At 66.2% G+C, this 112547-nt stretch carries 108 protein-coding genes and 1 tRNA gene (2 of these 109 running past the window's edge); 37 read left to right on the forward strand and 72 right to left on the reverse strand.

Going from position 1 to position 112547, the window contains the following annotated elements:
* The 10 genes from yidD to gorA form a co-directional block, all read right to left on the reverse strand.
* A protein-coding gene (gene yidD, locus NFH66_RS08615) for a membrane protein insertion efficiency factor YidD (RefSeq protein ID WP_502878646.1) crosses the window boundary here: on the reverse strand, positions 1-151 show its 5' end (the start). The gene continues 203 nt to the left of window position 1, outside the view; the window shows 151 of its 354 coding nt (coding positions 1-151); the start codon lies at positions 149-151; its stop codon lies beyond the left edge, outside the window.
* Positions 151-591 carry a phosphoribosyl-AMP cyclohydrolase gene (gene hisI / locus NFH66_RS08620; RefSeq protein WP_349609872.1) on the reverse strand — a complete coding sequence of 147 codons (441 nt, stop codon included), beginning with the start codon at positions 589-591 and terminating at the stop codon, positions 151-153. The genes yidD and hisI overlap by 1 nt, the downstream gene beginning before the upstream one ends.
* Positions 592-628: 37 nt before the next feature.
* Entirely contained in the window at positions 629-1075 is a 447-nt protein-coding gene (locus NFH66_RS08625) for a transcriptional repressor (RefSeq protein WP_349609874.1), read from the reverse strand.
* Positions 1076-1142: 67 nt separating this feature from the next.
* The gene (locus tag NFH66_RS08630; protein ID WP_349609876.1) at positions 1143-2117 is read right to left on the reverse strand and encodes an alpha-L-glutamate ligase-like protein; all 975 of its coding nucleotides are present in this window, start codon (positions 2115-2117) and stop codon (positions 1143-1145) included.
* Between the two features lie 3 nt (positions 2118-2120).
* Positions 2121-3626, reverse strand: a complete 1506-nt coding sequence (locus NFH66_RS08635; RefSeq protein WP_349609877.1) for a UUP1 family membrane protein — start codon at positions 3624-3626, stop codon at positions 2121-2123.
* Between the two features lie 44 nt (positions 3627-3670).
* The gene (locus tag NFH66_RS08640) at positions 3671-4525 is read right to left on the reverse strand and encodes an ATP-dependent zinc protease family protein (protein WP_349609878.1); all 855 of its coding nucleotides are present in this window, start codon (positions 4523-4525) and stop codon (positions 3671-3673) included.
* Between the two features lie 268 nt (positions 4526-4793).
* On the reverse strand, positions 4794-5183 hold the full coding sequence (locus NFH66_RS08645; protein WP_349609879.1) for an ectoine synthase: 390 nt from the start codon (positions 5181-5183) through the stop codon (positions 4794-4796).
* An 89-nt stretch (positions 5184-5272) separates the two neighbouring features.
* Positions 5273-6538 carry a diaminobutyrate--2-oxoglutarate transaminase gene (ectB, locus tag NFH66_RS08650; protein ID WP_349609881.1) on the reverse strand — a complete coding sequence of 422 codons (1266 nt, stop codon included), beginning with the start codon at positions 6536-6538 and terminating at the stop codon, positions 5273-5275.
* Between the two features lie 83 nt (positions 6539-6621).
* Complete coding sequence (ectA, locus tag NFH66_RS08655; RefSeq protein ID WP_349609883.1) at positions 6622-7200, reverse strand: diaminobutyrate acetyltransferase; 579 nt, start codon at positions 7198-7200, stop codon at positions 6622-6624.
* Positions 7201-7455: 255 nt separating this feature from the next.
* On the reverse strand, positions 7456-8835 hold the full coding sequence (gene gorA, locus NFH66_RS08660; protein WP_349609884.1) for a glutathione-disulfide reductase: 1380 nt from the start codon (positions 8833-8835) through the stop codon (positions 7456-7458).
* 185 nt (positions 8836-9020) lie between these two features.
* Between gorA and can the strand changes: the two genes are divergently transcribed.
* The 8 genes from can (at position 9021) to pepQ (ending at position 17950) form a co-directional block, all read left to right on the forward strand.
* Positions 9021-9668, forward strand: coding sequence for a carbonate dehydratase (gene can / locus NFH66_RS08665; protein WP_349609886.1), 648 nt, complete (start codon positions 9021-9023; stop codon positions 9666-9668).
* Between the two features lie 201 nt (positions 9669-9869).
* Entirely contained in the window at positions 9870-11447 is a 1578-nt protein-coding gene (locus NFH66_RS08670; protein WP_349609888.1) for an ABC transporter substrate-binding protein, read from the forward strand.
* A 114-nt stretch (positions 11448-11561) separates the two neighbouring features.
* The gene (locus NFH66_RS08675) at positions 11562-12608 is read left to right on the forward strand and encodes an ABC transporter permease (protein WP_349609890.1); all 1047 of its coding nucleotides are present in this window, start codon (positions 11562-11564) and stop codon (positions 12606-12608) included.
* Complete coding sequence (locus tag NFH66_RS08680) at positions 12605-13561, forward strand: ABC transporter permease (RefSeq protein ID WP_349609892.1); 957 nt, start codon at positions 12605-12607, stop codon at positions 13559-13561. The genes NFH66_RS08675 and NFH66_RS08680 overlap by 4 nt, the downstream gene beginning before the upstream one ends.
* A gap of 19 nt (positions 13562-13580) precedes the next feature.
* The gene (locus tag NFH66_RS08685) at positions 13581-14603 is read left to right on the forward strand and encodes an ABC transporter ATP-binding protein (RefSeq protein WP_349609894.1); all 1023 of its coding nucleotides are present in this window, start codon (positions 13581-13583) and stop codon (positions 14601-14603) included.
* The gene (locus NFH66_RS08690; RefSeq protein ID WP_349609895.1) at positions 14600-15667 is read left to right on the forward strand and encodes an ABC transporter ATP-binding protein; all 1068 of its coding nucleotides are present in this window, start codon (positions 14600-14602) and stop codon (positions 15665-15667) included. Before NFH66_RS08685 ends, NFH66_RS08690 begins: the two co-directional genes overlap by 4 nt.
* 52 nt (positions 15668-15719) lie before the next feature.
* Entirely contained in the window at positions 15720-16649 is a 930-nt protein-coding gene (locus NFH66_RS08695; RefSeq protein WP_349609896.1) for a LysR family transcriptional regulator, read from the forward strand.
* Entirely contained in the window at positions 16646-17950 is a 1305-nt protein-coding gene (gene pepQ, locus NFH66_RS08700) for a Xaa-Pro dipeptidase (RefSeq protein WP_349609898.1), read from the forward strand. The genes NFH66_RS08695 and pepQ overlap by 4 nt, the downstream gene beginning before the upstream one ends.
* A 19-nt stretch (positions 17951-17969) precedes the next feature.
* Here the strand turns inward: pepQ and msrA are convergent, their stop codons facing one another.
* Genes msrA through NFH66_RS08720 form a run of 4 tightly spaced genes read right to left on the reverse strand, consistent with a single transcriptional unit; the run spans position 17970 to position 25339 of the window.
* A complete protein-coding gene (gene msrA, locus NFH66_RS08705) occupies positions 17970-18584 on the reverse strand; it encodes a peptide-methionine (S)-S-oxide reductase MsrA (protein ID WP_349609899.1) in 615 nt (204 codons plus the stop codon).
* A gap of 16 nt (positions 18585-18600) precedes the next feature.
* Positions 18601-22611 carry an autotransporter assembly complex protein TamB gene (gene tamB / locus NFH66_RS08710; RefSeq protein WP_349609901.1) on the reverse strand — a complete coding sequence of 1337 codons (4011 nt, stop codon included), beginning with the start codon at positions 22609-22611 and terminating at the stop codon, positions 18601-18603.
* Complete coding sequence (tamA, locus tag NFH66_RS08715) at positions 22575-24437, reverse strand: autotransporter assembly complex protein TamA (RefSeq protein WP_349609903.1); 1863 nt, start codon at positions 24435-24437, stop codon at positions 22575-22577. The genes tamB and tamA overlap by 37 nt, the downstream gene beginning before the upstream one ends.
* A gap of 53 nt (positions 24438-24490) precedes the next feature.
* Positions 24491-25339 carry a coiled-coil domain-containing protein gene (locus NFH66_RS08720; RefSeq protein ID WP_349609906.1) on the reverse strand — a complete coding sequence of 283 codons (849 nt, stop codon included), beginning with the start codon at positions 25337-25339 and terminating at the stop codon, positions 24491-24493.
* Positions 25340-25531: 192 nt separating this feature from the next.
* On the opposite strand from NFH66_RS08720, the gene NFH66_RS08725 reads away from it, so the two are divergent.
* The gene (locus NFH66_RS08725; RefSeq protein WP_349609908.1) at positions 25532-26110 is read left to right on the forward strand and encodes a superoxide dismutase; all 579 of its coding nucleotides are present in this window, start codon (positions 25532-25534) and stop codon (positions 26108-26110) included.
* Between the two features lie 8 nt (positions 26111-26118).
* Here the strand turns inward: NFH66_RS08725 and NFH66_RS08730 are convergent, their stop codons facing one another.
* Together NFH66_RS08730 and galU are read right to left on the reverse strand one after the other, a co-directional pair.
* Positions 26119-27408, reverse strand: a complete 1290-nt coding sequence (locus NFH66_RS08730; protein ID WP_349609910.1) for a nucleotide sugar dehydrogenase — start codon at positions 27406-27408, stop codon at positions 26119-26121.
* Positions 27409-27411: 3 nt separating this feature from the next.
* The gene (gene galU / locus NFH66_RS08735) at positions 27412-28302 is read right to left on the reverse strand and encodes a UTP--glucose-1-phosphate uridylyltransferase GalU (protein ID WP_349609912.1); all 891 of its coding nucleotides are present in this window, start codon (positions 28300-28302) and stop codon (positions 27412-27414) included.
* Between the two features lie 224 nt (positions 28303-28526).
* Here galU and ubiG point away from each other — a divergent pair, with 224 nt between their 5' ends.
* Together ubiG and NFH66_RS08745 are read left to right on the forward strand one after the other, a co-directional pair.
* The gene (gene ubiG, locus NFH66_RS08740) at positions 28527-29252 is read left to right on the forward strand and encodes a bifunctional 2-polyprenyl-6-hydroxyphenol methylase/3-demethylubiquinol 3-O-methyltransferase UbiG (RefSeq protein ID WP_349609914.1); all 726 of its coding nucleotides are present in this window, start codon (positions 28527-28529) and stop codon (positions 29250-29252) included.
* Positions 29253-29257: 5 nt separating this feature from the next.
* Positions 29258-29908 carry an HAD-IA family hydrolase gene (locus NFH66_RS08745; protein WP_349609916.1) on the forward strand — a complete coding sequence of 217 codons (651 nt, stop codon included), beginning with the start codon at positions 29258-29260 and terminating at the stop codon, positions 29906-29908.
* A 31-nt stretch (positions 29909-29939) separates the two neighbouring features.
* On the opposite strand, the gene NFH66_RS08750 is transcribed toward NFH66_RS08745, so the two are convergent.
* From NFH66_RS08750 to NFH66_RS08810, 13 genes are all read right to left on the reverse strand, one after another.
* A complete protein-coding gene (locus NFH66_RS08750) occupies positions 29940-30704 on the reverse strand; it encodes a YciK family oxidoreductase (RefSeq protein ID WP_349609918.1) in 765 nt (254 codons plus the stop codon).
* A gap of 13 nt (positions 30705-30717) precedes the next feature.
* Positions 30718-31512, reverse strand: coding sequence for a tol-pal system protein YbgF (gene ybgF / locus NFH66_RS08755; RefSeq protein WP_349609920.1), 795 nt, complete (start codon positions 31510-31512; stop codon positions 30718-30720).
* Positions 31513-31541: 29 nt separating this feature from the next.
* Positions 31542-32084 carry a peptidoglycan-associated lipoprotein Pal gene (gene pal / locus NFH66_RS08760; protein WP_349609922.1) on the reverse strand — a complete coding sequence of 181 codons (543 nt, stop codon included), beginning with the start codon at positions 32082-32084 and terminating at the stop codon, positions 31542-31544.
* A gap of 20 nt (positions 32085-32104) precedes the next feature.
* A complete protein-coding gene (gene tolB / locus NFH66_RS08765; RefSeq protein WP_349609924.1) occupies positions 32105-33391 on the reverse strand; it encodes a Tol-Pal system beta propeller repeat protein TolB in 1287 nt (428 codons plus the stop codon).
* Positions 33391-34590, reverse strand: a complete 1200-nt coding sequence (gene tolA, locus NFH66_RS08770) for a cell envelope integrity protein TolA (protein ID WP_349609925.1) — start codon at positions 34588-34590, stop codon at positions 33391-33393. Before tolA ends, tolB begins: the two co-directional genes overlap by 1 nt.
* 7 nt (positions 34591-34597) lie before the next feature.
* Positions 34598-35041, reverse strand: a complete 444-nt coding sequence (gene tolR, locus NFH66_RS08775) for a protein TolR (protein ID WP_349609926.1) — start codon at positions 35039-35041, stop codon at positions 34598-34600.
* A gap of 12 nt (positions 35042-35053) precedes the next feature.
* Positions 35054-35743, reverse strand: coding sequence for a protein TolQ (gene tolQ, locus NFH66_RS08780; protein ID WP_349609928.1), 690 nt, complete (start codon positions 35741-35743; stop codon positions 35054-35056).
* Between the two features lie 11 nt (positions 35744-35754).
* Complete coding sequence (ybgC, locus tag NFH66_RS08785) at positions 35755-36171, reverse strand: tol-pal system-associated acyl-CoA thioesterase (protein ID WP_349609930.1); 417 nt, start codon at positions 36169-36171, stop codon at positions 35755-35757.
* Positions 36168-37205, reverse strand: coding sequence for a Holliday junction branch migration DNA helicase RuvB (gene ruvB, locus NFH66_RS08790; RefSeq protein ID WP_349609932.1), 1038 nt, complete (start codon positions 37203-37205; stop codon positions 36168-36170). Before ruvB ends, ybgC begins: the two co-directional genes overlap by 4 nt.
* Positions 37206-37209: 4 nt before the next feature.
* Positions 37210-37821, reverse strand: coding sequence for a Holliday junction branch migration protein RuvA (gene ruvA, locus NFH66_RS08795; protein ID WP_349609934.1), 612 nt, complete (start codon positions 37819-37821; stop codon positions 37210-37212).
* Between the two features lie 127 nt (positions 37822-37948).
* A complete protein-coding gene (gene ruvC, locus NFH66_RS08800; protein WP_349609937.1) occupies positions 37949-38488 on the reverse strand; it encodes a crossover junction endodeoxyribonuclease RuvC in 540 nt (179 codons plus the stop codon).
* A 133-nt stretch (positions 38489-38621) separates the two neighbouring features.
* Complete coding sequence (gene aspS, locus NFH66_RS08805) at positions 38622-40403, reverse strand: aspartate--tRNA ligase (protein WP_349609939.1); 1782 nt, start codon at positions 40401-40403, stop codon at positions 38622-38624.
* A gap of 62 nt (positions 40404-40465) precedes the next feature.
* A complete protein-coding gene (locus NFH66_RS08810) occupies positions 40466-40729 on the reverse strand; it encodes an FmdB family zinc ribbon protein (RefSeq protein WP_349609940.1) in 264 nt (87 codons plus the stop codon).
* Between the two features lie 171 nt (positions 40730-40900).
* Between NFH66_RS08810 and NFH66_RS08815 the strand changes: the two genes are divergently transcribed.
* From NFH66_RS08815 to NFH66_RS08825, 3 genes are read left to right on the forward strand one after another with little or no spacing between them, the layout of a single operon-like run.
* Positions 40901-41839 (forward strand): NAD(P)-dependent oxidoreductase, encoded by a 939-nt coding sequence (locus NFH66_RS08815; RefSeq protein ID WP_349609942.1) that lies wholly within the window; start codon positions 40901-40903, stop codon positions 41837-41839.
* A gap of 2 nt (positions 41840-41841) precedes the next feature.
* The gene (locus NFH66_RS08820) at positions 41842-42831 is read left to right on the forward strand and encodes a ribokinase (protein WP_349609944.1); all 990 of its coding nucleotides are present in this window, start codon (positions 41842-41844) and stop codon (positions 42829-42831) included.
* Between the two features lie 14 nt (positions 42832-42845).
* Positions 42846-43790 carry a nucleoside hydrolase gene (locus tag NFH66_RS08825; protein ID WP_349609945.1) on the forward strand — a complete coding sequence of 315 codons (945 nt, stop codon included), beginning with the start codon at positions 42846-42848 and terminating at the stop codon, positions 43788-43790.
* Position 43791: 1 nt separating this feature from the next.
* Here NFH66_RS08825 and yccX read toward each other — a convergent pair whose 3' ends face one another.
* Positions 43792-44064 (reverse strand): acylphosphatase, encoded by a 273-nt coding sequence (yccX, locus tag NFH66_RS08830; protein WP_349609947.1) that lies wholly within the window; start codon positions 44062-44064, stop codon positions 43792-43794.
* Positions 44065-44333: 269 nt separating this feature from the next.
* Here yccX and NFH66_RS08835 point away from each other — a divergent pair, with 269 nt between their 5' ends.
* Entirely contained in the window at positions 44334-45380 is a 1047-nt protein-coding gene (locus NFH66_RS08835; protein WP_349609949.1) for a Glu/Leu/Phe/Val family dehydrogenase, read from the forward strand.
* A gap of 101 nt (positions 45381-45481) precedes the next feature.
* Here the strand turns inward: NFH66_RS08835 and NFH66_RS08840 are convergent, their stop codons facing one another.
* Positions 45482-46435, reverse strand: coding sequence for a YihY/virulence factor BrkB family protein (locus NFH66_RS08840; protein ID WP_349609951.1), 954 nt, complete (start codon positions 46433-46435; stop codon positions 45482-45484).
* 152 nt (positions 46436-46587) lie between these two features.
* Here NFH66_RS08840 and NFH66_RS08845 point away from each other — a divergent pair, with 152 nt between their 5' ends.
* On the forward strand, positions 46588-47679 hold the full coding sequence (locus NFH66_RS08845; protein WP_349609953.1) for a bifunctional nicotinamide-nucleotide adenylyltransferase/Nudix hydroxylase: 1092 nt from the start codon (positions 46588-46590) through the stop codon (positions 47677-47679).
* 1 nt (position 47680) lies between these two features.
* Here the strand turns inward: NFH66_RS08845 and NFH66_RS08850 are convergent, their stop codons facing one another.
* The 6 genes from NFH66_RS08850 to NFH66_RS08875 form a co-directional block, all read right to left on the reverse strand.
* Complete coding sequence (locus NFH66_RS08850; protein ID WP_349609955.1) at positions 47681-48598, reverse strand: LysR substrate-binding domain-containing protein; 918 nt, start codon at positions 48596-48598, stop codon at positions 47681-47683.
* Positions 48599-48663: 65 nt separating this feature from the next.
* Positions 48664-50082, reverse strand: a complete 1419-nt coding sequence (gene cls, locus NFH66_RS08855; RefSeq protein WP_349609957.1) for a cardiolipin synthase — start codon at positions 50080-50082, stop codon at positions 48664-48666.
* A 94-nt stretch (positions 50083-50176) separates the two neighbouring features.
* On the reverse strand, positions 50177-51682 hold the full coding sequence (locus tag NFH66_RS08860; RefSeq protein WP_349609959.1) for a fumarate hydratase: 1506 nt from the start codon (positions 51680-51682) through the stop codon (positions 50177-50179).
* 196 nt (positions 51683-51878) lie between these two features.
* Positions 51879-53906 carry an excinuclease ABC subunit UvrB gene (gene uvrB / locus NFH66_RS08865; protein ID WP_349609961.1) on the reverse strand — a complete coding sequence of 676 codons (2028 nt, stop codon included), beginning with the start codon at positions 53904-53906 and terminating at the stop codon, positions 51879-51881.
* Positions 53907-53964: 58 nt separating this feature from the next.
* On the reverse strand, positions 53965-54381 hold the full coding sequence (locus NFH66_RS08870) for an OsmC family protein (protein ID WP_349609962.1): 417 nt from the start codon (positions 54379-54381) through the stop codon (positions 53965-53967).
* A gap of 15 nt (positions 54382-54396) precedes the next feature.
* Positions 54397-54594, reverse strand: coding sequence for a hypothetical protein (locus tag NFH66_RS08875; RefSeq protein ID WP_161432179.1), 198 nt, complete (start codon positions 54592-54594; stop codon positions 54397-54399).
* 142 nt (positions 54595-54736) lie between these two features.
* Here NFH66_RS08875 and ygfZ point away from each other — a divergent pair, with 142 nt between their 5' ends.
* On the forward strand, positions 54737-55774 hold the full coding sequence (gene ygfZ, locus NFH66_RS08880; protein ID WP_349609965.1) for a CAF17-like 4Fe-4S cluster assembly/insertion protein YgfZ: 1038 nt from the start codon (positions 54737-54739) through the stop codon (positions 55772-55774).
* Positions 55775-55816: 42 nt separating this feature from the next.
* Here the strand turns inward: ygfZ and NFH66_RS08885 are convergent, their stop codons facing one another.
* Entirely contained in the window at positions 55817-56575 is a 759-nt protein-coding gene (locus NFH66_RS08885) for a TatD family hydrolase (protein WP_349609967.1), read from the reverse strand.
* 215 nt (positions 56576-56790) lie between these two features.
* Positions 56791-58380 (reverse strand): peptide chain release factor 3, encoded by a 1590-nt coding sequence (gene prfC / locus NFH66_RS08890; RefSeq protein WP_349609968.1) that lies wholly within the window; start codon positions 58378-58380, stop codon positions 56791-56793.
* 169 nt (positions 58381-58549) lie between these two features.
* Between prfC and NFH66_RS08895 the strand changes: the two genes are divergently transcribed.
* Entirely contained in the window at positions 58550-59824 is a 1275-nt protein-coding gene (locus NFH66_RS08895) for an ATP-binding protein (RefSeq protein WP_349609969.1), read from the forward strand.
* A gap of 39 nt (positions 59825-59863) precedes the next feature.
* Positions 59864-60403 carry a response regulator transcription factor gene (locus NFH66_RS08900; protein WP_349609970.1) on the forward strand — a complete coding sequence of 180 codons (540 nt, stop codon included), beginning with the start codon at positions 59864-59866 and terminating at the stop codon, positions 60401-60403.
* Between the two features lie 8 nt (positions 60404-60411).
* Here the strand turns inward: NFH66_RS08900 and NFH66_RS08905 are convergent, their stop codons facing one another.
* Positions 60412-61179 (reverse strand): 3-hydroxybutyrate dehydrogenase, encoded by a 768-nt coding sequence (locus tag NFH66_RS08905; protein ID WP_349609971.1) that lies wholly within the window; start codon positions 61177-61179, stop codon positions 60412-60414.
* A gap of 81 nt (positions 61180-61260) precedes the next feature.
* On the reverse strand, positions 61261-61719 hold the full coding sequence (gene hybE / locus NFH66_RS08910) for a [NiFe]-hydrogenase assembly chaperone HybE (protein WP_349609972.1): 459 nt from the start codon (positions 61717-61719) through the stop codon (positions 61261-61263).
* A 178-nt stretch (positions 61720-61897) separates the two neighbouring features.
* Here hybE and NFH66_RS08915 point away from each other — a divergent pair, with 178 nt between their 5' ends.
* Together NFH66_RS08915 and NFH66_RS08920 are read left to right on the forward strand one after the other, a co-directional pair.
* Positions 61898-62173: a GrxA family glutaredoxin gene (locus tag NFH66_RS08915; RefSeq protein ID WP_349609973.1), complete on the forward strand. Its 276-nt coding sequence runs from the start codon at positions 61898-61900 to the stop codon at positions 62171-62173.
* Positions 62174-62273: 100 nt separating this feature from the next.
* On the forward strand, positions 62274-63041 hold the full coding sequence (locus NFH66_RS08920) for a VOC family protein (RefSeq protein ID WP_349609974.1): 768 nt from the start codon (positions 62274-62276) through the stop codon (positions 63039-63041).
* Positions 63042-63203: 162 nt separating this feature from the next.
* On the opposite strand, the gene NFH66_RS08925 is transcribed toward NFH66_RS08920, so the two are convergent.
* Both NFH66_RS08925 and NFH66_RS08930 read right to left on the reverse strand, forming a co-directional pair.
* Positions 63204-63863 carry a CoA transferase subunit B gene (locus tag NFH66_RS08925; protein ID WP_349609975.1) on the reverse strand — a complete coding sequence of 220 codons (660 nt, stop codon included), beginning with the start codon at positions 63861-63863 and terminating at the stop codon, positions 63204-63206.
* Positions 63864-63921: 58 nt separating this feature from the next.
* Positions 63922-64623, reverse strand: coding sequence for a CoA transferase subunit A (locus NFH66_RS08930; RefSeq protein WP_349609976.1), 702 nt, complete (start codon positions 64621-64623; stop codon positions 63922-63924).
* 177 nt (positions 64624-64800) lie between these two features.
* On the opposite strand from NFH66_RS08930, the gene NFH66_RS08935 reads away from it, so the two are divergent.
* From NFH66_RS08935 to NFH66_RS08960, 6 genes are all read left to right on the forward strand, one after another.
* Positions 64801-65727 carry a LysR family transcriptional regulator gene (locus NFH66_RS08935; protein ID WP_349609977.1) on the forward strand — a complete coding sequence of 309 codons (927 nt, stop codon included), beginning with the start codon at positions 64801-64803 and terminating at the stop codon, positions 65725-65727.
* 101 nt (positions 65728-65828) lie between these two features.
* Positions 65829-66698, forward strand: a complete 870-nt coding sequence (gene yihG, locus NFH66_RS08940; RefSeq protein WP_349609978.1) for a 1-acylglycerol-3-phosphate O-acyltransferase, YihG family — start codon at positions 65829-65831, stop codon at positions 66696-66698.
* Entirely contained in the window at positions 66695-67585 is an 891-nt protein-coding gene (locus NFH66_RS08945; protein WP_349609979.1) for a LysM peptidoglycan-binding domain-containing protein, read from the forward strand. Before yihG ends, NFH66_RS08945 begins: the two co-directional genes overlap by 4 nt.
* Before the next feature lie 93 nt (positions 67586-67678).
* A complete protein-coding gene (locus NFH66_RS08950) occupies positions 67679-68833 on the forward strand; it encodes a glycosyltransferase family 4 protein (RefSeq protein ID WP_349609980.1) in 1155 nt (384 codons plus the stop codon).
* Positions 68805-69347, forward strand: a complete 543-nt coding sequence (locus tag NFH66_RS08955; protein WP_349609981.1) for a phosphatase PAP2 family protein — start codon at positions 68805-68807, stop codon at positions 69345-69347. Before NFH66_RS08950 ends, NFH66_RS08955 begins: the two co-directional genes overlap by 29 nt.
* 24 nt (positions 69348-69371) lie before the next feature.
* Positions 69372-69983 carry an alpha-ketoglutarate-dependent dioxygenase AlkB family protein gene (locus NFH66_RS08960; RefSeq protein ID WP_349609982.1) on the forward strand — a complete coding sequence of 204 codons (612 nt, stop codon included), beginning with the start codon at positions 69372-69374 and terminating at the stop codon, positions 69981-69983.
* A gap of 195 nt (positions 69984-70178) precedes the next feature.
* Here the strand turns inward: NFH66_RS08960 and NFH66_RS08965 are convergent, their stop codons facing one another.
* Positions 70179-71585: an alanine/glycine:cation symporter family protein gene (locus NFH66_RS08965; protein WP_349609983.1), complete on the reverse strand. Its 1407-nt coding sequence runs from the start codon at positions 71583-71585 to the stop codon at positions 70179-70181.
* A gap of 559 nt (positions 71586-72144) precedes the next feature.
* Here NFH66_RS08965 and gcvH point away from each other — a divergent pair.
* Positions 72145-72537, forward strand: a complete 393-nt coding sequence (gcvH, locus tag NFH66_RS08970) for a glycine cleavage system protein GcvH (protein WP_349609984.1) — start codon at positions 72145-72147, stop codon at positions 72535-72537.
* 106 nt (positions 72538-72643) lie between these two features.
* Positions 72644-75538 (forward strand): aminomethyl-transferring glycine dehydrogenase, encoded by a 2895-nt coding sequence (gene gcvP, locus NFH66_RS08975; protein ID WP_349609985.1) that lies wholly within the window; start codon positions 72644-72646, stop codon positions 75536-75538.
* Between the two features lie 90 nt (positions 75539-75628).
* Here gcvP and NFH66_RS08980 read toward each other — a convergent pair whose 3' ends face one another.
* On the reverse strand, positions 75629-76552 hold the full coding sequence (locus tag NFH66_RS08980) for a LysR family transcriptional regulator (RefSeq protein ID WP_349609986.1): 924 nt from the start codon (positions 76550-76552) through the stop codon (positions 75629-75631).
* 99 nt (positions 76553-76651) lie between these two features.
* Between NFH66_RS08980 and ppnN the strand changes: the two genes are divergently transcribed.
* Complete coding sequence (gene ppnN / locus NFH66_RS08985) at positions 76652-78013, forward strand: nucleotide 5'-monophosphate nucleosidase PpnN (protein ID WP_349609987.1); 1362 nt, start codon at positions 76652-76654, stop codon at positions 78011-78013.
* A gap of 99 nt (positions 78014-78112) precedes the next feature.
* Here the strand turns inward: ppnN and NFH66_RS08990 are convergent, their stop codons facing one another.
* A complete protein-coding gene (locus tag NFH66_RS08990) occupies positions 78113-78478 on the reverse strand; it encodes a hypothetical protein (protein WP_349609988.1) in 366 nt (121 codons plus the stop codon).
* Position 78479: 1 nt separating this feature from the next.
* Positions 78480-78944 carry a flavodoxin domain-containing protein gene (locus NFH66_RS08995; protein ID WP_349609989.1) on the reverse strand — a complete coding sequence of 155 codons (465 nt, stop codon included), beginning with the start codon at positions 78942-78944 and terminating at the stop codon, positions 78480-78482.
* 190 nt (positions 78945-79134) lie between these two features.
* Here NFH66_RS08995 and NFH66_RS09000 point away from each other — a divergent pair, with 190 nt between their 5' ends.
* Positions 79135-79344, forward strand: a complete 210-nt coding sequence (locus NFH66_RS09000) for a DUF2788 domain-containing protein (RefSeq protein WP_349609990.1) — start codon at positions 79135-79137, stop codon at positions 79342-79344.
* 90 nt (positions 79345-79434) lie between these two features.
* Here NFH66_RS09000 and NFH66_RS09005 read toward each other — a convergent pair whose 3' ends face one another.
* The 9 genes from NFH66_RS09005 to NFH66_RS09045 form a co-directional block, all read right to left on the reverse strand.
* On the reverse strand, positions 79435-79737 hold the full coding sequence (locus tag NFH66_RS09005; RefSeq protein ID WP_349609991.1) for an integration host factor subunit alpha: 303 nt from the start codon (positions 79735-79737) through the stop codon (positions 79435-79437).
* An 87-nt stretch (positions 79738-79824) separates the two neighbouring features.
* Positions 79825-82221 carry a phenylalanine--tRNA ligase subunit beta gene (gene pheT / locus NFH66_RS09010; protein WP_349609992.1) on the reverse strand — a complete coding sequence of 799 codons (2397 nt, stop codon included), beginning with the start codon at positions 82219-82221 and terminating at the stop codon, positions 79825-79827.
* Positions 82222-82261: 40 nt separating this feature from the next.
* Positions 82262-83281 carry a phenylalanine--tRNA ligase subunit alpha gene (gene pheS / locus NFH66_RS09015; protein WP_349609993.1) on the reverse strand — a complete coding sequence of 340 codons (1020 nt, stop codon included), beginning with the start codon at positions 83279-83281 and terminating at the stop codon, positions 82262-82264.
* 126 nt (positions 83282-83407) lie between these two features.
* A complete protein-coding gene (gene rplT, locus NFH66_RS09020; protein ID WP_349609994.1) occupies positions 83408-83761 on the reverse strand; it encodes a 50S ribosomal protein L20 in 354 nt (117 codons plus the stop codon).
* A 35-nt stretch (positions 83762-83796) separates the two neighbouring features.
* Positions 83797-83991, reverse strand: a complete 195-nt coding sequence (gene rpmI / locus NFH66_RS09025; RefSeq protein WP_023006837.1) for a 50S ribosomal protein L35 — start codon at positions 83989-83991, stop codon at positions 83797-83799.
* 114 nt (positions 83992-84105) lie between these two features.
* Positions 84106-84648, reverse strand: coding sequence for a translation initiation factor IF-3 (gene infC / locus NFH66_RS09030; RefSeq protein WP_349611693.1), 543 nt, complete (start codon positions 84646-84648; stop codon positions 84106-84108).
* A gap of 11 nt (positions 84649-84659) precedes the next feature.
* Positions 84660-86579 carry a threonine--tRNA ligase gene (thrS, locus tag NFH66_RS09035; RefSeq protein WP_349609995.1) on the reverse strand — a complete coding sequence of 640 codons (1920 nt, stop codon included), beginning with the start codon at positions 86577-86579 and terminating at the stop codon, positions 84660-84662.
* A gap of 275 nt (positions 86580-86854) precedes the next feature.
* Positions 86855-87508, reverse strand: a complete 654-nt coding sequence (locus NFH66_RS09040; protein WP_349609996.1) for an OmpA family protein — start codon at positions 87506-87508, stop codon at positions 86855-86857.
* A 262-nt stretch (positions 87509-87770) separates the two neighbouring features.
* Positions 87771-88238, reverse strand: coding sequence for a DUF2489 domain-containing protein (locus NFH66_RS09045; protein ID WP_349609998.1), 468 nt, complete (start codon positions 88236-88238; stop codon positions 87771-87773).
* A gap of 184 nt (positions 88239-88422) precedes the next feature.
* On the opposite strand from NFH66_RS09045, the gene NFH66_RS09050 reads away from it, so the two are divergent.
* The gene (locus tag NFH66_RS09050) at positions 88423-89880 is read left to right on the forward strand and encodes an SLC13 family permease (protein ID WP_349609999.1); all 1458 of its coding nucleotides are present in this window, start codon (positions 88423-88425) and stop codon (positions 89878-89880) included.
* Positions 89881-89951: 71 nt separating this feature from the next.
* Here NFH66_RS09050 and cyoE read toward each other — a convergent pair whose 3' ends face one another.
* Genes cyoE through NFH66_RS09070 form a run of 4 tightly spaced genes read right to left on the reverse strand, consistent with a single transcriptional unit; the run spans position 89952 to position 93264 of the window.
* Positions 89952-90905: a heme o synthase gene (gene cyoE, locus NFH66_RS09055; protein WP_349610000.1), complete on the reverse strand. Its 954-nt coding sequence runs from the start codon at positions 90903-90905 to the stop codon at positions 89952-89954.
* The gene (locus NFH66_RS09060) at positions 90898-91968 is read right to left on the reverse strand and encodes a COX15/CtaA family protein (protein ID WP_349610001.1); all 1071 of its coding nucleotides are present in this window, start codon (positions 91966-91968) and stop codon (positions 90898-90900) included. The genes cyoE and NFH66_RS09060 overlap by 8 nt, the downstream gene beginning before the upstream one ends.
* A gap of 22 nt (positions 91969-91990) precedes the next feature.
* Complete coding sequence (locus NFH66_RS09065) at positions 91991-92539, reverse strand: redox-active disulfide-containing membrane protein (RefSeq protein WP_349610002.1); 549 nt, start codon at positions 92537-92539, stop codon at positions 91991-91993.
* Positions 92536-93264, reverse strand: coding sequence for an SURF1 family protein (locus NFH66_RS09070; RefSeq protein ID WP_349610003.1), 729 nt, complete (start codon positions 93262-93264; stop codon positions 92536-92538). Before NFH66_RS09070 ends, NFH66_RS09065 begins: the two co-directional genes overlap by 4 nt.
* Between NFH66_RS09070 and NFH66_RS09075 the strand changes: the two genes are divergently transcribed.
* Positions 93263-93454 carry a DUF2909 family protein gene (locus NFH66_RS09075; protein WP_349610004.1) on the forward strand — a complete coding sequence of 64 codons (192 nt, stop codon included), beginning with the start codon at positions 93263-93265 and terminating at the stop codon, positions 93452-93454. The genes NFH66_RS09070 and NFH66_RS09075 overlap by 2 nt on opposite strands.
* Before the next feature lie 3 nt (positions 93455-93457).
* On the opposite strand, the gene NFH66_RS09080 is transcribed toward NFH66_RS09075, so the two are convergent.
* The 5 genes from NFH66_RS09080 to NFH66_RS09100 all read right to left on the reverse strand — a co-directional run bounded on the left by NFH66_RS09080 (position 93458) and on the right by NFH66_RS09100 (position 98094).
* Entirely contained in the window at positions 93458-94315 is an 858-nt protein-coding gene (locus tag NFH66_RS09080; protein WP_349610005.1) for a cytochrome c oxidase subunit 3, read from the reverse strand.
* The gene (locus NFH66_RS09085) at positions 94312-94911 is read right to left on the reverse strand and encodes a cytochrome c oxidase assembly protein (protein ID WP_349610006.1); all 600 of its coding nucleotides are present in this window, start codon (positions 94909-94911) and stop codon (positions 94312-94314) included. Before NFH66_RS09085 ends, NFH66_RS09080 begins: the two co-directional genes overlap by 4 nt.
* Positions 94912-94941: 30 nt before the next feature.
* Positions 94942-96576, reverse strand: a complete 1635-nt coding sequence (gene ctaD, locus NFH66_RS09090; protein ID WP_349610007.1) for a cytochrome c oxidase subunit I — start codon at positions 96574-96576, stop codon at positions 94942-94944.
* 68 nt (positions 96577-96644) lie between these two features.
* A complete protein-coding gene (gene coxB, locus NFH66_RS09095) occupies positions 96645-97763 on the reverse strand; it encodes a cytochrome c oxidase subunit II (protein WP_349610008.1) in 1119 nt (372 codons plus the stop codon).
* Positions 97764-97920: 157 nt separating this feature from the next.
* Positions 97921-98094, reverse strand: a complete 174-nt coding sequence (locus NFH66_RS09100) for a DUF2970 domain-containing protein (protein ID WP_349610009.1) — start codon at positions 98092-98094, stop codon at positions 97921-97923.
* 140 nt (positions 98095-98234) lie between these two features.
* Between NFH66_RS09100 and NFH66_RS09105 the strand changes: the two genes are divergently transcribed.
* The gene (locus NFH66_RS09105; protein ID WP_349610010.1) at positions 98235-98564 is read left to right on the forward strand and encodes a hypothetical protein; all 330 of its coding nucleotides are present in this window, start codon (positions 98235-98237) and stop codon (positions 98562-98564) included.
* A gap of 76 nt (positions 98565-98640) precedes the next feature.
* Here NFH66_RS09105 and NFH66_RS09110 read toward each other — a convergent pair whose 3' ends face one another.
* The 3 genes from NFH66_RS09110 to NFH66_RS09120 form a co-directional block, all read right to left on the reverse strand.
* A complete protein-coding gene (locus NFH66_RS09110; RefSeq protein WP_349610011.1) occupies positions 98641-99375 on the reverse strand; it encodes an LrgB family protein in 735 nt (244 codons plus the stop codon).
* Entirely contained in the window at positions 99372-99713 is a 342-nt protein-coding gene (locus tag NFH66_RS09115; protein WP_349610012.1) for a CidA/LrgA family protein, read from the reverse strand. Before NFH66_RS09115 ends, NFH66_RS09110 begins: the two co-directional genes overlap by 4 nt.
* A gap of 138 nt (positions 99714-99851) precedes the next feature.
* Entirely contained in the window at positions 99852-100118 is a 267-nt protein-coding gene (locus NFH66_RS09120) for a DksA/TraR family C4-type zinc finger protein (RefSeq protein ID WP_349610013.1), read from the reverse strand.
* A gap of 295 nt (positions 100119-100413) precedes the next feature.
* Between NFH66_RS09120 and NFH66_RS09125 the strand changes: the two genes are divergently transcribed.
* The 3 genes from NFH66_RS09125 to NFH66_RS09135 all read left to right on the forward strand — a co-directional run bounded on the left by NFH66_RS09125 (position 100414) and on the right by NFH66_RS09135 (position 103705).
* Positions 100414-100490: transfer RNA gene (locus tag NFH66_RS09125), tRNA-Pro, on the forward strand.
* A 522-nt stretch (positions 100491-101012) separates the two neighbouring features.
* Positions 101013-101645, forward strand: coding sequence for a hypothetical protein (locus NFH66_RS09130; RefSeq protein WP_349610014.1), 633 nt, complete (start codon positions 101013-101015; stop codon positions 101643-101645).
* A gap of 698 nt (positions 101646-102343) precedes the next feature.
* Entirely contained in the window at positions 102344-103705 is a 1362-nt protein-coding gene (locus NFH66_RS09135; RefSeq protein ID WP_349610015.1) for an IS1380 family transposase, read from the forward strand.
* Between the two features lie 403 nt (positions 103706-104108).
* On the opposite strand, the gene brxL is transcribed toward NFH66_RS09135, so the two are convergent.
* The 4 genes from brxL to NFH66_RS09155 all read right to left on the reverse strand — a co-directional run.
* Entirely contained in the window at positions 104109-106199 is a 2091-nt protein-coding gene (gene brxL, locus NFH66_RS09140) for a BREX system Lon protease-like protein BrxL (protein WP_349610016.1), read from the reverse strand.
* Positions 106200-106202: 3 nt separating this feature from the next.
* Complete coding sequence (locus NFH66_RS09145; protein WP_349610017.1) at positions 106203-108728, reverse strand: PglZ domain-containing protein; 2526 nt, start codon at positions 108726-108728, stop codon at positions 106203-106205.
* A gap of 60 nt (positions 108729-108788) precedes the next feature.
* Positions 108789-110990: a GmrSD restriction endonuclease domain-containing protein gene (locus NFH66_RS09150; RefSeq protein WP_349610018.1), complete on the reverse strand. Its 2202-nt coding sequence runs from the start codon at positions 110988-110990 to the stop codon at positions 108789-108791.
* A 125-nt stretch (positions 110991-111115) separates the two neighbouring features.
* Positions 111116-112547, reverse strand: partial view of a hypothetical protein gene (locus tag NFH66_RS09155; RefSeq protein ID WP_349610019.1) — the 3' portion only. The gene runs 26 nt beyond the window's last position; the window shows 1432 of its 1458 coding nt (coding positions 27-1458); its start codon lies beyond the right edge, outside the window; its stop codon occupies positions 111116-111118.

Here is a 112547-nt window from a genome sequence, read left to right on the forward strand (position 1 = left end):
AACTGGAGCAGCTCGGCCAGTAGCGGCAGCGTGGCCCGAGCAGCGGGCTCAGGGTGAGCTGGTAGAGCTTCACCAGCCCGATCATCAGCCAGGCCGTGGCCTGGCGCAGCCACCGTGCCGGCTTGGCCAGCCACGCCGCCAGGCAGGACATCAGGCCTTGCCGTAGAGGGTGTCGGGGTCGATCAGTGGCGCGCTGGTGATGCGCACCGCGCCCTTCTCCAGGGCCACGTAGAAGCAGCTGCGCCGCCCGCTGTGGCAGGCGGGGCCGGTCTGGTCCACCTGCAGCAGCAGGGTGTCACCGTCGCAGTCCAGGGCGGCGCTCCTCAGGTGTTGCTGCTGGCCCGAGCTCTCGCCCTTGCGCCACAGCTTGGCCCGGGAGCGCGACCAGTAGCAGACCCGGCCGGTGCGCAGGGTCTCCTCCAGCGCCTCGCGGTTCATCCAGGCCATCATCAGGACCTCGCCACTGTCGTGCTGCTGGGCGATAGCGGGGATCAGGCCGTCAGCATTGAAGCGGATGGCCGCCAGCACGCCGCTGAGATCGTGACGGCTGTCGGCGGGGGCCCGTTCCAGGGCCTTGAAGGTATCGGACATGGGTTCTCCGCAGAATCGGGGCGCTGGCTGATGGGGCTCAGCCGCCGCTATCACAGCAGGCATCGCAGCGCCCCAGCAGTTCAATGGTCTGGCGCTCCACCCTGAAGCCCAGCTGGCGGGCACAGCCGGAGAGCTGGGCATTGACGTCATCCAGGTGCAACTCCTCGACGCGCCCGCAGACGCGGCAGATCAGCAGCTGGAAGCCATGGGAGTGTTCGGGGCAGGGGCAAGCGACATAGGCATTGAGGGACTCGATGCGATGCACCAGCCCCTGGTCGATCAGGAACTCCAGGGCGCGATACACCGTGGGTGGCCTGGCCGAGGCGTGCTCGGCCGTCAGGCGATCGAGCAGGTCGTAGGCCTTCAGCCCTCCGGCAGCCTCGGCAATCATCTCGAGCACGCGGCGGCGTATCGGCGTGAAGCGTACGCCACGCTGCTGGCACTGTCGTTCTGCCTGGAGCAGCAGGTTGCGGGAATCGGTCATGGGGCCCGTCGGCTATAAGAAGTCTGGCGCCATTCTACGCGGGTGGACGAGAGTGGGCCACCGAGGCTCAGGCCTCGGCGGTGGTCTCGAGTTCGCTGCGGCGTGCGAAATGCTCGCGGGCGAAGGCCACGCGTGCCTCGGGAGATACCCCCTCGGGCTGCTTCTCGATCAGGTCGAGGCGGCGCCTGAGGCCCTCGCCGTTGGCCATCTGGATCGCCAGCCCCGGACGAGCGTTGAGCTCCAGCAGCATGGGCCCCTGGTCGCGGTCGAGCACCATGTCGGTGCCCAGGTAGCCGAGTCCGGTCATCTCGTAGCAGCCGGCGGCGAGCAGCAGCAGGGTGGGCCAGTCGGGGATGGTCAGGCTGGCCAGTTCATGGCCGGTATCGGGATGGTCGTGGCGGGTACGGTCGAACTGTACGCCGCGGATGGCGGTGCCGGTGGCAATATCCAGGCCTACCCCGACGGCGCCCTGGTGCAGGTTGGCCTTGCCGTCCGAGGCGGCGGTGGAGAGGCGCATCATGGCCATCACCGGATAGCCGCGAAAGACGATGACGCGGATATCCGGGACACCCTCGTAGGTGTATTCGGAGAGGCTCGCGTCGAAGTTGATCAGCGCCTCGGCCAGTGCCACATCGGGGGCGCCGCCCAGCGAGTAGAGCCCAGAGAGGATATTGGAGATGTGGCGTTCCACATCGACCAGCCGCATGCGGGCTCCGCTGGGCTTGATGAAGTCGTCGCCCTCGACCCGCTCGATCACCAGGATGCCCTTGCCGCCACTGCCCTTGGCCGGCTTGATCACGAAGCCTGAGTGGCCGGCGAGCAGCTCGCCGATATGCTTGACGCCGAACTGGGTGGTGACGGTGCCGATCAGCGCTGGCGTGGTGATGCCGAAGCGTTCGGCGAGCAGCTTGGTCTGCAACTTGTCATCCACCAGCGGATAGAGGCGGCGGTTGTTGTAGCGGCCGATGTAGCGGATATTGCGCCGGTTCATGCCGATGATGCCCTTGGCGCGCAGCTTGCCGGGGGTCGTCCATTCACGCATGGCTCAATCCTCGGTGACCGGCTTGAAGCGACGCAGCTCCAGCAGGCGGTAGCCGGTGTAGTTGCCGATCATCAGGATCAGCGCCATCAGGATCAGCTGCACCCCGAGGAAGTTGAAGGTGATATGGCGCACCCAGGGGTTGTTCATGGCCAGGAAGGCCAGCACCGCGGTGACCAGGCTGCCGCCACCCTGGATCAGCACCTGCTTGGGGCCTTCCTCTTCCCACAGGATCGACATGCGCTCGATGGTCCAGGAGAGGATGATCATCGGGAAGAAGGTGATCGTCAGGCCGGCATTGAGCCCGAAGCGATAAGCGAGCACCGAGAACACCGAGATGATGCCGATCACCGTGATGATCACCGCCGTGACCCGCGCCACCAGCAGCAGGTTGAGGTAGGAGAGGTAGCTACGGATCACCAGGCCCACGGCCACCACCAGCAGGAAGCCGATCAGGCCGGTGGCCAGGCTGGTCTGGATAAAGGCCAGGGCGATCAGCACCGGCATGAAGGTGCCCGAGGTCTTGATCCCCACCAGGATGCGCAGCACCACCACCACCAGCGCGCCGATGGGAATCAGCAGGATGGTCTGGAAGAGCGCCTGTTCCTCCAGCGGCAGGCTGTGGATGGAGAAGTTGAGGATGGTGTCCTCGGCCAGCTGATTGCGTACCGCGGCGGCAGCCGGCTGGTTGCGGGAGAGCATCGAGAAGGTGACGCGCGAGCTGGTGCCGCCCTGCACCTCGAGCACCGCCTGGCCGTCACCCTCCCAGATCAGCAGGTTGTCAGGACGTCCCTGCTCGCCGGTGGCGGGGTCGAACAGCCTCCAGTGCTGGTCGTCGAAGACCTGGACCCAACTGGTCAGCGACTGGCGACGCCGACCATCCTCGAGCAGCAGGCCGCTGACCTCCCGGGCAGGAACACCGGCCTGGTTGAGCAGGCGAACCAGCAGGGGCGTGCGGTCAAATTGGGTGAGCAACAGGCGCGCATTCTCGTCCTGGCGTTGCTCGTCGAATTCATGGAACAGCTCGCGGGCGAAGGTGTAGGGGTCGGCACTGCGGCCCCAGGCCCGCTCGATCAGCTGCGTGGCGGCGGTGTCGTAGGGGCGCTCCCAGACGATGTCACGGCGCAGTGGCGGGGTCTCGAGGCGAGGCGGGCGGCTGTCGGGGGCCACCAGCACCTGGGCGGTGTAATAGAGCTGCTGGGAGCCGCTGGCCTCGCGAATCGACCACTGGGCTCGCCGGGCCCCGGCCTCCTCCACGAACGACAGCCCGAAGCCCGGTGAGGCGGTATGCTCGGTGAGCAACCGAAAGCCCTCCTGGGTCGAGGGCAGTGCCATATCCACCAGCACCGGGTCGCCTAGTGCCGTAAAGTTGACCTGGGCTTCCACTTCCCAGACCTGGCGCTGTTCACCCGGGGTCCAGGGCACCTCGAGCTGGTAGTGACGGTGCAGGCTCATGGCCACGCCGGCCAGGAACAGGACGCCGACCAGCAGATAGAAGGGCAGTCGTGACATGGGTCTTCCTTGGCAGAGAGGGCTGAGAGACGCCGAGGCGTGACTCAGCGCTCTTCGTTTTCGAGATCGGCGTCATCCTGGTCGCGTTCGGCTTCCGATGCCGGCCGCCCACCGGGATACTCGGGACGCTCGTGGAGGTAGCGCTCGGCCACGTCCACCACGGCGATATCCAGCAGGAAGCGCCTGCCCAGCAAGGCCGGGAAATCGAGGTGGGTACGGTCGCTGAGGGTGAATTCCACCGGCTCGCGAATCGAGCCCAGGGTCATCATCAGCGTGACCACCGGGCGTGATTCCTGGCCGGTGGCCTGGATGATTCGCACCCGGCGCTCGATGGGGGCCTCGATCCATTCGTCACGCACCGCATCCACGATCACGTCATCGTCGGCCAGGCCCAGCTTGAAACGAACCCAGTTCTCGCCGTCGCGCTCGAAGCGAGTAATCTCGCGGGCCGATAGCGACGAGGTGTTGGCGCCGGAGTCGATGCGCGCCTTCAGGTAGGTGCCCACGTCGGGCAGGCCGATCCACTCGCTGCGGCCCAGTATCGTCTTGTTGGCCAGTCCCAGCTCGTCGGCGGCACACTCGCGCCTGACCACCACCGGCTCGGGTTCGTCGACAGCGATGTTGTCCAGCCGGACATGCACCCCGCGCAGCAAGGAACCCACTTCGTGCACGTCACCGATCAGGGCATCCTGGCGGCGCGCCACGAAGGTGATATCACTGCCTAGCCGAGACTGGTCATCGCAGCGAGCCACCAGGGTGTCTTCCAGTGCATCCATGCGCACATGGAAGTCGGCTGGCGTCAGCGGTGCAGGCGGCTCGGGCTTGTTGGTCAGGGCGCCACAGCCGGAGAGCAGGATGGCGGACGCCGCGAGAGTTGCGCTCAACAGGGGATGAGGCATGGGGCGGATCAATTCCTTTGAACAGTGCGTGGATAATAATGAGTCCCCAAGCAGGTTGTCCAACCCGCAGGCTTCTGGGTCATGCGGGAATGTGGGCAGCGGGCCGTCCGGACGCCATTCATCATGTGATATTTAACATAATATACATTATGCGAATCTCTAGGTGGAAGACCCGGATGCCGGTATCAGATGGCCAGTCCGCAAACGTCGCGGACCCCGACATCGCTGCCGGGGTCCGCCGAAGATCACGATGTCTCGCCCAGCGGGCTCACTCGGCGGGAGCGTAGGAGCCATCCTCGCGGTGCACTTCCTTGCCGGTCAGGCCCGGGGTGAAGACGCAGGCCAGGTGCATGGTCTTGTGGGCGCGCAGCAGGTGCTCGTCATGCTGGTCGAGGATGTAGATGTCGCCCGGCTTGATCGGCCAGATCTTGCCGTCGGCCAGGGTCTCCACCTCCCCCTCGCCCTCGATGCAGTAGACCGCCTCGAAGTGGTGCTTGTAGTGGATATGGGTCTCGGTGCCCTCGAAGATCCGGGTGATATGGAAGGAGCAGTTGCCGCCATCATCGGCCAGCGACAGGCGGGTGCTGTCCCAGTTGCCGTTCTCGGCGGTGACCAGGCGGTCGGTCTTGCGGCACTCCTCGAGATTGCGAACGATCATATCTATCTCCTTGAAATTCGGTGGCGGCGCGATCGATGATCAGGATCGGCCGAGTGCTGGCGGACCGCCGGGGCGGCCCGGCCAGAGTATCAGCTCAGCGCCTGCTTGGCGCTCTGCTCGAGGATATCCAGGCCCTTGAGCAGGTCCTCCTCGGGGATGGTCAGCGGGCAGAGGCACTTGACCACTTCGCCGTCCTGGCCGCTGGTCTCGATCACCAGGCCGTTCTCGAAGGCCTTGTGGGTGATCTTGTCGGCGATCTCGCCGGTGCCCACGTCGATGCCGCGCATCAGGCCGCGACCACGCTCGGAGGCCTCGATGCCCTGCTCACCGATCCAGGCGGCGATCTTCTGGAAACGCTCGGCGACGATCTCGCCCTTGCGCTGGACTTCCTTGGCGAAGCTGTCGTCGCGCCAGAAGGTCTCCAGGGCGGCGGCGGCGGTGGTGAAAGCCAGCGCGAAGCCACGGAAGGTGCCGTTGTACTGGCCCGGCTTCCAGACATCGAGCTCGGGACGCATCAGCACCTGGGAGAACGGCAGGCCGAGGCCGGAGAGCGACTTGGAGTTGGTGACGATGTCCGGCACCACCCCGGCGTGCTCGAAGCTGAAGAACTTGCCGGTGCGGCCGCAGCCGGCCTGGATGTCGTCGACGATCAGCAGGATGTCGTGGGCGCGGCAGATCCGCTCGAGGCGCTTGAGCCACTCGGTGCCACAGGCGTTGATGCCGCCCTCGCCCTGCACGGTCTCGACGATCACGCCGGCCGGCACGTCGAGGCCACCGGACTTGTCGGAGAGCAGCTTCTCGAAGTAGTCCAGGGTGTCGGTGCCGTCACCCAGGTAGCCGTCGTAGGGCAGGAAGCTGCCGCCCACGGTGGGCACGCCGCCGGTCGCCTCGCGGAACTTGCGGTTGCCGGTGGTGGCCAGCGCCCCCATGGTCACGCCGTGGAAGCCGTTGGTGAAGGTCACGATGTTGTGACGGCCCTTGGCGTTGCGCGCCAGGCGGATGGCCGCCTCGACGGCGTTAGTGCCGGTCGGCCCGGGGAACTGCACCTTGTAGTCCAGGCCGCGCGGCTTGAGGATGATCTCCTCCAGGGCCTCGAGGTAGCGGCGCTTGGCGGCGGTGAAGAAGTCCAGGCCGTGGATGATGTTGTCCTCGGCCAGGTACTCCAGCAGGGCCTGCTTGATCTCGGGGTTGTTGTGGCCGTAGTTCAGGGTGCCGGCGCCGGCCAGGAAGTCGATGTACTGGCGGCCGTCCTCGTCGGTCAGGCGCGCGTTCTTCGCCTGGGTGAAGACCACCGGGAAGGAGCGGGAATAGGTCCGGACGTCGGATTCCATGCGTTCGAGGATCTGGGTCTGCATCGTGCGACCTCCTTGAGGAGAGGATGAATGAACGAAGGGTGGCGCGAGGCCGACGTCGGCCTCGCCCACGAGATCGGAAGGGATCAGAGACGATCGGTCTGGAAGGGGCCGATCCGTACCAGGTTCTCGGGGTCGTGTTCGCCGCCGAGCTGGTCGGTGGAGAAGTATTCGCGGCTGTTGAGCGGCGCCTGCCAGCGAGCGGCGAGACGCTGGAACAGGCCCCAGGAGGCCTGGTTGTCAGGGGTAATGGTGGTCTCGAGGTGGTGCACCTCGGCAAGCTCTGGACGGGTCATGATCGCCTCGACCAGGCGACGGGCCAGGCCGGTACCGCGCGCCTTCTCGCCCACGGCAACCTGCCACAGGAAATAGGTGTCCGGCGCATTGCTCTTCACGTAGCCCGAGACGAAGCCGACGATCTCGCCCTCCTCGTCCGTGGCCACTGCACAGCTGTCACGAAACTGGGTGGCCAGCAGCAGGTAGGCATAGGCGGAGTTGACGTCGAGCGGGGGGCAGGACTTGACCAGTTCGTAGATGCCCCAGCCGTCATCGGGATTGGGCTTGCGGATGAACAGGTCGCTGGCTTCGGCGTCGACGACCTCGTCGGCGACGGTGGGCCGAGCGAGCTCGGCGGAGGGCGTGAAGGGCTCGGTAGTGGTCATCATGGGCGGTGTTCGCTGCGGCGATGTCGGGGGGAATTATACCAAGCTCCCGACAGATTTCAAATTTACCATTATTTATCGCGACGAAATCCATAACAAAAAATTATGCATGCCTGCCCTGCCAGTGGATCCCGCGGTTTCACGCTAGCTCAGACCGGCGCCGTGGACCCAACGAACGCCGTGGCCTCAACGCAAGCGGCCACCCGAAGGTGGCCGCCTTGTAGAAGAGTCTTGTAGGTGACCCTGTAGAAGAATGGCTCAGCGCCGCGTCGGCGTGCGCATGGTGACGAACTCCTCGGCACCGGTGGGATGGATGCCCACGGTGGCATCGAAGTCGGCCTTGGTAAGGCCGGCCTTCACCGCGATGGCGATGCCCTGGATCACCTCCCCGGCCTCCTCGCCCACCATATGGGCCCCCACCACCACGTCGCTTGCGTCATCGACGATCAGCTTCATCAGACAGCGTTCGCTGCTGCCTGACAGGGTGTGCTTCATGGGGCGGAATGCGGTGCTGTAGACGCGGATCTCGCCACAGCGCTCCCGGGCCTCCTCCTCGGATAGCCCCACGGTGCCGATGTTTGGGTGGCAGAATACCGCGGTGGGGATGTTGCGGTAGTCCAGCGCGGCGGGGGGCGGGGTGGCGTCGAAATGACAGCGCACCAGGTGCATCGCCTCGGCTAGCGCCACCGGGGTCAGCTCGGGGCCGCCGATCACGTCGCCCAGGGCCAGCACCGAGGGCAGCGAGCTCTCGAAGCGCTCGTTGACCTTGATATAGCCGGCGTCATCCAGGGCCACGTCCAGGCTGTCCAGTCCCAGCCCCTCCAGGTGCGGGCGACGCCCGGTGGCGGCCAGCACCGCATCCACTTCCAGGATCTCGCCATCGGTCAGGGTCACCGCCAGGCCGCCCTCGAGGCGCTCGATGCGTTCGATGTTGGTGTCGAAGCGCAGGTCGACGCCCTTCGCCGTCATCTGGTCGCGGGCGAATTCGCGCACCTCGCGGTCGAAGCCGCGCAGGAACAGGTCGCCGCGGTAGATCAGGTGGGTATCGCTGCCCAGGCCGTTGAAGATACTGGCGAACTCCACCGCGATATAGCCGCCGCCCAGCACCAGGAAGCGCTCGGGAAAGTGCTCCAGGTCGAACACCTCATTGGAGCTCAGGGCCAGCTCGTTGCCCGGAAACTCGGGGATCCAGGGCCAGCCGCCCACGGCGACCAGGATCTTCGCGGCGCTGTGCACCTCGTCGCCGACTGCCACCCGGTGGGCATCGAGCACCCGGGCGCGGCCATTGATCAGGCGTACCCCGGCGTCATCGAGCAGCCGCCCATAGATGCCGTTGAGCCGCTTGATCTCCCCCACCTTGTTGTCGCGCAGGGTCGGCCAGTCGAAGCTCGGCACCTCGGCGAGCCGCCAGCCGAACCCCTCGGCATCCTCGAAGGCGTCCTGGAAGTGGGCGGCATAGGAGTAGAGCTTCTTGGGCACGCAGCCCACGTTGACGCAGGTGCCGCCCAGGTAGCGGTCCTCCGCCACGGCAACCCTGGCGCCGTTGGCAGCGGCGGTACGCGCGGCACGCACGCCGCCGGAGCCGGCGCCAATCACGAAGAGGTCCCAGTCGTAGGCGGTTGGTTCTAGGTCGGACACGGTGTTGCTCCTTGTCGTGGGGGCGAACCCATGGATTCATGCGACGATGATAGCAGCGATGGTATGGCAACGGCATGGCGGCGCCGCGTCGCAGGGGTGACAGGCTGGCGTGTTGACCGCCCCGCGGGGGAGCGGTAAAAAAAGGCGCCAATTCCCACTATGCCCACCACGCGACGAGGCCACCCATGAGGAAGGAAATCGAGACCCTGCTGGAGAACAACCGCGCCTGGGCCGATAAGGTCTGCCGAGACGATCCCGGCTTCTTCACCCGACTGTCGAACCAGCAGAATCCCGACTACCTGTGGATCGGCTGCTCGGACAGCCGGGTCCCCGCCAACCAGATCATCGCCCTGCCGCCCGGCGAGGTCTTCGTGCACCGCAACGTCGCCAACCTGGTGCACCACAACGACCTCAACGCCCTTTCGGTGTTGCAGTACGCCGTCGACGTGCTCAAGGTTCGTCATATCATGGTGGTAGGCCACTACGGCTGCGGCGGCGTGCGTGCCGCCATCCAGGGCGGCGACAACGGCATGGTCGACAACTGGTTGCACTCGGTTCGCGAGCTCTACTATCAGCACCGCGACGAACTGGCGCCGTTGCCGATCGACGAGCGTGTCGACCGCATGTGCGAACTCAATGCTCGCGCCCAGGTGACCCGCCTCAGCCGCACCAAGATCGTCCAGCACGCCTGGCAGCGGGGGCAGGACATCTGGCTTCACGGCTGGGTCTATGGCCTCGCCGACGGCCGCGTCAAGGATCTCGAGTGCACCATTGCTGGCCTCGACGAGGCGGCCGACCTCTATCGGATCCACAGCGCCACCCCCGCCGACTGAGCACCGTCGCCGTCCGGCGGCCCCCTGGGAGCCGGACGGCAGATATTCCACTTTCGTATTATTCAATACTGATTTATTCATATTGCGCATGACGCCAGTCGGAATTTCGATTGTGCTGGGCCCCGTCGGGTCTCTATGTTGAGGGCTGCAAGCCGTGTGCGGTGACCACGCACCAACAACAACCTCGAAAGGGAACCCGACATGAAGTTCAAGCGCACCCTCCTCGCCGCCGTCGTCGGCGCCACCATGACCGGCGCGGCCCTGCTGCCCGCCACCGCCAGCGCCGAGACCACCCTGCGCATGGCCTACGATGCCGACCCGGTCTCGCTGGATATCCATGAGCAGCTCTCCGGTGGCATCCTGCAGCTGTCGCACATGACCCACGACCCGCTGGTGCGCTGGACCCAGGACCTGGAGTTCGAGCCGCGCCTGGCCACCGCCTGGGAGCAGGTTGACGACACCACCATGCGCATGAGCCTGCGCGACGGGGTCGCGTTCCACACTGGCAACGCCTTTACCGCCGAGGACGTGGTGTGGACCGTGGAGCGCCTCAAGCGCAGCCCCGACTTCAAGGCGATCTTCGCGCCCATCGAGAGCGTCACCGCCATCGACGACACCACGGTGGAGTTCAAGACCGCGGAGCCCTACCCGCTGCTGCTCAACCTGGCCACCTATATCTTCCCCATGGACAGTGCCTTCTACAGCGGCACCGACGAGGATGGCGACCCCAAGGACGAGATCGTCAAGAACGGCAACTCCTTCGCCTCCGCGAACCTCTCCGGCACCGGTCCCTACACCGTGGTGGAGCATCGCAAGGGCGTGCGCATGGAGTTCGAGCGCAACCCGAACTACTGGGACAGCGAGTCGCCGGGCAACGTCGACACCATCGTGCTGACCCCGATCAGCGAGAACGCCACTCGGGTGGCCGCCCTGCTCTCCGGTGACGTCGACTTCATCGCCCCGGTGCCGCCCAACGATCTCGATCGCGTGCGCGAGAGCGATGCCGCCGAGCTGGTGACCATGTCCGGCACCCGCATCATTTTCTTCCATATGAACCAGGAGCGCGTCGAGGCCTTCCAGGATCCGCGCGTGCGCCAGGCCTTTGCCTATGCCATCAACCAGGACGCCATCGCCGATCGCTTGATGAAGGGCTTCGCCACGCCGGCTGCTCAGTTCTCTCCGGAGGGCTATGCCGCTCATATCGACTCGCTGGAGCGTCGCTATGACCTGGAGAAGGCCCAGGCGCTGATGGATGAGGCGGGTTACGCCGATGGCTTCGAGATCACCATGATGGCGCCCAACAACCGCTACGTGAACGATGCCAAGATCGCCCAGGCGGTGGCCACCATGCTGGCGCGCATCAATGTCGACGTGGATCTCAAGACCCTGCCCAAGGCGCAGTACTGGGGCGAGTATGACGACCGCGCCGCCGACATGATGCTGATCGGCTGGCACTCCGACACCGAGGACAGCGCCAACTTCCACGAGTACCTCACCGCCTGCCCCGATGCCGACACCGGTGCCGGCCAGTACAACGCCGGCAACTACTGCAACCCGGAGCTCGACACGCTGGTGGCCGAGGCCAACCTGGAGGTCGACCTCGAGACGCGGGCCGCGATGCTCCAGCAGGTCGAGCAGACCCTCTACGACGAGGCCGCCTTCGTGCCCCTGCATTGGCAGGACCTGGCCTGGGCCGCGGCGCCCAGCGTCAATATCGAGCCGGTGCTCAACGTGATGAACTTCCCTTACCTCGGGGACCTGGTCATCGACGAGGAGTAGTGACCCCGACGCCGGCGAGGGCCGGCGTCATCCCGGTCATTCGCCACCCCAGACAACGAGCGACGCACTCCGGCCGCGGGTGCGTTGCCGCCTGTATGCCCACAGGAACCTTTCATGATCGCCTTCCTGATCAAGCGCCTCTTCCATGCGCTGCTGGTGATGTTCGTCATCAGCATCATCGCCTTCTCCATCCAGGACAACCTCGGCGACCCCATCCAGCAGATGGTCGGTCAGTCGGTGCCGGAGAGCGAGCGCGAGGCCCTGCGCGAGGAGCTCGGTCTCAACGACCCCTTCCTGGCCCAGTACCTGCGCTTCGCCGGTAATGCCGTCCAGCTCGACTTCGGCTACTCCTACATCTTCAACGAGCCGACCACCGAGGTGGTGCTGCGTCACCTGCCGGCGACCCTGGAGCTGGTGGCGGCCACCACCCTGCTGATCGTGCTGCTGTCGGTGCCCATCGGGGTCTACAGCGCCATCCGGCCGCGCGCCCTGCTGTCGCGATTCTTCATGGGGGTCTCCATCGTCGGTATCTCGATTCCGGTGTTTCTCACCGCCATCGTGCTGATCCAGCTGTTCGCCATCGGCGTGACCTGGTCGCCCTTTCCCGCGGATAGCGTCTGGGGCAGCTGGCTCAACGGCCTGATCACCACCGAAGGAGGCATGCCCGCCTACGGGCGCGGCGACCCGGTGCACGTGTTCGGTACCTGGTACACCAACTTCGCCTCCACCGAGGGGTTGATCTACCTGGTCCTGCCGGCCATCTCCCTGGCCTCGATCATGCTGCCGCTGTTCATTCGCCTGATCCGCGCCGAGATGCTCGAGGTGCTGCAGTCTGAATACATCAAGTTTGCCCGCGCCAAGGGCATCCGCCTGGGCCGTATCTACTTCCTGCACGCGCTCAAGAACACCATGCTGCCGGTGATCACCGTCGGCGGGGTGCAGATCGGTACCCTGGTCGCCTACACCATTCTTACCGAGACGGTGTTCCAGTGGCCCGGCATGGGGCTGATGTTCCTCAACGCCATCAACCACTCCGATATCCCGCTGATCGTCACCTATCTGATGATCGTCGGCCTGATCTTCGTGGTCACCAATACGCTGGTCGACCTGATCTACGGCCTGGTCAACCCCACCGTCAAGCTGACAGGGAAACCCGCATGACTACCCGGACCTCTCCCCTGCAGGCCCCGCCCCTGCCGAGCCGCTGGATGCGGCTACGCGACTCCTTCCTGCTCTACAGCTTCAAGCGCGATCCGATCGCACAGCTTAGCCTTGCGGTGTTCATCGCCTTCGTGGCCTGCGCGGTGCTGGCGCCGTGGCTGGCGCCGATGAACCCCTACGACCTGGCGCAGATCGACATCATGGCCTCGGAGCTGCCGCCCTTCTGGATCGACGGCAGCGACCCCGCCTACCTGATGGGCACCGACGCCCAGGGGCGCGACCTGCTCTCCACCATCCTGTATGGCGCCCGGGTATCGCTGATCATCGGCTTCGGGGCCGTGGCCCTGCAGGCGCTGCTGGGCGTGATCTTCGGCCTGCTGGCCGGCTACCTGGGCGGGCGCATCGACGCCTTCCTGATGCGCCTGGCCGATATCCAGCTCTCCTTCTCCACCCTGATGGTGGCCATCGTGGTCGGCGCCCTGGTCAAGGCGATCTTCGGCAGCGCCACCTTCAGTGCCTACGCGGTGCCGTTGCTGGTGTTGATCATCGGGCTGGCCGAATGGCCCCAGTATGCGCGTACGGTGCGTGCCTCGGTGCTGGCCGAGAAGGGCAAGGAGTACGTGGATGCCGCGCGCACCATGGGCCTGCCCAGCCGGCGCATCATGTTCCGGCACATCCTGCCCAACACCCTGTCGCCGATCTTCGTCATCTCCACGGTGCAGGTGGCCAACGCCATCATCTCCGAGGCCGCCCTCTCCTTCCTGGGGCTGGGCATGCCCGAGACCCACCCGTCGCTGGGCTCGCTGATCAAGTCGGGCTTCGACTACATCCAGTCCGGCTCGTGGTGGATCACGTTGATTCCGGGGGCCGTGCTGGTGGTGCTGGTGCTGGTGATCAACCTGCTCGGCGACTGGCTGCGCGACGTGCTCAACCCACGCCTATACAAGGGCTGATGACGCCAACGGAGTTTCCATGTCTCTTCTCGAAGTCAACCAGCTCGATGTGCGCTTCGCCCTGCGCCAGGGCGACGTCAAGGCGCTGCGTGACGTCAGCTTCTCGCTGGACCGCGGCGAGCGCCTGGGCATCGTCGGTGAATCCGGTGCCGGCAAGTCGGTCGCGGCATTCAGCCTGCTCAACCTGATCGCCAAGCCTGGCTACATCGCCGGCGGCAGCATCCGTTTCGAGGGCCAGGAGCTCACCGGGATGCACGACCGCGGCCTGCGCAAGATCCGCGGCAACCGCATCTCGATGATCTTCCAGGACCCGATGATGACGCTCAATCCGGTGCTCTCCATCGGTGAGCAGATGGTGGAGTGCCTCAAGGCCCATCGCCGCATCGGTCGCCGCGAGGCCCGTGCCATCGCCCTGCGCAAGCTCGAACAGGTGCATATCCCTTCCCCCGAGGCGCGCCTCGACCAGTATCCCCATGAGCTCTCCGGCGGCATGCGTCAACGCGTGATCATCGCCATCGCCCTGCTGCTCGACCCGGACATCATCATCGCCGACGAGCCCACCACGGCGCTGGATGTCACCATCCAGGCCGAGATCATGGACCTGCTGCTGGAGCTGTGCGAGAAGCACAACGTCGGCCTGATCCTGATCACCCACGACCTCGGCGTGGTCAGCCAGGTGACCCAGCGCATGCTGGTGATGTACGCCGGCCGGGTGATCGAGCAGGGTCCGACCCGCGAGATCATCAACGACCCCCAGCACCCCTATACCCAGGGGTTGATGAACGCCCTGCCGCAGATGGCCACGCCGGGCAGCCGGCTCAACCAGATTCCCGGCAGCATGCCCTCGCTGGACAACCTGCCCAGCGGCTGCGCCTTCCACCCCCGTTGCGGCTTCGTCACCCGCGCCGATGGCAGCGAGCGACCCGCCTGTCGCACCCGGGTGCCCGAGTTCGTGGCCTCCGGCAACTGCCGGGTGGCCTGCCACATGGTGGCCGAGATGCTCGATCAGGAACGCATTCCGGCGGAGGAAACAACACGATGACCGCTACCGTTACCGCTACCCTCGCAAGGCCAGCCGCCAGCGAGGCCCAGGCGACTCGCCCGCTGCTGGAGATTCGCGGCCTGGAGAAGCGTTTCTCGCTCTCCGGCGACTTCCTGGAGCAGCTCAAGTTCAAGGGCGGCAGGCTGGTGCGCGAACAGGAGTACGTCCACGCCATCAACGGCGTGGACCTGGAGATCCAGCGCGGCGAAGCGCTCTGTGTGGTCGGCGAGTCGGGCTGCGGCAAGTCCACGGTGGCACGCACCGTGATGGGCCTGCTCCACCCCACGGCCGGCGAGATCCACTACGACGGCCAGCGCATCGATGACCTTTCGACCCAGGCGCTGATGCCCTACCGCCGACGCATGCAGATGATCTTCCAGAACCCCTATGCGTCACTCAATCCACGCATGACCATCCAGCAGACCCTGGAGGAGCCCATCCGCCTGCACCACCCCGACTGGAGCCGCCAGCAGGTCCGTGACCAGGTCGACGAGGTGATGGCGTCGGTGGGCATCGCCACCGACTGGGGCAAGCGCTACGGCCACGAGTTCTCCGGCGGCCAGCGCCAACGCATCGCCATCGCCCGGGCACTGGCGGTGGACCCGGAGTTCATCGTCGCCGACGAGCCGATCTCGGCGCTGGACGTCTCGATCCAGGCCCAGGTGCTGAACCTCTTGATGGACGCCCAGCGCGACCGCCACCTGACCTACCTGTTCATCACCCATGACCTCGCCGTGGTGGAGCACTTCGGCACCCGGGTGGCGGTGATGTACTTAGGCAGGGTGTGCGAGGTGGCATCCACGGCGACGCTTTTCGCCACGCCGCGCCACCCCTACACCCGGGCGCTGCTGTCGGCGATCCCGCGGCTGGAGGACGACCGGCCGCAACATATCCGTCTCGAAGGCGAGGTACCCACGCCGGTCCACCTGCCCTCGGGTTGCGTCTTCCATGCCCGCTGCCCGCATGCCAACGCGCGCTGTCGCCAGGAGGTGCCCGCGCTGATCGCCCGTGACGATGGCAGTCGGGTCGCCTGTCACGGGGTCGAGGAAGGCCGCATCGCATGAGTCCCGCAGGCATCTGGCATACTGCCCCCTTGCAACGGCGTCGGGAGAAGACATGGAGCTGCGCTGGCTCGAGGACTTCATAGCGTTGGCACGCACGCGACATTTCTCGCGGGCCGCCGAACAGCAGAACGTCACCCAGCCAACGTTCTCGCGGCGCATCAAGCTGCTGGAGGAGGAGATGGGCACCGTGCTGGTCAACCGCCAGACGCTGCCGTTGTCGCTGACGCCGGCCGGCGAGGAGTTCCTGGAGCTGTGTCATGACGTGACCCAGCGCCTGGCGGATGGTCGCCGTCGCCTCGCCCAGCTTGCCGACCAGCAGGCCGGGCGCATCCGCCTGGCGGCCCCCCAGAGCCTGCTGCGCGACTTCCTGCCCGGCTGGCTGGGGCGCTGGGTGGTACCGCCACCGATCGTTCCCGACCTGCGCGCCACCGGCTGGCTGGTGGACGACTTCTTCCGCGCCCTGGCACGGGACGAGTGCGACCTGGTGCTCTGCTACTGGCCCGTGGAGCCGTGCGGCATCGAACCCGATCTCCAGGACACCCTCTCCTGCCGGCTGGCCGGCGAGTGGCTGATCCCCGTCTCGTTGGTGGAGGCGGACGGGCGTCCCCGCTTCGCGCTGGAGGGCGCCTCGCGCCTCCCGTTGATCGCCTATCACCCCCGTGGACTGACCGCTGCCGCGATCCAGGCCCACCTTGCCCGACTCGGCGACACCCCCGATTTCAGCATCCTCAACGAGAGCATCCAGAGCAGCAATATCCGCGAGCTGGTCAGCCTGGGCTACGGCCTGGGCTGGCTGCCCGAAGCCGGCGTGCGCGGAGCGCTGGCCAGCGGCGAGCTGGTGCCGGCCGGCGGCGAGCGCTGGCAGGTGCCGGTGGAGATACGCCTGTTCCGGCGCGCCGATAACCAGCAGCCGGCGGTGACGGCTCTCTGGGATGCCCTCGTGACACCTTCCCCCACCCGCTTGAGCGGAGCGCCACCATGACAACCAATCTCGACCCCCTCCAGGGGCGCCACCTCGACGCCCTGGAGCGCAGCTACGCGGAGCTTCTCGGCCGCCACGCCCTGGACGGCGTGCTGATCTACAGCGGCCGGCCACGCTGCCACTTCGCTGACGACCAGGAGGCGAGCTTCGTCGCCTATGGCCACTTCGTGCACTGGACCGGCCAGGCCCAGCTCGCCCACAGCTGGTTGCTGGTACGCCCCGGCCAGGCGCCGCGTCTCTATCTGCATGCCCCGGAAGACTTCTGGCACCTGGCCGCATCTCTGCCCGAGGAGGCCTGGGTGGCCCGCTTCGAGGTCGAGCGCGGCCGTTTCGAGACGCCGCCGGCGCTGCCCGCCGGGTGCCGCTGCGCGGTGATTGGCGACGTCGATGCCGGCCAGGCCCGGGCACTAGGGGCCGAGCTTAACCCGCCGGCGCTGCTCGCCGCCCTGGATGAAGGCCGGGTGCGCAAGAGCGCCTACGAGGTGGCGTGCATCGGCGAGGCCAACCGCCAGGCCCTGGCGGGGCACGCCGCGGCGCGACGCTGCTTTCTCGACGGTGGCGCCGAGCTCGATATCCAGCTCGCTTACCTGGGTGCCTCTCGCCAGCGCGAGAGCGAGCTGCCCTACGCGAACATCGTCGGCGCCAACGCCCACGGCGGGGTGTTGCACTACCAGCACTATGATCGCCAGGCGCCCGGTGCGAGTCGCAGCCTGCTGGTGGACGCCGGTCATCGTCACCGCGGCTACTGCGCCGATATCACCCGCAGCTGGGCCGGAGCGGACGCCGCCCCGGCCTTCGCCCCGCTGATCGCGGGAGTCACGGGCATCAAGGATCGCCTGGCGGCGGCCCTGGCGCCGGGGATCGACTTCGTCACGCTGCAGGGCCAGATGCACGACGAGCTGGCTGGGCTGCTGGTCGATCAGGGAATTTTCCGCGGTTCTGCCGAGGCGGCGGTGGCGAGCGGCCTGACCCGCGCCTTCTGCCCCCACGGCCTGGGGCACCTGCTGGGCGTGCAGGTGCATGACGTCGCCGGACGCGTCGACGCGGCGGGCCGCCCACTGCCGCCGCCGGCAACGGACCCGGCGCTACGCCTGACCCGCACGCTTGCGCCCGGCATGGTGGTGACCATCGAACCCGGGTTCTACGTGATCCCGATGTTGCTGGCGGCCCATCGTGGGCGGGATGACGTCGACTGGGGTCTGGTCGAGCGCCTCGCCGACCACGGCGGCATCCGCATCGAGGACAACCTGGCGGTCACCGCCGAGGGGGCGCACAACCTCACCCCCGCCTTCCCCGACTGAGCCCGAATCCGGCGGCGCCTCAGCCGAGCGGGCAAGCGACCCCGGTGCCGCGCAGGCCGCAGTAGCCGCCGGGGTTCTTGTGCAGGTACTGCTGGTGATACTCCTCGGCGTAGTAGAAGGCCTCGAGCGGCGCGATCTCGGTGGTGATGGGTCCGCCCCCGGCCCGGGACAGCGCCCGCTGATAGGCGTCGCGGCTGTGCTCGGCGGCCGCGTGCTGCGCGTCGCTGGTGGTCAGGATGATCGAGCGGTAGTGCGGGCCGACATCATTGCCCTGGCGGTCTCCCTGGGTGGGGTCGTGGGCCTCCCAGAACGTCCGCAGCAGCGTCTCGAGATCGATCTCGGCAGGGTCGTACACCACCCTCACCACCTCGGCGTGACCGGTGAGCCCGGTACAGCTCTCCTCGTAGGTGGGGTTGGGGGTGATGCCGCCGGCGTAGCCCACGGCGGTGACATGGACGCCCGGCAGCTGCCAGAACAGCCGCTCGGCGCCCCAGAAGCAGCCCAGTCCCAGTACGATCTCCTCCATGCCCGCGGGAAAGGGTGGCAGCAGCGTGCGGCCATTGACCACGTGCACGCCGCCGATGGCGAGCGGGGTAGCGCGTCCGGGCAGGGCCCGGGTGGGGTCGAGGGTCATGGTTCTCTCCTTTCCTTCACTGGTCGTCGTCGAGAATCCGGGGGTTGCCCCGGCGGCTGAAGGTATAGACCAGGTCCACCGCCTGGGCGGTTCCCGAGACCGCTTCCAGGTAGAGGCTGCGCCAGATGTTGTAACGCAGGGTGAGTTCGGCGATGGGCGAGAAGACCCCCACCCCATAGCGCACCTCGAAGTCGTCGGTCAGCTGACCACTGAGGGTCACCTGGCTGTCTTCGCCGCTGCCGGCGGTGTCCAGGGTGAGATCGGAGACGCCGAAGGCCTGGCCGATGCTGCCCACCGCGCCGCCGGCCTGGCCGACCGCCATCCCCACCAGCGCCGAGGTCAGGGCGCCATCGGTGTCGCTGTCGTTAGGCGCCCGGCCGCGCAGCAGGTAGGAGAGTGCACTGGCCTCGTCCATGGCCGGTTCCGAGAATACCCTTAGCTGCGGCGAAGACGCGGTGCCGGTGACGCTTAGGCCGGCGATCACCTCATCCTGGGTGGCGTCGGGGTTGCGCACCGCCTCGAAGTTGAGCAGCGGCTGGCTCGGCGGACCGCTGAACAGCAGTTGCCCCTCGCGGATCAGCAGATCCTGCCCGTAGGCGCGGAAGCGGCCATCTACCAGGCTGACGTCACCGAACAGCTGCACCGGGCCGTCCTGCTGGCGCACCTCCAGGGTGCCGGAGAGGCCGGACTCGAGCCCGTAGGCGGAAAGCTGCATGTCCGGCCCCAGGCGCAGGCCGATCTGCACGTCCAGCGCCATGCCGGCCTCGGCCATGGCGTCGGCGGTGTCTTCGCCGACGGCATCCGCAGCCGCGGCACGCTCGGCCTCGCGTCGGGCGCGCTCGTCATCCTGTCGGGTGATGATCACCTCGTCGGCGCTGGGTGCCACCGCCGAGGGCGGCAGCTCGCCCACCTCCAGGCGCGCCCAGGGGACCTGGACATCACCCCGCACCTGCAGCAGGGTCGGTCGGGCACGCAACTGCAGGTCGGGGGCGATGCGCAGTTGCCCGAACTCGGGCAACACCGCCAGCAGCGGTCGATCCCGGGCGTTGAGGGAGACATCGGCGCGCCACGCATCCGACGCGGGCCAGGCGGCCTCGCCGGCGATCACAAGGCGCCCCTCTTCGGCCTCGATGAAGCCCTGAATGGTTGCCGTCGTGCCGGCGAGTTCGATGCCCACCTCGCCGTCGCGCACTGCCACAGGCACGTCGGCACCGCTGGCCTCTAGCCCGCGCAGGGCGATAGCCCCGCGCATCTCCGGCGACTCCAGGCTCCCCGTCAGGTCGACGCGGCCGGCGAGGCTCCCCTCCAGGCTCTCCATGCCGGTGACCAGGTTGCGATAGGGCGACAGGTGCAGCCCGTCGAGGGCAAGGTTGCCGGACAGGCGCCCTTCCCCGGCGGGATCGTCGATGCGTGTCTCCAGGGCCAGGCCGCCGGCCTGCGCGAGGCCGAGCTCCAGGGAGAGCTCCACGGCGCGCTCATCGGCACGGATCCGACCATCGAGGCGCGCCTCCGGCAGCGACCAGGGTTGGCCGTAGGCGTCCTGGCCATCCAGCGCCAGACGGCTCTGCAGGCGACCCGTGGCCCGCCAGCTTCCGCCCGCTCCCCAGCCGGCATCGAGATCCAGTTCGGTCATGCCCTCCGCCGACCAGGGCTCGGGCAGGAAGGCGTCGAGCAGCGCCATGGGCAGCTCCGCCAGCCTGAGGCTGACCTCGCCGCCCTCCGCCGAGGCGGCCATGGGCTCGACCAGGCACAGGCTGCCGCCCTGGCGTCGACTCAGGCAGAAGGGCTGCACCCGTGTGCTGCCCTGCTTCAGGTCGGCGGCGAACAGCGCGGGGCCGTCGAGGCGCAGGTCGCCCTGCTCGGCATCGACCTCGAGGCGGGATAGCCGGCCCGCGTAGTGGGTGCGTGCCGTATCGAGCCCCCCCTCCAGCACCAGGGCGGCGCGGGACAGCGGCAGGCCCGACGGTGCCGCGGCGTCCAGGGTCAGGCGGTGGTCGGAGAGGCGGCCATCGAGGGCCAGGGCGACCTCGTCGAGGCGCTGGCCACCGCCCTCGAGGCCGGCAAGGTCCAGCGTCAGCTCCATGGCGGGATCCTCCAGGCCGCTGACCCGGCCAACCAGGCCGAGACGACGCAGCCGATTGTCGGCGAAGGCCAGCGACTCGCCGCTCAGATCCACCTCGAGCCTGGGTGTCGCCAGGCTGCCGGCGGCCTCGAGCCGGCCGCCGATGCGACCCGACAGGGCCTCGTGCAGGCTGGCCAGGTCCGGCATGTCGAGCTCCCCCGCGAGGTCGAGACTCGGCTCGCTCACCTGCCCCGCCAGTTGCAGGCGGTTCTCTCCCTGGCGGAAATCCAGGGTGGTGATATCCCAGCGCATCGCGCTGTCGCCCTCGAGTTCGGCGTGCAGGGCGAGCGATCGCCCCTGCAGTTCGCCATCGATGGCCAGGTTCGGCACCGCCAGGCTCCAGCCCTCCTCGGCCTGGTGAAACGTCGCCGTCACGTCGCCATCGAGACGGCCGGGCAGGCCCTCGACGAAGCGTCCGGGGTCGACGTTGTCGAGGCGCACCTCGGCATCCACCGCGAGCCCCTCGTCCCAGGCGACCTCCCCGCGGCTGACGACGGAGGCATCGCCCAGGGAGAGCGAGAGCGGAGCCCAGGAGAACCGGGACAGGTCGCCATCGCCGGTGAGGGCGAGGCGGGTAAAGGGCAGCTCGGGACCCTCGGCGGTAAGCGAGGCCGCCAGGCGGTAGTCCACCAGGCTTCCTTCCAGGCGCACGGCGATATCCTCCACCACCCAGGGCTCGACGGCATCGCCCTGCTCGTCGACGCTGCCGGGCAGCGGCCACTGCACCAGGTCGCTCGCCAGGCTGGCGGTGAACGGCAGGGTCGGCTCCAGGACATCGAGACGGGCATCCAGGGCCAGGTCGACCGGGCCGCTGAGGTTCAGCCGCATCAGCAGGCCGGCGAGGCTGCCATCGAGACCGAGCGCGATGCGCTGTCCGGCCAGGGCCGGCATGACATCGGGTAGCCACAGGGCGCTCTCGAGGCGCAGCTCCAGGGGGTAGTCGCCGCTCAGGGTAATGGCGGCCGAGAGGCTGGCGTCGCCGTCACGCGTCGTGATCTCCAACGGGCGCACCTCCAGGGTGTGCCCCTCGCCGAACAGCGACAGGGCGAGGCGCTCGACCCCGTACTCCACGGACCCCTCGACCGCGCTGTCTTCCACCAGCAGCTCCGGCACCGCCACACGCAGTGGCAGGGCCACCTCGGGCAACGCGCGCCGCGGCTGCTCCTCCAGGGCACTGGCCGCCAGTCCCTGGGTGGAGGCGGCCACCTCGTCGGGCAGCGGCGAGTGCACGGTGACGGCGGCATCGATGGCCTCGGCGGCAAGGCGCGGCCCCTCGGCCTCGGCCTCGCCCAGTGCCAGCTGAGCCCCGGGCGAGAGCGGCAGCAGCAGGCGAGTGCCGGCCAGGCGGGTGGGCAGCAGGCTCAGGGTATCGCCCTCGGCCGTGGCGCCGGTGCTGAAGTGATCCCAGCGCAGCCGCGTACCGTCGGCAAGCAGCACTTCGACGTCATCGAAAAAGACACGCCGCAGCTCGATGGGAAATGGCAGCTCGATCGCCCCGGGGGGAGCGCCGGAGGGAGACGGTTCCTCGTCATCCGCTGCGCCCTCGGCCAGGCGCACCCGGGCGCCCTCCACGCCCAGCACCTCCAGGCAGAGCCGGCCGGAGAGCACGCACTCCTCCGACCACTCCAGCTCGAGTCGACGCACGGCCACGCTGGCCGGTCCGGCCTGCATGGCGAAGCCCTCGAGGAGCAGGCGGTCGAGGGGAGCGCCCTCGTAGGCCTCGAGGGTAAAGATGCCCATCCGCTGGCCCTGGTCGAGCAGCAGTCCTGTGCCCCAGGGGGAGAGCCCCAGTCCCAGGGTGAAGAACACCAGGCCGAAGAGCCACAGGGGCAACAGGATCAGCAGGCGAATCAACGCCCAGAGCAGAGTCAGAACTCTGGACCGATGGCGAAATGTAGGCGCCACGAATTGTCCTCGTCGTCGAACGGGTGAGCGATATCCAGGCGAATCGGGCCGACCGGGGAGATCCAGCGTACGCCCAGCCCCGCGCCGGTATTGAGGTCGTCGGGGCCCCAGTCGTCGAAGGCGTCACCGGTATCGATGAAGGCCGCCCCCCACCAGTCGCCGGTCACACGGTGCTGCCACTCGAGGCTGTAGGTGAAGAGCTGCTGGCCTCCGCTGAGCTTGCCCTCGTCGTCACGCGGCGAGAGGCTCTCGTAGCCGTAGCCACGCACGCTGTTGTCGCCGCCGGCGAAGAAGCGCAGCGACGGAGGGATCAGCGAGAAGTCATCGGTCTCGATGGCGCCGACGCCGACCCCGGTCACCACGCGGTTGTTGGCACCGATCTTGCGAATCCAGCGAGACTCGCCGGTGAGGCGCAGGAAGTCGGCGTCGGAGCCCCACAGCCCATCGGAGACCTCCAGGCTCAGCTGCTGGCGGTCGCCCCAGGTGGGGAACGTCGGGTTGCGGGTCCGGGTGCGCGACCAGCGGACGCCGGGGTAGAGCAGCAGCACCTGCTCGCTGTCGTTGCCCTGGGTAAAGTCCTCGTAGGTGGTGCGCACGTAGAGGTGCTGGATCCAGCCGTTATCGAACTCCCAGCGGCGCGCCCCTTCCATGGTGGCCTCCAGCGAACGGGTGTCGTCGTTGTCCTTGTGGCTGAGCTCGTACTGGAAGCGATAGCTGTCGCGCAGGGGGTTGTCGAGCGGCAGCGAGTAGACGCCTCCGAAGCGCTGCTCGGGAGCCGAGAGGTAGAGGTCATGGTCGAGGCCGTGGCCATAGCGGTTGATCCACGGCTGCTCCCACGAGAAGCGCATTCGCGGCCCCACGTCGGTGGCGTAGCCGACACCGGCCACGAACTGGTGGCGGTCGGCCGGCGCCACGTTGACGTCGATGGGGACCGCGGGGAACGCTTCCTGCCTCGCTATCAGCGTCGCCGTCCCCGCCAGGGCCGCCCCGGAGATGCGCGGCGCCACGGCGTAGCGCCCCTCCCCCTCGGTGGCCACCGCCTGGAGCCAGCCCGGCTTGGCCTCGTTCAGGGCCAGGGGCGAGCCCTGCAGTCGCGGTTTCACGGTGACGGAACGGAACCACTCGGTCTGCCCCAGGCGCTGGTTGAAGGTGGCCAGGTCTCCGGCCAGGTAGGGGTCGCCGGGGGCGAAGGGCAGCATCCGGCGCAGGCGCTGTGGCTCGATATGGCTACCGGCGATGGCGACGTCACCGAAGCGATAGCGCGGACCACTCTCCAGGGTCAGGTAGAGCCTGGCGCTCTCCTCAAAGGGTCGCACTTCCATGCGGCGCTCGGCATAGCGCCACTCGAAGTAGCCGCGCTCCAGGGCGAGGTTGGCCAGGCGGTCGCGCAGGCTGTCGTAGGGCGCGTGAACCAGGGCCTCACCCACGCTGAGGGGAAAGGCGTCGATGGCCTCCTGGAAGGGAGGGTCCTCCCGGGCATCCCCCTCGAGGCGGAAGTCGAGGGTCTCGATACGCACCCGCGGGCCCGGCTCGATGACGAGCTCGACCGACTCGGGGGCCTCGCCCTGTGCCAGGCGGGCCTCGATCTGCGGTTCGTAGTAGCCGTAGACACGCATCGCCTCACTGGCGCGACGCAGGGCCTCACCCTCCAGCCGTGCTCGGCTGTACTGGGTCTCGTCCAGGCCCGCCAGGTAGTGGCGCACGTTATCCGCCACACTGCCCTCGATCCCCTGGAGGCGGGCCTCGATGGCCAGCACGTCCGGGGCGGGCAGCAGGCCCAGCACCAGAGTCGCCGCGATCAGGCGCACTCCCACGCGATTTTCCATATCCCTACGCCTTGCCGTCTGCGACTCGTCGGGATGCCCTGTGCGCACCTGCCTCAAGGCCTGAGTGCCTCGAGGCGGGCGCTCAGCGCAAGCTGGCTGCGCCGCAGTTCGCCCGCCTCGGCCTCGAGCGCGACGAGGCGCTGGCGCAGGGCATCCTGTTGTTGGCGGTCATCTTCCCGCGCCTCGTCGACACCTTCAAGCGTGTCGGCAAGCGAGGCGACCCGTGCCTGCAGCGCCTCGAGGCGTGAGCGCAGTTCCGCTTGGCGGTCTGCCTGGCGCTCCCGCAGCGCCTCGAGGGCATCACCGTCGATGGCCTGCGCCTGCAGTTCGGCGAGGCGTCGGTCATGCCGCTCGTGGGCCTCGCCGAGCAGGCCGAGACGCCCCGCGAGGGCGCCACGCCCCTCCTCGCCGGTCCGCTCCAGGGCGTCGAGGGAGTCCTGGAAGGCGGCGAGTGTCGCCTCGCGGGTCGCGGCGGCTTCGCCCATGCGGGACAGGCGCGTCTCCTGGCGATCGATCAGCCCCTCCAGACGCTCGAGTCCCGCGGCGAGGTCCTCCTCGACCACGCCGAAGCGTCGTTCCTGGGTCGCGACCTGACGCTCCAGGGCGTCGAGGCGCGCGCCCTGTCGCGCGAGGGCATCACCTTCGCCGATGGTGGCATCGAAGCGTGCGTGAACATTGGAGAGCTCCCCGCTCAGCCGCGCCGCCTCGACCTCCAGGCGCTGACGCTCCTGCCAGCCGAACCAGCCCATGGTCCCCAGGGCGCCGCTGAGCATCAGCACCAGCCACCACAGCGGCCACACCCGCGGCGGCTGGGGGTAACGGGGGCGGTGTGCCGTCAGGCTGGTTTCCGGATCCGGGACGATCGGTCCGGCGTAGCGGCGCGGTTCCGGACGCTCTGCCATGCTCTACTCCTTGTGTGGCCGTGGCTGGGGTGCCGGGATGTGGGTCGCCTGATATCATGCCGCGGCGCCCGAAGGCATGCCCACACCACGGCGATCAGTGTACTGGGTTTGCGGTCCCCGGCGCACGGAACGACGCCAACGCTGTCCCTCCCATTGCCCCTTGTCCATTGCCCTCGCCGCCAAGGAAACCCGATGTCATTCGAACTGCCTGCCCTGCCCTACGACGCCAAGGCCCTGGAACCGCACCTCTCCCGCGCGCTCGTGCAGCGGCGCCACGGCGAGCTCCAGCGGGCCTGCTTGGCTCGCCTCAATCGGCTGGTCGCCGGCACGCCCTGGGCGGAGCGCCCCCTGGAGGCCATTCTCCTCGGTGCCGAGGGCGAGATCGCCCAGCAGGCGGCGCAGGCCTGGGCCCTCACCTTCCACTGGCACTCCCTCGCGCCGCGCAGCGGCGCTCCCGGTGATGCCCTGGCGGCGGCCATCGAGGCGCGCTGGGGAGGCCTCGAGGGCCTGCGCGCGGCAATGGCAGTGGCCGTCGTCGACGGCCCCGCTGGCGGCTGGGCATGGCTGGTGCGTGATGGCGAAGGCGTCGCCCTGATGATGGGGGAGGCGGGCAGTGTGCCCCTGAGCCGCGGCCTGACGCCCCTGCTGGCCCTCCGCCTGGCCGACGCCCCCGATACGCAGGGGCCGGCGGCACTGGCGGCCTTCTGGGCACTGGCCAACTGGCGATTCGCCACCACCAACTTCTCGGGTCCGGCCGCGCCGCGCCGCTGACGCCCTGGTCAGGGGTCGGCGCGGCGGCCGATGCCCCGATAGTGGAGGCCCTGGGCGGCGACCCATGCCGGGTCATAGATGTTGCGCCCATCCAGCACCAGGCGCTGGTCCAGCAGCGTGGCCAGTCGCCGCCAGTCGGGATTCCAGTAGGCCTTCCATTCGGTGACCAGCATCAAGGCGTCGGCCCCCCGGCACGCCTCCAGCGGGTCGCCGTCGAAGCCCTCCAGCAGCGGGTGGTCCCCCACCTCCTCGCGCAGGGCGGGCAGCGCCGCGGGGTCGTGGATGCGCACATGCACGCCCTCGGCCCACAGTGCCCGCAGCAGGGTCAGCACGGGGGCGTGGTCGATGCGCGCGGTGCCGGGCTTGAAGGCGGCGCCCCAGATGGCGATGCGGCGCCCTTCCAGGCGGCCGTGGAAGTGCGCCCATAGCTTGCGGAACAGGGTTTCCTTCTTGTGCTCGTTGATGTCGAGCACCTGCTCGAGCAGCGCCGAGCGCCGCCCACTGGCGGACTGCACGTCGGCCAGGCGCATCAGGTCGCGGGAGAAGTTGGGGCCGCCGAAGCCACAGCCGGGATAGAGGTACTCGTAGCCGATGCGTGGATCGGAGCCCATCCCCTGGCGCACGAACTCGACGTCGACGCCCAGGCTGTCGGCCAGCCCCGCCACCTCGTTCATGTAGCTGATGCGAGTGGCCAGCATGCCGTTGATCGCCAGCTTGGTGAGCTCGGCCGCGCGACACGGCATGCATTGGATCACCTCACGACGCCGGTTGAAGGCGCGCAACAGCTCGCGCACCTGCGCCTCCGCCCCGGCATCGTCGACGCCCAGCAGCCAGCGACCGGGCCGGGTGAAGGTCTCCCAGGCGCGCCCCTCCTCGATCATGTCCGACAGGGCCACGGCGTGGCTGCCTTGTCCCAGCCGGGACTCCAGTCGCTCGGTCTCACCCACCGGGAAGGTGGAGTGGTTGACCAGCAGCCGTGACGGGCCGCCGTGGCTCCCGAGGGCATCGAACAGGCCATCGAGGTCACCGCGCTGCTCCGGCGAGAGCGAGAGCCAGACCACCTCCTGGGGCCGTTGCAGGGCCTCTTCGGCGCTCGTCGCCAGCCGCAGGCTGGCGTCGGCCAGGCCGGCCTCGAGCTGGTCGAGCAGGCGCGGCTCGCGGATCAGCCAATCGGCTCCCCGCAAGGTCGGCCATGACTGGTCGGCATGCGGCAGCCAGGTGACCTCATGACCCACCCAACTGAGGGCGGCGGCGGCGGTAGCGGCAGAGAGCTCGCTGCCGTGAACCAGCACACGCATGGCTCAGGCCTCCCCGGCGTAGCGCGCGAGCAGCTCGCGGAAGCCTTCGCCGAAGCGGGCGTGGCGACGCCCATAGGCGAGGGTGGCCTCGAGGTAGCCCAGTTGATGGCCGCAGTCGAAGGTCTTGCCGCGCATTCTGTAGGCGTCGACGCCCTCCCGGGCGCGCAGGGTCTCGATGGCATCGGTCAACTGGATCTCGGCACCGGCACCGGGGGGAGTCTCGGCGAGCAGTGCGAAGATGCTGCCGGGCAGGACATAGCGGCCGATCACGGCCAGGTCGGAGGGGGCCTCCTCCACCGGGGGCTTCTCCACCACGCCGGCCAGCGGCCGTGACTCGCCCGGCGCGGGAGTCTCACCGCCGGTGTCGACGATGCCGTACTTGCAGGTCATCTCGTGGGGCACCTCCTCGACCATCAGTTGGGCATGGCCGCTGTGCTCGAAGGCCTCCAGCATGCCGGCCAGGTCGTTGGCCTCGAGGCCCTCGTCATCCACCAGCACGTCGGGAAGCAGCACGGCGAAGGGGGCGTCATCGCCAATCACCGGCCGGGCACACAGCACCGCATGGCCAAGTCCCAGCGGCTCCGGCTGGCGCACGCTGATGATGTTGACGTCGTCGGGGACGATGGCGCGCAGCTCCTCGAGCAGCGCGTGCTTGCCCTTGGCCTCGAGGCTCGCCTCGAGCTCGAAGTGCTTGTCGAAGTGGTTTTCGATGGCGGCCTTGCTGCCGTGGGTCACCAGCACGATGTCGCGGATGCCGGCGGCAACCGCCTCCTGGACCACGTACTGGATCACCGGACGGTCAACGATGGTGATCATCTCCTTGGGAATCGCCTTGGAGGCCGGCAGGCAGCGGGTGCCGAAACCGGCGACGGGAAGCACGGCCTTGCGAATCATGGTGAAGTCCTTGTCGATCTCTCAGCATCAGTGAGTGTCACCGCGGCTAGCGGCGTTCCTTCCCGGGTGAGAGACGTGGGAATGCCTCCCCGGGAACGGGTATCATGGGCATGATACCGGACGCGACCAGGCCTGCCACTGTGTCGACACGACGACAGCGACTGTAGCGTCACGCCAACAACCTGGCCGAGGCCTGTACCATGAACCAGCAACGGAGAGCGCAGATGGGCGCAACATCAACCTCAGCGGAGAATGTGGATCCCGGCGAGATTGCCAAGTTCGAGGCCCTGGCGGGACGCTGGTGGGATGCCACCGGGGAGTTCAAGCCGTTGCACGATATCAACCCGCTGCGCCTGGACTTTATCGACGCGCGTGCCGGCCTGGCCGGGCGGCGGGTGCTGGATGTCGGCTGTGGCGGCGGCATCCTCGCCGAGGGCATGGCCCATCGCGGCGCCCGGGTCACCGGCATCGATCTGGGCGAGGCCCCACTGGGGGTGGCCCGCCTGCATGCCGAGGAGAGTGGAGTCGAGATCGAGTACCGCCGGGTCAGCGTCGAGGCCCTGGCCGAGGAGGCGCCGGGAAGCTTCGATGTGGTCACCTGCCTGGAGATGCTCGAGCACGTACCCGACCCGGGCTCGGTGGTGCGCGCCTGCGCGACCCTGGTCAAGCCCGGTGGCCAGGTGTTTTTCTCGACCCTGAACCGCAATCCCAAGGCCCTGGCCCTGGCGGTGGTCGGAGCCGAGTACCTGCTGCGCATGTTGCCCCGCGGCACCCACGACTATGCCAAGTTCATCCGTCCCGCCGAGCTGGCTGGATGGTGCCGGCGGGCGGGCCTGGAGGTGCGCGAGCAGAGTGGCCTGGTCTTCAACCCCCTGAGTCGCCGCTACCGGCTGCACCCGACCGATGTCTCGGTCAACTACCTGATGCACTGCCGGCGCGAGGAGGCGTGACGACGATGCCCCGCCCCGCGGCCCTGCTCTTCGATCTCGACGGCACCCTGGTGGATACCGCGCCGGACCTGGCCAGGGCCACCAATGCCCTGCGCGCCCACCACGGCCTCCCCGCCCTGCCCTATCCGGCGATTCGCGCCCAGGTCTCCAACGGCGGCAGTGCGCTGGTCGAACTCGCCCTGGGCCTGGCGCGCGACGCGCCGGGACACGATGAGGCGCGTAGCCTGCTGCTCGCCGCCTACGGCGAGGCGGTGGCCGAGGAGAGTTGCGTCTTTCCCGAGCTGGTGCCGTTGCTGGCGGCCTGGGAGGCGGCCAAGCGTCCTTGGGGTATCGTCACCAACAAGCCGCGCGCCTACGCCGAGCCCCTGGTGGCGGCCCTGGGGCTGTCGCCGGGAGCGCTGCTCTGCGCCGATGACCTGCCGGTGAAGAAGCCTGACCCGGCCCCGCTGCTGGAGGCCGCCCGCCGCCTCGCCGTCGATCCACCGGCGTGCTGGTACCTGGGCGATCACCTGCGTGACATCCAGGCCGCCCGCGCCGCCGGCATGCCGGCGGTGGCGGTAGGCTGGGGCTATGTAGAGGAAGGCGACGACTATCGTGCCTGGCCCGCCGACCTCTGGTTCGAGACCGGCGAGGCGCTGGCGGCGGCGCTGAATTGAGAACTACGAATGGCGGCGCAAGCCGGTAAGCTCAGGCCTTCGGTGGCTGGGCGTCGAAGCGCTCGCCATTGTGGCCGCGGCTCTCCGGGCCCATCAGCCACAGGTAGGTAGGCATGATCGCCTCGGGAGTGAGCAGGCTGGCGGGGTCCTCGCCCGGATAGGCGGTGCGACGCATCTGGGTGAGAGTGGCGCCGGGGTTGAGGCTATTGACCCGGATGTTGCCCAGGTGCTCGAGCTCATCGGCGAGCACCTCCACGAAGCCTTCGGTGGCGAACTTGGAGACCGCGTAGCCCCCCCAGTAGGCGCGCCCCTTCCTGCCCACGCCTGACGAGGTGAAGATCACCGAGGCGTCTGGCGAGCTCTTGAGCAGCGGCAGCAACGCCTGGGTCATCCAGATCGGCCCGTTGATATTGACCTGCATCACCTGCTCCCAGAGCTCGGGATTGCACTGCTCGAAGGGCATGATGCGCCCCAGCAGCCCGGCGTTGTGCAGGATGCCGTCCAGGCGGCCGAACTCCCGGTCCAGGGTCTCGGCCATGTCGTGGTAGTCCTTGAGGGTGGCGCCCTCGAAGTTCAGCGGGAAGATCGCCGGCTGGGGGCCGCCGGCGGCCTCGATCTCGTCGTACACCGCCTCCAGCTTGGCGGTGGTTCGTCCCAGCAGGATCACCGTAGCGCCGTGTCGGGCATAGGTGAGCGCCGCGGTTCGGCCGATGCCGTCGCCGGCACCGGTGACCAGGATCACGCGGCCGTCCAGCAGCTCGCTCGGCGCCTGGTAGTCGATCTTGCAGGTGGTCATTGGCTCTCCTTGATCAGTTGCCGGACTCGCGCAGGAAGTCCCCTGCCAGCCCCGCCGCGGAGCTCTCCGGGTGCTCCTCGCGCACCCGCTCGAGCAGCGCCCGGCTCGCGTCCGGCTGGCCCTGGCGTGCCTTGAGCAGGCCCAGCTTGTAGAGGGCATCGGGCACCTTGTTGCTGCCGGGATAGTCGTCAAGCACCGTGCGGAAGGCCGCCTCGGCGGGTTCCAGGCGGCCCTCGGCGGAGTGCAGCTCGCCCAGCCAGTAGTGGGCGTTGGGCGTCAGGCGGCTGTCGGGATAGTCGCCGACGAAGGCGTCGAAGGCGGCGATGGCGGCCTCGAACTGGCGTGCCTGGATGCTGGAGAAGGCCCGCTGATAGGCCGCCTGGGCGTCGGGGTCATCGCTGCTCGGGGCCGGTGCTTCGTCGGCCACGCGTTCGGCGACCTGCTCGTCGACCCCCTCGCCGCCTGCGTCACTGAGGGTGGGAGGTGACGCGCCGGCCGCCAGCGAGGCGAGGCGATCCTCGAGGTCCATGTATTGCTGGCGGGTCTGCCCGCGCAGCTGTTCGAGCTGATGACGCAGCTCCTCGACCTGGCCACGCAGCCGGCGGAGCTCCTCCTGGTGCTCCTGGACCTGGTTGAAGATCACCAGGCTGCCACCGGCCGACTCACGGGTCTCCGTCTGCTGATAGAAGGTGCTGGGCTGCGCGGTCAGGTCCTCGATCACCGGCTGCTGGGCCAGTGCGGGAAACCCCACGGAGAGCGGGAGCACCAGGGCTCCCGCACCGCACAGTCCTTTCAGACCGTGTTTCATCTGTGTCTCCCTGGACGCGGGGTGCCGCCTCAGTAGGCGAACACGACCCGACGGTTCTGGGCGAAGGCCTCTTCGTTCTGGCCGCGTGCCGCAGGACGCTCCTCGCCGTAGCTGACCACCTCGACCTGGGAGGGGGAAACGCCCTGCACGGAGAGGAACCGTTCCACCGAGCGGGCACGTCGCTCGCCCAGTGCCATGTTGTACTCGCGGGTGCCACGCTCGTCGGTGTGGCCCTGGAGCACCACCCGCGCATTGCCGTTCTCACGCAGGTAGCGGGCATTGGCGGCTAGCACCGGCTCGAACTCGGCGCGAATTCGCTCGCTGTCGAACTCGAAGTAGATGGTGCGCTGCTGGGGGATGCGACCGTCCGCCTGCTGGCCGGAAGCCCCTGCGGTGCCACCGTAGCCGGAGCCGCTGGCCCGACCATCGCTCACGCCGGTACTGCTGGCACCGCTACCGTCGCGAGTTCCGTCCATGGAGCCGTCCTGGGTGCCGCCGGTGCTGGAACAGCCGGCCACCAGGGCCAGCGACAGGGCGACTGCCAGGGAGCGGGCATAGGGCTTGAATTGCATCGTTTCGTACTCCTGAAGGATCAGTTCATGAAAGGTGACCACGCGGGTTCGCGTACGTCACCCTGAGCAGAGGGCAACCGGAAGGACGCGCGTCCATCGGCGGTGACAGCCCCCAGCACCCCGCTGTTACCCTGCTGGGTGGCGAAGATTACCATGGTCCCGTTGGGCGCAACACTGGGCGACTCGTCCCAGCGCGAATCGCTCAGCGTGACCAGGCGACCGCTGTCCAGATCCTGGCGCGCGACCTGGAATCCCTGGCTGGAACGATGGATCAGGAACAGTTTCTCGCCGTCCGGTGAGAAGCGGCCGCGGGCATTGTAGTTGCCGGTGAAGGTCATGCGTTTCTGCTCGCCGCTGGCCAGGTCGTGGCGGTAGAGCTGAGGCCCACCGCTGCGGTCGGAGGTGAACAGCAGGCTGCGGCCGTCCGGGGCCCAGGAGGGTTCGGTATCGATGGCCGAGTCGTTGGTGATGCGCTGCAGGTCGCGGGACCCGATGTCCATCACGTAGATCTCCGGCTGGCCATCCTTGGAGAGCGACATGGCCAGCCGGCGACCGTCCGGCGACCAGGCCGGTGCGCCGTTGAGGCCCTGGAAGGAGCTGACGCGCGCCCGCTTGCCGGAGCCCAGCTCCTGGACGTAGATCGCCGGCCGTTCGGTCTCGAAGGAGACATAGGCCAGCTTGCGGCCATCCGGGGACCAGGCCGGAGACAGGAGCGGTTCCCGCGAGCTCAGCACCTGCTGGCTGTTATGGCCGTCGGCATCGGCCACGTAGAGGGCAAACTGCATGTTATCGCCGACCCCCTGAGAGGTGACATAGGCGATGCGCGTGGAGAAGGCGCCACGGATGCCGGTGATCGCCTCGAACACCTGGTCGCTGATGTAGTGTCCGGCGCCGCGCAGCTCGCCTGCGGTGGCGGTCACCACTTCTCCGAGCATGCGCTTCTCGCCGCTCACGTCCATCAGCTCGAAGCGCAGCCGATAGCCGTCGCCGGCGCGCTCGGCGCTGCCCACCACCAGGTAGCGGACATCCAGCGCCTTCCAGTCACCGTAGCGCACCTCGTCGGCGTTGCTGGGCTCGTCCATCATCTGGCGGCGCGGCAGCGGCTCGAAGTAGCCGCTGCGCTCCAGGTCGTCGTGGATCACCCGAGCCACATCCTCGGGCAACGCCTCGCCACCGGCGAAGGGCACCACGGCAATCGGCGTGGCACTCTCGTTGCCACGGGTGATCTCGATGGTCAGGTCGGCCTGGGCGAGTTGACTCACCAGCAGCAGGGCGGCAGCCAGCCAGGTAGTCATCAGGGATTTCATCAGCGTATTCCCTCCGGTGAAAATACAAAACTAATACGACGGTATTCTGACTGCAGGTGAGCTGGCAACTGTCGCAGTTCGGCGAACGGCGCCGCAGCCTCGACGGCCTGGACGGCGGAACGGTCGAAGGCACTGTCACCGCTGGAGCGTGAGACCTCGGCGACAAACAGCTCTCCGGAGGGGCCAAGCCGTACCGATATCTCGGCGGTTGCCCCGGAGGCGACATTGGGGGGGATGCGCCAGGTCTGTTCCACGGCCTGGCGTACCAGGGCGATGAAATCGTTGGCCGCCTGCTGCCCCTGTTGCGCATTGGCGACACGTTCATCGGCTCCCTCGATCAGCCGTTGCATCTCGGCCTCGGCCTCCTCTCGAGAACGACGCTCTGCCTCGCGCTGGCGCTCGGCTTCGGCCTGAGCCTGGCGTTCGGCTTCGGCCTGAGCCTGGCGTTCGGCTTCGGCCTGAGCCTGGCGTTCGGCTTCGGCCTGACGCTCGGCTTCGGCCTGGCGCTCGGCTTCGGCCTGGGCCTGACGCTCGGCTTCGGCCTGGGCCTGGCGTTCGGCTTCGGCCTGAGCCTGGCGTTCGGCTTCGGCTTGGGCTTGGCGTTCGGCTTCGGCCTGGCGCTCGGCTTCGGCCTGGGCCTGACGCTCGGCTTCGGCCTGGGCCTGACGCTCGGCCTCGGCCTGGGCCTGGCGTTCGGCTTCTGCCTGGGCCTGGCGTTCGGCTTCGGCCTGGCGCTCAGCCTCTGCTTCGGCTTCCTGTTCACGCCGGGCCTGCTCCTCCGCCTCGCGCTGTTGTTCGAGACGGTGAGCCTCGGCCTCGGCCTCCTCGCTGCGTCTGGCAGCTTCCGCCTCGGCAGCCTGGCGTGCTTCCTCGCGGGCCTGTTCCTCGGCCTGCTGCTGCGATTCGCGCTGCGCCTCCTCGGCGGCGGCCTGTTCTGCCGCCTGGCGGGCCTGCTCCTCGGCTTCACGCTGCTCCTCGGCCTGCCTGGCCAGGGCGCGCTGGCGCGCCGCCTCGGCCCGCTGGGCCTGGTCGGTGATCGTCTCGGTGCTCACCAGGGTCGCCTGAACGATAGATGACGGCTGGGGCTCGTGGTCGCGGGTCGGCAGGCTGATCACGCTGATCAGCAGCACCAGGACGTGTAGCCCCACCGCCAGCAGCGTCGGCAGCCCATAGCCTACCCGGGCATGTCGTCTGGCCATGGTGAGCTCACTCCCCCCCGCTCGGCGGCTCGGAGATCAGCCCCACGTTGGCAACGCCGGCGGTCTGCAGCGTGCTCATCAGGGTCACCACCTGGCCATAGGCGACGTTGCGGTCGCCATGCACCATTACCGGCGTGCCGGGCTTGCGCTCGAGCAGGATGATCACGCGGTCGGCAATCTCATCAATGCTAACTTCGCGTGCATCATCGTTGCCTACCCAGATCGAATACTTACCATCGCTCTCAACCGAAACATTGATCGGGTCGCTGTCCTCGGGGGGATCGATGGGCTCCGAGGTCACCTGGGGAAGATCGACGTTCACCCCCTGGGTCAGCATGGGGGCTGTGATCATGAAGATCACCAGCAGCACCAGCATGACGTCGATGAAGGGGACCACGTTGATCTCGCCCATGGGCTTGCGGGCTCCCCCGCGATGAAAGGGTCCATGCATGACGTGACTCCCTCAGGCGCCGCCGGCGTCGGACCGGCCCTGCAGGTTACGATGCAGGATGGAGTGGAACTCCTCGGCGAAGTCCTCGTACTTGCCAAGCAGGCGGCCGGACTCCGCGGACAGGCGGTTGTAGAAGATCACCGCCGGAATCGCGGCGAACAGGCCCATGGCGGTGGCGATCAAGGCCTCGGCGATCCAGGGTGCCACGGTCGACAGGGTCGCCTGCTGGGCCATGGAGAGCGACTGGAAGGAGCCCATGATGCCCCACACCGTGCCGAACAGCCCGACATAGGGACTGGCCGAGGCCACGGTGGCCAGGAACACCAGGTGCAGGTTGAGGCGCTCCTCCTCCCGGGACCAGGCCACCCGCATGCTGCGCTGTACGCCATCGAGGATCGCCTGGGGGCTGCGGGTCTTGGGCATCAGGCGGTTGAACTCGCGGAACCCGGCGCGAAAGATATGCTCGGCCCCCTGGGTCTCCTGCTCGGGAGGCACCTCGCGGTAGAGCTCATTGAGATCGACACCGGACCAGAAACGGTCTTCGAAGCCACGGTGGGCCTTGCGGGCGCGACGCATCATGAAGGTGCGCTGGAAGATCACGATCCACGAGAGGATCGAACCCACCGTAAGCAGCAGCATGACCAGCTGCACCACGGTGCTGGCGTTCATGATCAGGTGGGGAATGGACATGGCGTCGTTCACGGGCATCCTCGTCAGGCTTGCGGTTGAACAGTAGAGTGAGCCAGCAGCTCGGCGAGCGCCGGCGGCCAAGGCATGGGGCGCAGGCGCCGGGCATCGATACAGGCGATGTCGACCCTCGCCTCGCATAGGGGTTCCCCGCGGCGGGTCACTACCTGGCCGAACTGCAGCCGGACACGACCCGCGGTCAGGACTTCCGCGCTCACCTCGAGCGCGTCATCCAGCCGGGCGGGCTTGGCGTAGCGACACTCCAGCCGGTGTACCACCAGCTGGACCCCGCTCTCGAACAGCGCCTGCTGGGTGATCCCACGTGCGCGAAGCCATTCGCTGCGTGCCCGCTCCATGTATTTGAGATAATTGACGTAATAAACGATGCCGCCGGCATCGGTGTCCTCGATATAGACGCGAACCGGAAAGCGAAACTCGCTCATGGGCGGGTCTCCCCCGCGGCGTCCTCGGCGGCTGCCGAGGGAGCCAGGCCGAAGTGCTGCCAGGCCTGGCGGGTGACCACCCGGCCGCGGGCGGTGCGCATCATCAGGCCTTGCTGGATCAGGTAGGGCTCGATGACGTCCTCGATGGTGTCGCGCTCCTCGCCGATGGCCGCGGCCAGGGAGTCGACTCCCACCGGCCCACCGTCGAACTTCTCGATCATCGCCAGCAGCAGGCGGCGATCCATATGGTCGAGGCCGTGCTGGTCGACGTGGAGCATGTCCAGGGCCCGGTCGGCGATGGCGGCGTCGATCTGGCCGTTGCCGCGCACCTCGGCGTAGTCGCGTACCCGGCGCAGTAGCCGGTTGGCGATGCGTGGCGTGCCCCGGGAGCGCTTCGCCACTTCGAGGGCTCCCGCGGTGTCGGCCGTGACCCCCATCAGGCGCGCCGAGCGGGAGACGATCTCGGTGAGTTCCTCGATGGCGTAGAACTCCAGGCGCTGGACGATACCGAAGCGGTCGCGCAGCGGCGAGGTCAGCAGGCCCGCCCGGGTGGTCGCCCCCACCAGGGTGAAGGGCGGCAGGTCGAGCTTGATGGAGCGTGCCGCCGGCCCCTCGCCGATCACGATATCGAGCTGGAAGTCCTCCATGGCCGGGTAGAGGATCTCCTCCACCACCGGCGAGAGGCGATGGATCTCGTCGATGAACAGGACGTCGCCGGGCTCGAGGTTGGTGAGCATGGCGGCCAGGTCGCCGGCCCGCTCCAGCACCGGCCCGGAGGTCGACTTGAGCCCGACTCCCATCTCTTCGGCGATGATGTTGGCCAGGGTCGTCTTGCCGAGCCCCGGGGGGCCGAACACCAGGGTGTGGTCGAGGCTCTCGCTGCGTCCACGGGCGGCGCCGATGAAGATCTCGAGCTGTTCGCGCACCCGGGGCTGGCCGATATAGTCGGCCAGCCGCTTGGGGCGGATGGCGCGATCGATGGGCTCTTCCCCGTCGCGAGCGTCGGCGGCGATCAGGCGGTCGCTCTCGAGCATCGTGTTACCCCGTCATCCGGCGGCTCAGCGCCGCCTTGATCAGCGCCTCGGTAGTGCCCTCGGCCTCGAGGCCACTAAGCATCCGGGCCGCCTCGGCCGGCTTGTAGCCCAGGCTGACCAGCGCCGCCTCGGCGTCGGCCAGCGGATCCTGTCGTGGGGCGGCGGGCTGGCTGCCGGCCTCGAGCTCCGCCAGGGCGGGCTCCGAGGCCTCCCAGTGAGGAAAGCGGTCACGCATCTCGATGATCAGCCGCTCGGAGGTCTTCTTGCCGACACCGGGCAGGCGCATCAGCGACTTGGCGTCGTCTTCCAGTACGCAGCGCCGGAACGCCGCCTCGTCCATGCCCGAGAGGATCGCCAGGGCCAGCTTGGGCCCGACGCCGTTGACCTTGATCAGCGCCCGGAACAGGGTGCGCTCCTGGTCGCGCAGGAAGCCATAGAGCAGGTGGGCATCGTCGCGCACGCTGAGATGGGTGTAGAGCGATACCGCCTCACCGACGGCCGGCAGGGCCACCAGCGTGGTCATGGAGGCCTCCAGCTCGTAGCCGACGCCGGCCACATCCACCACCAGCCAGGGGGGCTGTTTGTCGAGAAGCGTGCCTCTCAGGCGTCCGATCATGGGAAGTCCGTATCCTTGCGTCAGGGTGGGCGACAGGTGCCGCCACTATACTGGTCGACCGCGGGGCTGGCCAGCCCACCAGAACGGCGTTCGAGAACCTCGAGCCCGTCGCCCAGAGGCGACAGCATCAGGGGCGAAAGTCACGCCAGGAGCTTCCCTTGCGCCGGCTGCGATGGCCACCGAAGCTGCCGCGGGTCACCAGCCCCCGGCGCGCATGCGCATGGGTCAGGGCGATGGCCAGGGCGTCGGCGGCATCGGCCTGGGGAGTCGCCGAGAGCCCGAGGATGGCGGTCACCATATGCTGTACCTGGAGCTTGTCGGCACGCCCCGACCCGGTCACGGCCTGCTTGATCTGGCGTGGGCCGTATTCGCTCACTGGCAAGCCGTGGTTGGCCGCGCAGACGATGGCAGCACCGCGGGCCTGGCCCAGCTTGAGGGCCGAGTCGGCATTCTTCGACATCACCACCTGCTCGATGGCGAACTCCGCCGGGCGATGCACGGCGACCAGCTCACTGATCCCGGCATAGACCTGGGCGAGCTTCTGGGCCAGGTCGTCGGCGCGGATGCGGATGCAGCCGCTGGCCACGTAGCGCGGCGTGGCCATGGAGACATCCAGCACGCCATAGCCGGTGATCCGCGAACCGGGGTCGATGCCCAGGATCAGCATCCGGGCGCCCTGGTCGATGGCATAGGACCTCCTCTCCGGCTTCGCCGCCTGGCTGCTCCAGCGTGGCGAAGTGTGCAGGACACAACACCGGCGCCCTGGGGCGCCGGTGAGATGCAGCGGGTCGGGATCGGCGTCACTCGTCGGCGGTCTCGACCTTGGCCTTCTGGCGCAGGCGGATATTGAGCTCCTTGAGCTGCTCGCCGCTCACCTCGCCCGGCGCCTCGGTCAGCAGGCAGGAGGCGCTCTGGGTCTTCGGGAAGGCGATCACCTCGCGGATGGTCCTGGCGCCGCTCATCAGCATCACCAGGCGGTCGAGGCCGAAGGCCAGGCCGCCGTGGGGCGGTGCGCCGTACTGCAGGGCGTCGAGCAGGAAGCCGAACTTCTCGCGGGCCTCCTCCTGATCGATGCCCAGTACCTCGAGCACGGTCTGCTGCATCGCCTGGTCGTGGATACGGATCGAGCCACCGCCGAGCTCGGTGCCGTTGAGCACCATGTCGTAGGCGCGCGAGAGCGCCCCGGTCGGATGCGACTTGAGCGTCTCGACGTCACAGGACGGCGCGGTGAACGGGTGGTGCAGCGCCTGCAGGCGGGCGTTGCCATCCTCCTCGAACATCGGGAAGTCGACCACCCACAGCGGCGACCACTCGGCGGTGTAGAGATCGAGGTCCTCGCCGAGGCGAACGCGCAGCGCGCCCAGGGCCTCGTTGACGATGCGCGTCTTGTCCGCACCGAAGAAGATGATGTCGCCATCCTCGGCGCCGACGCGGTCGAGCAGCGTCTCGACCACGCCTTCCATGAACTTGACGATCGGCGACTGCAGGCCCTCGAGGCCGCGGGCGCGCTCGTTGACCTTGATCCAGGCCAGGCCGCGGGCGCCGTAGATGCCGACGAACTTGGTGTACTCGTCGATCTCCTTGCGCGACAGCTTGGCGCCGCCGGTCACCTTGAGGGCGGCCACGCGGCCGTCGTCGGCGTTGGCCGGGCCGGAGAAGACCTTGAAGTCGACGTCCTTCATCAGGTCGTCGACGTCGGTGAGCTCGAGCGGGATGCGCAGGTCGGGCTTGTCGGAACCGAAGCGGCTCATCGCCTCGGCATAGGGCATGCGCGGGAAGGCGGGCAGCTCGACGTCCAGCACCTGCTGGAACAGCTGGCGGATCATCGCCTCGGCGATCCCCATGATGTCCTCCTCCTCGACGAAGGAGGCCTCGATGTCGATCTGGGTGAACTCCGGCTGGCGGTCGGCGCGCAGGTCCTCGTCGCGGAAGCACTTGGCGATCTGGTAGTAGCGATCGAAGCCGGACACCATCAGCAGCTGCTTGAACAGCTGCGGCGACTGGGGCAGCGCGAAGAAGCTGCCCGGATGGGTGCGGCTCGGCACCAGGTAGTCGCGGGCGCCCTCGGGGGTGGCGCGGGTCAGGATCGGGGTCTCGATGTCGAGGAAGCCCTGCTCCTCGAGGAAGGCGCGCACGCTGTGGGAGATGCGCGAGCGCAGGCGCAGCTTGTCGATCATCTCCGGGCGGCGCAGGTCGATGTAGCGGTGCTTGAGGCGCACCTCCTCGCCCACCTTGCCGTGCTCGTCGAGCTGGAACGGCGGCGTGGCGGCGGTGTTGAGGACCTCGACCTCCTTGGCCAGCACCTCGATCATGCCGGTGGGCATGTTCGGGTTCTGGGTGCCCTCGGGGCGCAGCCGGACGCGACCCTGGATGCGCAGCACGTACTCGCTGCGGGCGCGGTCGGCGTTGGCGAAGGCCTCGGCGGTGTCGGGGTCGACCACGACCTGGGCGATGCCATCACGATCGCGCATGTCGAGGAAGATCACGCCCCCGTGGTCACGGCGGCGGTGTACCCAGCCGCACAGGGTGACCGTCTGGTCCACCAGGGTCTCGTTGAGCTGGCCGCAATAATGGCTGCGCATGTCGTGTCCTGTTCTGTTGCGTGGTGTAAAGTCGAATAACGTGAAACGACGAGGGGCGGTCCTCAGACCGCCGCTCCGTCCATCTTGCTTGTCTTACCGTCCGATGTGGCGCCACCGCCGTCACCGGCGAGGTTCTTCTTGGCGCCGGACTTGAAATCGGTCTCGTACCAGCCACCGCCGGCCAGCCGGAAGCCGGCGGCGGAGACCAGGCGCGACAACGCCGAGGCCGCGCAGGCGGGGCAGTCGGTCAGCGGCTCTGCACTGAGCTTCTGAAGCTTCTCCAGGCGGTGGCCGCAGGCCTTGCACTCGTATTCGTAGATGGGCATGGTTTGATCACTCCAAATCGTCATAACCCAGTTCAGGGCGCGGTCGGGCCGAGCCCGACACAGGCGATATGCGGCCGGCCATGGCAACTTCCAAGCCTGCCAAAGCCCGCTATTATAGCGCGCCTCACACCAGTGCGGGCAAGGCGCACCTCACACAGCAAGGAACCTCCGATGAAAGCCGTCATTCTCGATGCCGCAAGCCTCGGTCCCGATGTCGACCTGACCCCCCTTCGCGAGCACCTCGATGACCTGGTGGTCCACGCCAGCAGCACCACCCACGAGGCCCAGGAACGCCTGGCGGCCGCCGATGTCGCCATCGTCAACAAGGTGGTGCTGGATGCCGCGACGCTGGAAGCCCTGCCCTCCCTGAAGCTGATCTGCGTACTGGCCACGGGTACCAACAACATCAACATGGCCGCGGCCCGGCGCCTGGGCATCACGGTGAAGAACGTGACCGGCTACGGTACTGCCAGCGTCGCCCAGCACACCCTGCTGCTGTTGCTGGCCCTGGCCAACCGCCTGCCGCTCTACGGGCGTGACGTGGCGACAGGCCGCTGGGGCGAGAGCCCCTTCTTCTGCCTGATGGACCATCGCACCCTGCAACTCGAGGGCAAGCACCTGGCGATCGTCGGCCAGGGGGAGCTGGGGGGACGCGTGGCGAAGCTGGCCGAGGCCTTCGGCATGCGCGTGACCTTCACTGCCCGCCCCGGCAACGCGGCCCATGACGAGCGCCCGAGCCTGGCCGAGCTGGCCCCGACGCTCGACGCGATCAGCCTGCACTGTCCGCTCAACGAGGCCACCCATCACCTGGTGGATGCCGACCTGCTGGCCCGCCTCAAGCCGGGTGCCCTGTTGGTCAACTGCGCCCGGGGCGGCATCATCGACGAGGCGGCGGCGCTCGCCGCCCTGCGCGAGGGGCGCCTGGGCGGACTCGCCGTGGACGTGCTCCCCGAGGAGCCCCCGCGGGAGGGGCACCCGCTGATCGATGCCCTGAACGAGTCACTCAACCTTATCGTCACGCCCCACAACGCCTGGATCACGCCCGAGGCGCGTCAGAACGTGGTAGCACTGACGGCCAATAACCTGAGGGAGTGGTCCCGGGGAGAGTGATGATGCACGACCCTGCGCGCGCCCAGCACAATACCGGAGAGATCGAGCTGCGTTTCCATTGCCACAACCATGGCTCCATCAACCTCGACCACTTCTACCGGGTGCCGCACCTGGTGGCGCCCGGGGAGACCCTGGCCAGCCACGATTACCGTGTAGGCCTCGGTGGCAAGGGGGCCAACCAGTCGCTCGCCATGGCCCGGGCCGGTGGCCGCGTGAGCCACTGGGGGCGAGTCGGGCGGCAGGATGCCTGGGCTCGGGATGCCTTGGCCCGGGCCGGTGTCGACGTGCGCCACGTCGAGCTGGTGGATGAGCCCAGCGGCCACGCCATCATCCAGGTGGACGATAGCGGCGAGAACGCCATCATCCTGTTTCCCGGCGCCAATCACGGCAGCTCGCGGGAGGAGCCGAGCGCGCTCCTCGCCGCCGCCAGCCCGGGCGACTGGCTGCTGCTGCAGAACGAGCGCAGCGGCCTGGAGACGCTGATCCCGCTGGCCGTCGAGCGGGGCCTGAAGGTGGTCTTCAACCCGGCCCCCATGGATGACCGAGCGGCACGGCTCCCGCTGTCGCTGTGTTCCCTGCTCTTCGTCAACCGTACCGAGGCCGCCCGACTGGGCGGGCTCGCCGCGCAGAGCAGCGCAGAGGCACTGCTCGATGCCCTGACCTCACGGCTACCCGACACCGAAGTGGTATTGACCCTGGGCGGCGAAGGCGCCTGGCATCAGCACCGCGACCGGCGCCGCCACCAGCCGGCGATACCGGTGGTGGCGGTGGACACCACCGCCGCCGGCGACACCTTCATCGGCTATTATCTGGCGGCGCTGCAGGCGGGCCTGCCCATCGCCGAGTGCCTGCGCCGTGCGGCCACCGCCGCGGCCCTGGGTGTGCAGCGGTCCGGCGCTGCGGAGAGCATCCCGCTCCTCGATGAAGTGGAACGAGCCCTGAAGCAGGGCTCCGGGGCATCCGGTGCCCCCGCCAACCCTGAAGCCCCCTGACCGCGGAGAGCGCCGTGACACATTCCATCATCTTCGACACCGACCCGGGCGTGGATGACGCCCAGGCCATCGCCATCGCCCTGCGCCATCCCGAGATCGAGCTGCTGGGCATGACCACCACCTATGGCAACGTCGATGCGCAGGTCGCCACCCGTAACGCCCTGCTGCTCGCCCAGCTGGCCGGGCGCCGCGACGTGCCGGTGGCCCAGGGCGCCGCCGCGCCCATGGTCAAGACGCGTCATGCGCCCCCCGCGCATATCCATGGCGCCAATGGCCTGGGCGATATCGCCCTGCCCGAGGTCGAGGGGCAAGCCGATCCCCGCAGCGCGGCGCAGTTCATCGTCGACACCGTGAACGCGCGCCCCGGCGCGGTGACCCTGGTGGCGGTAGGTCCGCTAGGCAACCTGGCCGCGGCGCTGCAGCTCGACCCGGGCATTATCGACAGGGTGAAGCAGGTGGTGATCATGGGCGGCTCGGTCCGCGAGGGCGGTAACGTCACCCCCGTGGCCGAGGCCAACATGTTCAACGATCCGGATGCCGCGGCGCGGGTGCTCACCGCCGGCTGGCCGCTGACCCTGGTGGGGCTCGACGTGACCCATCGCTGCGTGCTGACCCCGGCACACATGGCGCGCATCGCAGCCGGCCAGGGCGAGCTCGGGCGCGTGCTGGCGGGCAGCTACGCCTTCTACCGCGACTTCTATCGCGACTTCCTGGGCATCGACGGCTGCTGCCCTCACGACAGCTGTGCACTGGCCTGGCTGCTGCGCCCGGAACTGTTCACCACGGCCCGCGGGCACCTCACCGTGGCCACCGAGGGCGCCGCCGAGGGGCAAACGATCTTCGCCCCCGAGGGACGGGCCTTCATCGAGGAGCGCTGGTCGCGCACCCCGCCGGTGGAGGTGTGTCTGGGCGTCGACGGCGCGGCCGTCAGCGACTGGATCGCCGACGTCCTCGCCTGACTCAGCCGGTCCGGAAGTCGTCCGGGATGTGGGCCTCGATCACCTCGAGCTCCACATGGGTGACCCGAGCACCATCCGGCCCCTTCCAGAGCCACTCCGCGAGGCGCTTGACCGCCTCGCGATCCCCGCACATCAGCACCTCCACCCGGCCGTCCGACAGATTGGTCGCATGGCCGGTGATCCCGGCCCTGAGGGCCTGCTCCTGGGTCGCCCGGCGAAACCACACCCCCTGCACCTTGCCGGTCACCAGCGCCTTCGCGCAGCACGTGTCCATGGTCGTCTCCTGATGATCGCGATGGGACTTCCTTCTTGCTAGTTCTAGCAGTCCGGCCGTCGTCGCGGCCAGTGCTCGCTGCCCTCCCCGTCCTGACCCCGGCCTTTCTCGTCTCGGTACCTGTGTCTCATCGCTTCCCGTCCCGAGGCCAATGCCCTAAGCTTAGCGGTATCTTCAGGCGCCTTTCGGCCACAAGCCGACTGCGGCCGAGGATCACCCTACCCGGGTAGCCATCAACACAACAATCATCCTCACAAGGGAGACACGTCATGCCGGTTTTCGACCACCCCGAGTTCGATCATCATCAGCAGATCGTCTTCGGCAGCGACGCGGCGAGCGGCCTGCGCGCCATCATTGCCATCCACGATACCTCCCGCGGCCCCGCCCTGGGTGGCCTACGTATCTACCCCTATGCAAGCGACGCCGAGGCGCTCACCGACGTGCTGCGCCTCTCCCGCGGCATGACCTACAAATCGGCCCTGGCCGACCTGCCCCTGGGCGGCGGCAAGGCGGTGATCATCGCCGATCCGCGCCGCGACAAGACGCCCGAGCTGCTGCGTGCCATGGGGCGCCTGGTCGACTCCCTGGGCGGCCGCTACATCACGGCCGAAGACTCGGGATCGAATGAGCACGACATGCGCTGGATCGCCGAGGAGACCGCCTACGTAGGAGGACTGCTACGGCCCGGCGAGGCCTCGGGAGACCCTTCCCCCTTCACGGCCTGGGGCGTGTTCTGCGCCCTCAAGAGCGCCGTGCGCCATCGCCTGGGACGCGACGACCTGAGCGGCCTGCGCGTCGCCGTACAGGGCGTCGGTAACGTCGGCGCCCACCTGGCGCGCCATCTGCATGCCGCCGGGGCCCGGCTGGTGATGACCGACATCGACGGCGAGGCGCTGGCCCACCTCGCCGAGGAGCTCGGCGCCGAGGCCGTGGCACCGGAGGCGATCGTCGACGCCGAAGTCGACGTCTTCGCCCCCTGTGCCCTGGGCGCCGCCCTGTCGGCCGAGGTGGTCGAGCGGCTGACGGCCAAGGTGGTCTGCGGCGCCGCCAACAATCAGCTCGCCACCCCCGAGATCGCCCAGCGCCTGCACTCCCGCGGCATCCTCTATACCCCGGACTACGTGGCCAACGCCGGCGGGGTGATCGAGATCGCCTGGCAGCGTCGCGACGACTATGCGCGCGAGGCCGTCATGGCGCACATCGAGGGCATCGGCACGACCCTCGACGAGATCTTCGCACGGGCCGAGCGCGAGGGGCAGAGCCCCGCCCTCGTCGCCGACGACCTGGCCCGGGAGCGTTTCGGCGCCGCCGGTTGAGGCTCGAGGAGTGCACCCGAACAGGGCCAGTCAATGGCCCGACGCAAGAAGGCCGGCATTCGCCGGCCTTCCTGTGTCTGCTGTTCGCGTCGCCGGGTGCCTCAGGGCTCGACGGTGTCGTGTCGATCGAGCAGCTCATGGCGCACCAGTACCGCGGAGTTGCGCGGCACCACCGTCTTCCCCCGGGCCAGCAGGTGGCACTTGGTGAAGGCGGCCCCGAACAGCAGAATCAGCGAGCTGTAGTAGACCCACAGCAGGATCATCACCACCGAGCCGGCCGCGCCGTAGGTCGACGCGGTGGCGGTATGCGACAGATACAGGGCGATGCCCGAGCGCCCCATCGCGAACAGCAGTGCGGTGACCACGGCCCCCACCACCACGTCTCGCCAGCTCAGCACTACATCCGGCAGCACCTTGAAGATGGTGGCGAAGAGCGCGGCGATGACCACCAGCGAAACGAGGAACTCCGCCCCTGTGGTCAGTAACCCCACATAGGGCAGCAAGTTGTCGGCGGCCTGCAGGGTGGCGCGCAGCATCACGCCCAGGACCAGCGAGACCAGCAGGATGAAGCCGATGGAGAGCACCACGGTCAGCGAGAGCAGGCGGTTCTTGATGAACACCAGGGCACTGTTGGCGCTGGGTCGCGCGGTGACCCCCCAGATGGTGTTGAGCGAGAATTGCATCTGGGCAAATACCGTGGTGGCACCCACCACGAGTGCCCCGACACCCAGCAGAGTGGGCAGCAGCCCCGACTCCTCGATGCGCGACTGGGCGACGGCGGCCTCGATGGCGGCGGCGGCGTCCTGGCCCATGGTGCCCTGCAGTTGGGCGACGATCTGGCCGTGGGCGGCCTCCTCCCCCAACACCAGGCCGATCACGGTGACTGCGATGATCACCGTCGGCGCCAGGGAGAAGAGCGTGTAGAAGGCCAGCGAGCCGGCGTAGCTGAAGGCGTTGCGTTCCAGCCATAGGCGGATGGCGCCATGCACCACCCGCCACCAGAACAGCATGCCGGCCTTGAGCCGGGCGAGCGTCAGCTTCCTCAGATCGAACATCGAACCCCCTCTTCCCTGTATCCTGTCGAAGAATCGTTTTGCCACAGCATACCCAAAGCCCGCCCCGGGCGTCTTGCCGACGCCTGCGGGCGCATTGCAGGTCACTGTGTGCGCAAACATAATGCAATGGTCACTTCACAGCAGGCCCCCCAATGAGCCCTTGCACGGACGCCACTTCCGAGAGCCCCGATTTCGACTGCCTGGTCTTCATCGGCCGCTTCCAGCCGCCCCACCTGGGCCACCTCGCAGTGATCCACCAGGCCCTGAAGCGTGCCCGGAAGGTGATCGTGATGGTGGGGTCGGCCTGGCAGGCGCGCTCCCTGCGCAACCCCTGGCGCTTCGAGGAGCGCCACGCCATGCTGCGCAGCGCCTTCGATGCCGAGGAGAACGAGCGTCTTGCGGTGGTGCCGCTGCTCGATGCGCTCTACAACAACGACGTCTGGGTGCGCGACGTGCAGCGCAAGGTGCGGGATATCGCCAGCCCCCTCGGGGCAAGATTGCCGCGCATCGGCCTGATCGGTGCCAGCCGTGGCCAGTCCAGCTACTACCTGTCGCTGTTTCCGCAGTGGGAGTCGGTGAGCGTGCCTCTGGTGGAGGGCATCTCCGCCAGTCAGATCCGTGAACGCCTGTTCCGCTCCATGGTTTCGGCCGGCGACTACCTGAGCACCGGCGCGCCCCATGACCTGCCACCCGGTGTCGTCGAGACCCTGCGCGACTTCTGCGTCGGTGATGGCTACCGCCAGTTGATCGAGGAGCAGGTACTGCTCGACCAGTACCGCAGCGCCTGGGCCCAGGCGCCCTACCCGCCCATCTTCGTCACGGTCAATGCGGTGGTGGTGCAGTCCGGGCATGTGCTGCTGGTGCGACGCACCGCCGCTCCGGGCAAGGGGCTCTACGCCCTGCCGGGGGGCTTCATCAACCCCCACGAACGCCTGCTCGATGCCTGCCTGCGGGAGCTGCGTGAGCGAGTGCGGCTGAAGGTGCCGGAGCCGGTGCTGAAGGGGTCGCTGCGTGGCCAGCGTCTCTTCGACGAGCCGCATCGCAGCTGGCGAGGACGCACCCTCGCCGAAGCCTTTTATTTCGCGCTGCGCCCCGAGCAGCAACTGCCGCGGCTGAAGCCGGTCCAGGGCGGTGACCACGCGCGCTGGGTGGCGCTGGCCGACCTCGACCCGGAGAGTCTCTTCGAGGACCACTTCTTTATCATCCAGGACTTCCTGGGGCTGCCCGCCGACTTCGGCGGTTAGCTCAAGCCTGGAGGAAATCGCGCGGCAGCTTCTGCATCTGCTTCCAGAGCTTCTCGACGCCGGGCTTGTGGACCAGCGAGCAGCGATAGAGACGGATCTCCAGGGGGATATCCCACTTCTCGTCACCGGCGCGCACCAAGCGTCGATTCTTGAGCTCCTCGCGGATGCAGAAGTCGGGGATCCAGGCCATGCCGATGCCCTGCATCACCATGCCCTTGAGCCCCTCGGCCATGGCCGTCTCGTAGACGGTACGCAGGCGCAGGCGCAGTGGGTCGTTCTTGAGCAGCATGCGCACGCTGCGCCCCAGGAAGGCGCCCTGGGTGTAGGCGAGATAGGGAATCGACTCCTCCCCCCGCAGGGGGAAGCGCGGCTCACCGTCCTCATCCGGCAGGCAGACCGGCAGCATCTTCACCTGGCCGATGGAGAAGGAGGGGAAGACCTCGGAGTCGAGTTGCATGGTGGCGTGGGAGTCGTGATAGGCGAGCATCAGGTCGCAGTTGCCCTCGCGCAGCACGTGGATCGCCTCGCCCACGTTCATGGCCACCAGGCGAGTGGGCAGTTCGCCGACCCCCTGCTGCAGGCGCGAGATCCAGGGCGGGAAGAAGCTCAGCGCCAGGGAGTGGGCGGCGACGATATCCAGCGCCTCGTTGGCCATGGCCAGGCCACGCAGATGCCCCAGGCTCTCGTTGAGCTGCTCGACCAGGTTGCGCGCGGTGACCAGGAAGAGCTGCCCTTCCGGAGTCAGCCCGACTGGGGTGGTGGAGCGGTCCACCAGGGTGGCGCCCACCGTCTGCTCCAGGGAGCGGATGCGGCGACTGAAGGCGGGCTGGGTCACATGACGTTGACGCGCCGAGGCGGAAAAGCTGCGTGTGTTGGCCAGGGCAACGAAGTCCTCCAGCCACTTGGTCTCGAGGTTCACCGCGACTCCCGATCCGAGGTGGGCGTAATGGCCGGCCACGCCGGTCATCGCAAGCGTTTAATATATCACTGAATCGGAGCCAGCAGGTAGGCGGCCCGGGAGACCAGCTTGCGCCACAGCGGCCGCGAGGTGATCTCCTCGATAGCGATCTGGCGGCAGTCGCTGAAGTCCTTCTCAAGCATCAGGCGCACCTCGGCAGCAAACTGGCGGTCCGGCAGGAAGGCGGTGATCTCGAAGTTGAGCCGGAAGGAGCGGTTGTCGAGGTTGACCGTGCCGACGCTGGCCGCGGCGTCATCGATCAGCATCACCTTCTGGTGCAGGAACCCGGGCTGGTAGCGATAGACCTTGACGCCAGCACGCAGCATATCGGGCAGGAAGGAGAAGGCCGACAGGAACACCAGCAGGTGGTCGGGGTGTTCGGGCATCATGATGCGTACGTCGACGCCACGCATGGCCGCCAGGCGCAGGGCATCCTGTACCCCCTGGTCGGGAACGAAATAGGGGCTGGTGACCCAGAAGCGTGCCCGGGCGCTGTGAATGGCGTGCTGGACCAGCAGGCTGGCGGTGTCCTGTGAGTCGGCCGGCCCCGAGGGGACGATCACCACGTTGTGGCACTCCTCGCAGGTCACCGTGGGCTGCCAGGCCAGATGGATCAGCTCACCGGTGGCCCAGTGCCAGTCCTCCCAGAAGGCCTCCTGAAGCCCCAGCACGCTGGGTCCGGTCAGCTTGAGGTGGGTATCGCGCCAGGGACCGTGGCGGGGGTGCTCGCCAAGGTACTCCACCCCCACGTTGAAGCCGCCCACCCAGCCCTCCTTGCCGTCGATGACCACCACCTTGCGGTGGTTGCGAAAGTTCAGCTGGAAGCGGTGGCGGAAGCCGCGCGAGGAGCGAAAGGCGCTGACCTCGACGCCCTCCTCGGCAAGGTCGCGCAGGTAGCCCTCGTTGAGCTTGTGGCTGCCGATCTCGTCGTAGAGGAAGTAGACCCGCACCCCGCGCTCGGCGGCGCGCTGCAGGCGCCGCTTGAGCTCGACCCCCAGGGCATCGTTGCGCACGATGAAGAACTGCACCAGGGCATACTCCTTGGCGCGGTCGATGCCGGCGAAGAGGCTGTCGAAGGTGGCCTGGCCATCGATCAGCAACTCGGCACGATTGCCGCTGGTCAACGGCATCTGGGCCAACTGCTCCACGGCGCGGATATCGGGGTCCTGGGCATCGGCGAGGAAGGGCTCGACCTGGGAGCGGTAGCGGGCCAGCACGCGCCGCAGCACGTTGTCGCGTTCGCCGCGGGCCGACACATAGCCGTAGAAACGCGGGCGACCGAACACCCAGTAGGCGGGCACCGCCACATAGGGCAGCGTGATCAGCGAGAGGATCCAGGCGATGGCGCCCTGGGACGTGCGGCTCGACATCAAGGCCAGCACGGCCGAGACGAAGCCCAGCAGATGCACCATGAAGATGGCCAGGGCGATGAGCCAGGAGGTCATGTGTATCCCTCGCAGAAACAGTGCCTTGCAGCATACCCAAACGACCGCGGCCCCGCCAGGTGGCGGGGCCGCGGTAATGCCTGCAGCGCCGGGATCACGCGCGCTCGGCGATGATCTCCTTCCACTTGGCGGGCCCGGTCTGGTGCACCGAGGTACCCTGGCTGTCCACGGCCACGGTGACCGGCATGTCCTCCACCTCGAACTCGTAGATGGCCTCCATGCCCAGATCCTCGAAGCCCACCACGCGGGACTTCTTGATCGCCTGGGCGACCAGATAGGCGGAACCCCCTACCGCCATCAGGTAGACCGCGCGATTGTCGCGAATCGCCTCGATCGCCGCCGGTCCGCGCTCGGCCTTGCCGACCATGCCCAGCAGGCCGGTCTCCTCGAGCATGGTACGGGTGAACTTGTCCATGCGGGTGGCGGTGGTCGGGCCGGCCGGGCCGACCACCTCGTCACCCACCGGGTCCACCGGGCCCACGTAGTAGATGAAGCGGCCCTTGAGATCCACCGGCAGCGGCTCACCCTTGGCGATCATGTCCACCATGCGCTTGTGGGCGGCATCGCGGCCGGTGAGCAGCTTGCCGTTGAGCAGCAGGGTGTCGCCGGGCTGCCAGGTCTGCACTTCTTCGGGAGTCACGCTGTCGAGGTCGACACGCTTGACGTTGTCGCCCGCCGCGCGGGTGATCTCCGGCCAGTCCTCCAGCTTCGGTGCCGGCAGTGCCGCGGGACCGGAGCCGTTCAGGGTGAAGTGGGCGTGGCGGGTGGCGGCACAGTTGGGGATGATCGCCACCGGCTTGTTGGCCGCATGGGTCGGGTAGTCCTTGACCTTGATATCGAGCACCGTGGTCAGGCCGCCGAGGCCCTGGGCGCCGATGCCGCTCTTGTTGACCTTATCGAACAGCTCCAGGCGCAGCTCCTCGGCGCGGTTGGAAGCGCCCCGCGCCTGCAGCTCCTGGATATCGATGGGGTCGAGCAGTGCCTCCTTGGCGATCTCCATTGCCTTCTCGGCGGTGCCACCGATGCCGATACCCAGCATACCGGGCGGGCACCAGCCGGCGCCCATCTTCGGCAGCTGCTCCATTACCCAGTCGACCACGCTGTCGGAGGGGTTGAGCATGGCGAACTTGGACTTCGCCTCGCTACCGCCGCCCTTGGCGGCCACGTGGACCTCGACGGTATCGCCAGGGACGATCTTGTGGTGAATGATCGCCGGCGTGTTGTCGCCAGTATTCTTGCGGGCGCCGTCAGGATCGGCCAGCACCGAGGCACGCAGCACGTTGTCGGGCAGTTGGTAGGCGCGACGCACCCCCTCGTTGACCATGTCATCCAGGCTCATCTCGGCATCCCAGCGCACATTCATGCCGACGTGCAGGAAGACCGTGACGATGCCGGTATCCTGGCAGATCGGGCGATGGCCCATGGCGCACATGCGTGAGTTGATCAGGATCTGGGCGATGGCATCCTTGGCCGCCGGGTTCTCCTCGCGCTCATAGGCCTGGGCCATGGCGTCGATGAAGTCCTTGGGGTGGTAGTAGGAGATGTACTGCAGGGCATCGGCGACGCTCTGGATCAGATCGTCCTGGCGAATCACGGTCATCAGCAAGGGGCTCCTTGGCGTTGTCGGCTTGCCCGCTCGAATGCCGGCCTGCTGGCCGGTGAGGCGGACTCAAACAGCGCGCATTATAGCCTACTCATCCCGTTGCCGACATGGCGAGGCTCGGGCGTGCCTGGGTGAGAAGCGAAAGAAAGATAACGGTATAAAGCTGGGTAAAAGACTCCCTGCCCTGCCACCACTACACCGCTCCTAGCACCAACTGGCGCTCCTTGAGCTCATGCAAACGATCGCGGAGCCGGGCGGCCTCCTCGAACTCCAGGTTCTGGGCCGCCTCGAACATGGCGTCCTCGACCCGGGTGAGTTCGCGGACCAGCTCCTGGGGCGAGAGATCGGCGGGATCGTAGGCGCCGGCCGGCTCGGCAACCTTGCGCTCGCCGCGACGCCCCTTGCCCCTCTTCCCCGGTGTCTGGGCCGCCTCGAGGATATCCGCCACCGAGCGGGTCACCGTGGTCGGGGTAATGCCGTGCTCCTCGTTGAATGCGATCTGCTTGGCGCGCCGGCGTTCCGTCTCGTCCATCGCGCGACGCATGGAGTCGGTGACCCGGTCCGCGTAGAGGATCGCCTTGCCATGGGCGTTGCGCGCGGCACGCCCCATGGTCTGGATCAGCGAGCGCTCGTTGCGCAGGAAGCCCTCCTTGTCGGCGTCGAGGATCGCCACCAGCGATACCTCGGGGATATCCAGGCCTTCGCGCAGCAGGTTGATGCCGACCAGCACATCGAACTTGCCCAGGCGCAGGTCGCGGATGATCTCGACCCGCTCAACGGTATCGATATCGGAGTGCAGGTAGCGCACCCTCACGCCGTGCTCGTCCAGGTACTCGGTGAGGTCCTCGGCCATGCGCTTGGTCAGGGTGGTCACCAACACGCGCTCGCCGGCCCCCGCCCGCAGATGGATCTCGGAGAGCAGGTCATCAACCTGGGTAGTGGCCGGACGCACCTCCAGTTCCGGGTCGAGCAGGCCGGTGGGGCGCACCACCTGCTCGACCACCCGGCCGGCGTGCTCGGCCTCGTAGGGACCGGGGGTGGCGGAGACGAAGATCGTCTGGGGGCAGATCGCCTCCCACTCCGCGAACTTCATCGGGCGGTTGTCCAGCGCCGAGGGCAGCCGAAAGCCATACTCGACGAGGGTCTCCTTGCGCGAGCGGTCGCCCTTGTACATGCCGCCCACCTGGGGAACGCTGACATGGCTCTCGTCGATGAACAGCAGCGAGTCGTCGGGCAGGTAGTCGAAGAAGGTGGGCGGCGGCTCCCCGGGGTTGCGTCCCGAGAGGTAGCGGGAGTAGTTCTCGATGCCGTTGCAGTAGCCGAGCTCCAGCATCATCTCGATGTCATAGAGGGTGCGCTGCTCCAGCCGCTGGGCCTCGACCAGCCGCTCGTGCTTCCTGAGCCACGCGAGACGCTCGACGAGCTCCGCCTTGATCTCGTCGATCGCCCCCAGGATCGTCTCCCGGGGCGTCACGTAGTGCGACTTGGGATAGATGGTCATGCGCGGCACCTCACCTCGCACCTCGCCGGTAAGCGGATCGAACAGCCGGATCGAATCGATCTCGTCGTCGAACAGCTCGACGCGCACCGCCTCGTCCTCGGCATCGGCCGGGAAGATATCGATAACGTCACCGCGCACCCGGTAGGTACCGCGCTTGAAGTCCATGTCGTTGCGGGTGTACTGCAGCTCCGCCAGCCGGCGCAGCAGCTTGCGCTGGTCGATGAGCTCGCCCCGCGTGAAGTGCAGTCGCATCTTCAGGTACTGGTCGGGGTCGCCCAGGCCGTAGATAGCGGAGACCGAGACCACGATCAGGGCGTCGCGACGCTCGAGCAGCGCCTTGGTAGCGGAGAGGCGCATCTGCTCGATATGGTCGTTGATGGACGCGTCCTTCTCGATGAAGGTGTCCGACGAGGGCACATAGGCCTCGGGCTGGTAGTAGTCGTAGTAGGAGACGAAGTACTCCACCGCGTTGTCGGGGAAGAACGCCTTGAACTCGCCGTAGAGCTGGGCCGCCAGGGTCTTGTTGGGCGCCATGACGATGGTCGGGCGCTGCAGGCGCTCGACCACGTTGGCCATGGTGAAGGTCTTGCCGGAGCCCGTCACCCCGAGCAGGGTCTGGTGGGCCAGCCCCGCCTTCAGCCCCCCCACCAGGCCTTCGATGGCCGATGGCTGATCACCGGCGGGCTGGAACTTCGAGGCGAGGCGAAAGGGCTTGCTCATGGAGTCTCCGGTTTGGTGTGGCGGCTGACGCAGCGGCCGCGCGAAGTCAGTCCCCGGATCAGGCCGGGATCACGGCGCGGGTGCTTACCTCCACCGTGGAGGCGGTCATCAGCCGGTGGATAGGACACTTGTCGCTGATCTCCTCGAGGCGGGCGACCTGCTCCGGGTCGCTGATCCCGTGAAAGGTCATCTCGACGTCCAGCCGATAGGTGCCCCGGCGCTCCTGGCTATCGTCGCGGTGCACCTTGACGCTGATGCCCTCCAGGGGCCACTGCTTGCGCCGCGCATACATCATCGAAGTGATCGCCTTGCAGGCCCCCAGCGACAGGTCGAAGTAGTCGTGGGGGTCGGGGGCCGTCCCCTCTCCACCGTAGGCTACCGGCACATCCACGAACAGGTCCTCAAAACCGTCGAGCTCGACCCGCTGACGGAAGATATGGTTGCGTACGCTCTGGATCTCAATGCTCTTCTTCACACGGATACTCCCTGCTCACCTGACTTGGATCGGTAGCCTCAGGGCCTCGATCGCCTTGATCATCGCCTCCCGCCGGGCGCGACCCTCCACCTCGGCGCCGTGGCGCCCCACCTCGGCGCTATCGACGCCATCGAGCATCATCAACGCGGTGGTGATGCGATTGACCTGATCGGCGTCGGTGACACCCTCGAAACTCAGCGACTGGTGGGCCATGACGTGACTCCTGGCTTGCCTGGCATGGATGAACCCGGGAGTCTAGCATGGGCCACCCGGGCCGGCAGCGGTTGCAATGTCGCGGCGGCGCCCGCATGTCTTTGGATATCCCGACCCTTTCCCTGACACGACGAGGCTTCCCATGCAGGACTGGATCACCGAGCTGGGCGCACGCACGCTCGCCGACGACCACATCACCTTCGACACACAGGATGCCGCACGTCAGGCCCTGGATGCCACGGTGGTGACACCGCTCCTGCAGTTCGGTGTGCTGGATGTGGTGGGCGCCGATGCCGAGAAGTTCCTGCAGGGCCAGGCGAGCGCCCAGCTCAACCTGGTCGATGGCGCCATCGCACCGCTGACCGTCTTCTGCACCCCCAAGGGGCGGATGCTGGCCAACGCCCAACTGCTGCGCGTGGTCGAGGGCCACTACCGGCTGATCCTGCACCGCGACCTGGTCGACTCCCTGGCCGAGCACCTGAAGAAGTTCGCCCCCTTCTACAAGGTCGAGCTGAAGCCCCGCAGCGACCTGGCCCTGATCGGCCTGATCGGCCAGGCGGCCAGGGCCCTGGCGGAAGTGCGTCTGGGTATCGCCCCCCCGGCGATCTGGCACCAGGCCGGCGATGCCGACACTCAGCTGCTGGCCCACCCGGGGCCACGCCCGCGCCTGCTGGCCATCCTCCCCATAGCGCGGGCGATGGCTGTCTGGCAGACCCTGACCGAGCAGGCCACGCCGGTGGGCAACGCAGTCTGGAGCCTGCACGATATCCAGGCGGGCCTCGGCTGGCTCACCTCGCATCACCGCGACGCCCTGCTGCCGCAGATGATCAACTGGGAGGCGCTGGGTGGCATCAGCTTCAAGAAGGGCTGCTACACCGGTCAGGAAGTGGTCGCACGCGCCCACTTCCGCGGCCAGGTAAAGCGCCGCCTGATGCGCGGCCTGCTCGATGGCAGCGTGTTGCCGGAAATTGGCTCCCCGGTACAGGACGCTCAGGACAAGACGGTGGGCGAGGTGATCGCCGCCGAGCTCGACGCCTACGACCAGGTCGAGGTGCTGGTGGTAATGAGCACGAAGGAGGATATCGGTGCGTTGAACGTGGCGGGGCAGGCGCTCAAGCTGCTGAAGCTGCCCTACCCCGTCGAGCGCCTCGACCCGGAGCACCTGGCCGCCGGCACCTGAGGGAGTCGACCCTCACAGGCAAACCCCTCACAGGCGAACCTCTCATAGACGAAAGAGCCGGCGGGCGTTGGCGGTGCTGTTCGCCGCCACCGCCTCCGGCTCCTGTCCCCGCAACTGGGCGACGACGCGGCACACCTCGGCTACCCGGGCGGGCTCGTTGCGCTCTCCCCGGTGGCCGGCCAGCGGCATGTCGGGGCTGTCCGTCTCCAGCACATAGCCGTCATCCGGCAGGCTGGCCGCTGCGCGCTGCAGTCGCTTGGCACGCTCATGGGTGAGCGCCCCGCCGAGACCGACCACGAAGCCGAGGTCGAGGAACTTGCTGGCCTGTTCCGGGGAGCCGGCAAAGGCGTGGATCAGCCCACCGGCAGGCAGGTCGAGCTGGCGCAGCCGCTTGGCGACCTGATCGTTGGCGCGCACGCAGTGGATCACCACCGGCAGCGCACGCGCCTTGGCAAGGCGTAGTTGAGCATCGAACAGCCGCCACTGGGCGTCCAGGGGCGCGTCGAGGCGGGCATCGATGCCGCACTCGCCGATCGCCACCGCCTCCGGATGATCGTCCAGCGCCTGCGCCAGCGCCTCGCTATCCCCCTCGGCGTGCTCCTGCATGAAGTACGGGTGAAGCCCCAGGCAGACGCTGACGTCATCGCGTGCCCCTAGCGCCAGCACGCCGGGCCAGCCCTTGCGCGTCGTGCCCGGCACCACGAAATGGCCGACGCCCGCTGCCCTGGCCCGCGCGATCACCGCGTCGCGGTCGGCATCGAAGTCGGGGAAGTCCAGATGGCAGTGAGAGTCGATAAGCATGAGCGTAAGCTACAAGGAGCAAGGAGCAAGGAGCAAGGAGCAAGGGAACATCACCCTTGCCGAGTGCCTGCAGCGAAGGGCGCCGGGGGCGGGTCGAAGAGGAGGTCATTTGCCATGGATGGCAAATGTAGCGCCCAGGGACGGGTTTACAGCGCCTCCTCGAAGAGCCGCCGCCGGATCAGCCCTGAGCGATCCGGCGACGTTCCGCCACGCTATCAGTGCTCCCGGGTCGGCTGGAAGCGGATCTCCGGCCAGCGCTCCTGGGTCATCTGCAGGTTCACGCGCGTGGGGGCGATGTAGGTCAGGTAGCCACCCCCATCGATGGCCAGGTTGGTGCTCGCCTTGCGCTTGAACTCCTCCAGCTTCCTGGCATCCTCGCAGTAGACCCAGCGGGCGGTGTTGACGTTCACCCCCTCGTAGATACAGTCGACCTTGTACTCCTCCTTGAGGCGGTGGGCGACCACGTCAAACTGCAGGGTACCCACGGCACCGAGGATCAGGTCGTTGTTGTCCAGCGGCATGAAGACCTGGGTGGCCCCCTCCTCGGAGAGCTGCTGCAGGCCCTTCTGGAGCGCCTTCATCTTCAGCGGGTCCTTGAGGCGCACGCGCTTGAACAGCTCCGGGGCGAAGTGCGGGATGCCGGTGAAGCGCATCTCCTCGCCCTGGGTGAAGGTGTCGCCGAGCTGGATGGTGCCGTGGTTGTGCAGGCCGATGATGTCCCCGGGCCAGGCCTCCTCTACCTGGGCGCGGTCCGCCGCCATGAAGGTCAGGGCGTCGGCGATCTTGACGTCCTTGCCGATACGCACATGGCGCATCTTCATGTTCTTTTCGTACTTGCCCGAGCAGACGCGCAGGAACGCGATGCGGTCGCGGTGATTGGGATCCATGTTGGCCTGGATCTTGAACACGAAGCCGGTAAAGCGACCATCCTCGGCCTCCACGGCCCGCGTGTCGGTCTCACGAGGTTGCGGCGGCGGCGCATATTCCACGAAGCCGTCGAGCATTTCGCGTACCCCGAAGTTGCCCATGGCGGTACCGAAGTAGACCGGGGTCAGCTCGCCACGGCGATACGCCTCGAGATCGAAAGCGTGGGAGGCCCCGCGCACCAGCTCGACCTCCATGCGCAACTCCTCGGCCTGGTCCTCGCCGAGCACCGCGTCCACCTCGGGACTGTCGAGCCCCTCGATACGCCTGTCCTCGGGGATGCGGTGGCCCTGGCCCTGGGTGTACAAGTGAAGGGTGTCGTTGTAGAGGTGGTAGACGCCCTTGAAGTGACGCCCCATGCCGATCGGCCAGGTCATCGGCGCGCACTGGATATTGAGCACCTCCTCGACCTCGTCCATCACCTCGATGGGGTCGCGGATGTCGCGGTCCATCTTGTTGACGAAAGTGAGGATCGGCGTGGTGCGCAGGCGGCACACCTCCATCAGCTTGATGGTGCGCTCCTCGACGCCCTTGGCGCCATCGATCACCATCAGCGCCGAGTCCACCGCGGTCAGGGTGCGGTAGGTGTCCTCGGAGAAGTCCTCGTGACCCGGCGTATCGAGCAGGTTGACGATGCGCCCGCCATAGGGGAACTGCATCACCGAGGTGGTCACCGAGATACCGCGCTCCTGCTCCATCTTCATCCAGTCGGAGGTGGCGTGGCGATCGCTGCGCTTGCTCTTGACGGAACCGGCCATCTGAATGGCATTGCCGAACAGCAGCATCTTCTCGGTGATGGTGGTCTTGCCGGCGTCGGGGTGGGAGATGATCGCGAAAGTGCGTCGAAGCCCTGTCTCATGGGCCTGTTTCTGGTCTGACATGCGTTGGGTTCGCCAATTTTGTACTCAACCTTGTACTCGAGGAGAGCAGCGCGGGGTCGAGAGAGGAGTTTGGCGGCTATTCTACGCCCTCGCCGGACTGAAATGTAGGTCGGACACGCCACCCGACGCCACAGGCGCGCTATCATGTGGCGGTCGAAAAGGAGTCAGCATGCCGACCACCCAGCCACTGCCCCTTTCCACCCCCAATCGCAACCTGGTGCGCCTGACTATCGTGCGCGGCATCACCTGGACCGGTTTCCTCGCCGCCATCATCTTCGGCGTCGAGGTGTTGGGCTTCGAGCTCGAAGTCACCGCGGTGATCGGCGTGGTGCTGGTGATGGCGGTGATCAACCTGGCGACCTGGTGGCGCCTGGGGCGCCACCGCGCGGTCACCGACGGCGAATACCTGCTCCACCTGCTGGCCGATGTTGCCGGCCTGACGCTGCTCTTCTACTTCACCGGCGGTGCCAGCAACCCCTTCATCACCTACTACCTGGTACCGGTGACAATCGCCGCTGCCACCCTGCCCTGGCGCTGCGCCTGGATCATCGCCGCCACCTCCATGCTCGGTTACAGCGCGTTGCTGGCCTTCCATCACCCGGTGCCCCAGCTGACCGGTGGCCACGGGCCGACCGCCAGCCTCAACCTCCACGTGCTGGGCATGTGGCTGAACTTCGCCCTTTCGGCGGGCCTGGTGACCTTCTTCATCTACAAGATGGCCCACGCCCTGCGCAGCAGGGAACAGGCGCTGTCGCGGACTCGCGAGGCCGCCCTGCGCAACGAGCAGGTACTCGCCGTGGCCACCCAGGCCGCGGGCACCGCCCACGAGCTGGGCACCCCGCTCTCCACCATGGCGGTGCTGCTTTCCGAGATGCGCGAGGAGTTCGGGGACAACCCCATGCTGCAGAAGGATATCGAGCTGCTGCGCCGGCAGGTGGATACCTGCAAGTTGCGGCTGCAGCAACTGGTGGAGAGCGCCGACCGCCGTCGCATGGGCGAACCACAGATCACCGATGCCGAGCTGTGGTTGGCTGGGGTGATCCAGCGCTGGCTGGTACTGCGCCCGGATGTCAGTCACCGCTTCGAGGTGGCCGAGCATCGAGGGCGGCCCTGGCTGGCAGTCGACACCACCCTGGAGCAGGCGCTGACCAACCTGCTGAACAATGCCGCCGACGCCAGCCCGGAGGACATCATCATCCGCCTGGACTGGCACGCCGACGAGGTCGTGATCGACATCCGTGATCATGGCCCCGGCGTCGCCCTGGGTATCGCCGACCAGCTCGGCGACACCTTCGTCTCCACCAAGAGCAAGGGGATGGGCATCGGCCTGTTCCTGACCCATGCCACCATCAACCGCTTCGGCGGCGGTGTCAGCCTCTACAACCACCCCCAGGGTGGCACCCTGACCGAGGTGGTGCTGCCTCGCAGCGAAGCCAGCGATTGATCCAGCCCTATCACCACCCACCTATAGAGCGAGCCCCCCATGCAAGAGAGTCCCGAACGCCTGCTGATCATCGACGACGACGAGATGTTCTGCCACGTGCTTGACCGTGCCATGACCCGGCGCGGTTACGAGGTGGTGGTCGCCCGGGACGCCCAGGAGGCTCTCTCCCTGGCCCATCAGCACAGCCCCACCCTGGCCACCCTCGACCTCAAGCTCGAGCATGAGTCTGGGCTCAAGCTGCTGCCGGAGCTGCTGGAGGTGGTGCCGGAGTGCCGGGTGGTGATCCTCACCGGCTACTCCAGCATCGCCACGGCCGTGGAAGCGATCAAGCTGGGGGCGGTCAACTACCTGTGCAAGCCGGCCGATGCCGACGAGGTGCTGGCCGCCTTCGACAAGGATGATGGTGACCCGCAGATCGAGGTGGCCGAACAGCCCCCCTCCATCAACCGCATCGCCTGGGAGCATATTCAGAAGGTGCTACAGGAGCACGACGGCAATATCTCCGCCACCGCTCGCGCCCTGGGCATGCACCGCCGCACCCTGCAACGCAAGCTGCAGAAGCGGCCGGTGCGGCGCTAACCGGCCCCTTACTGAGCCGTCCACCCCAGGTCGATGTTCCAGCTGGCACCGGTGACGGCACCGGCCGCGTCGGAGGCCAGGTAGGCCACCAGCTCGGCCACTTCGCCGGGTTCGATCAGGCGCTTGATGGCGGCATTCTTGAGCATGACCTGCTCGATCACCTCCTGCTCCTGCATGCCGTGCAACTTCGCCTGATCGGCGATCTGGTTGTCGACCAGCGGGGTCTTCACATAGGCGGGGCAGATGGCATTGGCGGTAATCCCCTGGCTCCCCCCTTCCAGCGCCGCGGTCTTGGTCAGGCCGATCATGCCATGCTTGGCACTGATATAGGCCGACTTGCCCGGCGAGGCCACCTGAGCGTGCACCGAGGCGATGTTGACGATGCGCCCCCAGCCATTCTCGCGCATGGAGGGCCAGACCGCCTGGCTCAGCAGGAAGGGAGCGGTCAGCATCAGGTCGATGATCTGGCGCCACTTCGCCTCGGGAAACTCCTCAATGGGCGAGACATGCTGGATGCCGGCATTGTTGACCAGGATATCGACGCGCCCGAAGCGCTTGACCGCATCGGCAACGGCGGCCTTGCAGGCTTCCCCGTCCGTGAGATCGGCCTGAAAGAAACTGGCACCGGCCTCCTCCGCCACTTCACGGCCAGCGGGGTTGAAGTCCACCGCCAGCACCTGGTGGCCGAGGCGACAGAAGTGACGCACCACCGCCTCGCCGATACCACTGCTGGTACCGGTGACGAGGGCGACGCGGGGGGTGACGGGCGCTGACATTGGCGACTCCTTGCTGATGCATGCTGATGTAGATTGTCGAAATACACAGAGCCAACAGCATAAGGGGGTATCGGCGTAGCGTCACCCTTCGCGAGGAGAACCCTCGCCGGGCTCCTGGGCGGGGACCATCACCCGCTCCATCAACTGCTGGGCAAGGCGGCTGGCATCCTGTCGCGTGGCGACATCGGCGAGATCATCCAGCAGCACCAGGCGCCAGCAGCCGAGCGACTCCCCCAGCGCCACGGCCTCCATGGGGTAGCGCCCCGAAGGCAGCGACAGCGTGCAGCGCTCACCGCAGGGGGGCACGGGCTCGGCCTCGTCGGCGGGCAGCATCACCAGCCACAGCGATACCGGTGTGACCAGGGCACCCACCAGTTGCTCGCCGTGCCCGGGCAGGCGACAGCACTGGAAACAGAGCGCATCGGCGGCCAGCCGTGGATTGAAATGGGGCAGCGACTTGGCCTCGCGCAGGTGGCTGGCGGTCCAGGCCTCGCCAAGCCGCCGCAGGCGCTGATACTGCTCCGGAGTCAGGGCATGCATGAGTCTCTCCATGATGTCGGGCGGCGCCAGTATAGGCGCCGCGAGCCGCCGGGCCCAGTAGCCATAGCGGCTGCCAATCGCCCGGCTCGCCAGGGCCTATTGGCCAGGACGCCCGCTATCACGGACAATACGACGCCATCATCATTCCAGCCAGCGCCCCCGGCGCCAAGGAGAGCCCATGTTCGTCACCATCTATGGCCGCCCAGGCTGCCCCTTCTGCGTCTTCGCCAAGGACCTTGCCCAGCGCCTCGAGACCGCCGGGGCCATCGAGGGCTATCGCTATCTCGATATGTATGCCGAGGGGCTGACCAAGGCCGACCTGACCCAGAAGGTCGGCCAGACCGTGCACACCGTGCCCCAGGTGTTCCTGGATGCCACACCCATCGGCGGCTTCTCGGAGTTCGATCAGTACGTGCGTGAACGGGCTCTCCTGGCCGTCGCCCAGCCCCATTGACCCTGCCCCACGTTCGGCAGCGTGGTCCGGGCGTTGAAAGCCCTCCTGCCATCGATGCCTATACTTCCCGCCAGTCACGACGACAAGGGAAGCATGTTCGATGCAGAGGGAAGAGTTCATTCAGCAGCTATGGCTGGATTTTATCCACCAGCATCCGGAGATCGCCGGGCTACGGCTCTGGCCGCTGGATGCCCCGGTGGAATACCTGGCCCTGCTGACCCTCAATCACCGCCAGCATGGCATGGATGCCCTGCTGCCATCGCTTGCGCACTTCGGCTACAGCATCCGGCACTGCCATGCCATGGCCGACCGCGGGCTGCTGGTCAACCTGCTGGCACCGCCAGACGCAGGCCCCTGGCTGGCCGTTGCCGAACTCCAGATGGGCACCCTGGCCAGGCGGCCCAGAGCCCTGCTCGAGGGGCTTGTCGACGAGGCCCCCGAATCCGCCCACCGTGGCGCCATCAGCCTATGCCAGGGGCGGCCCTGGCCGATGCCTGACTGGGAGAGCTACCAGGCCCTGCACCAGGCGCATCCCCTGGCTGCCCTGCTCGCCGTCAACGGGCCGCGGTTGCACCATGCCGGCTATGACTGCCAGCACCTCGAAGCCCCCCTCGAGGAGTTGCACAGGGGAATGGAAGAGGCTGGGCTCGCCGGCACCGACGATCGCCACCACGGCCTCTTCCCCATCTCGCCGCTGGTCGACTATCGTTTCTACCCGACGGGCTCGCGACGGCAGCCCTTCGCCGCGGGAGACGAGCACCGCATCGAGACCGGCGGCATCGCACTGGTACAGAAGTCGGTCAGCGCCCACCAGGAGCGAGTGGTCGAACTGCTGCTGCCCCACCACACCCGCTGCCAACTCTCCTGACCTCTCATCCACAGTATCTGTGGATAACGCTGTGCAACATTGCCGCCCACGCCGCTCACCATGGGCCACCTGGCGCGATGGTCATAAAATCGCCATCTCCGAACGCACACGGCCCGGACGCTTGACGTCCGGGCCGCGGGCAGGAGCGGGAAGTGTCCCGCCTCAGTCGAAGGTCATCTCCGGCACGTGGTCGGGCACCACCAGCTTGCCCGCGGTCAGCGACTTGATCTCCTCCACGGAGACACCCGGGGCGCGCTCCTTGAGGTGGAAGGCACCGTCCTTGATCTCCAGGTAGGCAAGGTCGGTCAGCACCCGGCTGATGCAGCCGGCGCCGGTCAGCGGCAGGCTGCAGGACTCAAGCAGCTTGGACTCGCCATGCTTGGAGGCGTGGGTCATGGTGCAGATGATGTTCTCTGCACCGGCCACCAGATCCATGGCGCCGCCCATGCCCTTGATCAACTTGCCAGGGATCATCCACGAGGCGATGTTGCCGTTCTGGTCGACCTCGAAGGCCCCCAGTACGGTCAGGTCGACGTGGCCGCCCCGGATCATGGCGAAGGATTCCGCCGACGAGAAGATCGCCGCGCCCGGCCGGGCGGTGACGGTCTCCTTGCCGGCGTTGATCATGTCCGGATCGAGCTCTTCCTCGGTGGGGTAGCGCCCCATGCCGAGCAGGCCGTTCTCGGACTGCAGCATCACGTCGATGCCCTCGGGGACATAGTTGGCCACCAGGGTGGGGATGCCAATGCCCAGGTTGACGTAGAAGCCATCTTCCAGTTCACGCGCCACGCGCATTGCCATCTGTTCGCGAGTCAGTGCCATCTTCTTGCCTCTTTATTCGATGAGAAACGGTCGGTGAGAAACGCCAGCAGCGAGGAGATCACGCCTCGCGCACGGTGCGCTTCTCGATGCGCTTCTCGAAGGAGCCCTGGATGATGCGGTCGACGTAGATCCCCGGGGTGTGGATCTGATCGGGCGTCAGCTCGCCCGGCTCGACGATCTCCTCGACCTCGACCACGGTGATCTTGCCGCAGGTCGCCGCCATCGGGTTGAAGTTCTGGGCGGTATCGCGATAGACCACGTTGCCGAAGCGATCGGCCTTCCAGCCCTTGATGATGGCGAAATCGGCGTGGAACGCCTCCTCGAGGATGTAGTGGCGCCCGTTGAACTCGCGCACCTCCTTGCCCTCGCCGATGGGCGTGCCGTAGCCCGTGGCGGTATAGAAGGCGGGGATGCCGGCGCCGCCGGCGCGCATCTTCTCGGCCAGGGTGCCCTGGGGCGTCAGGATCACCTCGATCTCATCGTTGAGCATCTGCTGCTCGAACAGCGCATTCTCGCCCACGTAGGAGGCATAGATGCGTGAGATCTGCTTGTCCTCCAGCAGCACTCCCAGGCCAAAGCCGTCCACGCCGCAGTTATTGGAGATGACGGTGAGATCCCTGACCCCGAGTCGCTTGATCTCGGCGATCAGGTTCTCGGGGATGCCACAGAGACCGAAGCCACCGGCAGCGACCGTCATGCCGTTGTCGATGCCTGCCATCGCCTCTGCATAGGAGTTAACGCGCTTGTCGAATCCGGCCATATCACGCCTCGAGTTGTTGTGGGCTGAAGTACTCAGGAAGAGTAGCGTGTCTGTGAAGACATGTGGTGCATAGTGTTGGCCCTGGCGATATATTTGTTAAGTTTGTTTTTCTTATCGTTTTATTGAAAAGCATTATAAATTGAACCTTGGTCGCATATCCGCTCCGGAGTAGCCAACATGACCGTCAAGCAGCTACGCGCCTTTCTTGCCGTGGCCAGCGCCTTGAGCTTCACTCAGGCCTGCGAGCACCTGCACCTCTCACAGCCAGCGCTGAGCCTGGCCATCAAGGGGCTCGAGGAGAGCCTGGGCGGACGCCTGCTGACGCGCAGCACGCGCAGCGTACGGCTGACGCCCGAAGGCGAGTCCCTGGTCCCGCTGGCCAAGCGACTGCTGGCCGAGTGGGACAACACCGAGGAACTGATGCGCCAGCGCTTCACCCTGCAGATGGGTCGGCTCGGGGTCGCCGCCATGCCCTCCTTCGCCGGCAACCTGCTGCCCCCGGCCCTGATGGCGTTTCGACGGAGCTACCCGCGCATCAATGTCACCGTGCATGACGTCATCAACGAGCAGGTGATCGAGATGGTGCGCAATGGCCAGGTGGAGCTGGGCATCGCCTTCGAGCCCGAGGCCGTGGGCAGCCTCACCTTCACGCCCTTGTTCAACGACCGCTTCGTCGCCGTGGTGCCGCCCCGCTCACTGCTGGCCGGACACGCGACTCTACGCTGGGAGATGCTGCTCACCCACGACTTCATCGCCCTGCAGCGCCCCTCCATGGTACGCCGCCTGCTCGAGCAGCAGTTGGAAGCGGAAGGCCTGGCACTGCCCAGCGCCTTCGAGAGCCATCAGCTGGCCACCGTGGGCCGCATGGTGGCCAGCGGACTGGGGGTCAGCGCGGTGCCCTCGCTGTGCCGCGGCCAGATGGAGGAGCTCGGCGCGCGCTGCCTGACACTGGAGGCCCCCGCCATCCAGCGCGACGTGGGCATCCTCACACATGGCGAGCTCTCCACCGCGGCCCTGGCACTCCGCGAGGTGATCCTCGACACCCTGGGCACGCCCCCGGCGAGTCAAGGGGAGGCGTCAACCGCAGACCCGGCCACAACCTAGTCGCCCGTGCAGCAGACCGCGCATTGGTGGTGCACGCTGGGCAGGCGTCGGGGGATCCTTTAGCATTGCCGACATTCCCCACGCCACCCATGGAGATCGGCATGTCGACCCTCAGGGGCATCGTCAGCCTGCTACTGCTCACCCTGACCACCCTGCTGTGGGGCCTTCCCCTGCTGCTGCTGACGCTGGTCAAGCTGGTCACGCCGGGCCACCGCCTGCGCCTGGCGGTGCTCAGGCTGCTTAACGCCATCGCCCTCAACTGGATCGGATTGAACCTGTGGTGGATGCGGCACTGGCTGAGGCCGCGCCTGGAGATCGAGCTCCCCGAGGGCCTCTCGCGCCAGCACGGCTGGCTGGTGCTCTCCAATCATCGCAGCTGGACCGACATCTTCGTGCTGTTCTTCGCCCTGCATCGGCGCATCCCCATGCCTCGCTTCTTCCTCAAGCGACAGCTGATCTGGATTCCCATCGTGGGCCTGGCCTGGTGGGCACTGGAGTTCCCCTTCATGCGCCGCATGACCGCCGCGCAGCGTGCCCGCCACCCGCACCTGGCCCGGCGCGACCAGCAGGCCACGGAGCGCATGTGCCAACGCGCCCATGAGATGCCCATCGCCATCTTCAATTTTGTGGAGGGCACCCGCTTCACCCCGGCCAAGCTCGCCACCCAGGACTCGCCCTACCGGCATCTGCTGAAGCCACGCGCCGGAGGCGTCGCCCAGGTCCTCAGTCTCCTCGGCGACCAGCTCGCCGGCATCCTCGATGTCACCCTCCATTACGACAATCCACGCCCCACCTTCTGGGGGTACCTGTGCGGGCGCGAGGATCGCATCGTCATGCACACCCGCCTCCTGCCTATCGAGGAGTGGATGCCGGGCGGCAACTACCAGGATAACGCTAGCGACAAGGAACGCTTCCACACATGGATCAATGCGCTTTGGCACCAAAAGGACGAACGGCTCTCGCACTTTTGAGCGTCCTGCTGCTGCTGCTGACCGGCTGCGCCTCACAACAGGCTGAGAGGGCGACGCGGGATGCGGCCGAGGCATCCCGCGTCGGCGGCTGGGTCATCGTGCAGCGTGGCGACACCCTGGGTGAGCTGGCGCGGCGTGGCGGCGTCCCCCTGGAGCGCTTGCAGCGCTTCAACCCCGGCGTCGATGCCAGGCGCCTGGCGGTGGGCCAGCGCCTGCTGATGCCGACCCGGCGTGAACGCGCGCCCTACCGGGGGCCCTACCGCTACCAGGTACGCTCCGGAGACACCTATTCGAGTATCGCCCGTCGCTTTCGCACCGACGCCTCGCGACTCCAGGCCGCCAACCCGGGGGTCGCCCCCACTCGCCTGGCGGTGGGCCAACTGATCAGCGTCCCCCTCTCCTCGGGGAGCGCACGCAGCGCCACGAGCCCGGCGAGCAGCAACGGCACAGGCTCGACAGGCACCGCATCACCCCGCCGCGCCAGCCTGCCGGACCCAAGCAGCCTGCCAAGCTCGGCGCGCCGCTGGCCCTGGCCGCTGGACGATTATCGCATCGTGCGGCCCTACGGCACCGACAGTCGCGGCACCCTGCAACCCATGCTGCTGGCCACCGACGCAGGCGCGCGGGCCAAGGCCGTGGCCGCCGGTGAGGTGCGCTATGCCGGCAGCATGCGCCAGCTCGGCAAGGTAGTGATCGTCCACCACCCCGACAACCTGCAGAGCGTCTATGCCCTGTGCGATCGACTGCTGGTCAAGAATGGCCAGGCGGTGGCGCGTGGCGCGGCGCTCTGCGAGGTGGGTTACAGCAACGCCACCGAGCGCCATGACCTGCTGTTCGACCTGCGCCACGGGGGCAAGCCGGTGAACCCTCGTGGCGTGCTGCGCTGACATGCCCTCTTAACCCGCCTGTCGCCGACCTGTCATTTGCTTCCATCATCCTTGTGGCAACTGGGCGCAAGCCCACCTGCGACGAGGATGGTGATGCGCATCTGTCTGGTCAGCGAGACCTGGACGCCCGAGGTCAACGGCGTCGCTCATACCCTGGCACAACTGAGTGGCGAGCTGCTCGCCCGCGGCCATTGCCTGCAGCTGATCCGTCCGCGACCGTCGGTACCGGGTTCCGCCGCAGGCGTGGCCCACGAGCTTCAGGTCCCGGGACTGGCCGTACCGGGCTATCGCCAGGTCCGCCTCGGCCTGCCCAGCGGAAAGCATATCGCCAGGTGGTGGCGCGAGACGCCGCCCGATGTCGTCTACCTGGCCACCCAGGGGCCACTGGGCTGGTCCGCCCAGCGAGTCGCACGCCGCCTCGGGCTGCCGGTGGTCGCGGGCTGGCACACCAACTTCGACCACTACTGCCGGGACTACGGCCTCCCCTGGCTGGCACCGCTCGTGGAGGCGCGCCTGCGCGCCTTTCACAACCGCTGCGCGGCGACCCTGGTGCCGACCCACGCCCGGCGCGATGACCTGAGGCGACGCGGCTTCCAGGGGCTGCGCTGCATGGCCCGCGGGATCGATGGCACGCGCTTCGCCCCGGGCCACCGCGACGAGGCCCTGCGCAGCCGCTGGGGCGCGGGTCCGCACACTCCGGTGGCGCTGCATGTCGGCCGGCTGGCCCCGGAGAAGAACCTCGACCTGCTGCGCGACAGCTTTCGTGCCATGCGGGCCGCCCATCCCGAGCTGCGCCTGGTCATCATCGGCGACGGACCCTCCCGGCGCTCCCTTGAGCGCAGCCTGCCGGAAGCCCATTTCACCGGTTTCGTGTCGCCCGATGCGCTGCCCCGGCACTACGCCAGCGCCGACCTGTTCCTGTTTCCCTCACTCTCGGAGACCTGGGGCAACGTGCTGCTGGAGGCCATGGCCAGCGGCCTGGGAGTGATCGCCTTTCGTCACGCCGCCGGCGCCGAATTGATCGACGATGGCCACAACGGCCTCTCGCTGTGCGCCGGCGACGAGGCCGGCTTCCGCGACGCCGCCGTGGCGCTCTGTCAGCACCCTGCCCGCTGGGCACGGCTGGGACGAGCCGCCCGCAGCCGGGCTCTCGACTACACCTGGCCCGCCATCACCGACACCTTCCTCTCCACCCTCGAGGATGCCCGGGAGAATCGCCATGCGACCGCACATCCCTACCATGTTTGAACACCTCGACATGCTCGAATGGCAGCTCTGTCGACGCCTGGGCCGCTATAACCTCTACCGCCCCTGGCTGTTCACCCTGCGCCTGGCCAGCGGCTTGGGCGACTGGCCGGCCTGGGTGGCGCTGATTGCTGCCCTGCCCCTGCTGCATCCCGAGGCGGGCTGGCAATACCTGCTCCAGTACTCCCTGACCGCCCTGATCGCAATCGGCGTCTACCGGTTGCTCAAGACGCGGCTGTGTCGTGAACGCCCTTTCATCACCTTCGTGGGCAACGTCAGCCGGCAAGCGCCGGCGCGGGATCGCTACAGCTTCCCTAGCGGCCACAGCATGCATGCCGTGATGTTCCTGACCCTGACCTCGAGCCACCTGCCCTGGCTGGCCCCCTGGCTAGTGCCACTGGTGATACTGATCGCCCTCTCCCGGGTGGGGCTGGGCCTGCACTACGCCAGCGACGTGCTCGCCGGAGGGCTGATCGGGCTGCTGTTCGCGTGGGGCAGCCTGGCCCTCGCCGGCTGAGCGCCACCGTGGCATGCTTGGATCATGCCGATCGAGACCCTGCTGACCGACCCGCCCATATGGCTCATGGATCCCCTGCTGGAGGCGCCTGATGCCAGTGCACTGCTCGCCATCCTCGATGCCGAGCTCGCCTGGCAGCGTCCTGCCCTGCGCCTCTTCGGTCGTGAGCACCCCATCCCGCGCCAGCAGGTCTGGATGGGGGCCCCCGAGGCAAGCTATCGCTATTCCGGCCGTGAATTCCTGCCCGACCCCTGGCATCCCGCCGTGGCCGAGCTGCGCGAGCGGACAATCACCGCCCTGGCCACCACAGGCCTCGAGGCCCGCTTCAACAGCGTGCTGCTCAACCGCTACGCCACCGGGGAGGAGCGCATGGGTTGGCACAGCGATGATGAACCCGAACTGGGCCACGCACCGTTGATCGCCGCGCTGAGCCTGGGCGCCGAGCGCCCCTTGCGTTTCCGCTGGAAGAACCGCCAGGCCCCGGCCTTTAACGTCTGGCTGCCCCATGGCAGCCTGCTGGTGATGGGACACGGCACCCAGGAACGGCTGCAGCACGCCTTGCTGCCACGTTGCCTGCCAGGATTGCGTATCAGCCTGACCTTTCGCAGGGTGCTGAGCGACCACCACGGCCGCTGAGTCCCTGCTGGGTGATATCGCCGCCGCGGCAGATCGTTTCCGAAGGAATAAGATAACGGTATATATCCGATCATATGGCAGGCGCTGCGCCATCCATGGGCCCGGGGGCATACCGCGCCCGATCGACACCCGGACCGCAAAGCAGAGAGGCGCCCCGCGGGGCGCCTCTCTGCTGACAGCATGCCTAGCGGAACGTCACGACTTGTCGTGATCCAGCTCCTCGCCCGGCAGTACTTCTTCGCCATTGAAGTAGGCGCGCGCCAGCTTGAACACCACCGGCGACAGCAGCGCCAGGGCGATCAGGTTGGGAATGGCCATCATGGCGTTGAAGGTATCGGCCATCAGCCAGATGAAGCCCAGCTGCGCCATAGCTCCCAGCGGGATCGCCAGGACGAACAGCACCCGGTAGAGCATGATCGAGCGCGTGCCGAACAGGAACTGGAAGCACTTCTCGCCGTAGAAGGACCAGCCCAGGATGGTAGTGAAGGCAAACACCGCCAGCGCCAGCGACACGATCTGGTTGCCCATGCCCGGCAACGCCTCATCGAAGGAGAGCGCCGTCAGCGAGGCACCGGCTTCACCGGTCTCCCAGACGCCCGCCGTCAGGATCACCAGGGCGGTGATGGAGCAGACGATGATGGTATCGATGAAGGTGCCCAGCATGGCGATCAGACCCTGGCGAACCGGGCTCTTGGTCTGGGCGGCGGCATGGGCGATGGGCGCACTGCCCAGGCCCGCCTCGTTGGAGAACACCCCGCGGGCCACGCCGAAGCGGATGGCGGCCATCACTGCCGCACCCGCGAAGCCACCCATGGCGGCATGGGGATTGAAGGCATAGTAGAAGATCATGCCGAAGGCGCCGCCGATCTGATCGGCGTTGACGACCAATACGGTCAGGCCGGCGAGCACATAGAGGATGCCCATGATCGGCACCAGCTTGCCCGCCACCTTGGCGATGCGCTTGATGCCGCCCAGGATCACCGCGCCGGCCAGCACCATGATCACCACCCCGGTGATCCAGTGCGGCAGGCCGAAGGTGGAGTCCAGCGCGTCCGCCACGGAGTTGGACTGCACGGTGTTACCGATGCCGAAGGCGGCCACCGCACCGAAGAAGGCGAAGGCGCCGGCGAGCCACAGCCACTTACGTCCCAGGCCGTTCTTGATGTAGAACATCGGGCCGCCGACATGGTAGCCGGTGCTGTCGGTCTCGCGATAGCGCACCGCGAGCACGGCCTCGGAGAACTTGGTGGCCATGCCGACCAGGGCGGTGATCCACATCCAGAACACCGCGCCGGGCCCCCCCAGGGCGATGGCGGTGGCCACACCGGCGATGTTACCGGTGCCGATGGTGGCGGAGAGAGCCGTCATCAGGGCGTTGAAGGGCGAGATCTCCCCCTCCTGCTCCTTGGCCTTCGTCTCGCCGGGCTCCAGCTTGCGATCGCGCCCTTGCCACATCAGGCTGAAGCCCGTGCCAAGCTTGCGGATCGGCATCAGCTTGAGCCCGGCCTGAAGATAGATCCCCACCCCGAGCAACAGGATGAGCATCAGCGGCCCCCACACCACGCCGTTGACGGCGCCGAAGATACTGTTCAAGGTTTCCACGTGAATCTCCCTAAGCAATTATTGTTGTGTGCCGCGGTTCAACGCTCCCAACCCGTGGCCCCAGGGCCCGATGCCGCCAGAGCCGATGCCACTTAAAGCATATGATCCACCGGGATACGGCCTTCCTGGCGCGCAAACCACAGCACAAGCCCGCGTAAGATAGCGGATTCTACGGCCATGACACCACCCACACGAACGACGTAGATTCAACACCGGCGGCCCCATATCAGGCAAGAGTTTCCGATCAGAAACCTGTAGTCTCACTCGCGCAGCGTAGCGCTTGTCAGGATAGACCGGCAGGCGCTCGGCGTCGCCTGGGCGTATCCGTCTTCGCAGGAGACAGAATCGGGCTGTCCGCCTCACCCCGGCGAGCCTGCTGGACGGCAGCTTTAGCCCTCGCCGCCGGGTCATCCAGGCTGGACGGATGCGCCGCGACGAGCCACCCTGAATGGTGAGCCCCCGCCCTGCGAGTCCGGCGAACGGCGTGGGACTCGCCAAACGCTGCCAATGGCGGTAGCATTCGCCCTACCTGGAAAAACTTTTCTTATAGGAAATTTCGATGAGCTCTATTCCTGCCAATCTGCGCTACGCCGAAAGCCACGAGTGGGTCCTCGACAACGGCGACGGCACCGTGACCATCGGTATCAGCGACCACGCCCAGGAGTCGCTGGGCGACGTGGTGTTCGTCGAACTGCCCGAAGTCGGCCGCAGCCTCGAGCTGAAGGAAGAGTTCGGCGTTGTCGAGTCGGTCAAGGCCGCCTCCGACCTCTACGCGCCGGTAGCCGGCGAGGTCATCGCCGTCAACGAGGCCCTGGAAGATGCCCCCGAGACGCTGAACGAGTCACCCTATGAGGATGGCTGGATCATGAAGGTGCGCCTCGAGGATGCGACGCACCTCGACAACCTGCTGGACGCCGACGGCTACGAGGCCGTGGCCAGCGCCGACGACTGAACCTGCTGCGACTATCTGGATGGCCCCGACCCGTGGGTCGGGGTTCCGACGATCCGCCGTGCCGCTCCCTTGGCAGCCGGCCCCATTTTCATCGACAGGGTGTTACATGGCTCTCGACAACCGCCGCCTGGCCGACCTGGCCGCTCATGATGCCTTCATCCAACGCCACAACGGCCCCCGCGAGCAGGAGGTGGCATCCATGCTCGCCGAGCTCGACATGGCAAGCCTGGACACCCTGATCGAACGCACCGTGCCCGCCGATATCCGGTTGGGCCGTGAGCTCGACCTCGACCCGCCCAAGAGCGAGGCCGAGGCGCTCGACTACCTGAAGCGCCTGGCCGCTCAGAACCGTCCCTTCAAGAGCTATCTGGGCCAGGGCTACCACGGCACCCACCTGCCCACGGTGATCCAGCGTAACGTGCTGGAAAATCCCGGCTGGTATACCGCCTATACGCCCTACCAGCCCGAGATCTCCCAGGGACGCCTGGAGGGATTGCTCAACTTCCAGCAGGTGGTCATGGACCTGACCGGCATGGAGCTGGCCAACGCCTCCCTGCTCGACGAGGCCACCGCTGCCGCCGAGGCCATGGCGTTGTGCCGGCGCGCCAACAAGAAGACCAAGAGCGAGGTCTTCTTCGTCGCCGATGATGTGCTGGCCCAGACCCTGGACGTGGTACGCACCCGTGCCGCCTACTTCGGCTTCGAGCTGGTGGTGGCACCGGCGGAACAGCTCGCCGAGGTCGACGCCTTCGGCGCCCTGCTCCAGTACCCCGGCGAGAGTGGCCAGGTGCGTGACCTCGCCCCGCTGATCGAGACCGCCCGGCAGCGCGGCATCATGACCTGCGTGGCCGCCGACATCATGGGGCTGGTGCTGCTCAAGGAGCCCGGCGCGCTGGGCGCCGACATCGTGGTCGGCTCCACCCAGCGTTTCGGCGTGCCGATGGGCTTCGGTGGTCCGCATGCCGCCTTCTTCGCCACCACCGACAAGCTCAAGCGTTCGATCCCGGGCCGCATCATCGGCGTCTCGAAGGACAGCCGTGACGGCCAGGCCCTGCGCATGGCGATGCAGACCCGCGAGCAGCACATCCGTCGCGAGAAGGCCACCTCCAACATCTGCACCGCCCAGGCGCTGCTGGCCAACATCGCTGGCTTCTACGCCGTCTACCACGGCGCCGAAGGGCTGCGCACCATCGCCGGCCGCATCCATCGCTTGACCACCATCCTGGCGCTGGGCCTGCGTGACAAGGGCGTTGCCCTGGCCCATGACAGCTGGTTCGACACCCTGCGCCTGACCGGCCTGGATGCCGGCAAGGTCTACGGTCGCGCCCTGACCCACCAGATCAATCTGCGCTACTTCGACGACGGCGACATCGGCGTCAGTCTCGACGAGACCACCACCGCCCACGACCTCGACACGCTGTTCGACGTGCTGCTCGATGAGGAGCACGGTCTCTCGGTGCGCGAACTGGACGAACGCGCAGTGGCCGAAGGGGCGAGCGGCATCCCCGCGGCCTGCCGTCGCGACAGCGACTTCCTGACCCACCCCACCTTCACGCGTTACCGCAGCGAAACCGAGATGCTGCGCTACCTCAAGCGCCTGGAGAACAAGGACCTGTCGCTGGCCCACGCCATGATTCCGCTGGGCTCATGCACCATGAAGCTCAACGCCACCAGCGAGATGATCCCGATCACCTGGCCGGAATTCGCCGAGGTACACCCCTTCGTGCCCCGCGACCAGGTCGCCGGCTACCGGCAGATGATCGGCGAGCTCTCGGCATTCCTGGTGGAGATCACCGGTTACGACCATATCTCCATGCAGCCCAACTCCGGTGCCCAGGGCGAGTACGCCGGGCTGGTCGCCATTCGCCGCTACCAGGCCTCCATCGGCGAGGGGCATCGCAATATCTGCCTGATTCCCAGCTCCGCCCACGGCACCAACCCCGCCTCGGCGGCCATGGTGGGCATGGAGGTCGTGGTGGTAGAGTGCGACGCCGACGGCAATATCGACGTCGATGACCTGCGCGCCAAGGCCGAGAAGCACGGCGATGCCCTCTCGGCGATCATGATCACCTACCCCTCCACCCACGGCGTCTTCGAAGCCGGGGTGCGCGAGGTGTGCGAGATCGTCCACGCCCTCGGCGGCCAGGTCTACGTCGATGGCGCCAACATGAACGCCCAGGTAGGCCTCTCGCGTCCCGGCGACTTCGGCGGCGACGTCAGCCACCTCAACCTGCACAAGACGTTCTGCATTCCCCATGGTGGCGGCGGCCCGGGCATGGGGCCGATCGGCGTCAAGGCGCACCTGGCTCCCTTCGTCTCCAACCACGTGGTCACCCCTATCGACGGCGTCAATGCCGAGTGCGGCGCCGTGGCGGCGGCGGCCTTCGGCAGCGCCTCGATCCTGCCGATCTCCTGGGCCTATATCAAGATGATGGGCGCCCGCGGTCTGCGCGAGGCCACCGAGCTTGCCATCCTCAACGCCAACTACATTGCCAAGCGCCTGGGCGAGCACTACCCGGTGCTCTACAAGGGCGAGAACGGCACCGTGGCCCACGAATGCATCATCGATATTCGTCCGCTCAAGGCGGCCTCGGGCATCAGCGAGGAGGATATCGCCAAGCGCCTGATAGACTATGGCTTCCACGCCCCTACCATGTCCTTCCCGGTGCCCGGCACGCTGATGATCGAACCCACCGAATCGGAGTCGCGCTACGAGATCGACCGCTTCTGCGACGCCATGATCAGTATCCGCCAGGAGATCGCCCGCGTGGAGGCCGGCGAGTGGCCCGCCGACAATAACCCGCTGGTCAGGGCACCGCACACCATGGCCGACCTCATGGACGAGGCCTGGGAGCGCCCCTACTCCCGCGAGCTCGGCGCCTTCCCCAGCGAGGCGGTCAAGGCAGCCAAGTACTGGCCGGCGGTCAATCGCGTCGACAACGTCTTCGGCGACCGCCAGCTGATCTGCTCCTGCCCGAGCATCGACGCGTATCGTGACTGACGCCCGTCCCTGCGCACGCACGATATGACAGGGCCCCGCCACGGCGGGGCCCTGTCGCGTTCGGGGGCAGGCACTGTTGGATAGGCGACGCTAGAGCGAGGCTCCCACCTCGGTTGGGTCGCCGTAGCCGTGCTGTGCCATGCGTCGCTGCTCGCGGAAGTCCTCCAGCAGGCGCACGTAGCGCCGCGGCATCTCACTGCCCGCCCGGGTCACATGATACAACGTCTCGTGAACGGCCACGGGCAGCTCTAGCGCCTTGACCTGACGCTGCCAGGGCGAGGTCTCCAGCACCGGCCGTGATACCACCGTGAAGCCCAGGCCACGGGCCACGGCATCCAGCACCATGCCTACCTCGTTGGTGAAGCCCTGGCGGCGAAAGTGGCTCATGGAGCGAAACTCCCGGGGGAAGTTGCCACGCAGCAGCGCACTGGCATGATTCAGGCCGTCGAAGTAGCTGATGAAGCCGATCCCCATCAGATCGGCCAGGCCGGTACCGGTAAAGTCCGCCGGCACCACCAGGCACAGCGGTTCGCGATGCCAGGGGGTCACTTCCAGGTCGGGATGTCGCATGGGCTCGGTGACGATGCCCAGGTCATAGCGCCCCGCCAGAACATCCTGGGAGATCTCCTGATTGAAGGCGAAGCTGTAGCTCACCGTCAGCCCCGGATACATCTGCTGCTGGCCGAGCAGGAAGGGGTAGAGCATGGTGCCGACGCTGCCCGGCGAGGCCAGCCGACAGTCGCCCGAATAGGTGGAGTCGGCGTCCAGCGAGTGACGGAACTGCTCGTGCTCGGCGAACAACTTGAGGGCGTAGTCATACGCCCGACGGCCCGCCTCGGTGAGGGTGAAGCGTCGACCGTGTCGCTCCAGCAGGGACTTGTCGAGATAGCGCTCCAGCTTGCGTACATGCTGGCTGACCCCGGGCTGGGTCATCTCCAGCCGATGCGCGGTCTGGGTGAAGCTGCCGGTCTCGACCAGGGTGATGAAGGTACGAAAGTAGAGCGCATTGAACATGGCGGATCACACGGCGGGGGGAGCCTCGATTCTATCACTGCCCCCGCACCCGGCGTGATAGCATCGAGGGGCACTTTCCCGCACGACAAGGACGCCCGCATGCCCGACACCATCTCCACCACCATCTCGCCGGAAGGCAGCCTCGAGATCCTCTCCCAGCACGAGGTGGCACGCCTTCACGACACGTCCCAGGCCGGCCTGCACGACCTGTTGCGCTGCTGCGCCTTGGCGGTGCTCAACTGCGGCTCACCCACCGACGACGGCCTGGCGCTGCTGGAGGCCTATTCCGACTTCGACATCGAGGTGATTCCCCAGGATCGCGGCATCCGCCTGAAGCTCACCAACGCCCCGGCCGAGGCCTTCGTCGACGGCAGGATGATCCGCGGCATCCGCGAGCATCTCTCCGCGGTGCTGCGCGACATCGTCTATGTCTACAACGAGATCCAGGGCCACCAGCGTTTCGACCTGACCACCGGCGAGGGCACCACCAATGCGGTGTTCCATATCCTGCGCAAGGCCGGCACCCTGAAGCCGGGTGTCGACCCCAGCCTGGTGGTGTGCTGGGGCGGGCACTCGATCTCCCGTGAAGAGTACGACTACAGCAAGGATGTAGGCTACCACCTGGGGCTGCGCGAGCTGGACATCTGCACCGGCTGCGGCCCCGGTGCCATGAAGGGGCCGATGAAGGGGGCCAACGTCGCCCATGCCAAGCAGCGTCGCCACCAGGGCCGCTACCTGGGGGTCTCGGAGCCCGGCATCATCGCCGCCGAGGCGCCCAACCCCATCGTCAACGAGCTGGTGGTGATGCCCGACATCGAGAAGCGCCTGGAGGCCTTCGTGCGCCTCGGCCACGGCATCATCGTCTTCCCCGGCGGCGTGGGCACCGCCGAGGAGATCCTCTACCTGCTGGGGATCCTGCTGCACCCCGACAACGCCGACATGGCGCTGCCGGTGATCTTCACCGGCCCCTCCAGCAGTGCCGCGTACTTCCGGCGCATCGACGAGTTCCTGGCCTATACCCTCGGCGACCAGGCGCGTCGTCGCTACCGCATCATCATCGACGACCCCACCGAGGTGGCGCGCACCATGCGCAAGGGGATCGACGAGGTGGCCGAGTACCGTCGCGCACGCCAGGATGCCTTCTACTTCAACTGGCGGCTGACCATCGACCGCCCCTTCCAGGCCCCCTTCGAGCCGACCCACCAGGCCATGGCAGGCCTGACGCTCGATCGCGACCAGCCGGTGCATGAACTGGCGGCCAACCTGCGCCGCGCCTTCTCCGGAATCGTCGCCGGCAACGTCAAGGAGTACGGCATCCGGGCGATCAAGGCCCACGGCCCCTTCCGGCTCAACGCCGAACCGGAGCTGATGGCGCGCCTGGACGAACTGCTCGACTCCTTCGTCGTTCAGGGTCGGATGAAGCTCTCCGGTAACTACGAGCCCTGCTATACGCTGGGATAAGGGGCAAGCTGCAATACACAACAGGGCTCACTAACACAAGGAGCAAGCCAAGGGGTTTCCTTGTCGCTTGCTCCTTGGGGCTGGCAGCCGATGGCTGGCTTAACGCGGCGCCCTTACCCACAGTGACAGGGCGTGCAGCAGCAGTCCCAGGGTGGCGCCATGGGCAATCAGCAACTCCCAGCCGATGAAATCGCTGAACAGGGCGTGCCAGCCCCCCATGCCGGCCAGACCAGCCACCAGGCAGAGCCCCAGGCGCCCCACCAGGCGAGGCAGCCGAGCCCGTTGCGCGGCGGTCAGCAGGCGCCACTGCAGCATGCCCACCACGCCCACTACCGCCAGCGCTATCAGAATCAGGTTGAGGCGGTTCTCGTGCCCCCCTACCAGGTAGCGCGGCAGGGTAGCAAGCATCAGCAGGGCGAGGCCCAGCAACAGGCTGAGCCGCTCCGGCGTCGGCTGGGGCCCCATCTTAGGCAACCTTCAGCCGCTGCGACTCGATCCACTCCTCCACCCAGGGAAGCGCGGCATCGTCGGCCATGAAGGTCTCCATGGCATCGACTTCCAGGCGCTCGCCCAGCCGCTGGGCGCCCTGCCCCGCGAGCAGCTCATCGAGCTGGCGGCCAGCACCGCAGAAGGTCTCGCCATAGGAGCTGTCGCCCAGGGCGATCAACCCGTAGCGCAACCAGCCGAGGCCGGGGCTCTTCTCGGCGATGGAGTTGGCGAAGGGCGCGAAGGTGCCAGGGTAGTCGCCGTTGCCAGTGGTGGAGACACAGAACAGCGCCAGGTCGGTCGTCGCGGCGTCGAGGTCGCCCAGGGTCGGGTTCTCGAGGATGGCGACCTCATGACCGGCCTCCTCGAACAGCGGCTTGACCTGCTCGGCAACGTCCAGCGCGCCGCCATACATGGTGCCAACGAAGATCTTCAGCATGGGCATGTCACGGATTTACCTGAGAAATATACGCGAATAATAACATGTCTCTGCGCCGCCTCGCATCCACCTCGCCCAGCCGCTCGCCACGCCTGGACCTGGATCAAGAGCGTGGCATTTCGTCGCAGGCGCCACGCTGCAGCGAGGAGGAATAACCCACTAGAATGGTGGGCTTTTACCCCCTGGCGGAGATAGCATGCAGCAGACCTTCGAGGCGTGGATCACCCCACTGATGATCGGCGGGCTGATCGTGTTCATGTGCTTCATCATCTGGGACCTGGCGAAGAAGTCCAATGCCGGGCGCTTCGGCACGCTAATGCTGTTCGTGGTGTTGGGCGCCGGCATGCTCGGCTATGTGCTCAAGGTGGTCATCACCTGGGTGCTGGAGAACGGTGGCGCCGTCTAGCGCAGCCCGCCACCATATGCACCGCCCACGCAAAGGGCCACCCTCGTGGGAGAGTGGCCCTTGCGCGTGTCACGGCGGAGGCTTGCCGGCTCAGTGATGCTCGCCGCGGTAGCCTTCCACCTGGCTCTTGAGCTTCTGGCCGGGGCGGAAGGTCACCACGCGCCGAGCGGAGATGGGGATCTCCTCCCCCGTCTTGGGGTTGCGACCGGGCCGCTCGCGCTTGTCACGCAGGTCGAAGTTGCCGAACCCGGACAGCTTGACCTGTTCGTTCTCGCGCAGGCAGCCGCGGATCTCATCGAAGAAGGCCTCCACCATTGACTTGGCCTCCCGCTTGGAGAGGCCGAGCTCGGCATGCAGGTGTTCGGCCAGCTCCGCCTTGGTCAGTGCGCCCATCGTCACTCTCCCTCTAGGCCCATCCCGGCCAACCCGGGTCCGATAGGTGGCCGATACCAGCCTGCCTCATCCCGCAACGCGCAGCCTCTAACCGCGTAGCTCGGCACCCAGATGCTGGCGGGACTCATTGACGATGGCATCGACCAACTTATTGATTTCCTCGTCATTAAGCGTGCGCGAAGGATGCTGCCAGGTCAAGCCCAGGGCGACGCTCTTGCGACCTTCCGCCACGCCCTTACCCTGATAGACGTCAAACAGCCGGCACTCGGTCAGCCATTCGCCGGCCTGCGCGCGCAGGGTATCCAGCAGTGCCTGCACCGGCAGCTCCTCGTCGACCAGGAAGGCCAGGTCGCGGCGCACCTCGGGAAAGCGCGACAGCGGCATGAAGGCCGGCACACGACCGAGGGTCAAGGCATCGAGGCGCACTTCGAAGAGCACTGCCTCCGCCTTGAGCCCCAGCTGGGCGCGTACCGCAGGATGCAGGGTGCCGATCCAGCCGGCCTCCTCGCCACGATGCAGGATACGGGCGCACTGCCCCGGGTGGAGCGAGGGATGCTCGGCGGGTTCGAAGCGCCACGCCTCGGCGTCGCCCCCCATGGCCAGCAGGCTCTCGAGATCGCCCTTGAGATCGAAGAAGTCCACCGATTCACGGCTGCCCGCCCAGCCTTCCGGCTCGCGGGAGCCGCAGGCCAGGGCACCGAGCATCGGGATCTGCGCCAGCCCATCGAGCTCGCCGCGGAAGACCAGGCCGCTCTCGAACAGCCGCACTCGGCTCTGCTGACGATTGAGGTTATGTTGCAGCGCCCGCACCAGCCCCGGAAAGAGGCTGGCGCGCATCACCGAGAGATCTGCGGAAATGGGGTTGGCCAGCACCGGCGATACCGCCTCGGGCAGCAGGGTCTTCTGCAGCTCGGGCGCCACGAAGCTATAGGTCACGGCTTCCTGGTAACCTCGGGCCACCATCTGGCGGCGCAGCCTGGCCAGGGGTGTGCGTGCCTCATGGTCCAGGCGCAGGCCCAGCCGCGCCTGGGGACGGCGCACGGGAAGGCGGTTGTAACCGTGGATGCGGGCCACCTCCTCGATCAGATCCTCCTCGATGGCAATATCGAACCGCCAGCTGGGAACCTCGACGCGCCAGCCCGACTCGGTGGTCTCGACCCGCATGCCCAGGCGCTCGAGAATCTCGCCGACCTCGGCGCCGGCAAGCGCCTTGCCCAGCGCCTGTTCGAGGCGTGCACTGCGCAGGACGACGCGGCGGGCCTCCGGCAGATGAGCTTCGCTTGCCACCTCCACCAGGGGGCCGGCCTCCCCCCCCACGATCTCCAGTAGCAAGGCCGTGGCACGCTCGGCGGCCTCGCGAGCCAGCCGCGGATCGACGCCGCGCTCGAAGCGATGGGAGGCGTCGGTATGCAGACCATAGGTGCGTGCCTGGCCGGCTACCGCCAGGGGGGTGAAGAAGGCCGACTCCAGGAAGATATCTCGGGTCGTCTCGTTGACCCCGGAGTGCTCGCCCCCCATGACGCCGGCAATGGCCAACGGGCCACGTTCGTCGGCAATCACCAGGGTCGAGGCGTCCAGGCTGACGTCCTGGCCATCGAGCAGCACCAGTTGCTCCCCTTCCCGGGCCAGGCGCACGATCACCGCACCCTGCAGGTTCGCGCGGTCGAAGGCGTGCAACGGCTGGCCCAGCTCGAGCATGACATAGTTGGTGATATCCACCACTGGGTCGATGCTGCGAACCCCACCGCGACGCAGGCGCTCCACCATCCACAACGGCGTCTCGACGGTGACATCGACCCCCGTGATCAGGCGTCCGATATAGCGCGGACAACGCTCGGCATCCTCGACCCGCACCGGAAAGCTGTCAGCATGGGACGGGGCGACCGCCTCGCAGGCGGGCTCCTGCACCACCAGGCGGTTGAGCACGCCGACCTCCCGCGCCAGGCCCTTGAGGCTCAGGCAGTCACCGCGATTGGGGGTCAGATCCACCTCGATGGTGTGGTCGTCGAGGCCCATCCAGGCGCGGAAGTCCTCGCCTGTCGGCGCGCCAGCGGGAAGCTCCAGGATACCCGGGGAGGTCTCCTCCTCCAGGCCCAGCTCCGAGGCGGAGCAGATCATGCCACGGGACTCCTGGCCCCGCAGCTTGGCCTTCTTGATCTTGAAACCCGACGCCTTGGCATCATCGGGCAGCACGGCGCCCACCCGGGCGAAGGCCACCTTCTGGCCCACCGCCACGTTGGGTGCGCCACACACCACCTGCACCGGCTCGCCGCTGCCGTCGTCGACCCGGCATACGCTGAGCTTGTCAGCATCCGGGTGCTGCGCCTTATCCACCACCTCGGCCACCACCACCCCCTCGAAGGCCGCGGCAACCGGCTCCACGGCGTCCACCTCGAGGCCGGCCATGGTGATCTGGTCGGCCAGGGCCTGGGTTCCGAGCTGAGGCGAGACCCACTCGCGCAGCCACTGTTCGGAAAATTTCATGGCAAATCCTATCGCTGTGTTCTGCTTATCCGGTGGACGATCAGGCGAACTGGCGCAGGAAGCGCAGGTCGTTGTCGAAGAACAGCCGCAGGTCATTGACCCCGTAGCGCAACATCGCCAGGCGCTCGGCCCCCATGCCAAAGGCGAAGCCGGTATAGCGCTCGCTGTCGATGCCGGAGTGGCGGAACACCTCGGGGTGGACCATGCCGCAGCCCATCACCTCGAGCCAGCCGCTCTGCCCGCACACGCGGCAACCGTCGCCGCCGCACATCACGCACTGGATATCGACCTCGGCGGACGGCTCGGTGAAAGGGAAATAGGAGGGACGGAAGCGCACCGAGAGGTCGTCACGCTCGAAGAAGGCGTGCAGAAAGTCCTCGATGGTGCCCTTGAGGTCGGCGAAGCTCACGTCCTCATCCACCAGCAGCCCCTCCACCTGGTGGAACATGGGCGTGTGGGTGAGATCCGAGTCGCTGCGATAGACCCGCCCCGGGCACACGATACGGATCGGCAGCCTGCCCTCTTTCATGGTCCGCACCTGTACCGGCGAGGTGTGGGTGCGCAGCAACCGGGTGGCATCGAAGTAGAAGGTATCGGCCATGCCCCGCGCCGGATGGTGGGCGGGAATGTTGAGGGCCTCGAAGTTGTGGTAGTCGTCCTCGATCTCCGGACCGACCGCCACGTCATAGCCGATACGCGTGAACAGCCCCTCGATACGCTCCAGGGTGCGAGTCACCGGGTGGAGCCCACCGCTGAGCTGCCCCCTGCCAGGCAGCGTGACGTCGAGCCTCTCGGCCGTGAGGCGCGCCTCGAGGGCAGCCTTCTCGAGGCTCGCCTTGCGTGACTCGAGCTCGCCGTTCAGGGCCTGCTTGGCCTCGTTGATGCGCTCGCCGGCGGCCGGGCGCTCGGCGGGGGGCAGTTTGCCCAGCCCCTTGAGCAGCGCGGTGATCTCGCCCTTCTTGCCGAGGTAGCGCACGCGCAGCTCTTCCAGGGACGCGATGCTGCCGCAGGCCTGGATCGCCTGGCGGGCCTCGGTGACCAGGTTGGGAAGGTGGTCCATCCGTTGCGCTCCGAATTCGATACGTAAAACACAGGGCTAAAAAAACAGGGGAAGAGCGGCTGCTCTTCCCCTGCGACGTCTGCGACTCTCCGGGTGAAACCGGAGAGCCAGAAATGACGCTATCTCTTACTGGGCAGCCTTGGCCTTCTCGACGATGGCAGCGAAGGCTGCCTTCTCGTTGACGGCCAGGTCCGCCAGGACCTTGCGGTCAATCTCGATGCCGGCCTTCTTCAGGCCGCCAACGAAACGGCTGTAAGAGAGGCCGTACTGGCGTGCGCCGGCGTTGATGCGCTGGATCCACAGGGCGCGGAACTGGCGCTTGCGCTGACGACGGTCGCGATAGGCGTACTGGCCGGCCTTGATGACCGCCTGCTTGGCGACGCGAAAGACACGACTGCGGGCACCGTAGTAACCCTTGGCCTGCTTGAGAATCTTCTTGTGACGACGACGGGCGACAACGCCACGCTTGACACGAGTCATAACTTACTCCTGACGAAAATGGGACCTACCAAGGGTTACAGGTTGGGCAGCATCCGCTGGATGAGCGCCTTGTCCGCGTCGTGGATCTGCTTCATGCCACGCAGATGACGCTTACGCTTGGTGGACTTCTTGGTCAGGATGTGGCTACGGAACGACTGCTTGTGCTTGAAGCCGTTGGCCGTCTTCTTGAAGCGCTTGGCAGCGCCGCTGTTGCTCTTTATCTTCGGCATGAGAATAACTCCGCTCGATGTTCTTCAGAAAACCCGTGGCCGACGCGAAACGCTGACGCCTCCCGCCCGTTTGACCGGCCATCGGATCACTTCTTTTGGTACTGCTGGTACCGCTTACTGCTTCTTCTTCGGGGCAATGATCATGATCATCTGGCGACCTTCCATCTTGGGGAAGGACTCCACGGTCCCGAGCTCCTCGAGGTCGGCGGCAATCCGCTCCATCAGCTTGCGACCGATGTCCTGGTGTGCCATCTCACGACCGCGAAAACGCAGGGTGACCTTGCCCTTGTCACCGCCTTCGAGGAAACGCGTCAGGTTTTTCATCTTGACCTGATAGTCGCCCTCATCGGTGCCAGGCCGGAACTTGACTTCCTTGACCTGAATCTGCTTCGTCTTCTTCTTCTGAGCTGCCTTCTGCTTCTTCTGCTCGAAGACGAACTTGCCGTAATCCATGATCTTGCACACGATCGGATCGGCATTGGAAATCTGCACGAGATCCATACCGTCGGCTTCGGCACGCTCCAGCGCCTCGCTGGTGGGCACGATGCCCAGCTGCTCGCCGTCGCTGCCGATCAGGCGAACCTGATCCTCGGTAATACGCTCGTTCATGGGTGGACGCTTATCCTGAGGGCGTCCACGTTGGTTGCTACGCTTGATGTTCCGTCTCCTTAGGCAATTGACGAATGTCTCTCACCGAGTTCGTTGCCGAGGCGCGCCATGAGTTCATCGACAGTCATGGTGCCAAGGTCTTCACCGCTGCGCGTACGCAGGGCAACCGAATCGGCTTCGACTTCCTTATCTCCCACCACCAGGAGATAGGGAACTTTCTGCAAGGTATGCTCGCGGATTTTAAAGCCGATCTTCTCATTCCTCAAGTCCGCCTTGACGCGCAAGCCGAATTTCTGCAGACGACGCTCCAGGTTCAGCGCGAATTCCCGCTGGGAATCGGTGATATTGAGGATCGCCGCCTGCTGTGGCGCCAGCCACAGCGGCATGGCACCGGCGTAGTGCTCGATCAGGATACCCAGGAAGCGCTCGAAGGAGCCGAGAATCGCACGGTGCAGCATCACCGGTGTCTTGCGCGCGCCGTCCTCGTCGACGAACTGAGCACCGAGGCGGCCCGGCAGGTTGAAGTCGAGCTGCAGGGTGCCGCACTGCCAGACGCGATTGAGGCAGTCGCGCAGGGAGAACTCGATCTTGGGTCCGTAGAAGGCCCCCTCGCCGGGCTGCAGCTCCCACTCCAGGCCGGTGGCGTTCAACGCCGCCTCGAGGCCCGCTTCGGCGCGGTCCCACAGCTCCGGCTCGCCCATGAAATCATCGGGGCGCGTCGACAGCTTGAGCTCCACATCGTCGAAGCCAAGGTCGCGATAGACCTTGAGAGTCAAGGCGATGAACGCCTCGGCCTCAGCCTGGATCTGCTTCTCGCTGCAGAAGATATGCGCATCATCCTGGGTGAAGCCGCGCACCCGCATCAGCCCATGCAATGAACCGGAGGGCTCGTTGCGGTGACAGCTGCCGAACTCCGCCAGGCGCAGCGGCAGGTCACGGTAGCTCTTGAGCCCCTGATTGAACACCTGCACATGACAGGGGCAGTTCATGGGCTTGATGGCGTAGTCGCGCTTCTCCGACTCGGTAGTGAACATCAGCTCACTGTAGTGCCCCCAGTGGCCGGACTTCTTCCACAGCGAGAGATCCACCACCTGGGGCGTCTTGATCTCCTGGTAGCCGTTCTCGATCTGGACCCGGCGCATGTACTGTTCGAGTGCCTGGTACATGGTCCAGCCATTGGGGTGCCAGAACACCATGCCCGGCGCCTCCTCCTGAAGGTGGAAGAGGTCCATCTTGCGCGCCAGCTTGCGGTGATCGCGCTTCTCCGCCTCCTCGAGACGCTTGAGGTAGGCCTTGAGCTGCTTCTTGTCGGGCCAGGCGGTACCGTAGATACGGGTCAGCATGGGCTTGGCAGCATCGCCGCGCCAGTAGGCACCGGCCAGCTTGGTGAGCTTGAATGCCTTCAGTTGCCGGGTATTGGGCACATGGGGGCCCCGGCACATGTCGATGTACTCTTCGTGATGGTAGAGGCGGATGCTCTCGCCCTCCGGTATCTCGCGGATGATCTCCTGCTTGTAGGGCTCATCGCGCTGCTGGAAGGTCAGCATCGCCTGGTCGCGACCGACATATTCACGGACCACGTTGTAGTCCTTGTCGATCAGCTCCTTCATGCGCTTCTCGATGGCTTCCAGGTCCTCGGGGGTCGCCGACCGACCGAAGTCGATATCGTAGTAGAAGCCATCCTCGATGACCGGGCCAATGGCCATCTTCGCCTCGGGATAGAGCTGCTTCACGGCATGACCGATCAGGTGAGCGCAGGAGTGGCGTACCACCTCCAGCCCCTCGGGATCCTTGGCGGTGAGGATGGCCACCTCGGCATCATGTTCGATGACGTCGGCGGCATCGACCGGTACGCCATTGATCTTGCCAGCCACGCAGGCCTTGGCGAGTCCGGGGCCGATATCCTCGGCCAACTGCATCACGGTAAGCGGTTCGTCGAAGCGTCTCTGGCTGCCGTCGGGCAGGGTCACGATGGGCATGAAGGGGTCCTTTCGCGCAGTGGTGGCCCATACGAAAGACCACATGTCGCAGTGAACGAAGAGTGGAAGCGAACTGTCAGCCGGCGCCCGACCATCGCCAGAGGCGCGGCGGGCGCCAGGCGAGACGGTGTCGGTCCGTGCCGGATGACGCGCTACGATAGCAAAGCGCCAGGTCGGGCGCCACAGTCCAGACGCAGCAAGCCAGACGCAGCAGGGGCGCCCGAAGGCGCCCCTGCCTCGCGAACTCAGGGAGTTCGCTTGAGATTGAACCGAACTTACTGGCTCATGATCTCCACACGACGGTTCATGGCACGGCCTTCGTCGGTCTCGTTGGTGGCGACCGGACGCTCCTCGCCATAACCCACGGTGCGCATGCGATCAGCGGCGACACCCTGGCTCATCAGGAAGCTGGCCACGGAATCGGCACGCTCCTGGGACAGTTTCAGGTTGTACTCGTTGGAACCCACCGCATCGGTATGACCGGCGATGGTCACGAGAACCTCGGGGTTGTTGTTCAGGGTAGAGGCCACTTCGTTCAGCTCATACTCGGCACCGGGGCGCAGCTCGGCAGAGTCGAAGGCGAAGGTGACATCACTGGACAGGGTCACCGGCTCGAAGGGCTCGGGCTCGGGTTCCGGCTCGGGCATCGGCTCGGGCTCGGCCACCGGCTCCGGGGTACGATCGGCACACAGCAGGGCACCTGCTGCTGAGCCAACGCCGGCACCGACAACGCCGCCGGTTTCTTCATCGGACTCACCGCTGGTGGCATAACCGATCCCGCCACCGATCAGAGCACCAGCAATACCGCAGGTAATCGGCTGCTGATACCAGGGCTTGTCGGATGAGGGGGTAGTATTGGGGGTGGCACAGCCGGAGAGGCCGACCACCAGAGCAGAACCGAGCAGCAAGCCAGTCGTGGACTTCTTCATATGAAACTCCTTCTCTTTTCTTTTATCGCTCCAGGGCAGGCAACCGCTTACCGCCTCCCAGATGATCCCGACGATCGGGTGTTGCGATCTACGCCGCAACATCCATGCCGTGACTCAGCGACTTCATGAGAATATTCACTGGCCTCGACACGCTGCCAAGCTTGCAGTAGCCCGGCAGATCTTTCAATCGCACGCCGCTAGATTAGCAGAATCGCGGCGAAATCGCACAGCGTTCGATAAACAGCTCGATCGCAGCGAGTGATCAATGCAGGCTCGCCGGCCAGTCGCGCCGAAAGACCAGCACCGCCCGCGCCGCCTCGGTGACGGCATGGCGATGCTCCTCCTCGACGGCGAGGCGCTCCTTGTCCTCCTTGAGGCGCTCCTTGGGGCTGAGCGCCTGGCGCGCCTCGTGGGTGTGGAGGTGCCGGGTCAGGGCATGTACTTCGCCGAAGGGGCGGAAGCTCTCGCGCTCCAGCAGACGCGAGTCGAGTATCTCCAGCAATACCTTGCAGCGCCAGGCGCCCTCGGTGATATCGACCTGCTCCTGAAGCAGCGCAGCGGCCACCAGCTCGAGATTCTCCAGGCAGTTCTGATGGGCGCGGTTCAGCTCCTCCTGCTGGTTGGCCTTGCGCCGACGCACCTCGCGCCACAGGGTAAAGGCATAGGCGCCAAGGCCGGCGATGATTACCAGGGCTAGGCCGGCAAGGATCAGGGCAGTGGTGGTACTCATCGGGGATCACCGTGGTAGCACAGGAAATGAGCTATCGATTCTACCCGCTTGTGCGCCATCACCCCAACGCTCGCCCGAACCGTCCCGGCGTGGGAGTGGACCGCAACGCTGACGCATAGCGGCCTACTTAAGTATAATGCGCGGCCCTCTTTCCCTTGCATCCACCTGATCGATGGAGTCCACCATGCCTGACCACCCTCCCTCTCCCGACACGCCGGCAGTTCCTTCTATCGCCACCAGGGTCGGCCTGTGGCTCGGTCCCGCCCTGCTGCTGGCCACCCTGCTGCTGCCGCCACCGGCGGAGATGTCATCGGCGGCCTGGTCCTGTGTCGGCATGGCGCTGTTGATGGCCACCTGGTGGTCCACCGAGGCCATCCCGATTCCCGCCACCTCCCTGCTGCCCATGGTGCTGGTGCCGGCCCTGGGGCTGGGCAGCATGGGTGAAGCCACCGGCAGCTACGCCAATCCCATCATCTACCTCTTCCTGGGCGGCTTCCTGCTCGGCATCGCCATGCAGCGCTGGGAATTGCATCGCCGCCTCGCCCTGCACGTGCTGATACTGGTGGGCCACCAACCGCGGCGGCAGATCGCCGGTTTCATGGTTGCCACCGGCTTCCTCAGCATGTGGGTCTCCAACACCGCCACGGCGATCATGATGTTGCCCATCGGCATGTCGGTGATCAGCCTGCTCGGCGACAGCGACCCCCAGGAGCTGCGTCGCTACGCCACCGCCCTGCTGCTGGCCATCGCCTACTCGGCCAGCATCGGTGGCGTAGCCACCCTGATCGGCACGCCGCCCAATGCACTGCTGGCCGGCTACCTGGCCGAGGACCGCGGCATCGACCTGGGCTTCGCCCAGTGGATGGCCGTGGGCCTGCCGATCAGCATCGCCATGATGGCGGCGGCCTGGTGGTGGCTGACTCGGCGCGACTTCGCCCTCACTGCGGCCGATCAAAGCGCCGACATGCTCCACGCCGAACTGGAGCATGTCGGCCGCATGTCTCCGGCGGAGCGCCGGGTCGCCACGTTCTTCACCCTGGCTGCCCTGGCGTGGATGGCACGCCCGCTGCTCAATGACGTTGGCCTGCCCTGGTTGACCGACACCGGCATCGCCATCACCGTCGGCATCGCCCTCTTCCTGACCCCCAGCGGGGGCCGAGGCGGCGAGCGACTGCTGGTCTGGGAGGACGCCCAGAAGGTCCCCTGGGGCATCTTGCTGCTGTTCGGTGGCGGCCTGGCCCTGGCCGGCACCATCACCCGCACCGGCCTGGCGGAATGGATCGCCAACCAGTTGGGCCTCTTCGGCAGCCTGCCGCTACTGGCCATGATTGGTATCGTGGTGCTGGTGATCATCTTCCTGACCGAGGTGACCTCCAACACCGCCACCGCCGCCGCTTTCCTGCCGCTGCTGGGCGCCCTGGCGCTGTCGCTGGAGATCTCGCCGCTGCTGATCACGGTGCCGGCCGCCATCGCCGCCAGTTGCGCGTTCATGATGCCGGTGGCCACACCTCCCAACGCCATTGTCTTCGGCACCGGCCATATGAAGATTCAGTCGATGATCCGGGCCGGCTTCGCCCTCAACCTGATCAGCAGCGTGCTGGTGACGCTGATGGCCTACGGACTGATCCTGCTCTTCTGGTGATGCCGCACCCTCCAACGACACGGGCCCGGCATCTGCCGGGCCCGTGTCGTTGCGTGAGTCAATGGCGCCCGCTACTGAATCACCGGTGCCATCCACAGCGCCCAGGCCTGGGCGTAGTGGTCCAGCAGCAACACGCCGAACAGCCCCAGGATATAGCGGATCGAGAACCAGAAGGCGGCCAGGGGCGCCCTGGGATCCTGCCCCCGCCATACCCGGTAGTTCCACACCATGAAACGCACATTGAGCGCCATCACCCCAACCAGGTAGAGCGCGCCGCTCATGCCGATGACGAAGGGCAGCAGGGTCACCGCCACGGTCAACCAGCCGTAGAGCCACACCTGCAGCCGAGTAAAGGCCTCGCCATGGGTGACCGGCAGCATCGGCACCCCGGCTCGGGCATATTCATCGCGCTTGTGCAGTGCCAACGCCCAGAAGTGCGGCGGCGTCCAGGCAAAGATGATCAACACCAGCAGCAGCGGCTCGGGGTCCACCTGCCCGGTGACCGCCGTCCAGCCCAGCAGCGGCGGCGCGGCCCCAGCCAGACCGCCGATCACGATATTCTGGGGCGTGGCATGCTTGAGGAAGGTGGTATAGACCAGGGCGTAGCCGATCAGCGACCCCAGGGTCAGCCAGGCGGTCAGGGCGTTGACCTGCCACATCAGCAGGCCGAGGCCGGCCAGCGAGAGCAACGAGGCCCAGCCCAGGGCGATGCTGCCAGGCATGCGACGCGACGCCAGCGGACGACGCGAGGTACGCAGCATCATGGCATCGAGTCGCCGGTCGACCACATGATTGAAGGCCGCCGCTCCGCAAGCGGTCAGGCCGATCCCGACCAGGCCGAACAGCACGACCGCGAGCGACGGCAGCATCGGCCGCGCCAGCGCCATGCCCACCAGGGCACACACCAGCATCACCAGCACCACTCGCGGCTTGCACAGGATCACCAGGTCTCGCCACCCCCACTCGCCCAGTGCCGGGGACGAGAGTTCGGTGACGCGGATCTCGGTCGTCGGCGCCTCAGACATGGAGCCACTCCTTCTTCTGTCGCGATATTCGTTGTGTAGTGGGCGAGCACGGCGTCAGGCAACGCCATCGCCAGGCCGCCAGCGCCAGAGCCAGCACCAGCGCCACGGCGCCTGCGGTGTGCAACAGTGCCAGCCACAGGGGAAGCCAGAGCAGGACATTGGCCACCCCCAGCAAGAACTGCACCCCGTAAGCCAGGCTCAGGGCCGTGAGCCACGGGCGCATCGCCCTCTCACGCCAACAGCAGATCACCAGCGCAAGAATGGCGGCCCCCAGCGCCAGCGCGCCCAAGCGGTGACCCACCTGGATGGCGCTGCGCGCTTCGGCATGCAACTGGCCATGCAGGTAGTTGGGGCCGACGCTCTGGGTCAGGTGGAAGCCCTCGCTCCAGTCCAGGCTGGGTGACCACTCGCCGTTGCAGGAGGGGAAGCCCAGGCAGGCGATGCCGGCGTAGTTGCTCGAGACCCAGCCACCCAGCGCCAACTGCCCCACCAGCAGCATGGCGGCCACCCCCCAGAGCGGCGTCAGCGCGCGGCGCGGCGGAGCCACGCCGCCAGGGGTCAGGTTGCCACTGGCACAACGACGCACACGCAGGTGCAGCCACAGGAACACCATCATCACGCCGAGCCCTCCCAGCAGGTGCAGAGTGACCACCTGGGGCCAGAGTCTCAGGGTGACCGTGAAGGCGCCGAACGCCCCCTGCAGCAGAATCAGCGCCAGCAGTCCCAGGCTGACCCGCCAGGGATAGTCGGCACGGCGCCGCAGTGGTCGGCCCAGCACCAGCAGGGCGATCACCAGCAGCCCCAGGGCGGAGGCCACGTAGCGATGGATCATCTCCATCCAGGCCTTGGCGCTCTCCAGGGGCGATTCCGGGCTGTGGGCCAGCGCCCGTGCCTCGTCAGGCACCACCAGGGCGCCATAGCACCCCGGCCAGTCCGGACAGCCCAACCCGGCATCCACCAGTCGCGTCCAGGCGCCCAGCAGGATCACCACCGCCGTAAGCACCACGCCCAACAGGCTCAGCGTCTTTAGCAATGCCAGTCGCCGCTGCGCTGCATGTATCATCCCACCTCCTGTCATTGCGGGATCAGCGCCCCGCCAGCTCCTCGCCACCCGCCCAGGGCGCCTCCGGATTCATGCGCAGCAGGCGTCCCAGGTCCTCCTTCACCGCATAGGGGTCCACCCCCGGCTGGTAACCGAGCACCACCTGTCCACGCGGGTCGAGCAGCCATAGCCGATCCGGTTGAAGCCAGGCGGGTCGCTCCGCCCAGTGCGCCACCACCTCGCCGGGCAACGCCTCGGCATGACCGCCCACGCGCAGCCGGCTGACCCTCTGTGCCTCACGGCCCAGCGCCCGATGCAGCCGCCACCACTGATCGCTCAGCTCGGCACAGCGCTGCCCGCAGTCGAAGGCCAGCACCCAGTCACCCAATACCGACGGCTCCGCTGGCGCGACCAGCGGCCACGCCGCCAGGGCCGGGACTCCCGGGGCCAGCTCACCATTGGCCGTGCGCCCCTCGGGAATACCGATCCGTCCTAGCGCCATGACCGTGGCCATCAGCACCGGCAGGGAGAGGAACAGCAGCAGCGCCACCAGCTTGAGCCGTCCGAAGCGCGCAGCATGGGTCATCGTCATCGTGGGTCCTCCGAGCGAACGTCGTCACGGTCGCGGATCATCCGTCGACCGCCGATCACCATCACGACCAGTGCCACCAGCGCCAGCCCCCACCACTGGATGGCATAGCCGACATGACGGCTGGGTGGCATGACATTGGGAGACCACCAGCCAGGCAGCACACCGGGGCCCTCCTCGAGGTGCAGCCAGCCGGGGTGGGCGAAGTCAAGCGGCCAGGCATCCAGCTGGATTCTCTGCAGCCGCGCGCCCACATGGTTGGGGCCGAACAGCGGTGCGCCCTCGCCCGCGGCCTGCCAGCGCCCGCGCACGGTGACCCTGCCGTCCGGCGTGGCCACGTCGGGATCGGCACGGCTGGTGCCGGTCTCCAGGAAGCCGCGCTGTACCAGCCATAACCGGCCATCATCGCCACGCAGCGGCGTGAGCGGTGCCACCCCCAGGCGCCCCGCATGGATACGGTTGTCGAGGAACAGGGTCGCGTCGGCCTGGTACTCACCGGAAAGGGTCACGCGACTCCCCTCGGGGGGCTCGCGGTGGGGAGCAGTGAGCGCGGGGGCACTCTCCAGGCGGGCGAGATAGGCGCGCTTCTGCTCACCGCGCTCCCACTGCCAGAGGCCCAGCGCCAGTCCCAGCCCCACCAGCAACGACCACAGGCTCCACCACAGGCGTTGCCGCCACCGTCCGGGGCGGGCATGCTGGGTAACATTGCTGCCCAAGGAGTGTTCCATGCTGCTCAAGGTCCTGATCGCTCTGGTGTTCCTGGCCATGCTGACGAGCCTCGCCGCCGGTGCCGGCTTCCTGCTCCGCGACGGCAGCGCCTCGCGGCGCCTGCTCGTCTCCCTGAAACTGCGCGTGGCCCTGGCTGCCACCCTGCTGGCCCTGCTCTTCTACGGCTTCTATGCCGGCGGCCTGGGCTGACCCTCAAAATACATAGACAAACAGGAACAGGCCGATCCACACCACGTCCACGAAGTGCCAGTACCAGCAGGCCGCCTCGAACCCGAAGTGGTTCTCCGGGGCGAAGTGGCCGCGCAGGATGCGGATCAGCATCACCGAGAGGATGGTGGCACCGATGATCACGTGGGCCCCGTGGAAGCCGGTCAACAGGAAGAAGGTCGCCCCGTAGATCCCCGCCTCCAGGGTGATGCCGTAGTGGTGGTAGGCCTCGTAGTACTCCACCCCCTGGATAGCGATGAAGGTGAAGCCCAGCAACACGGTGACCAGCAGCCAGTTGCGTGTGGTCTCACGCACGCCCTCCTTGAGCCCCTCGTGGGCCACGGTGAGCGTGATGCTCGACCCCACCAGGATCAGGGTGTTGACCAGCGGCAGCTGCCACGGGCTGAAGGTATCGCGGGGGCCGGCCACGTCGCCCGGGGGCTCGAGCAGTGGCCAGCTGGCGGTGAACTCCGGCCACAGCAGCGCCGCCACCCCCTTGGCACCCTCCCCGTCCAGCCACGGCAGGGCGAAGGTGCGCACATAGAAGAGCGCACCGAAGAAGGCGGCAAAGAACATCACCTCGGAGAAGATGAACCAGGCCATGCCCTGGCGGAAGGAGCGATCCATCTGGGCATCGTAGAGGCCTCCGCGGGACTCCTTGATGACGTCGCGAAACCACAACCCCATCACCGAGAGGATCGCCAGCACGCCGCCCGCCAGCAACGCGCTGCCCCGGCCGTGCACCATGACCATGCCGGCCCCGATCATCATCGCGCCCAGCGCCAGGGCACCCAGTATCGGCCACTTGCTGGTTGCCGGAACGTAGTAGCTGCCACCACTCATGCCTCATCTCCTATGCCGCCGCTCGCCCGGGCCTGAAGCGCGGCTTCATCCCGGGTGACCGGATACAGGGTGTAGACCAGGGTTACCGTGTTGACGTCGGGAGGCAGGTCCCGGGTCAGCTGGAAGACCAGGGGCAGCTCCAGGCGCTCCCCCGCCTGCAGGCGCTGCTCCTCGAAGCAGAAACAAGCCAGCTTGCGCAGGTGCGGGTTGGCTCGGGCCGGTGACACGCTGGGCACCGCCCGTCCCCAGACGGCGCTGTCCCCGGTATTGTGGAAGGTGAAGTCGACCTCGGCGCTCTGGCCGGGGTGCAGGCGCACCTGGCGGGTCTCGACCTCCAGGTTCCACGGCAGCCCGGCGCTGCCCCGGGTGATGAACTGCACCGTCACCATGCGCGAGTCGTCGACCTCCTCATGGACGATCGCCTGGGCCGAACCGCTGGTCTTGCCGTTGAGGCCGGTGACCTCGCAGAACACGTCATAGAGCGGCACCAGGGCGAAGGCGAAGGCGAACATGCCGGCCAGGGCAAACAGCGTCTTGGCGACGGTGCGGCGCACCCCCCGGCGGGACGCGTTCGGCGAGGCATGACTCTCAGGCATGAGCGACTCCTCCTGTACTTGGGATGGGCGTCATTCACCCTCACGGCGGAAGGTGGGCGGGTGCTCGAAGGTATGCAGGGGCGCCGGGCTCGGCACGCTCCACTCGAGGTCCTCGGCGCCCTCCCAGGCCTTGGCCGGCGCCTTCTCGCCGCCCCGCACGCATTTGATGATCAGCAGCACGAAGAGCAGCTGGGAGGCGCCAAACATGAAGGCCCCCAGGCTGGACGCGAGGTTGAAGTCGGCGAACTGTAGGGCGTAGTCGGGGATGCGCCGCGGCATGCCGGCCAGCCCCGAGAAGTGCATCGGGAAGAAGGTCAGGTTCACGCCGATCACCGACAACCAGAAGTGCCACTGGGCCAGCTTCACGTTGGGGTAGTGGCCGGTCCACTTGGGCAGCCAGTAGTAGGCCGCAGCGAGGATCGCGAACAGTGCACCTGGCACCAGCACATAGTGGAAGTGAGCCACCACGAAGTAGGTGTCGTGGTACTGGAAGTCGGCAGGCGAGATTGCCAGCATCAGTCCCGAGAAGCCGCCGATGGTGAACTGCACCACGAAGGCCAGGGCAAACAGCATGGGTGGTTCGAAGCTGATTGAGCCGCGGAACATCGTGGCGATCCAGTTGAATACCTTCACCCCGGTGGGCACCGCGATCAGCATGGTGGTGTACATGAAGAACAGCTCGGCGGCGAGCGGCAGGCCCACGGTGAACATATGGTGCGCCCACACCAGGAACGACAGGATGGCGATGGATGCCGTGGCATAGACCATGGAGGCGTAGCCGAACAGGCGCTTGCGCGAGAAGGTCGGGATGATCGCCGAGACGATGCCGAAGGCCGGCAGGATCATGATGTAGACCTCGGGATGCCCGAAGAACCAGAAGAGGTGCTGGAAGAGCACCGGGTCACCGCCGCCGGCGGCATTGAAGAAGCTGGTACCGAAGTTGATGTCCATCAGCATCATGGTGATCACCCCGGCCAGCACCGGCATCACCGCGATCAGCAGGAAGGCGGTGATCAGCCAGGTCCAGCAGAACAGAGGCATGTCCATCAGGCGCATGCCCGGGGCACGCAGGTTGAGGATCGTGGCGATGATGTTGATGGCGCCGAGGATCGAGCTGACACCGGCGATATGCAGCGAGAGGATAAAGAAGGTGGTGGACGGCGGCGCGTAGGTGGTGGAAAGCGGCGCATAGAAGGTCCAGCCGAAGTTAGGGCCACCCCCGGGCATCAGCAGGGTGCTGAGCAGCAGGCTAAAGGCCACCGGCAGCAGCCAGAAGCTGAAGTTGTTGAGTCGCGGCAGGGCCATGTCCGGCGCGCCGATCTGCAGCGGCACCATCCAGTTGGCCAGCCCCACGAAGGCCGGCATGATCGCCCCGAACACCATGATCAGCCCGTGCATGGTGGTCATCTGGTTGAAGAACTCCGGCACCACCAGCTGCAGCCCGGGCTGGAACAGCTCGGCGCGCACCACCAGTACGAAGATCCCGCCGATGAAGAACATCGTCAGCGAGAAGATCAGGTAGAGGCTACCGATCTCCTTGTGATTGGTAGTAAGCAGCCAGCGCATCAGGCCGCGCGGGGGCGCGGGATGCGCCGCCGCCTGGCCTCCGGCACCGGCGGTGGAGCTCTGCTCGACGGGGTGATGCAAGGGCAGCTTGGGCGCCATGGTGAATCTCCCTGATCTTCGCTGTTCTTATCGGATCGCTGTGGGCGGCCTGGGCCGGCCTAGTCGGCCTAGTCGGCCAGCCGCTCGACGATCTCCGAAGGCTGTACCAGATCGCCGGTGTCGTTGCCCCAGGCGTTGCGCTCGTAGGTGATCACCGCGGCGATCTCCACCGGGTTCAGGGTGCTGCGGAACGCTGGCATGGCCGCGCCCGACACGCCGTTGATCACCGTGTTGAGATGTCGCTCGCGCTCCTCCATCAGCGCCTGGTTGCCAGCCAACGCCGGGAAGACCGGCGGGCTGCCGCTGCCGTCTGGCTGGTGGCAGGAAGCACACACCGCGTTGTAGCTCTGCTCGCCCCGCGCCATCAGCTCCTCCAGGGTCCACTCACGATCGACCCCCTGAGCCTCCTGGGCGGCCGCCTGCTGACGCTCGGCCAGCCACTGATCGAACGCTTCGCCCTCCATGGCATGCACCACGATGGGCATGAAGCCATGGTTGATGCCGCACAGCTCGGCACACTGACCACGATAGATGCCGGGCTCATTGATGCGTACCCAGTTCTCGTTGACAAAGCCGGGAATGGTGTCCTGCTTGACGGCCAGCTCCGGCACCCACCAGGAGTGAATGACATCATCGGAGGTGAGCAGGAAGCGGACCTTGCGCCCGACCGGCAACACCAGCGGCTCATCGACCTCGAGCAGGTAGTGCTCGCCACGCTCGCCGTCACCACGGATCGACTCCCGCGACGTGCTCAGGTTGGAAGTAAAGGCCACATCCTCGCCAAGGTACTCGTAGCGCCAGCGCCACTGCTGGCCGGTGATCATTACGTCGAGATCGGCGTCGGAGGGGTCGTACATCTTCTTGAGGGTGGCCGTCGCCGGAACGGCCATGCCGATGAGGATCAGTAGCGGGATCGCCGTCCAGATCACCTCGACCAGGGTGTGCTCATGGAAGTGCGCCGCCTTGGCCCCCTTGGAGTGACGAAAGCGGAACAGGGAGTAGAACATCACCCCGAACACCACCACGCCGATGACCACGCAGATCCAGAAGATGGTCATGTGCAGCGAGTGAATCTCACGGCTGACGTCGGTCACACCCACCGGCATGTTCCAGCCATTGGCCATGGCCCGCGTCGTCATCAGGGGGACGACCAAGCAACTTGCCATCCACGCGATGAACGTGCGCATCGGCGCCTCCTCTTGCTAGTTGTCGTGTCTTGTTATTGTCGTATCGTGCGCCAGGCGCACGCTGCTGGACGGTCACTTCAGATACGCTTCATAAAAGGAGTGTAGACGCCCCGCCTGCGACCCACTGTCGCAGCGCCGAATTTCGCCAACGCCACTTTCAACGGGCCATCGTCACGGCGATCACGGCCACCAGCACCACCAGCAGCAACGCCATCAGGATGCCCACCACAATGAATGCCACGGGACTGCCCTTCTCGAAGTCTTCACGCCGTCGCACATCCTTCTGCACGCCGAAGAATGCCGCCAATACCGACTTGACCACGCTCCACATCGCACTCTCTCCATGACTGGGATCAAACTTGCACCGACTCACCGCAGGCCCTACCGGCATGGCTCTCCTATACTCTAGTCAACACAGCATGGCATATGCCGCATTCATCCATCCGGCGCTGCGTTCAACAGGAGGTCATCATGTCCCAGAACCCCTTTGCCAACCCGATGCTCGAGTGGTGGCAACAGCAGTGGACAAAAGGCGCCACCCCGATGGCTCGTACCCAACTGGCGTGGATGGAGAACCTGGCCGAGGCCCTGCAATTCGAAGCCCAGTTCCTGAAGGCCATTGCCGAGAGCGGCGAACGGATGGCCCAGTGCCTCAACGGCGAGCAGCCCACTACCCCCAAGGAGGTGCAGGCCTGCTACGAGCAGCTGGTGAAGGAGGTGGGCAACGCCCAGATGAAGCGTCTCGAGCAAGCCTCACAACTCACCCACGATTTCCGCAAGCGACTGTGGGAAGAGATCTAACCGGGAACGTGCGGCGAGCTCCACACCCGTCGATAGACAAGGACCGATAGACAAGGCGCCTCGAAGAGGCGCCTTGTCAGTTACCCAGCCCGAACAGGCGAGTCATCAGCGGCAGCAGGAAGGCCGTAAGCAACCCGGCCAGCCCCATGGCCAGTCCCGAGAAAGCCCCGGCCACCGCACCGATGCGCGCGAATGCCTGGGCGGTGCCGAAGCCATGGGCAGAAAGGCCCAGCGCGAAACCCTGCACCGCCGGATCCGTGATGCGCAGCAGGCGGAACAGCCAGGGCGCCAGCGCACAGCCGATGGAGCCGGTCAACAGCACCAGCCCCGCCGCGAGGGAGGGAATCCCCCCGATCTGCTCGGCGATCCCCATGGCGATGGGCGAGGTCACCGAGCGCGGCGCCAGGGAGAGCACCGTTTCCGGGCGTGCCCCCAGCGCCAGCGCAATGCCCAAGGTAGTCGCCACCGCGGTGACGATGCCGACTACACAGGCCACCAGCAACGGCACCAGCAGGCGCCCGACCCGCTCCCGATGGTCGTAGAGCGGGATCGCCAGCGCCACCGTGGCCGGACCCAGCAGGAAGTGGATGAATTGGGCCCCCTCGAAGTAGGTGGCGTAGTCCATGTCCACCAACAGCAACAGGCCGATCAGCATGGCGATGGAAAGCGTGACCGGGTGCACCAGGGGCGTTCCCCCCAGCGCCTTGTTGATGCGCACGGCCAGGATGAACACCAGCAGCGTCACCAGCAGGGAGAGCAACGGATTCCCGGAGAGATAGACCCACAACTGGTCGAATGTCGCGACGTTCATCGCCCCCGCCCTCCGCGCCGCCGATTGAGCCGATCAAGCGCCCAGGCGGTGGCCGCCAGGGTCAGTGCCGTGGATACCACCAGCGTCACCAGGATCGGCAACAGGTCGCGGCCGATCAACGCGAAATGAACCATCAGCCCCACCCCGGCCGGCACGAACAGCAACGTCAGGTAGTTCAGCAACCCCTCGCCGGTGAGCCTGAGGCTGGTGGGCACCTTACCCCTCACCATCAACCCGACCAGCAGGATCACCATGCCGATCACCGGCCCCGGTATCGGCAGCGTCAGGCCACGCGCCAACAGTTCGCCCAGGAACTGGCAGGCAAGCAGAACGCTCATTCCTATGATCAGCGGCATTCAGCGCCCCCTCCCTTCTCTCTTGGCTACCACTCTCGCATTCCTGCCGGGCAGGCTGGACTGCCGCCCTGCGGCCTCCCCCAGCGCCTCCCGAACCAGCGCAGCGATGGGCCGCCAGGCTCAGCGTAACTGGCTATCCTTGCTGCCCCTGCGGTTGTAACCCGCCGCGGCACCCTGGCGCTTGTCGCGCTCGGCCTGGCAGGCAACACACAGGCGCACCCCGGGAACCGCCTCGCGTCGCGCCTGCGGTATTTCACCGCCGCACTCCTCGCAGTGAGCAAGGCTCTCACCGTGCGGCAGGCGGCTGCGCGCCAGCGAGACCGCATCCTCCACGCTGGCATCGATCTGATCCTGAACCGCACCATCCTTGCTCCATCCGCCCGCCATCTCCATCTCCTCCCGGCCATCAGGCCGGCAACGCCTGGTCACGCCCGGCCCGAACGGGAAGGTCCCGAACTGGGTTACCGGACACACCACTTCGCGGCGAACCACGCCACCGCTTGTGCTCGATCCTGATGATTGCGTCACATCATAGTGCATAACCCGGGCCGGCCCCAGCGGCCCCGAGCCAAGCGACTGAATCGAAAGTGCAAAAGGGGCTTTTCATTTGCCTGCGAAAGCGCTAGTATACGCCTCGTTCTCGGGGGACAGGCCAGATGGCCACAAAACCCGAAAACAGAGTCGGAGCGTGGCGCAGCTTGGTAGCGCGTTGCAATGGGGTTGCAAAGGTCGCAGGTTCGAATCCTGTCGCTCCGACCAAAAAACATAGTAAAAACGGCCACTTAGCTCACAGAGCAGGTGGCCGTTTTTCGTTGTGCGCCATTCTAGGTGACATATAGGTGACACGGGTCAGCAACACCCAGCAACCAAGATCAACAACTGGCTCACCAGCTCCACTCGCATGACATCCTAGCTACGGCCCGGAACCCCGGTCCCCACCCTCTACCCTGGAGCCATCCGCTTCCCCCATTCTGCTGCTGGATGCCCATCGGCCGCATCGAGCAAAGAATTCATTGACGTTCAAAGCCGTCCTGAAGTAGCTTCACGGAAGCGCCGATTTGACCCTCAGCTTGCGGGCGCTCTACAAATCCAGCTAAAGCGTCGCCAGAGACCCGCTTTAGTCAACGCTGAGCGGGTTTTTGCTGTCTGGCCTCCGGGCCACCGCCGATTTAAGCACCAACTTGCGGGCGGGATAAAAGTTCAGCTAAAGCGGCGCCGTGACTCCTCTTTCCCCCTGAGTCGGCGCTTGCCGACCAATCCCATGGGGGAGAAGGAGTTCACATGCCCAACCTCAATCAACATCCTGATGACCTTCGTCTGGACCCCTGGCTCAAGCAGCCAGAGAACCGCGTCAGCGTGCCAGATGATGCCGAGCTCGCCTGCCTGCAGGAGATCAGCCTGGGAGCGGTGGATGTCATCCCCGAGGCGCTATACTTTCGTCGCCATGATGGCCAGGACGAGCTGTGGGCCGCCGGCCTACGCCACGGTGCCCCCGGCAAGCCGCGCGAAGAGCAGCTGGCCACCGCCTACCAGCAGGGCCGGGTTGCCCGGGCCGGAAGCCAGGGCACCCGGGCAGCCGGGGCCGAGATCCTGTTCCGCGCCCTCACCGCATCACGCCACGGCCACGTCTGGCCCAAGGGCTTCCTCGAGGGTCCGCTGATCACCGAGACCACCCATCGACGCATCCTCGGCGAGCTGGAGGCCGAGCACGACCGCAATGTCCAGGAAGCCGAGGCCCAGGCCGAGGCGGCGATCATCATCGTGGCTCGCCGGCTGGGGCTGAGGCCGGAGCCGGCCGGTGACTCGCCCTCGGCGTGGTACGCCGACTGTCCCGGGAAATCCCATCGACTGATGATCAGCAGCAACTCCAATCAGTTCGGTTGCGGGTACTGCCGTAAAGGGCGGCGCTGCTGAGCTAGAGGCACTAGCTCAAGAGCGAAAGCAAATAAATTCACCTACCTGCAAGGTTTCGGATGACCAGACCGGATCAGGAGGGAAGAGTAGAGCTCGAGATCCCATGGCGGTCCAGAAAGAGCGGGACCTTTTCGAACGTCTCCGAGGAATAAAAAACCTACCTTATTCCGAATAACGCTACGCTAGTCGATCACCTTGGGCCCCAGAAAATCATGGGGCCCTCTTCATATGTGTGATAGGCATCGGGGTGTGAGATGGCACAAGGCCTGTCTATCCCATCCCACTGTCCCACCACCTAACATTGCAAATGAATCTTTCTAATCTTATATGACCAAACTGATACAGGATAAAAAAATCCTACTCACCGAGATCACCTAATCACAGCATCTCAGTGAGCCCACTGCGAGCAAATTTTTTAACAACATAAGATAAATTTAATTGCCTATCTTCTTCGTCCGCTCCTTCCACTCTTTCTTTTTCTGCTCGGTGGCTTGGGAGGGTTCGCTCTCCTGGCATCCAGAGAATCCTTATAGCATTCCGCTTCTATCTCATTGCCTCTTTCAGAAATGTAGCTAAGCGAAATCTTCTCAGGTCCACTCTTTCTAACCTGAATCCGTGAGACCGGCCCCCAGGAATGCTTCTAACCTACTGAACTGCATGGCAATATAGCGAATATCGCCATTCACCCAGATAGTGCCATGCCCAACGTCAAGTTCCGTGCCAGTCGCCGCACCCTCACCAGCCACGCCGGGCTGTCCATCATCGGGCAGTGCTTCGAGATCGCTGGCGTCGATAGCATCGACGGGCGCTTCCCCACCACGCTGGGCATGCGCACCAGCGATGTGGTCAAAAGCTACCTGGGCCTGCTGTGTCTGGGCATGAGCGACTATGACGCCATCGAAAACTTCCGCCGCGACAAGCCCTTCCAACAGCTGCTGACCCTGCAAAAGGTGCCGAGCACGGCGACGCTGCGACAGCGGCTGGAGAAACTTGCCGCCAACGACCTGCAAGCGCGCACCGCCACCTGGTCCACGACCCTGCTGTCACTGGTCGAGGCACCGATCACCGCCGAGACGACGCACGTCTGCCTGGACATCGACACCTTCGTCATGGACAACAGCAACTCGAAGAAGGAAGGCGTCTCGCGGACTTACCAGAAGGTCGATGGCTACACCCCGATCGCCGCCTATCTGGGCAACGAAGGGTGGTGCCTGGGTCTGGAACTGCGGCCTGGCAAGCAGCACACCATGAAGGAGAGCAACGCCTTCCTGGAGCGGGTACTGCCTCGCGCCCAATGCCTGACCAAGCAACCGATCCTGTTACGCGAGGACAGCGGCTTCGACAGCCAGGCGCACCTGGCACTTCTCGAACAGCAGCGCCAGGTCTTTGCCGACGAGGGGCGCCGGCTCGACTATGTCGTCAAATGGAACCCGCGCGGCTCGGCCACGGCGGATCAGGATACCTGGTTGGCTGTGGCGGCGGACTACTGGGAAGAGCTGCGTCCTGGCAAGCGCCAGGCGCTGTGGACGCAGACCGTCTCGATCCACGACGACAACAAGACCGAATACGTCGTCCAACGCGTGATGCGCCTGGTAGAGCGCACCGCCGATCGCGATGGCCAGTTGCTGCTCGAACCGGACTATGAGTTGGAAGGCTGGTGGACCAGCCTGGACGAGGCGCCGGAGGCGGTGATCAAACGCTACCAGGCGCATGCCACCCACGAGCAATTCCACAGTGAGATCAAGACCGATCTCGACCTGGAGCGGCTGCCGTCGGGCAAGTTCGCCACCAACGATCTGATCCTGCACCTCGCCCAGCTGGCCTACAACATCCTGCGGCTGATGGGGCAGCTGGGCATGACCGGCGAGCTGAGCCCGGTGCGCCATCCCGCTAAGCGGCGCCGGATCCGCACCGTGCTACAAGAGCTGGTGCATCGTGCGGCGCTCGTGACTCACAAGGCGCGGCAGATCATCCTCGACTTCGGGCAGGACATCGGACGCATGACGGTATTGAACACCTTGCGAAGCCGCCTGCGCTATCCCCGAGGCACGCCATGCTGATCGTCTGTCGGACAAAGGCACCACGCAGAGAGCTGACGGTCATCGGCAGCCAGTATCACCGTGTCCGGCGGGTAGAAATGCCTGTCAAAATGGGCTGCTCTCGTCGGTCAGCGTCGCCATGGTTGGTCCTCCCCGGGATGCGTTCAGCGGTTGAGACGGAATCGGCGGTCAAAAAATGCTCGCTGGCGGTGATAGGGGAAGTGTCGGCGCTGGCTTCACGGAATCAGGTTCTAGCTTTGGCATAGGCAGCTTGTCGAGTAAACCCCTTGCTTATCAGTTGGGAGGCCATCTCCTGCACCTCTTTCGAGTTCTGACCATCCCCCTGCGTCGAAGGCTTTCTCCTCATCAGGATACCTTTCTGCTTATCGTTGAGCGGCATATATCACATCACACCATGCCTTACTTATCCACGAAAAATATCCACCTTCGTCTCAAGGCACCTTCTCATGCTCAGATCATGCGCCCCTACCCCAAACCACAGATCAGGCTTCTGATAAAAATCCAGCCCGCGCCCGATCTTGATCATCCAGCCGTTGTCGATCCGAATCTCACGATCATGCATATTCTCGTTGACCAGGATCTTCAGTTCGATATCCAGCTCCAGGAGGCTCTGCTTGAGCTCCTCGAAGCGTTCGTTGAGCATCTTGAGGTCGGTATCCTGGTCGTAGCTTGTCGTCAGCACGATCTTGCGGATAGTGGGCGACTTGATCACGGCCTCACAGAAGCGCACGAAGTTGTGGATCTGGTGATTGGCTCTGATGTAGGGGTCCTCGATCTCAACCTGCTTGGCACCCTGCAGGTAAGGCAGGATCAGCGCCTCATAGCTATAGCCGGTATCGCCATAGTGAATCGTGAAGTGCTGCTCCTCGGGCTCAGGTTTGGTCTCTGCTTCAATCGCCGGCGATGGTGGCTCTGTCGGCACTTCCACACCAGGCACCATGGGAGTACTGGTCTGTGTCTCGGCGGGCGTGTCGTCGGCCTCTTCCCCAGCGTGAATGTTACGCCGGCTTGGCTCCTGGGTGGCCGTGGCAGTCTTGGACTCTGGGCAGTAGACCACCACCTCCTTGCCTGAAGCCGTGAAGTAGGAGAGGTTGATACGCGAGAACTCGTCATCGGTCTTGCGCTTGTTCATCTGCTCCTTGACCCGGCGGCGCGACTCCACCGCATAGGCCACGTACTCCTCGAACTCCTCATCGCTCGGCTTGCCGTTGGGATGAAGAATCTTGAGGAAGGCACACAGCGTCTTCTTGATGCCCTTCTCGTCGCGCCCCTCCACGGCATCGCCCAGCTTCACCCGGCTGGAGACCTCCTCGTAGCGGTTGGTCTGCTTGAACTGGTAGTGGAACGCCTCGGCCAGGTAGTCGGTGATAAAGCCGTAGTTGCCGGTCAGGAACTCGCTGCTGTTCTTGGGCATCTCCCAGCCAGGTAGGTAGCAGGCGAAGCGGTCCTGCACCGCCAGGTCGAACTCCTTGGGCAGCGGCTGGAAGAGGTCATACACCTCGGAGTTGACGATCTGCTCCACGGAGAGATCCAGGTTGCCCACATAGGCCATGGAGGCCTGGGCGATGACCTCGACACCACGGGAGAAGCGGCCGTTGGCCATGAAGTCCTTCATGATCTGGATGGTGTCGGGATCCTTGATCTTGATCCCGCCGACCTCGTCGAAGGCCACGGTGTCCCAGTAGCCCACCAGGCCGATCTTGCGGCGTTGCACGTTGTAGAACAGGGTCGCCTTGGTGGCCTGTCCCCCGCTGATCAGCGTCGAGTAGGGCGAGAACTCGCTGTAGAAGTACGACTTGCCGGTGCCCCGCGGCCCCAGCTCGATGAAGTTGAAGTTAGGCTCGATCAGCGGTGCCAGGCGGGCGATGAAGTGGAACTTCACGCGCTTGGTTAGACGGGTCGGCTCCAGGCCTACCGAGCGCAGGATGACGTCCATCCAGTCATCACGACTGAAGGCTTCGCGTCCCTCGCAGTAGCGGTCGAAGTCGAAACGGCTGAGCTGGATCGGACGCAGGTCCTCCACGAAGAAGGCGTAATCGTCATCCTCGATCTCGTTGTAGCCGATGGTCACCTCGGCCCACAGTCCACCCTGAAGCAACCGCTCGTTGTCACGATAGAACTTCTCGCTGATCGCCACGCGGCGAGAATCGAAGTTCTCGAGGGCCGCCCAGTGGCGCCGGTCCTTCTCTACGTAGTTGACATGCACCTTGTCGATAAAGCGGTGCTTACCCTTGGTGGCCACCCGGGACTGGGCCGCGTTGGCCTCGTTGGGGCGCACGTAGTTGTCGTTGAGGGTATCCAGCACGGCCTCCATGCCGGCCTGGATCTCTTCCGGCTCGTCGCTGGCGCAGTAGCGCGCCAGCAGGAACTCGAGCACGAAGGTCGGCACGTTGGTGCCCTTCTTGATGCGGTGCAGGAGGTCCTTGCGAACTACCTTGCCATCGAACAGTGCGGTCAACTGCTGGTCGAGCTTATCCTGATCAAACTGGTCCATGGCTTACACCGTATAGTCCGTTTCAAGGTCGATCTGGCTGTAGACAGTATGGGTCCTGGGGTCCAGGGCCTTCACCTTGAACCTGCCCTCGTATTCCATCTGCATCTTCAGGTTCACCTTCACCGCTTCACCCGGTTGCAGGCTCAGCGTGCCCGTCGCCGGGTTCACCGGGCCGGTCGCCCTGGCCTCGCCAACCACATTGCCCTTCTTGTCCTGAGCCTCGAGCAGAATCTCGTAGCTGCCCTCGCCGGAGAACATGTCGGCCGCCTCGACGGCCACATCGATCACCGGTACCCGGGTGGTGATCCGCGTCGCACCCTGCTTGTAGCTGATGCTGATGCTGGCACGTTTCACGCTGGGCTGCTCATGGCTTCTAAGCTGCATCCGGATCACCGGCACAACACACTCCTGGAGTGAAAGGCCGCCATGGAAGTACTGCAGGCCGGCCCGGTAAGGCGCCATGGTGAGCGGAGCCGCCAGCCTCGCCGCATTGCTGCGTATTCCGAGGCGCTCGGTCTCCATCACCAGGTGATGGTCATCGGCCGAGCCATCACCCAGTGCACAGCGATCGTGAACGATCAGCCAGTCACCATGCGGCTTGGTGGCCACATCACCGGCGCCAGCATGGCTGTTCATGTAGAACCCATGGTCGGTGGCGATCACCACCTCATGGAAGCCATGGTCGACCAGGCGGTTCACCGCCATGCGGATACGCTTCAGCGCATTGGTGATCTGTGCCGGAGCCGTCTCGGGGTGGTTCTCGAAGTGGCTGTCGATCTCCACGGAGCGCAGCACCAACAGATCAGTCTCGGGGTCGACCTCGGCCCCCTTGTTACGCACAAAGTCCTCGAGGCGCATCTCGGCGAAGCGCTGCCCGTAGCGACGCCGGAAAGCGTCCATACGCTGAGCCACGGTCGCTACCGGCTTACCGTCCAGCATGGGTACCACCCCATCCTCGCCCTTCTCCACTGTCAGCTGGTCATCGGCACCCGGTAGCAGGCTGGCCATGCCCACCGGTGTCACGCTGGGGAGCTGAGCCAGTGACGGCTGCATCTCGATCGAGCCGTCGTCAGCCAGCTGCTTCTCGAGTGCCACGCCCAGCTCATAGCGCAGTGCATCCACCATGAAGTAGGCAACCCGGTGGCCGTTCTGCTTAAGCTGGGGGGCCACAAGACGATCGAAGGCCTGGGTATTGGCCAACATGCCGGCCAGCGGCCACCCCGTCTTCTTGATCAGTCGCATGAAGCATTGCTGGGCCGACTCCGCCAGGTTGGCGTAGCACTTACGGGCGCGCTGGATCAGCGCTGACATCTCGCCGCGAGTGTCTTGCCACACGTAGTCGCTGACCGCCTGCTCGAACTCACGATGCAGACGATCCATCTCACGTAGAGCGCCCACATAGAACTGCACGAGACCTTCCAGGCTATCGGAGTACTCCGGCAGGCGCTGCTCGAGGTCGTCGCAGACCTGAGCGAGCGACGCCGCTGAATCGACCAGGTACCACTTCTCCCTGCTTTCCCCCTGGGCCGTCCATACGGAACGCTCATGCTGGCCCAGGATGCCACGTACCCGCTCGATATCGCCCTGCTCGAAGGCCGCCATAGCCTGCTGCAGAAAAGTCCGCTCCTCGAACGGGAAGGTATCGCGCACCCCCAGATCGGTCAGTGCCCGGCACTGATCCGGCAGGTTCAGATCAGCCTCGATCTCCTCGGCCTTCTCGATATAGAGGTCCTGGCTGCGCCGATCATTGCGCAAGGTATCGCACAAACCTTCGATGATCGGGCGTACCCCCTCCTCGCCCCGGGGAATGTCGGCCAGGGCCTCGGGCAGTGACTCCGGCAGGTCAAACACGAACTCGCTGAACAGCACGAAACGCCACAGCTCATCGGCGATGGAAGACCAGGTCTTGCCGCGAGTACGCAGCTTCAGCCCCAGGGTACGCTTGAAGAGATCTCGCGCTTCACTCACCCAGGCATCATTGGCTTGCAGCGCCTCGAGCTGATGGGTGTCCGGCGCCATCAACCCCAGCAGGATGTCGCGGCTGGATTCCGCACCCAGCTGCGCGCGCAGGTTAGGCCAGCCCACACCGCCACCCACGGCATCGATCACAGCGAAATCGGGGTTGGCATCCTCGGCGAAGAGACGACGGATCTCCTCAGCATGCTCCGGCTTGGCCTTGAGGCACAGCGACTGGAAGCTGTCACCGTCGCCATCCGGAAAAACCCCGCCGCAGGCCGCGAAGGGAGAAAACGGGTCGACCTGCTTGTGCTCCTCATCCACAGGGGCCTTCATCGGCACGTACACCAGCAGGCTCTTGATCTCGTTACGACCCAACGCCTGGAGAGAACACATCGCCTGTTCCCGGCTCTCGATGCTGCTCTCGGTGGCGTCCACCACTACTGTGGAATCACTCGCCAGCCCCTGGCACAGCCGGCGATAGCGAATCTCGGGGTCATAGACCACCACGACCGAGCTCATACGCAGCCGCTCGGCCAGCACCTGCTCCTGGATGTAGGCCTCGATACTCATCTAGTTCACACTCCTGTTCCCTGGCATCGCGCCTGCCGGGTCTCGTACCCGGTTGAATTCTCAAGCCTGCTGGTACCAATTGATGAAGTCCAGAAGCTCATCCGTATCAGTCAGCTTCCACATCAGCACCGGGTTGCCCATTTTCAAGCGAGGGAAGTTCTTCGACTTGAGGTTGGAGTTACGCGTCTTCGTGGCGTCATAACGACGATGGAGTCGGAAGCCGCTCTCCTCGGCGCCGGAGACTACCTCACTCCACAGCGTGATCGTTGAGGCTTCCCTCTCTAGCGCCAGCTCGCGCCCCTCAGGGGTTCTAAACCCGGCGATATACTTGGTGGGCGGCGCGATACGCTGCAGGAAGTCGGCCAGTGCTCCTTCGGCGTTGGCGGTCCTGGGCTGCACCGGGGCGTCGTTCACCGCTGAAGGTGTCTTGGGCATTGCCGCTGGTGAAAAGTCACCAGGACCAGCAACAGCCTCTGCCTCTGCCTCTGCCTCTGGTTCTGGTTCTGGTTCTGGTTCTGGTTCTGGTTCTGGCTCAGGCTCCAACACGACCTCAGCAGATGTCGGCGAGTCAGGCGCCTCTTCCCATTCGGGGAGCTCGTGAAGAATCGGCATGAGCCGCTCCAGCAGCAGCGTCTGTCGCGCCTTGATGAACTCTTCATAGCGCTCGAGCTCCCACAGCCTGGGGTCGCTCGGGATCAGGTGCATGTCCAGATAGGCCTGCCCCTTTTCCGCGAACCACTCGGAGGGGAGCCGCCCCCCCTTGCCACCGGGACCGTTCTCGGCAGCGGTCAACAACATGCAGTTCGCAAGCTGGTCACGTGCTGGCGCCGGGTAGCGCATCAGAGAGTGGCGACCGGTCTCGGGGTTGTACTGCTTGATCTTCTTCAGGGCGCTCTGGGGGAAGATATGATCCACTTGCGGCGCATTGCCGGCGAACGCCGGCTGATAGTCGAACTGCCGATACCACAGGTTGAAGAGAAGATGCATCTGGCGAGATCCATAGCCGATCGCCAGCAGGGTCTCGTCGGTCAGCTCCAGGCTGCGACCGTCTTGCCGGATCACCTCGAACAGCCGCGGCACCTTGAAGTCCCTGTCGGTGTCGATCTGCCTCGTCAACTTGTTGATGAGGTTATCGGGGCGACCACTGAAGGCCTGCGTGACCATGACTCGCAGCACAAAGGTGGCCAGCCCCTGGGCGCCGGACCACTTTTCCGGGTAGTAATAGCGGAAATAGATCAGTGGCAACAGGCCGTTGTAGGATGTCAGCGCATGGTGGCTGCGGACATAGGTGTGATTTCTCAGGAAGTCGCGCACATCACCGATGGCCGCCGAGATGCGTCCCCAGTTGTCGACGATGCGCGCGCGGGTTGTCTCATCGCGGAACTTGCCAACATCATAGTTCGCCCCCTTGCCGAGCAGCACCAGACAGGTCTTCAGCACCAGGTCGCGATCGAACTTGTAGCCCCCGTCGTTGAGCTCCTCCAGCAGGCCTTCCATCTGCACGTCGGCCTCTTCCCAGTCGCTAGTCAGCAGCGAGAAGAGCAGGTCCGACTTGCTGAGCTGGGTGCCCCCCGAGTTGGCACGGATAAAGATCTCGACGATATCGTTGTCGGTATAGGCCTTGGGATTGTCCACGCTATCGAGAAGCTGAAAGGCGATGCGCTCCTGATTGCAGAAGACATTGTGCACGCGCCACACGTTCTCGATGATGCGATGGGTGGTGGTCTTGTCGATGGCGGTCGGCGAACGGTCGGCCAACTCCTCGCCAAGGTGATTGGGCATTCCCTGATAGGCGACAACGTCCTTGAACCTGACCCACGGATAGATCGCCTTGTTGGGCTTCAGGAAACGGAACTGGTAGCGAATTTCATCCGGAGATGCAGGTTCGCCGCTGGCCACGTTGAAATACAGCTCCTTCCCGTCGTAGCTTCCACACAGGCCGATATAGAGGCTCTGCAGGCGCTGTTGACCATCCAGCACCAGCATCTTGGATGCCCGATTCTCCGGCACCTGATATTGGCTGAGAGGAATCCCAGGTTGGTAGTGATCGATAAAGCGCCGACACTTGATCGATGAGTCGGTGCGCCACACCAGCATGGTGCTGATGGGGTAATCGCGCATCAGAGAGTCGAACAGCCGCTCGATCTGCTCCTCATTCCACACAAAGGGGCGCTGGATGTTGGGCAGCCAGAACCCACCCTGATGCTCAGGATTGTTGAGGTAAGACACCAGCCTGCGAATCGTCTCGTTATGATTCTTCATTCATTCAGCTTCCTGCGTCATGCAAAAAGACAGCGGCTCCAAGTTCCGCCAAAAATGTTGTGGCTTATCAATGCGCCACAAACAACCTTGTGGCTCATGAAAGCCCATTCCATGAGCCACAAAATCTATGACTTCACCGGTTTAACCCCGCCCTTGCGCCTGAGGCCATAGCCGACCCGATAGACGTCCGGCAGGTTGATCCGACCATCCTTCAAGCGCTCCATCAGTCCCAGCGCCACTAGGTCATGAAGCACGCCATCGGGTCCTTCGTCGATATGTAAGGGGGGGAGTCGGACCGCGTCGGCATCAATCCCCTGCTGCAGGGCTTCCAGAGCGCCGCTATCTCGCCACTTCTCATGGATGTCGGCCATGTCAGCCGGAACCGACTTCCCTTCAAGGGGGGCGAGCAGGGTACGAATCCAAGGGTAGTCTTGCTCTATCTCCTGAACGCGAATCCGGGAGGCTTCCTGCACACCACGCTTGATGCTCTCGAAATGCAGTGCCGTCTCCTGCTGCGGCCGGGGCGAATCTTCGGCGGCCTTCCTCAAAGCGGCAAGGAAGCTACGCGGACTCACCTCGCTACGCGAGTCCGCCAGGTGATTGGGCAGCCAGGTATAGGGAAATCCACGACGCTTATCGCGACCCATCCAGGGGCCGGTGATAGCATGAAACACTTGTCGCTGTATGCTTTCTTCAGATCGCATTGCCTCCGGCACACGCCATGCTTCATTGACTTGTTGCCAAGTGATACCGGGCACACATTCCGTCGCCCCTTCACGAAACAGCTCCCCACCATGTTCAGCGTTAGCCAGGTACTGCCAGAGCAGGCCGTACAGATCACGGCGTAGCCACTCCAGAGTCACTTTCTGTGCCATCACCTTGGCGGCATCAGGAAAGCTGATCACGGCCGCATCCTCCAACTGATCTGGGCGCACGAACACCTTGAGGCGGATGGCTCGGTAGGGCCTGAAATCCAGGATCATCTGCAGCAGGCCGCGCAGCAGAGCATTCATCTTGTGCCAATCATCGGCGCTACGATCCAGAGCATCGAAGAGCACTAGATGCATGGCACCCTGCAGTTGCAGCCGCTGGTCGCACTCGTAGAGGCTCTGCTCGAGCTGTTCAGGGTGGTGCGAAAGCCACTCAATACGGTCTGCCCAACCGCTGAGGGTGGAGAACTCGGGCGGCGCCAGCTCCCCCATCACCTGTTGAAAGATCACGGCCTGCCAGATACGCCAGGCATCATAGTCGTCCAGAAGCTTAATCAGGCTAGATTTTCCCGGGAAATGAGCGCCTGGCGGTTGCTCGCTGAAACCAGTAGTCACAATGCACTGCTTTGGAAATCCTGCCGCCTTACCCAACAAATTGCGCAGTTCTGCACTCTGTAAGGCGGCATACCAGAAGCTCTTGCCGGAGCCAGGAATACCTTGCACCAGCATGTTATTGGGGTTCAGTGCTTTGGCATGAATGGCAGGCAAGTAGAGGTGCTCTGCCTGCGGCGCCTCTCCATGCAGGGAGGTATCGGCGGGCAGCGCCGAACGCAGCGTCTCACGTAGA

The sequence above is a fragment of the Halomonas sp. H10-9-1 genome (genome assembly GCF_040147005.1).
Lineage (GTDB): Bacteria > Pseudomonadota > Gammaproteobacteria > Pseudomonadales > Halomonadaceae > Halomonas.

Coding starts and splice junctions, on each gene's coding strand:
- hisI (WP_349609872.1), bottom strand. CDS start 591: ATGTCCGATACCTTCAAGGCCCTGGAACGGGCCCCCGCCGACAGCCGT.
- NFH66_RS08625 (WP_349609874.1), bottom strand. CDS start 1,075: ATGACCGATTCCCGCAACCTGCTGCTCCAGGCAGAACGACAGTGCCAG.
- NFH66_RS08630 (WP_349609876.1), bottom strand. CDS start 2,117: ATGCGTGAATGGACGACCCCCGGCAAGCTGCGCGCCAAGGGCATCATC.
- NFH66_RS08635 (WP_349609877.1), bottom strand. CDS start 3,626: ATGTCACGACTGCCCTTCTATCTGCTGGTCGGCGTCCTGTTCCTGGCC.
- NFH66_RS08640 (WP_349609878.1), bottom strand. CDS start 4,525: ATGCCTCATCCCCTGTTGAGCGCAACTCTCGCGGCGTCCGCCATCCTG.
- NFH66_RS08645 (WP_349609879.1), bottom strand. CDS start 5,183: ATGATCGTTCGCAATCTCGAGGAGTGCCGCAAGACCGACCGCCTGGTC.
- ectB (WP_349609881.1), bottom strand. CDS start 6,538: ATGCAGACCCAGATCCTCGAACGCATGGAATCCGACGTCCGGACCTAT.
- ectA (WP_349609883.1), bottom strand. CDS start 7,200: ATGATGACCACTACCGAGCCCTTCACGCCCTCCGCCGAGCTCGCTCGG.
- can (WP_349609886.1), top strand. CDS start 9,021: ATGAGGAAGGAAATCGAGACCCTGCTGGAGAACAACCGCGCCTGGGCC.
- NFH66_RS08670 (WP_349609888.1), top strand. CDS start 9,870: ATGAAGTTCAAGCGCACCCTCCTCGCCGCCGTCGTCGGCGCCACCATG.
- NFH66_RS08675 (WP_349609890.1), top strand. CDS start 11,562: ATGATCGCCTTCCTGATCAAGCGCCTCTTCCATGCGCTGCTGGTGATG.
- NFH66_RS08680 (WP_349609892.1), top strand. CDS start 12,605: ATGACTACCCGGACCTCTCCCCTGCAGGCCCCGCCCCTGCCGAGCCGC.
- NFH66_RS08685 (WP_349609894.1), top strand. CDS start 13,581: ATGTCTCTTCTCGAAGTCAACCAGCTCGATGTGCGCTTCGCCCTGCGC.
- NFH66_RS08690 (WP_349609895.1), top strand. CDS start 14,600: ATGACCGCTACCGTTACCGCTACCCTCGCAAGGCCAGCCGCCAGCGAG.
- NFH66_RS08695 (WP_349609896.1), top strand. CDS start 15,720: ATGGAGCTGCGCTGGCTCGAGGACTTCATAGCGTTGGCACGCACGCGA.
- pepQ (WP_349609898.1), top strand. CDS start 16,646: ATGACAACCAATCTCGACCCCCTCCAGGGGCGCCACCTCGACGCCCTG.
- msrA (WP_349609899.1), bottom strand. CDS start 18,584: ATGACCCTCGACCCCACCCGGGCCCTGCCCGGACGCGCTACCCCGCTC.
- tamA (WP_349609903.1), bottom strand. CDS start 24,437: ATGGAAAATCGCGTGGGAGTGCGCCTGATCGCGGCGACTCTGGTGCTG.
- NFH66_RS08720 (WP_349609906.1), bottom strand. CDS start 25,339: ATGGCAGAGCGTCCGGAACCGCGCCGCTACGCCGGACCGATCGTCCCG.
- NFH66_RS08725 (WP_349609908.1), top strand. CDS start 25,532: ATGTCATTCGAACTGCCTGCCCTGCCCTACGACGCCAAGGCCCTGGAA.
- NFH66_RS08730 (WP_349609910.1), bottom strand. CDS start 27,408: ATGCGTGTGCTGGTTCACGGCAGCGAGCTCTCTGCCGCTACCGCCGCC.
- galU (WP_349609912.1), bottom strand. CDS start 28,302: ATGATTCGCAAGGCCGTGCTTCCCGTCGCCGGTTTCGGCACCCGCTGC.
- ubiG (WP_349609914.1), top strand. CDS start 28,527: ATGGGCGCAACATCAACCTCAGCGGAGAATGTGGATCCCGGCGAGATT.
- NFH66_RS08745 (WP_349609916.1), top strand. CDS start 29,258: ATGCCCCGCCCCGCGGCCCTGCTCTTCGATCTCGACGGCACCCTGGTG.
- NFH66_RS08750 (WP_349609918.1), bottom strand. CDS start 30,704: ATGACCACCTGCAAGATCGACTACCAGGCGCCGAGCGAGCTGCTGGAC.
- ybgF (WP_349609920.1), bottom strand. CDS start 31,512: ATGAAACACGGTCTGAAAGGACTGTGCGGTGCGGGAGCCCTGGTGCTC.
- pal (WP_349609922.1), bottom strand. CDS start 32,084: ATGCAATTCAAGCCCTATGCCCGCTCCCTGGCAGTCGCCCTGTCGCTG.
- tolB (WP_349609924.1), bottom strand. CDS start 33,391: ATGAAATCCCTGATGACTACCTGGCTGGCTGCCGCCCTGCTGCTGGTG.
- tolA (WP_349609925.1), bottom strand. CDS start 34,590: ATGGCCAGACGACATGCCCGGGTAGGCTATGGGCTGCCGACGCTGCTG.
- tolR (WP_349609926.1), bottom strand. CDS start 35,041: ATGCATGGACCCTTTCATCGCGGGGGAGCCCGCAAGCCCATGGGCGAG.
- ybgC (WP_349609930.1), bottom strand. CDS start 36,171: ATGAGCGAGTTTCGCTTTCCGGTTCGCGTCTATATCGAGGACACCGAT.
- ruvB (WP_349609932.1), bottom strand. CDS start 37,205: ATGCTCGAGAGCGACCGCCTGATCGCCGCCGACGCTCGCGACGGGGAA.
- ruvA (WP_349609934.1), bottom strand. CDS start 37,821: ATGATCGGACGCCTGAGAGGCACGCTTCTCGACAAACAGCCCCCCTGG.
- ruvC (WP_349609937.1), bottom strand. CDS start 38,488: ATGCTGATCCTGGGCATCGACCCCGGTTCGCGGATCACCGGCTATGGC.
- aspS (WP_349609939.1), bottom strand. CDS start 40,403: ATGCGCAGCCATTATTGCGGCCAGCTCAACGAGACCCTGGTGGACCAG.
- NFH66_RS08810 (WP_349609940.1), bottom strand. CDS start 40,729: ATGCCCATCTACGAATACGAGTGCAAGGCCTGCGGCCACCGCCTGGAG.
- NFH66_RS08815 (WP_349609942.1), top strand. CDS start 40,901: ATGAAAGCCGTCATTCTCGATGCCGCAAGCCTCGGTCCCGATGTCGAC.
- NFH66_RS08820 (WP_349609944.1), top strand. CDS start 41,842: ATGCACGACCCTGCGCGCGCCCAGCACAATACCGGAGAGATCGAGCTG.
- yccX (WP_349609947.1), bottom strand. CDS start 44,064: ATGGACACGTGCTGCGCGAAGGCGCTGGTGACCGGCAAGGTGCAGGGG.
- NFH66_RS08835 (WP_349609949.1), top strand. CDS start 44,334: ATGCCGGTTTTCGACCACCCCGAGTTCGATCATCATCAGCAGATCGTC.
- NFH66_RS08840 (WP_349609951.1), bottom strand. CDS start 46,435: ATGTTCGATCTGAGGAAGCTGACGCTCGCCCGGCTCAAGGCCGGCATG.
- NFH66_RS08845 (WP_349609953.1), top strand. CDS start 46,588: ATGAGCCCTTGCACGGACGCCACTTCCGAGAGCCCCGATTTCGACTGC.
- cls (WP_349609957.1), bottom strand. CDS start 50,082: ATGACCTCCTGGCTCATCGCCCTGGCCATCTTCATGGTGCATCTGCTG.
- NFH66_RS08860 (WP_349609959.1), bottom strand. CDS start 51,682: ATGACCGTGATTCGCCAGGACGATCTGATCCAGAGCGTCGCCGATGCC.
- uvrB (WP_349609961.1), bottom strand. CDS start 53,906: ATGAGCAAGCCCTTTCGCCTCGCCTCGAAGTTCCAGCCCGCCGGTGAT.
- NFH66_RS08875 (WP_161432179.1), bottom strand. CDS start 54,594: ATGGCCCACCAGTCGCTGAGTTTCGAGGGTGTCACCGACGCCGATCAG.
- ygfZ (WP_349609965.1), top strand. CDS start 54,737: ATGCAGGACTGGATCACCGAGCTGGGCGCACGCACGCTCGCCGACGAC.
- NFH66_RS08885 (WP_349609967.1), bottom strand. CDS start 56,575: ATGCTTATCGACTCTCACTGCCATCTGGACTTCCCCGACTTCGATGCC.
- prfC (WP_349609968.1), bottom strand. CDS start 58,380: ATGTCAGACCAGAAACAGGCCCATGAGACAGGGCTTCGACGCACTTTC.
- NFH66_RS08895 (WP_349609969.1), top strand. CDS start 58,550: ATGCCGACCACCCAGCCACTGCCCCTTTCCACCCCCAATCGCAACCTG.
- NFH66_RS08900 (WP_349609970.1), top strand. CDS start 59,864: ATGCAAGAGAGTCCCGAACGCCTGCTGATCATCGACGACGACGAGATG.
- NFH66_RS08905 (WP_349609971.1), bottom strand. CDS start 61,179: ATGTCAGCGCCCGTCACCCCCCGCGTCGCCCTCGTCACCGGTACCAGC.
- hybE (WP_349609972.1), bottom strand. CDS start 61,719: ATGCATGCCCTGACTCCGGAGCAGTATCAGCGCCTGCGGCGGCTTGGC.
- NFH66_RS08915 (WP_349609973.1), top strand. CDS start 61,898: ATGTTCGTCACCATCTATGGCCGCCCAGGCTGCCCCTTCTGCGTCTTC.
- NFH66_RS08920 (WP_349609974.1), top strand. CDS start 62,274: ATGCAGAGGGAAGAGTTCATTCAGCAGCTATGGCTGGATTTTATCCAC.
- NFH66_RS08925 (WP_349609975.1), bottom strand. CDS start 63,863: ATGGCACTGACTCGCGAACAGATGGCAATGCGCGTGGCGCGTGAACTG.
- NFH66_RS08930 (WP_349609976.1), bottom strand. CDS start 64,623: ATGGCCGGATTCGACAAGCGCGTTAACTCCTATGCAGAGGCGATGGCA.
- NFH66_RS08935 (WP_349609977.1), top strand. CDS start 64,801: ATGACCGTCAAGCAGCTACGCGCCTTTCTTGCCGTGGCCAGCGCCTTG.
- yihG (WP_349609978.1), top strand. CDS start 65,829: ATGTCGACCCTCAGGGGCATCGTCAGCCTGCTACTGCTCACCCTGACC.
- NFH66_RS08950 (WP_349609980.1), top strand. CDS start 67,679: ATGCGCATCTGTCTGGTCAGCGAGACCTGGACGCCCGAGGTCAACGGC.
- NFH66_RS08955 (WP_349609981.1), top strand. CDS start 68,805: ATGCGACCGCACATCCCTACCATGTTTGAACACCTCGACATGCTCGAA.
- NFH66_RS08960 (WP_349609982.1), top strand. CDS start 69,372: ATGCCGATCGAGACCCTGCTGACCGACCCGCCCATATGGCTCATGGAT.
- gcvH (WP_349609984.1), top strand. CDS start 72,145: ATGAGCTCTATTCCTGCCAATCTGCGCTACGCCGAAAGCCACGAGTGG.
- gcvP (WP_349609985.1), top strand. CDS start 72,644: ATGGCTCTCGACAACCGCCGCCTGGCCGACCTGGCCGCTCATGATGCC.
- NFH66_RS08980 (WP_349609986.1), bottom strand. CDS start 76,552: ATGTTCAATGCGCTCTACTTTCGTACCTTCATCACCCTGGTCGAGACC.
- ppnN (WP_349609987.1), top strand. CDS start 76,652: ATGCCCGACACCATCTCCACCACCATCTCGCCGGAAGGCAGCCTCGAG.
- NFH66_RS08990 (WP_349609988.1), bottom strand. CDS start 78,478: ATGGGGCCCCAGCCGACGCCGGAGCGGCTCAGCCTGTTGCTGGGCCTC.
- NFH66_RS08995 (WP_349609989.1), bottom strand. CDS start 78,944: ATGCCCATGCTGAAGATCTTCGTTGGCACCATGTATGGCGGCGCGCTG.
- NFH66_RS09000 (WP_349609990.1), top strand. CDS start 79,135: ATGCAGCAGACCTTCGAGGCGTGGATCACCCCACTGATGATCGGCGGG.
- NFH66_RS09005 (WP_349609991.1), bottom strand. CDS start 79,737: ATGGGCGCACTGACCAAGGCGGAGCTGGCCGAACACCTGCATGCCGAG.
- pheT (WP_349609992.1), bottom strand. CDS start 82,221: ATGAAATTTTCCGAACAGTGGCTGCGCGAGTGGGTCTCGCCTCAGCTC.
- pheS (WP_349609993.1), bottom strand. CDS start 83,281: ATGGACCACCTTCCCAACCTGGTCACCGAGGCCCGCCAGGCGATCCAG.
- rplT (WP_349609994.1), bottom strand. CDS start 83,761: ATGACTCGTGTCAAGCGTGGCGTTGTCGCCCGTCGTCGTCACAAGAAG.
- rpmI (WP_023006837.1), bottom strand. CDS start 83,991: ATGCCGAAGATAAAGAGCAACAGCGGCGCTGCCAAGCGCTTCAAGAAG.
- thrS (WP_349609995.1), bottom strand. CDS start 86,579: ATGCCCATCGTGACCCTGCCCGACGGCAGCCAGAGACGCTTCGACGAA.
- NFH66_RS09040 (WP_349609996.1), bottom strand. CDS start 87,508: ATGAAGAAGTCCACGACTGGCTTGCTGCTCGGTTCTGCTCTGGTGGTC.
- NFH66_RS09045 (WP_349609998.1), bottom strand. CDS start 88,238: ATGAGTACCACCACTGCCCTGATCCTTGCCGGCCTAGCCCTGGTAATC.
- NFH66_RS09050 (WP_349609999.1), top strand. CDS start 88,423: ATGCCTGACCACCCTCCCTCTCCCGACACGCCGGCAGTTCCTTCTATC.
- cyoE (WP_349610000.1), bottom strand. CDS start 90,905: ATGTCTGAGGCGCCGACGACCGAGATCCGCGTCACCGAACTCTCGTCC.
- NFH66_RS09060 (WP_349610001.1), bottom strand. CDS start 91,968: ATGATACATGCAGCGCAGCGGCGACTGGCATTGCTAAAGACGCTGAGC.
- NFH66_RS09065 (WP_349610002.1), bottom strand. CDS start 92,539: ATGACGATGACCCATGCTGCGCGCTTCGGACGGCTCAAGCTGGTGGCG.
- NFH66_RS09075 (WP_349610004.1), top strand. CDS start 93,263: ATGCTGCTCAAGGTCCTGATCGCTCTGGTGTTCCTGGCCATGCTGACG.
- NFH66_RS09070 (WP_349610003.1), bottom strand. CDS start 93,264: ATGGAACACTCCTTGGGCAGCAATGTTACCCAGCATGCCCGCCCCGGA.
- NFH66_RS09080 (WP_349610005.1), bottom strand. CDS start 94,315: ATGAGTGGTGGCAGCTACTACGTTCCGGCAACCAGCAAGTGGCCGATA.
- NFH66_RS09085 (WP_349610006.1), bottom strand. CDS start 94,911: ATGCCTGAGAGTCATGCCTCGCCGAACGCGTCCCGCCGGGGGGTGCGC.
- ctaD (WP_349610007.1), bottom strand. CDS start 96,576: ATGGCGCCCAAGCTGCCCTTGCATCACCCCGTCGAGCAGAGCTCCACC.
- coxB (WP_349610008.1), bottom strand. CDS start 97,763: ATGCGCACGTTCATCGCGTGGATGGCAAGTTGCTTGGTCGTCCCCCTG.
- NFH66_RS09100 (WP_349610009.1), bottom strand. CDS start 98,094: ATGTGGAGCGTGGTCAAGTCGGTATTGGCGGCATTCTTCGGCGTGCAG.
- NFH66_RS09105 (WP_349610010.1), top strand. CDS start 98,235: ATGTCCCAGAACCCCTTTGCCAACCCGATGCTCGAGTGGTGGCAACAG.
- NFH66_RS09110 (WP_349610011.1), bottom strand. CDS start 99,375: ATGAACGTCGCGACATTCGACCAGTTGTGGGTCTATCTCTCCGGGAAT.
- NFH66_RS09115 (WP_349610012.1), bottom strand. CDS start 99,713: ATGAGCGTTCTGCTTGCCTGCCAGTTCCTGGGCGAACTGTTGGCGCGT.
- NFH66_RS09120 (WP_349610013.1), bottom strand. CDS start 100,118: ATGGCGGGCGGATGGAGCAAGGATGGTGCGGTTCAGGATCAGATCGAT.
- NFH66_RS09130 (WP_349610014.1), top strand. CDS start 101,013: ATGCCCAACCTCAATCAACATCCTGATGACCTTCGTCTGGACCCCTGG.
- NFH66_RS09135 (WP_349610015.1), top strand. CDS start 102,344: ATGCCCAACGTCAAGTTCCGTGCCAGTCGCCGCACCCTCACCAGCCAC.
- brxL (WP_349610016.1), bottom strand. CDS start 106,199: ATGGACCAGTTTGATCAGGATAAGCTCGACCAGCAGTTGACCGCACTG.
- NFH66_RS09145 (WP_349610017.1), bottom strand. CDS start 108,728: ATGAGTATCGAGGCCTACATCCAGGAGCAGGTGCTGGCCGAGCGGCTG.
- NFH66_RS09150 (WP_349610018.1), bottom strand. CDS start 110,990: ATGAAGAATCATAACGAGACGATTCGCAGGCTGGTGTCTTACCTCAAC.